87 protein-coding genes and 1 pseudogene (1 of these 88 running past the window's edge) are annotated in these 91,561 nt (G+C 66.0%); 50 read left to right on the top strand and 38 right to left on the bottom strand.

The features are described 5' to 3' along the window. Positions 1 to 59 carry the 5' portion of a signal peptidase I gene (gene lepB / locus HNQ08_RS18460; protein WP_229790115.1) on the bottom strand. The gene continues 532 nt to the left of window position 1, outside the view, so the window shows 59 of its 591 coding nt (coding positions 1-59); its start codon is at positions 57 to 59; the stop codon falls past the left edge of the window. 191 nt (positions 60 to 250) lie between these two features. On the opposite strand from lepB, the gene HNQ08_RS18465 reads away from it, so the two are divergent. Both HNQ08_RS18465 and HNQ08_RS18470 read left to right on the top strand, forming a co-directional pair. After that, positions 251 to 592, top strand: a complete 342-nt coding sequence (locus tag HNQ08_RS18465) for an FKBP-type peptidyl-prolyl cis-trans isomerase (RefSeq protein ID WP_184135452.1) — start codon at positions 251 to 253, stop codon at positions 590 to 592. Positions 593 to 729: 137 nt separating this feature from the next. Next, a complete protein-coding gene (locus tag HNQ08_RS18470) occupies positions 730 to 1,518 on the top strand; it encodes a TM2 domain-containing protein (RefSeq protein WP_229790116.1) in 789 nt (262 codons plus the stop codon). A gap of 72 nt (positions 1,519 to 1,590) precedes the next feature. On the opposite strand, the gene HNQ08_RS18475 is transcribed toward HNQ08_RS18470, so the two are convergent. The 5 genes from HNQ08_RS18475 to HNQ08_RS18495 form a co-directional block, all read right to left on the bottom strand. Next, complete coding sequence (locus HNQ08_RS18475) at positions 1,591 to 2,847, bottom strand: aminotransferase class V-fold PLP-dependent enzyme (RefSeq protein ID WP_184135454.1); 1,257 nt, start codon at positions 2,845 to 2,847, stop codon at positions 1,591 to 1,593. A gap of 117 nt (positions 2,848 to 2,964) precedes the next feature. Next, positions 2,965 to 3,372, bottom strand: a complete 408-nt coding sequence (mscL, locus tag HNQ08_RS18480) for a large conductance mechanosensitive channel protein MscL (RefSeq protein ID WP_184135456.1) — start codon at positions 3,370 to 3,372, stop codon at positions 2,965 to 2,967. A gap of 83 nt (positions 3,373 to 3,455) precedes the next feature. After that, on the bottom strand, positions 3,456 to 4,121 hold the full coding sequence (trmH, locus tag HNQ08_RS18485; RefSeq protein WP_184135459.1) for a tRNA (guanosine(18)-2'-O)-methyltransferase TrmH: 666 nt from the start codon (positions 4,119 to 4,121) through the stop codon (positions 3,456 to 3,458). Positions 4,122 to 4,142: 21 nt separating this feature from the next. Further along, positions 4,143 to 5,000, bottom strand: a complete 858-nt coding sequence (locus HNQ08_RS18490; RefSeq protein ID WP_184135461.1) for a phosphotransferase enzyme family protein — start codon at positions 4,998 to 5,000, stop codon at positions 4,143 to 4,145. Then, a complete protein-coding gene (locus HNQ08_RS18495) occupies positions 4,997 to 6,043 on the bottom strand; it encodes an MBL fold metallo-hydrolase (protein ID WP_184135464.1) in 1,047 nt (348 codons plus the stop codon). The genes HNQ08_RS18490 and HNQ08_RS18495 overlap by 4 nt, the downstream gene beginning before the upstream one ends. 373 nt (positions 6,044 to 6,416) lie before the next feature. On the opposite strand from HNQ08_RS18495, the gene HNQ08_RS18500 reads away from it, so the two are divergent. Further along, positions 6,417 to 6,665: a WGxxGxxG family protein gene (locus tag HNQ08_RS18500; protein ID WP_184135466.1), complete on the top strand. Its 249-nt coding sequence runs from the start codon at positions 6,417 to 6,419 to the stop codon at positions 6,663 to 6,665. A gap of 166 nt (positions 6,666 to 6,831) precedes the next feature. On the opposite strand, the gene HNQ08_RS18505 is transcribed toward HNQ08_RS18500, so the two are convergent. Both HNQ08_RS18505 and yidD read right to left on the bottom strand, forming a co-directional pair. Next, the gene (locus HNQ08_RS18505; protein WP_229790117.1) at positions 6,832 to 7,311 is read right to left on the bottom strand and encodes a hypothetical protein; all 480 of its coding nucleotides are present in this window, start codon (positions 7,309 to 7,311) and stop codon (positions 6,832 to 6,834) included. A gap of 145 nt (positions 7,312 to 7,456) precedes the next feature. Further along, positions 7,457 to 7,753: a membrane protein insertion efficiency factor YidD gene (gene yidD / locus HNQ08_RS18510; protein WP_184135469.1), complete on the bottom strand. Its 297-nt coding sequence runs from the start codon at positions 7,751 to 7,753 to the stop codon at positions 7,457 to 7,459. 214 nt (positions 7,754 to 7,967) lie between these two features. Between yidD and HNQ08_RS18515 the strand changes: the two genes are divergently transcribed. The 8 genes from HNQ08_RS18515 to HNQ08_RS18550 all read left to right on the top strand — a co-directional run bounded on the left by HNQ08_RS18515 (position 7,968) and on the right by HNQ08_RS18550 (position 16,209). Continuing rightward, a complete protein-coding gene (locus HNQ08_RS18515; RefSeq protein WP_229790118.1) occupies positions 7,968 to 8,735 on the top strand; it encodes an AIM24 family protein in 768 nt (255 codons plus the stop codon). Between the two features lie 71 nt (positions 8,736 to 8,806). After that, positions 8,807 to 9,394, top strand: a complete 588-nt coding sequence (locus tag HNQ08_RS18520) for a hypothetical protein (RefSeq protein WP_184135471.1) — start codon at positions 8,807 to 8,809, stop codon at positions 9,392 to 9,394. Between the two features lie 10 nt (positions 9,395 to 9,404). After that, on the top strand, positions 9,405 to 10,574 hold the full coding sequence (locus HNQ08_RS18525) for an MFS transporter (protein ID WP_184135473.1): 1,170 nt from the start codon (positions 9,405 to 9,407) through the stop codon (positions 10,572 to 10,574). Between the two features lie 14 nt (positions 10,575 to 10,588). Continuing rightward, complete coding sequence (locus HNQ08_RS18530; protein WP_425321360.1) at positions 10,589 to 11,440, top strand: enoyl-CoA hydratase/isomerase family protein; 852 nt, start codon at positions 10,589 to 10,591, stop codon at positions 11,438 to 11,440. A 157-nt stretch (positions 11,441 to 11,597) separates the two neighbouring features. Continuing rightward, positions 11,598 to 12,590, top strand: a complete 993-nt coding sequence (locus HNQ08_RS18535) for a malate dehydrogenase (RefSeq protein ID WP_184135475.1) — start codon at positions 11,598 to 11,600, stop codon at positions 12,588 to 12,590. A 521-nt stretch (positions 12,591 to 13,111) separates the two neighbouring features. Further along, positions 13,112 to 13,870: an SRPBCC family protein gene (locus HNQ08_RS18540; RefSeq protein ID WP_229790119.1), complete on the top strand. Its 759-nt coding sequence runs from the start codon at positions 13,112 to 13,114 to the stop codon at positions 13,868 to 13,870. After that, positions 13,867 to 15,045, top strand: a complete 1,179-nt coding sequence (locus tag HNQ08_RS18545) for a zinc-dependent alcohol dehydrogenase (protein ID WP_184135478.1) — start codon at positions 13,867 to 13,869, stop codon at positions 15,043 to 15,045. Before HNQ08_RS18540 ends, HNQ08_RS18545 begins: the two co-directional genes overlap by 4 nt. 150 nt (positions 15,046 to 15,195) lie before the next feature. Further along, positions 15,196 to 16,209, top strand: a complete 1,014-nt coding sequence (locus tag HNQ08_RS18550; RefSeq protein ID WP_184135481.1) for an SDR family NAD(P)-dependent oxidoreductase — start codon at positions 15,196 to 15,198, stop codon at positions 16,207 to 16,209. 44 nt (positions 16,210 to 16,253) lie between these two features. On the opposite strand, the gene HNQ08_RS18555 is transcribed toward HNQ08_RS18550, so the two are convergent. Then, positions 16,254 to 17,474 carry a citrate synthase family protein gene (locus HNQ08_RS18555; protein ID WP_184135483.1) on the bottom strand — a complete coding sequence of 407 codons (1,221 nt, stop codon included), beginning with the start codon at positions 17,472 to 17,474 and terminating at the stop codon, positions 16,254 to 16,256. A 67-nt stretch (positions 17,475 to 17,541) separates the two neighbouring features. Here HNQ08_RS18555 and HNQ08_RS18560 point away from each other — a divergent pair, with 67 nt between their 5' ends. Beyond that, entirely contained in the window at positions 17,542 to 18,873 is a 1,332-nt protein-coding gene (locus HNQ08_RS18560; RefSeq protein WP_184135486.1) for a beta/alpha barrel domain-containing protein, read from the top strand. Between the two features lie 12 nt (positions 18,874 to 18,885). On the opposite strand, the gene HNQ08_RS18565 is transcribed toward HNQ08_RS18560, so the two are convergent. Next, the gene (locus HNQ08_RS18565; protein ID WP_229790120.1) at positions 18,886 to 19,725 is read right to left on the bottom strand and encodes a DMT family transporter; all 840 of its coding nucleotides are present in this window, start codon (positions 19,723 to 19,725) and stop codon (positions 18,886 to 18,888) included. A gap of 168 nt (positions 19,726 to 19,893) precedes the next feature. After that, the gene (locus tag HNQ08_RS18570; RefSeq protein WP_184135489.1) at positions 19,894 to 20,826 is read right to left on the bottom strand and encodes a hypothetical protein; all 933 of its coding nucleotides are present in this window, start codon (positions 20,824 to 20,826) and stop codon (positions 19,894 to 19,896) included. Between the two features lie 216 nt (positions 20,827 to 21,042). Between HNQ08_RS18570 and HNQ08_RS18575 the strand changes: the two genes are divergently transcribed. Beyond that, the gene (locus tag HNQ08_RS18575) at positions 21,043 to 21,552 is read left to right on the top strand and encodes a DinB family protein (protein ID WP_184135491.1); all 510 of its coding nucleotides are present in this window, start codon (positions 21,043 to 21,045) and stop codon (positions 21,550 to 21,552) included. Further along, positions 21,549 to 22,130, top strand: coding sequence for a class I SAM-dependent methyltransferase (locus tag HNQ08_RS18580; RefSeq protein WP_229790121.1), 582 nt, complete (start codon positions 21,549 to 21,551; stop codon positions 22,128 to 22,130). Before HNQ08_RS18575 ends, HNQ08_RS18580 begins: the two co-directional genes overlap by 4 nt. 23 nt (positions 22,131 to 22,153) lie before the next feature. Here HNQ08_RS18580 and HNQ08_RS18585 read toward each other — a convergent pair whose 3' ends face one another. Further along, entirely contained in the window at positions 22,154 to 23,416 is a 1,263-nt protein-coding gene (locus HNQ08_RS18585) for a hypothetical protein (protein ID WP_184135494.1), read from the bottom strand. Further along, positions 23,404 to 24,090 (bottom strand): RNA polymerase sigma factor, encoded by a 687-nt coding sequence (locus tag HNQ08_RS18590; protein ID WP_184135497.1) that lies wholly within the window; start codon positions 24,088 to 24,090, stop codon positions 23,404 to 23,406. Before HNQ08_RS18590 ends, HNQ08_RS18585 begins: the two co-directional genes overlap by 13 nt. Before the next feature lie 85 nt (positions 24,091 to 24,175). Here HNQ08_RS18590 and HNQ08_RS18595 point away from each other — a divergent pair, with 85 nt between their 5' ends. From HNQ08_RS18595 to HNQ08_RS18610, 4 genes are all read left to right on the top strand, one after another. Further along, positions 24,176 to 24,871 (top strand): hypothetical protein, encoded by a 696-nt coding sequence (locus HNQ08_RS18595; protein ID WP_184135499.1) that lies wholly within the window; start codon positions 24,176 to 24,178, stop codon positions 24,869 to 24,871. Positions 24,872 to 24,940: 69 nt separating this feature from the next. Continuing rightward, a complete protein-coding gene (locus HNQ08_RS18600) occupies positions 24,941 to 25,594 on the top strand; it encodes a MarC family protein (RefSeq protein ID WP_184135502.1) in 654 nt (217 codons plus the stop codon). A 162-nt stretch (positions 25,595 to 25,756) separates the two neighbouring features. Next, positions 25,757 to 26,347, top strand: coding sequence for an HNH endonuclease (locus HNQ08_RS18605; RefSeq protein ID WP_184135504.1), 591 nt, complete (start codon positions 25,757 to 25,759; stop codon positions 26,345 to 26,347). Between the two features lie 89 nt (positions 26,348 to 26,436). After that, positions 26,437 to 26,982, top strand: coding sequence for an HD domain-containing protein (locus tag HNQ08_RS18610; protein WP_184135506.1), 546 nt, complete (start codon positions 26,437 to 26,439; stop codon positions 26,980 to 26,982). A 58-nt stretch (positions 26,983 to 27,040) separates the two neighbouring features. Here HNQ08_RS18610 and HNQ08_RS18615 read toward each other — a convergent pair whose 3' ends face one another. From HNQ08_RS18615 to HNQ08_RS18625, 3 genes are read right to left on the bottom strand one after another with little or no spacing between them, the layout of a single operon-like run. Then, the gene (locus HNQ08_RS18615) at positions 27,041 to 27,502 is read right to left on the bottom strand and encodes a response regulator (RefSeq protein ID WP_184135508.1); all 462 of its coding nucleotides are present in this window, start codon (positions 27,500 to 27,502) and stop codon (positions 27,041 to 27,043) included. After that, positions 27,495 to 29,888, bottom strand: coding sequence for a PAS domain-containing sensor histidine kinase (locus tag HNQ08_RS18620; protein WP_229790122.1), 2,394 nt, complete (start codon positions 29,886 to 29,888; stop codon positions 27,495 to 27,497). Before HNQ08_RS18620 ends, HNQ08_RS18615 begins: the two co-directional genes overlap by 8 nt. 16 nt (positions 29,889 to 29,904) lie before the next feature. Continuing rightward, positions 29,905 to 30,570, bottom strand: a complete 666-nt coding sequence (locus tag HNQ08_RS18625) for a response regulator transcription factor (protein WP_184135511.1) — start codon at positions 30,568 to 30,570, stop codon at positions 29,905 to 29,907. 273 nt (positions 30,571 to 30,843) lie between these two features. On the opposite strand from HNQ08_RS18625, the gene HNQ08_RS18630 reads away from it, so the two are divergent. From HNQ08_RS18630 to lon, 5 genes are all read left to right on the top strand, one after another. Continuing rightward, the gene (locus HNQ08_RS18630) at positions 30,844 to 32,502 is read left to right on the top strand and encodes a ribonuclease J (protein ID WP_184135513.1); all 1,659 of its coding nucleotides are present in this window, start codon (positions 30,844 to 30,846) and stop codon (positions 32,500 to 32,502) included. 99 nt (positions 32,503 to 32,601) lie between these two features. Next, a complete protein-coding gene (locus tag HNQ08_RS18635; RefSeq protein ID WP_184135515.1) occupies positions 32,602 to 33,057 on the top strand; it encodes a hypothetical protein in 456 nt (151 codons plus the stop codon). Between the two features lie 54 nt (positions 33,058 to 33,111). Continuing rightward, positions 33,112 to 33,717 (top strand): ATP-dependent Clp protease proteolytic subunit, encoded by a 606-nt coding sequence (clpP, locus tag HNQ08_RS18640; RefSeq protein ID WP_184135517.1) that lies wholly within the window; start codon positions 33,112 to 33,114, stop codon positions 33,715 to 33,717. Beyond that, positions 33,714 to 34,928 (top strand): ATP-dependent Clp protease ATP-binding subunit ClpX, encoded by a 1,215-nt coding sequence (clpX, locus tag HNQ08_RS18645; RefSeq protein WP_184135520.1) that lies wholly within the window; start codon positions 33,714 to 33,716, stop codon positions 34,926 to 34,928. The genes clpP and clpX overlap by 4 nt, the downstream gene beginning before the upstream one ends. A gap of 147 nt (positions 34,929 to 35,075) precedes the next feature. Continuing rightward, positions 35,076 to 37,511: an endopeptidase La gene (gene lon / locus HNQ08_RS18650; protein WP_184135522.1), complete on the top strand. Its 2,436-nt coding sequence runs from the start codon at positions 35,076 to 35,078 to the stop codon at positions 37,509 to 37,511. Between the two features lie 59 nt (positions 37,512 to 37,570). Here the strand turns inward: lon and HNQ08_RS18655 are convergent, their stop codons facing one another. From HNQ08_RS18655 to pgeF, 4 genes are all read right to left on the bottom strand, one after another. Then, a complete protein-coding gene (locus HNQ08_RS18655; protein WP_184135524.1) occupies positions 37,571 to 38,815 on the bottom strand; it encodes a type IV pilus twitching motility protein PilT in 1,245 nt (414 codons plus the stop codon). 73 nt (positions 38,816 to 38,888) lie between these two features. Next, positions 38,889 to 41,567 (bottom strand): type II/IV secretion system protein, encoded by a 2,679-nt coding sequence (locus tag HNQ08_RS18660; protein ID WP_184135526.1) that lies wholly within the window; start codon positions 41,565 to 41,567, stop codon positions 38,889 to 38,891. A gap of 89 nt (positions 41,568 to 41,656) precedes the next feature. After that, positions 41,657 to 42,163, bottom strand: coding sequence for a YqeG family HAD IIIA-type phosphatase (locus HNQ08_RS18665; protein ID WP_184135528.1), 507 nt, complete (start codon positions 42,161 to 42,163; stop codon positions 41,657 to 41,659). Further along, positions 42,160 to 42,930, bottom strand: coding sequence for a peptidoglycan editing factor PgeF (gene pgeF, locus HNQ08_RS18670; RefSeq protein ID WP_184135531.1), 771 nt, complete (start codon positions 42,928 to 42,930; stop codon positions 42,160 to 42,162). Before pgeF ends, HNQ08_RS18665 begins: the two co-directional genes overlap by 4 nt. Before the next feature lie 119 nt (positions 42,931 to 43,049). Here pgeF and HNQ08_RS18675 point away from each other — a divergent pair, with 119 nt between their 5' ends. From HNQ08_RS18675 to HNQ08_RS18690, 4 genes are all read left to right on the top strand, one after another. Further along, on the top strand, positions 43,050 to 43,835 hold the full coding sequence (locus tag HNQ08_RS18675; RefSeq protein ID WP_184135533.1) for an enoyl-ACP reductase FabI: 786 nt from the start codon (positions 43,050 to 43,052) through the stop codon (positions 43,833 to 43,835). An 87-nt stretch (positions 43,836 to 43,922) separates the two neighbouring features. Next, complete coding sequence (guaB, locus tag HNQ08_RS18680) at positions 43,923 to 45,458, top strand: IMP dehydrogenase (protein ID WP_229790123.1); 1,536 nt, start codon at positions 43,923 to 43,925, stop codon at positions 45,456 to 45,458. Beyond that, positions 45,445 to 45,717, top strand: coding sequence for an HIT family protein (locus tag HNQ08_RS18685; RefSeq protein ID WP_184135535.1), 273 nt, complete (start codon positions 45,445 to 45,447; stop codon positions 45,715 to 45,717). The genes guaB and HNQ08_RS18685 overlap by 14 nt, the downstream gene beginning before the upstream one ends. Before the next feature lie 122 nt (positions 45,718 to 45,839). Continuing rightward, positions 45,840 to 45,992 carry a hypothetical protein gene (locus HNQ08_RS18690; RefSeq protein ID WP_184135537.1) on the top strand — a complete coding sequence of 51 codons (153 nt, stop codon included), beginning with the start codon at positions 45,840 to 45,842 and terminating at the stop codon, positions 45,990 to 45,992. A 70-nt stretch (positions 45,993 to 46,062) separates the two neighbouring features. On the opposite strand, the gene HNQ08_RS18695 is transcribed toward HNQ08_RS18690, so the two are convergent. Further along, on the bottom strand, positions 46,063 to 46,494 hold the full coding sequence (locus HNQ08_RS18695; protein ID WP_184135540.1) for an EF-hand domain-containing protein: 432 nt from the start codon (positions 46,492 to 46,494) through the stop codon (positions 46,063 to 46,065). 117 nt (positions 46,495 to 46,611) lie between these two features. On the opposite strand from HNQ08_RS18695, the gene HNQ08_RS18700 reads away from it, so the two are divergent. From HNQ08_RS18700 to uvrB, 10 genes are all read left to right on the top strand, one after another. Beyond that, complete coding sequence (locus HNQ08_RS18700) at positions 46,612 to 48,072, top strand: DR2241 family protein (protein WP_268240025.1); 1,461 nt, start codon at positions 46,612 to 46,614, stop codon at positions 48,070 to 48,072. Between the two features lie 287 nt (positions 48,073 to 48,359). Then, the gene (gene purC / locus HNQ08_RS18705) at positions 48,360 to 49,079 is read left to right on the top strand and encodes a phosphoribosylaminoimidazolesuccinocarboxamide synthase (RefSeq protein ID WP_184135545.1); all 720 of its coding nucleotides are present in this window, start codon (positions 48,360 to 48,362) and stop codon (positions 49,077 to 49,079) included. 52 nt (positions 49,080 to 49,131) lie between these two features. After that, positions 49,132 to 49,398: a phosphoribosylformylglycinamidine synthase subunit PurS gene (gene purS / locus HNQ08_RS18710; RefSeq protein WP_184135547.1), complete on the top strand. Its 267-nt coding sequence runs from the start codon at positions 49,132 to 49,134 to the stop codon at positions 49,396 to 49,398. Continuing rightward, positions 49,395 to 49,766, top strand: coding sequence for a cupin domain-containing protein (locus tag HNQ08_RS18715; protein WP_184135549.1), 372 nt, complete (start codon positions 49,395 to 49,397; stop codon positions 49,764 to 49,766). Before purS ends, HNQ08_RS18715 begins: the two co-directional genes overlap by 4 nt. Continuing rightward, positions 49,763 to 50,431 carry a phosphoribosylformylglycinamidine synthase subunit PurQ gene (purQ, locus tag HNQ08_RS18720; protein ID WP_184135552.1) on the top strand — a complete coding sequence of 223 codons (669 nt, stop codon included), beginning with the start codon at positions 49,763 to 49,765 and terminating at the stop codon, positions 50,429 to 50,431. The genes HNQ08_RS18715 and purQ overlap by 4 nt, the downstream gene beginning before the upstream one ends. Continuing rightward, positions 50,428 to 50,898, top strand: coding sequence for a DinB family protein (locus tag HNQ08_RS18725; RefSeq protein WP_184135554.1), 471 nt, complete (start codon positions 50,428 to 50,430; stop codon positions 50,896 to 50,898). The genes purQ and HNQ08_RS18725 overlap by 4 nt, the downstream gene beginning before the upstream one ends. A 61-nt stretch (positions 50,899 to 50,959) precedes the next feature. Further along, positions 50,960 to 53,194 carry a phosphoribosylformylglycinamidine synthase subunit PurL gene (gene purL, locus HNQ08_RS18730; protein ID WP_184135556.1) on the top strand — a complete coding sequence of 745 codons (2,235 nt, stop codon included), beginning with the start codon at positions 50,960 to 50,962 and terminating at the stop codon, positions 53,192 to 53,194. Continuing rightward, positions 53,191 to 54,639 (top strand): amidophosphoribosyltransferase, encoded by a 1,449-nt coding sequence (gene purF, locus HNQ08_RS18735; protein WP_184135559.1) that lies wholly within the window; start codon positions 53,191 to 53,193, stop codon positions 54,637 to 54,639. The genes purL and purF overlap by 4 nt, the downstream gene beginning before the upstream one ends. A gap of 77 nt (positions 54,640 to 54,716) precedes the next feature. Beyond that, on the top strand, positions 54,717 to 55,640 hold the full coding sequence (locus tag HNQ08_RS18740) for a LysR family transcriptional regulator (RefSeq protein ID WP_184135562.1): 924 nt from the start codon (positions 54,717 to 54,719) through the stop codon (positions 55,638 to 55,640). 180 nt (positions 55,641 to 55,820) lie between these two features. Beyond that, complete coding sequence (uvrB, locus tag HNQ08_RS18745) at positions 55,821 to 57,836, top strand: excinuclease ABC subunit UvrB (RefSeq protein ID WP_184135564.1); 2,016 nt, start codon at positions 55,821 to 55,823, stop codon at positions 57,834 to 57,836. Between the two features lie 232 nt (positions 57,837 to 58,068). On the opposite strand, the gene HNQ08_RS18750 is transcribed toward uvrB, so the two are convergent. Then, the gene (locus HNQ08_RS18750; protein ID WP_184135566.1) at positions 58,069 to 60,915 is read right to left on the bottom strand and encodes a 2-oxoglutarate dehydrogenase E1 component; all 2,847 of its coding nucleotides are present in this window, start codon (positions 60,913 to 60,915) and stop codon (positions 58,069 to 58,071) included. Positions 60,916 to 61,029: 114 nt separating this feature from the next. Here HNQ08_RS18750 and HNQ08_RS18755 point away from each other — a divergent pair, with 114 nt between their 5' ends. After that, on the top strand, positions 61,030 to 61,269 hold the full coding sequence (locus HNQ08_RS18755; RefSeq protein WP_184135569.1) for a hypothetical protein: 240 nt from the start codon (positions 61,030 to 61,032) through the stop codon (positions 61,267 to 61,269). A 27-nt stretch (positions 61,270 to 61,296) separates the two neighbouring features. Here the strand turns inward: HNQ08_RS18755 and HNQ08_RS18760 are convergent, their stop codons facing one another. The 4 genes from HNQ08_RS18760 to HNQ08_RS18775 form a co-directional block, all read right to left on the bottom strand. Then, positions 61,297 to 61,587, bottom strand: a complete 291-nt coding sequence (locus HNQ08_RS18760; protein ID WP_184135571.1) for an addiction module toxin RelE — start codon at positions 61,585 to 61,587, stop codon at positions 61,297 to 61,299. A gap of 76 nt (positions 61,588 to 61,663) precedes the next feature. Then, positions 61,664 to 61,867, bottom strand: a complete 204-nt coding sequence (locus HNQ08_RS18765) for a YwbE family protein (RefSeq protein ID WP_184135669.1) — start codon at positions 61,865 to 61,867, stop codon at positions 61,664 to 61,666. A gap of 2 nt (positions 61,868 to 61,869) precedes the next feature. After that, complete coding sequence (locus tag HNQ08_RS18770; protein WP_184135573.1) at positions 61,870 to 62,544, bottom strand: haloacid dehalogenase type II; 675 nt, start codon at positions 62,542 to 62,544, stop codon at positions 61,870 to 61,872. A 65-nt stretch (positions 62,545 to 62,609) separates the two neighbouring features. Continuing rightward, on the bottom strand, positions 62,610 to 63,776 hold the full coding sequence (locus HNQ08_RS18775; RefSeq protein WP_229790124.1) for a M48 family metallopeptidase: 1,167 nt from the start codon (positions 63,774 to 63,776) through the stop codon (positions 62,610 to 62,612). Between the two features lie 246 nt (positions 63,777 to 64,022). On the opposite strand from HNQ08_RS18775, the gene aceE reads away from it, so the two are divergent. The 3 genes from aceE (at position 64,023) to HNQ08_RS18790 (ending at position 69,342) form a co-directional block, all read left to right on the top strand. Continuing rightward, positions 64,023 to 66,752, top strand: a complete 2,730-nt coding sequence (gene aceE, locus HNQ08_RS18780) for a pyruvate dehydrogenase (acetyl-transferring), homodimeric type (protein ID WP_184135575.1) — start codon at positions 64,023 to 64,025, stop codon at positions 66,750 to 66,752. 113 nt (positions 66,753 to 66,865) lie between these two features. Next, positions 66,866 to 68,701 (top strand): 2-oxo acid dehydrogenase subunit E2, encoded by a 1,836-nt coding sequence (locus HNQ08_RS18785; protein ID WP_184135578.1) that lies wholly within the window; start codon positions 66,866 to 66,868, stop codon positions 68,699 to 68,701. 119 nt (positions 68,702 to 68,820) lie between these two features. After that, positions 68,821 to 69,342 carry a hypothetical protein gene (locus HNQ08_RS18790; protein WP_184135581.1) on the top strand — a complete coding sequence of 174 codons (522 nt, stop codon included), beginning with the start codon at positions 68,821 to 68,823 and terminating at the stop codon, positions 69,340 to 69,342. 90 nt (positions 69,343 to 69,432) lie between these two features. Here the strand turns inward: HNQ08_RS18790 and HNQ08_RS18795 are convergent, their stop codons facing one another. Then, on the bottom strand, positions 69,433 to 69,576 hold the full coding sequence (locus HNQ08_RS18795) for a hypothetical protein (RefSeq protein ID WP_184135583.1): 144 nt from the start codon (positions 69,574 to 69,576) through the stop codon (positions 69,433 to 69,435). On the opposite strand from HNQ08_RS18795, the gene HNQ08_RS18800 reads away from it, so the two are divergent. Beyond that, the gene (locus HNQ08_RS18800; RefSeq protein ID WP_184135585.1) at positions 69,575 to 70,978 is read left to right on the top strand and encodes an SAM-dependent methyltransferase; all 1,404 of its coding nucleotides are present in this window, start codon (positions 69,575 to 69,577) and stop codon (positions 70,976 to 70,978) included. The genes HNQ08_RS18795 and HNQ08_RS18800 overlap by 2 nt on opposite strands. Here HNQ08_RS18800 and HNQ08_RS18805 read toward each other — a convergent pair. The 3 genes from HNQ08_RS18805 to HNQ08_RS18815 form a co-directional block, all read right to left on the bottom strand. Further along, positions 70,975 to 72,549 carry an O-antigen ligase family protein gene (locus HNQ08_RS18805; RefSeq protein WP_184135587.1) on the bottom strand — a complete coding sequence of 525 codons (1,575 nt, stop codon included), beginning with the start codon at positions 72,547 to 72,549 and terminating at the stop codon, positions 70,975 to 70,977. The genes HNQ08_RS18800 and HNQ08_RS18805 overlap by 4 nt on opposite strands. 96 nt (positions 72,550 to 72,645) lie before the next feature. Beyond that, entirely contained in the window at positions 72,646 to 74,313 is a 1,668-nt protein-coding gene (locus tag HNQ08_RS18810) for a P-loop NTPase (protein ID WP_184135590.1), read from the bottom strand. A gap of 116 nt (positions 74,314 to 74,429) precedes the next feature. Next, positions 74,430 to 74,651, bottom strand: a complete 222-nt coding sequence (locus tag HNQ08_RS18815; RefSeq protein ID WP_184135592.1) for a hypothetical protein — start codon at positions 74,649 to 74,651, stop codon at positions 74,430 to 74,432. A 74-nt stretch (positions 74,652 to 74,725) separates the two neighbouring features. Between HNQ08_RS18815 and nth the strand changes: the two genes are divergently transcribed. From nth to HNQ08_RS18830, 3 genes are all read left to right on the top strand, one after another. Beyond that, positions 74,726 to 75,415, top strand: a complete 690-nt coding sequence (nth, locus tag HNQ08_RS18820; RefSeq protein WP_229790125.1) for an endonuclease III — start codon at positions 74,726 to 74,728, stop codon at positions 75,413 to 75,415. Between the two features lie 37 nt (positions 75,416 to 75,452). Continuing rightward, on the top strand, positions 75,453 to 76,670 hold the full coding sequence (locus HNQ08_RS18825; RefSeq protein WP_184135595.1) for an MFS transporter: 1,218 nt from the start codon (positions 75,453 to 75,455) through the stop codon (positions 76,668 to 76,670). Between the two features lie 171 nt (positions 76,671 to 76,841). Further along, the gene (locus HNQ08_RS18830) at positions 76,842 to 78,362 is read left to right on the top strand and encodes a DUF512 domain-containing protein (RefSeq protein WP_184135597.1); all 1,521 of its coding nucleotides are present in this window, start codon (positions 76,842 to 76,844) and stop codon (positions 78,360 to 78,362) included. A gap of 91 nt (positions 78,363 to 78,453) precedes the next feature. Here HNQ08_RS18830 and galK read toward each other — a convergent pair whose 3' ends face one another. The 8 genes from galK to HNQ08_RS18870 all read right to left on the bottom strand — a co-directional run bounded on the left by galK (position 78,454) and on the right by HNQ08_RS18870 (position 88,305). Next, positions 78,454 to 79,485, bottom strand: a complete 1,032-nt coding sequence (galK, locus tag HNQ08_RS18835) for a galactokinase (protein ID WP_184135599.1) — start codon at positions 79,483 to 79,485, stop codon at positions 78,454 to 78,456. Further along, on the bottom strand, positions 79,472 to 80,575 hold the full coding sequence (gene galT / locus HNQ08_RS18840) for a galactose-1-phosphate uridylyltransferase (protein WP_184135601.1): 1,104 nt from the start codon (positions 80,573 to 80,575) through the stop codon (positions 79,472 to 79,474). The genes galK and galT overlap by 14 nt, the downstream gene beginning before the upstream one ends. After that, positions 80,572 to 82,053 (bottom strand): glycoside hydrolase family 36 protein, encoded by a 1,482-nt coding sequence (locus tag HNQ08_RS18845; RefSeq protein WP_184135603.1) that lies wholly within the window; start codon positions 82,051 to 82,053, stop codon positions 80,572 to 80,574. Before HNQ08_RS18845 ends, galT begins: the two co-directional genes overlap by 4 nt. Next, complete coding sequence (locus HNQ08_RS18850) at positions 82,046 to 84,070, bottom strand: beta-galactosidase (protein ID WP_184135605.1); 2,025 nt, start codon at positions 84,068 to 84,070, stop codon at positions 82,046 to 82,048. The genes HNQ08_RS18845 and HNQ08_RS18850 overlap by 8 nt, the downstream gene beginning before the upstream one ends. 179 nt (positions 84,071 to 84,249) lie before the next feature. Then, positions 84,250 to 85,122: a carbohydrate ABC transporter permease gene (locus HNQ08_RS18855; RefSeq protein ID WP_184135608.1), complete on the bottom strand. Its 873-nt coding sequence runs from the start codon at positions 85,120 to 85,122 to the stop codon at positions 84,250 to 84,252. After that, complete coding sequence (locus HNQ08_RS18860) at positions 85,119 to 86,030, bottom strand: carbohydrate ABC transporter permease (RefSeq protein WP_184135610.1); 912 nt, start codon at positions 86,028 to 86,030, stop codon at positions 85,119 to 85,121. The genes HNQ08_RS18855 and HNQ08_RS18860 overlap by 4 nt, the downstream gene beginning before the upstream one ends. A gap of 196 nt (positions 86,031 to 86,226) precedes the next feature. After that, positions 86,227 to 87,498, bottom strand: coding sequence for an ABC transporter substrate-binding protein (locus tag HNQ08_RS18865; protein WP_184135613.1), 1,272 nt, complete (start codon positions 87,496 to 87,498; stop codon positions 86,227 to 86,229). Positions 87,499 to 87,546: 48 nt separating this feature from the next. Continuing rightward, positions 87,547 to 88,305: a DeoR/GlpR family DNA-binding transcription regulator gene (locus tag HNQ08_RS18870; protein ID WP_184135615.1), complete on the bottom strand. Its 759-nt coding sequence runs from the start codon at positions 88,303 to 88,305 to the stop codon at positions 87,547 to 87,549. 196 nt (positions 88,306 to 88,501) lie between these two features. Between HNQ08_RS18870 and deoC the strand changes: the two genes are divergently transcribed. The 5 genes and pseudogenes from deoC to HNQ08_RS18895 form a co-directional block, all read left to right on the top strand. Then, positions 88,502 to 89,179, top strand: coding sequence for a deoxyribose-phosphate aldolase (gene deoC, locus HNQ08_RS18875; RefSeq protein ID WP_229790126.1), 678 nt, complete (start codon positions 88,502 to 88,504; stop codon positions 89,177 to 89,179). Continuing rightward, complete coding sequence (locus HNQ08_RS18880; RefSeq protein WP_184135620.1) at positions 89,179 to 89,808, top strand: Maf family nucleotide pyrophosphatase; 630 nt, start codon at positions 89,179 to 89,181, stop codon at positions 89,806 to 89,808. Before deoC ends, HNQ08_RS18880 begins: the two co-directional genes overlap by 1 nt. Further along, complete coding sequence (locus HNQ08_RS18885; RefSeq protein ID WP_184135622.1) at positions 89,805 to 90,587, top strand: rod shape-determining protein MreC; 783 nt, start codon at positions 89,805 to 89,807, stop codon at positions 90,585 to 90,587. Before HNQ08_RS18880 ends, HNQ08_RS18885 begins: the two co-directional genes overlap by 4 nt. Then, on the top strand, positions 90,587 to 91,222 hold the full coding sequence (locus HNQ08_RS18890; protein ID WP_229790127.1) for a Rod shape-determining protein MreD: 636 nt from the start codon (positions 90,587 to 90,589) through the stop codon (positions 91,220 to 91,222). The genes HNQ08_RS18885 and HNQ08_RS18890 overlap by 1 nt, the downstream gene beginning before the upstream one ends. 67 nt (positions 91,223 to 91,289) lie before the next feature. Beyond that, positions 91,290 to 91,561 (top strand): annotated as a pseudogene (locus HNQ08_RS18895) (hypothetical protein); the annotation flags it as partial.

A 91,561-nucleotide genomic window follows, 5' to 3' on the forward strand; every position in this document is an offset into this window, starting at 1 on the left:
ATCCAGATTCGCCAGGCCTGTTTCCAGGGGCTGGTTGGAGGTCGGGGCACCGGATTCACGGCTGCCCAGGCTAGCAGAGTGGGCCGGGTTGGGAATCCCACCCCATCTCTAGCGGTTGAACGGGAGGCCGGGTCAGACAGCCTGCACATGGAATTCTGGGTGGGCACGCTGGCCACTCAACCGGGCGGCACCTTTACCGTCGCTTGAGAATTTAGAGGAGTTTTCCAAATTCGGCTTTACCCTGCGGGGCATGAGCACCTCCGAACAGCCCCAACTCAAGGTTGACAAGTACGAAGAAGGCAGTGGGGCTCCCGCCCAGACTGGAAAGATGGTCCGGGTCCACTACACCGGCATGCTGGAGAACGGCCAGAAATTCGATTCCAGCCGGGACCGGGGTGAACCCATCGAATTCCCGCTGGGCGTGGGTTACGTGATTCCGGGCTGGGACCAGGGAATCGCGCAACTCCGGGTGGGGGACAAGGCCAAACTGACTGTCCCAGCCTCGCTCGGGTACGGCGAGGCGGGCGTTCCCGGCGTGATTCCCGGCGGCGCCACGCTGATTTTCGATGTGGAACTGGTGGATGTGCGCTGAAAATTCGTCCTGAGCAGCTCGCCCAGAGCTCTGTCTGATCCCCCTTCTGCCCTCCTGCACGATCCGGGCCACCGGCACTGGCGTCTGCCTCTTTCGGCGGACGCAACCCCGGCCCGGTTGGGGGCGTAATGTGAATCATGACGAATCCTGACGATCAGCAGGCTCCGACGGGAAGCAACCCGGTGAGCGAGACCGGGCAGGGCGGGAGCAGACCGCAGGGCAATGCGCCCTCGTGGATGGATGATGTGCTGGGCAGCCCAAATCCGGGTGGCTCGGCCCGACCTCTCGGCCCCGACATGGGCAAGCGCGATCCTGGCACGCCCAACCTCAGCAAGGCCCCTGCCCAGGCACATGATCTCCGGATTCCTGAACCCGCGCGTCCCGCCCCGGCTGCTGTCCCCGAGGACTGGATCTCGCGGGTCACAGGGAACCCGCCCCCGTCTAGTGCACCGCAAAGTAATGGCTTCCAGACTCAGCCGCAGACCCCACCGCGCTCCAATGCGCCCGGGTTGGATGCCTGGGGCGAGCCTCAGCGCCCCATCCCGCAGCCTCCCATGGCCCAGGCCGACGAGCGCCCCGTCAGGCCATACGCTCCGGACGCCTCGCCGGCGGGCGACGTGGCCCAGAAACGCCTGATCGCCGGACTGCTGGCTATTTTCCTGGGCAGTCTGGGCATCCACAAGTTTTACCTGGGCCTGAACACCCAGGGCCTGATGATCCTGGGTGTCAACATCGGGGTCTGGGTGCTGGCCCTGCTGGTTGGCCTGCTCACGCTCGGACTCGGTCTGATCATCACCCTGCCGCTGGCCGGGCTGGTCAGCAGCGCGCTGGGCCTGCTGGGCCTGATCGAGGGCATCCTGTATCTGACCAAATCCGACACGGACTTTCAGCGCGATTATCTGGTGGGCAAGAAGCCCTGGCTGTAAGACAAGAGCAAACCGTCCAACGAAGGCAGGAAGCGGTTGGACGGTTTGCTCTGTAGATTTTTCAGCGGTGTTTTACAGCGCCCCGGCGATATCCGCCTTCAGGTCCTTGACGTCTTCCACGCCCACGCTCATGCGGATGGTCTGGGGGGTCACCCCGGCGGCAAGTCGGGCGGCTTCGGGAACGCGCCCGTGGGTGGTGGTCCAGGGGTGGACGACCAGAGTGCGAACGTCACCCAGATTGGGCGCGATCCGCAGCACGCGCAGACGTGACAGGAAGGCGGCGGGGTCTGGCACCTCGAAAGCCAGCACCGCGCCGGAGCCGTGCCGCAGGTAGCGCCCGGCCTGGTCATGGAAGGGGTGACCCTCCAGACCGGGATAGCTGACCTTGCCCACGCCGGGCTGGGTCTGCAGCCAGCGGGCCAGTTCCAGCGCACTCTCGCACTCGCGTGACAGGCGCAGCGCCAGCGTCTCCAGGCCCTGCGCGATCAGAAAGGCGCTGTGGGGAGCCAGGGTCATGCCCAGTTGACTGGCCCCCAGCCAGCGTTGCCGCCAAGCCAGGGCCGCGTCGCCACGCACTTTCAAGACGCTGTTCTCGCCGCCGTCGGTGTAGCTGGGGTTGCGGCTCAGGTCCTGCCGGGCCCCCACGGTGACGCTTCCACCCATCACGCTGCCGTGCCCCCCCGCCCACTTGGTCAGGGACTGCGACACGATGTCTGCCCCGTACTCCAGCGGGCGGCACAGGTAGCCCACGCCGCCGCAGGTGTTGTCGATGGCCAGCAGGGCCCCGTGCTCGTGCGCAATCCCGGCAAACGGGTCAAGATCGGCGATGTCCCCGGCGGGATTGCTGATCATCTCGGCCCAGACCAGACGGGTGTTGTCCTGCATGGCGGCCCGCACAGCGTCGGGGGTATTGTCCACCAGCGTCGCGGAAATGCCCATCAGCGGCAGGATGTTGTTCAGCATGCCGGTGGTGCCCCCGAACAGGCTGGACGCCGACACCACATGATCCCCGGCGCGGCACGCGCTCAGCAGGGCCGTGAGGGTGGCGGCCTGTCCGCTGGCGAGCGCCACCGTGCTCGCCCCGCCCTCCAGCGCGGTAATCCGGTCTTCCAGTGCGCGGACAGTCGGGTTTTGAAGGCGAGCGTAGCTGAGGCCGGTGTTGTTCTGAAACTCGTCCTGTGCCTGCGCCAGGGTGTCGAATTGAAAGGCGGCGGCGGCGTGGATGGGCAGGCCCACCGTCTGCCCCAACCCGCGCGGAATACTGGTGTGGACGGCAGCGGTCTGGTAGCTCCAGTCGGTGTCGGTCGGGTCAGTGGGAAAATCGCTCATATGCTCACGCTACGCGCCTCCGCCCGTGGCTGTGTTGGGCATGTCCGCACGACACCACGAGGAAGGATGGCCCTCACTATGGCACCCGTGCCGCGTCCCGAACAGGTTTCAGACCCTCTAGAGCCTGGAAGGTCCGTTTCCGGTGGACTGGGCTTTGAGCACGTCCCGGATCTCGGCCAGCAGTTTTTCCTCGTTGCTGGGTTCGACCACGGGTGGCTTCTTCTCGCGCTTGAGGCGTTCGGTCAGGTGATTTACCGGCACGATGACCAGAAAGTAGATGATGGCCGCCGTCAGGACAAAGCTGAGCAGCGCCGTGAGGAACGCGCCGTACTTGAAAATACTGCCGTTGATCGTGAAGGTCAGAGCCGTGAAATCCGGCACCCCACCAAAGATGCCGATGATCGGCAGGATCAGGCCGCTGGTAAAGGAGTCCACCACCCTGCTGAAGGCCGCGCCGATCAGGACACCGACCGCCAGATCAATGAGATTGCCGCGCAACAGAAACTTCTGGAATCCACTGAGCATCTGTGAAGTGTGCTTGATCTGACGATGAACCGCAATGGTTTTGCTGGTGCCCTCAGCAACCACGGCCCAGCCCACACCTGGGCTCAATCCATGATCTGGCCGTGGTCGTCCAGTGCTGGATAGGCTTCTCCCCGCTCGCGGTACGCCGGGGCCAGATCCGGGTAGCCCCACTCGAAGGCCAGCCGGGTCAGTTCGCTCGGCTCGAGCTGGGGTGTGTCGTACATCCCTGCCGCCAGCCGCTGCCGCTGCGCCTCGAACAAAATGGTGGCCGCTGCCACCGAGACGTTCAGGCTCTGCACCATGCCGAACATGGGAATGACGATGTTGGCGTCCGCTGCGTCCGCCGCCGCGTCGGCCACACCCCATTTTTCCGCGCCCAGCAGCACGCAGGTGGGGCGGGTGTAGTCTGCCTCGCGGTAGTCCACGCTGCGCTGCGAGAGGTGGGTGGCGAGCACCTGCACGCCCTGCCCCTGCAGGTCGCGCACGGCCTCCAACGTGTCCGCGTGCGTCTGCACCCGCACCCATTTATGCGCGCTGCCCGAGGTGGCCTCGAAGGTGTTGCCCTCAAAATCCAGAGGTTTGCCATTGCCCGGCGGCACGGCGTGGGCGGTGAGGACCCCCACCGCGTCGCAGGTGCGGATGATGGCCGAGAGATTGTGGGGCTTGTTGACCTGATCCATCAACACGGTCAGGGTGGGCTGGCGTTTGCTCAGCACCCGCAGAATTTTGGCGTAGCGCTCGGGGGTCATAACACCGCAGGGTAACGCAGCTCAGCCGGGATACGGCGCGGCCAGTGCTCCCATCAGCGGAGAGCGCACCAGGAGTTTCCGGGTACTCCAGCCATCGTCCCGGATGCCCCGCTCCAGATCGTGCAGCGCCGCGCCCAGCAGATGCGCCCACCACAGCGGGGTCAGCAGTGCGAGGTCTTCATCGTTCAGCGCACTGTGTTCGGCGTAACCGCGCACCACATCGTCATGGACCCCACGCCAGGCAAGGGCAAAATCCTCCATGGGATCAGCGGGACGGGTGAACTCGAAGTCCAGCAGGCCGGTCCAGACGTCCATCTGCACACGAAGATTCCAGGGCGTGAAGTCACCGTGGATGAGGGTTTGGGGGCGCGGACCGGGGCGAACTTCTGCCAGGGCGGTGCGGGCACGATGCAGATGCCATCGGCAGAGCCGCACGTTCGAGGGATGGGCGATCTCCTGGGCGTCCAGCAGTGCGTCGGCGACTGGATCGTTCAGAACGTCCAGGGCATCGCTCCAGCCCGGGCGCGGGGGTGGGCATGGTAAATCCCGCCAGCGGGCCTGCAGGTCAGCCAGCCAGCGCCCACGCCTGCGGGCGTCCTCACGGGGGGCAGGGTTGCCCGGCACAAAGTCATGCAGGGACCACAACGCGCCGTCCATTGCCTGAGGCCCGCGTCTAAGGAGGGGGAGATTCAGGTGTGTCCTGCTCACCAGATTCAAAACGTCCAGCTCGTACCTCACTTCGGCCTCAGGAGCATGCCAGCGGCGCAGAACGGCCCTCTCCTGTCTGTCCCGGACTTGCCAGTGGCGGTTCAGGCGACCTCCCAGTTCTCCCTGTAACCGGAGATTCCAGGCGTCAAGAAGTGCCAGGGGCGGGTTCATGCCCGTCTGAACAGGGCCGCCCCATCCTCCCGCTGGGTTTCCAGCAGTTCTCCGTGCCCGGCCAGATATTCGGCCAGCGCCGCCGTCTGGTCCAGCAGCAGGATGGCCTGAATGGACTTCAGGCGGGGATGCAGGGCGTGGGTCAGATCATGGAGGGTGATCGGCTCGGCGGCAGCCTCCAGCACGGCGCGTAACTTGTCATCGTAACGGTCCCGGAGTTGCTGGATCCGCGATCGCCAGTCGGTCATGGGGCCGTCGTGCCCGCCCAGGGCCACGGTTACGCCCTCCAGTTCCTCGATGCGATTCAGCGAGGCGAGGTAATGCTCCAGCCCCGCCCCCCGCTGAAACCGCCGGGGCATCAGAGGCGGCGAGTTGCGCGGCAGCAGATGATCGGCGCTCAGGAGCAGATCGTCCACGCGCAAGCAGACCTGCGAACCCTCATGGCCGGGGGTGTGGATCACGGTGAACACCCCGTCCAGCACGTCACCATCCCGCAAGGGCGTCTGCACCGTCACTGCCTCAGGCAGCATGGTATTTCGGGCGCGGCGGCGCAGACGTTCGGCATATTCCGCTTCGGTGCCAGCGCCCATCAGGCCCAGCCAACGAATATGGTCTTCCATGTCCGTCTGTCGCGCCACTGGATCACCCTGCGGCCGTTCAATGGTCCCGACCGCTCCCTCGTGCGCGGCGACGGGCGCAGGCGTCCGGGTTCGCACGAACGGCAGCCCCGCCACATGGTCCGGGTGGGGATGCGTGACCACCACGCGGCTCAGCGTGTCCCATGACACCGCCTCTGCGTGCTCATGGCGGATGGCCGTCAGTCCGGCCTCCAGCGCGGCGGTGCTGGCCTCGTGGCTGCCGCCAGTGTCCACCAGCGCGGTGTATTCGGGCGCCTCGGGCTCGCCCCGCACCACCACAAAGACGTTCGCGGCGAAGTGCGGAAAAGCCGGCACGTTCAGCGTGTAGACCCGCGTGCCACCGGAGGTGACATGGCGGGCAGCAATCGGCGGAGCATGGACTGGGGTGGAGATGGGCGCACTCATGGTCGCACCCTAGAGCAGTTGGCCCAGAGACAGCGTCATTTCCAGTCCGGTCACCGCGATCTGCGATCTATAAGCAATGTAGGCGCCGACCGGATACCGTTTGTTGAAGGATCTGATTCTTGCAGAGACCGAAATTCCCGAAGTAGAAAGTGGCTCCCCATTTTGGGATTCATGCCTGCCCTGATCGGACCGCACCAATTCGCCGACGGCCCCTGTGCTCACTGCAAATTCCGCGTTCCAACAATTCGCACAGGTTAAAGAGAGTATGGATGATTACTGAACAAGGCCATTAGGCAGAGCCTCAGGTGAGTATGCGATGCTTCCTTCACCAGCCGGACTACGTTCTGGTTGATCCATCCCCGGAGGACCACCTATGAAACGACTTGCTCAGTCCACACTGCTGTTCTCCCTGTTGCTTGTTGCGCCTGTCTCGGCTTTCGCCCAGACTGACACCACCACGGACACGACGACTACAAATACCACCACGGCTCCGGTCACCACAGATGATGACGGCTTCGACTGGGGCTGGCTGGGGCTGCTGGGCCTGGCAGGCCTGGCGGGTCTGAGGCGCAGAGATGACCGTGCTTACCCCACGAACACCACGGGAACCACGACGCGCTGATCGCGTCCCCGTCTGTAGCCCTTTTTGAAACCCTGCCCCGCTATTCCATGATTTGTTCATGGCAGGCGGAGCAGGGTTCATCATTGTGCTTGGGAGATGACGTAAAAGAGTCGCTCACTGTCGTGGATTAAGTGCAAAGAGCAAATGCCCTCTCTTTGTACCGGAGCTATATCAGTTTGTTTTCAGGGGCGAGCTGCCGGGCGGCAGCGCCAGCCACAAGTCCACCAGCCAGATACCACGCCACGGTTAGGAGGGGCGTCAATGGCGCCCTGGCTCCTGGCTGACGTCCCAATCCCATTGGCCGGGGCAGCGTCGCTGCTCCTAGACCAGCGGCCAGTCCTAGCCCCCCGCCGCGTCGCCATGCTCCCTGGCGTGCGCCCAGCCCCACCAGCCCGTAATACAGCGTGTTCGACAACAGATCAGCCAGCAGGGTCCAGCGGTACAGCGCCGCATCCTGCGGGGGATTGACGTGCAGGGCCCTCAGTGAACCAGCCAACGCACGCTCGCCGATGACCTCGATCCGGGGCGCGTGCGGCAGGATCCGCCGCACGCTCTCGTTCAGAATGGTGACCGTCACGGCCCCCGTCAGACCAACCAGACCAAAGCGAATCAGGGCAGCCCGACGGCGCTGGGCCTTCGTAGTCACAGAAGCGGACGGGACGGAAGGGTGATCTGGGGTCAAGAGGAACCTCCTGAACGGGGTGATTTGAGGCGAATGGTAAGTGAGCGGCGGAGCAGCCCTTCAGGTGTTGCAGTGCCCTTCAAGGTTCGGCGCGCAGACGGAACCCGTCTCAGCCACAGCGGAAGGGGATGGGAAGCGGACCACAGCAACACAGCCCTCGGACACGCGGCCCACCGGTAAGCTGTGGGGACAGGTGGCTGTAAGTCTGACGACAGGCCGCAAAACGGGCGGCAATAGCCGGACCGCTCCCCACCAGACCGCGTTCCCGAATCGTGCGGGCGATGGCCGCAGAGCAGGACTCGCCCCCGTAGAAGGCGGCGTGGGCACAGCGGAAGCCCTTGTGCGGGGACAGCCAGCGTTGATACAGCGCGATTCCGGTCAGGGCGGGGGCGTCAATGCTGAACATAGCCCCAGCCTAGTTGGACCAGGGAAGGCTTCGGTTGAGCGCAGGATGAAGAAGGGCGGGGTCATGGGCCTTGCCACCCGCCTGCGTCAACGAACCATGTCCGCTGGTGCAGGGGATTCTGAAGGAGCTGCCGGGCAATCTTCGCGCCGCTCCTGCCGCCACAACCCCACCTCCCCGCACATTCAGCAATAGAGATTTGTATTACACTTCTGGCATGACCCATATGCAGCTTGTGCAGGAGCAGAAAGGCGACGGCGTAACCTTCCGCATCCATGCGCTGACCCATGTGACGCGCTACTCGGTGGGGACAGACGGTGACCTGGCCGAGACGCGTCAGATGGACGGGCGTTTCACGGTGGAGGCCCAGCTACACGGTTCCGGTGTGCTGATCGAGCCAGGCGCTTTCCAGTACAGCCACGGCAACATCACGGCCAACGTGGAACAGCAGGCCAAGGGCGGCTTCCTGAGCCGGGCCATCGCCACGGCGGGCACCGGCGAGAGTGCCTTCGCCACCCGCTTCACCGGTCAGGGCAAGGTCTGGACCGAGCCCACGCACAAGCATTTCATTATCGCGGAATCCAGCGGGGCCAAGGGCGACGAGATGATTCTCGACGACAAGGCGTTCTACATGGCCCAGGACACCATGCAACTGGGCACGCACACCCACAACTCGATTGCCGGGGCACTGTCGGGCAACGGGCTGCGCCAGCCCAAGCTGTCCGGGCGGGGCATTTTCGTGGTGGAATCCCCGGTCCCGGTCTCGGAAGTGGAGGTAATCGAACTGAGCGGCAACGACAGCCTGATCGTGGACGGCGATCTGATGCTGATGTACAGCGCTTCGCTCAGGGTAGAACTGCGCCCACTGGTGCGCGGCCTGCGCAATGCCATGCGCAGCGGCGAGGGCTTGGTCTTCATGATCAGCGGTCAGGGCACCGTGTTCCTGACGCCCACGCACCGCAACGTCTCGGCGGCAACCCTGTAAGGACAGATCGAAATGAAAACGTGAAGGCGACTGTGCCGTCCGCCGGCCCGCCATGCTTTACGCTGCCCGTCATGCTGACGTTTGGGGAGGCCGCGCGGCGCGGCGCGGACAGGATGGGTGAGGAAGTGGTGCGGCTGGCGACGCAGGACGTGCGCGGCATGGTGGTGCCGCCGGAGTTCGAGGAAGCCTTCTACCACAGCGTCAACCTGCCCGAGCAGCTGGGCCGCCTGTTCACCCCGATCAATCCTGCCCGCATCGATGAGGACGCGCTGGAAGGCCTGACGGCGCGGGCCGAGGCATTGATCCGCACCAGCTTTCTGATGGACGACGCGGTGCAGATTTTCTACCGGGCGCTGCACAACGCTGGCCTGGACTGCGGCGCCGTGCATGTGCGGCGTCCGGGGCTGCTCTCCACCGAGGAGGCGCAGGTCACGCCTCCCGGCACGGCGGCGCTGCAGGCGGTCAAGCGGCTGTGGGCCAGAGACTGGGCCTTCGGGGCAGTTCTGACGCGGCTCGATGAGACCGGGGGCGTGGGTCTGGACGCCCGCCCCACCCTGATCCTGCCTGGATTGATGGGCACGCCGGACCCGGTGATGGCCGAGGCCCTGGGCGTCCAGAGTGCCTGGGTCAACGAGACTGGCCTCGTCGGTCTGCCCTGAGCGTCAAACCATGACTGTTCGGGCCGCCGCGCCCCATCCTCTGCTGTTCGCCGCGCTGGGCACGCTGGTCTTCCTGAATGTCTACGCGCCGCAGAGCCTGTTGCCTGTGCTGGCGCGGGAATACGGTGCGGGCGCGGCAGAGGTGGGGTTCGTGGTGGGCGCCACCACCCTGGCGATGGCGCTGGCCTCGCCGCTGGTGGGCGTGCTGGCCGACGCGGTGGGGCGCAGGCGTGTGGTGGTTTGGGCCTTTGCGCTGCTCACCATCCCGGCAGTGCTGGCGGTCTTTGCGCCCACCCTGGCCTCTCTGAACGCCGCGCGCTTCGCGCAGGGCCTGCTCATTCCCGGCGTGATGGTGGCCCTGAACGCCTACGTGGCCGAGGAAGTGCTGCCCGGCGGGCGCGCCCGCGCCCTGACCCTGTACGTGACGGGTACGGTGCTGGGCGGCTTTCTGGGCCGCTTTCTGGCCGGACTGGTGGCCGCGCCGTGGGGCTGGCACGCCGCGTTCTGGTTGCTGGCGCTGACGTCGCTGAGCGGGTTTGTGCTGGCCCGCGCCGGATTGCCCGCCGAACAGCACTTCACTCCGCAAAGGGACGTTCGCATAGTGCTGGCCGGGTTGAGCGCCCACCTGCGAAATCGGGCGCTGCTGGCGACCTGCGCGGTGGGCTTTCTGATTCTGTTCACTCTGGTGGGGCTGTTCAACACGCTGACGTTGCGGCTGGCGGCTGCGCCCTATGGACTGAACACCGCCCAGACCGGACTGATCTTCGCCGTGTATCTGCTGGGCGTGGTCATCACGCCGGTGGCCGGGCCGCTGCTGGCGTTGCGCGGTCCCCGCATCGCGCTGCTGACGGCCGTGGGGGCCAGCCTGACCGGGCTGCTGCTGACACTGGCCGCACCGTTGCCCCTGATCATCGTGGGGGTGGCGGCGGGGGCCTGCGGCGTCTTTCTGGCCCAGTCCGCTGCCCTGAATGCCGTGCAGCGCGAGGTCACGCGGGCGCGCAGCCTGGCGTCGGGGCTGTACCACGCGGCGTACTACGGTGGGGGTGCCGCTGCCAGCATCCTGGCCGGCCACGCCTACGAGGGCGGCGGCTGGCCCTCTGTGGTGCTGCTGGTGACCGGTAGCATGGCGCTGGCAGGGGTGGTGGGCTTGCTGGGCTGGCGGAAAACTGTTCTCCACTGAGCTAGCCTCAGCCCATGAGCCCACAACCCATGAATCTGGAGCAACTGTGCGTCCCCGGTGCCTACCCTGGCCTGCACCTGCAAGCGCATGACCTGACCGACAGCGGCAGCGGCATCCTGGAAATCGTGATCCGTTCCGAAAAGACGCTCAACAGCGTCAACGCTGAGGCCCACCGCGCACTCACCCAGGTCTGGCGCGATATCGACGCCGCCGCTGGCGTGCGCTGCGTGCTGATCCGGGGCGAGGGGCGCGGCTTTTCCTCGGGTGGGGATTTCACGCTGATCGAGGAGATGAGCAGCGACTTCACGGCCCTGGCCCGCGTGTGGCGCGAGGCCCGTGATCTGGTCTACAACGTCGTCAACTGCGGCAAGCCCATCGTGAGCGCCATCCACGGCCCCTGCGTGGGTGCGGGGCTGGCGGTGGCGCTGCTCTCGGACGTGAGCGTGGCGGCCAGAACGGCCCGCATTCTGGACGGCCATGTGCGGCTGGGGGTGGCGGCGGGCGATCACGCCGCGATCATCTGGCCGTTGCTGTGCGGCTTGAACAAGGCCAAGTACCACCTGCTGACCGGCGAACCCGTCTCTGGCGAGGAGGCTGAGCGAATTGGCTTGGTCAGCCTGTGTGTGCCGGATGACGAGCTTCTGGACCGCGCCTGGAAAGTGGCCCGCACCCTGGCGGCGGGCAGCCCCACAGCTGTCCGATGGACGAAATACGCCCTGAACAACTGGCTGCGGGCGATGGGGCCAACTTTCGACGCCAGCCTCGCGCTGGAATTCCTGGGCTTTACCGGCCCCGACGTGAAGGAAGGCCTGAGCAGCCTGCGCGAGAAGCGTGAGCCGAACTTCGCGGAGGACGCGCCCATTTGAAACCCTGGTGGGCATGGAGAAAAGTAGAGGATTCAGGTGGTCCGGCCACCTGGCTTCGAGCCTCCCTGCCTGTCTCCCCTCAAGGAACGCTGTACCCCGCTGATCCCCGCGCCGCGTTATTGTGAGTCGCAAAACCATTTTTCTGGAGGGATTTTCAATGGCGAATAAAGAACCCGTTCGTGTGGCGGTGACCGGCGCGGCTGGTCAGATCGGCTACAGCCTGCTGTTTCGCATCGCATCCGGCGACATGCTGGGCAAGGATCAGCCCGTCATCCTGCAACTGCTGGAAGTCACCCCGGCGCTCAAGGCGCTGCAGGGCGTCGTGATGGAACTGCGTGACTGCGCCTTCCCCCTGCTGGCCGACATCGTGACCAGCGACGATCCCAACGTGGCCTTCAAGGACGCTGAGTACGCCCTGCTGGTGGGCGCCATGCCGCGCAAGGCGGGCATGGAACGCGGCGATCTGCTGTCGGCCAACGGCGGCATCTTCAAGCCCCAGGGCGAGGCGCTGAACAAGGTTGCCAGCCGGGACGTGAAAGTGCTGGTGGTGGGCAACCCTGCCAACACCAACGCGCTGATCGCCCAGCAGAATGCGCCTGACCTCGATCCTAAGCAGTTCACGGCCATGGTGCGGCTGGATCACAACCGCGCTGTCTCGCAGCTGGCCGAGAAGACCGGGCAGCCCGTGACCGCCATCGAGAACCTGACCATCTGGGGCAACCACTCCAGCACCCAGTACCCGGACCTGAGCGCCGCCACGGTGGACGGCAAGCCCGCCCTGGATCTGGTGGACCGCGAGTGGTACGAGAGCCAGTACATCCCCACCGTCGCCAAGCGTGGCGCGGCCATCATCGAGGCGCGCGGGGCCAGCAGCGCCGCAAGTGCGGCCAGTGCAGCGATTGACCATATGCACGACTGGGCGCTGGGCACCCCCGACGGGCAGTGGGTCAGCATGGGGATTCCCAGCGACGGCAGCTACGGCGTCCCGGAAGGGCTGATCTACGGCTTTCCGGTCAAGTGCAGGAACGGCAAGTACGAGATCGTGCAGGGCCTGGACATTTCCGACTTCAGCCGGGGCAAGATGGACGCCACTGCGCAGGAATTACAGGAAGAGCGCGACGAAGTTCGCAAACTCGGCCTGGTCAAGTAAAACCAGAAGGAGTTGGAGGGCGAGGCCTGCGGGCCTTGTCCTCGTTTTTGTTCTGGCGTGACGGTCACTGCACGTTTCAGCACGGTGGGCGCAGGAGGCACATCCCATACCTGCCGCGAGATGAGGCGGGGAATCTCTAAAGACGAAATCATTGATTGGCCCACTGGGTCGGGGCGAGGGCCATAGGCACGGCGGGGAGGAAACGCCCTGGCTTCAGAAGGATGTAGACCTAGAAGTCATCACCCATCACCCGTGAAACCGATATCCGCTTAGATCAGTCACACGCAGCTCTGAGCCGTCACCTGAAAGCAGCGCCTTGCTGGCCAGCCAAGATATATGGCACTTTTCATCCCATAGACCGTGGGGAACAGGTGAGACTTCGTCCAATGGCCATGAGCGGCTTCATCACGCGTCGTTGAGCGTTTCTTGTCGGCCCGCAGACTTGGTGGCCTGAGGAACCTTGTCCCGAAGTGGCCTCGCCATAAATAACCCATGACAGACAGCGATGTGGGTGAGTGCCAATGAGTATGAATTCCGCAGGGGGTGGGCAGCGGGTGACCCCACCGGATCAGCGCAGCACCGGAGCCAGCATGGCGGGCGCAGAGCGCGGACTCGTTGGCGTGATGGGCGTTTTCCTGCTGACAGCAGGCGTGCGTTCCGGTTCCGCCGTCCAGAAACTGGTCTTCAGCGGACTGGGGGCGGGCCTGACCGCACTGGCCCTGTCCGGGCGCAGTCCGGTGGCGACGGCGCTGAAGATCCGGCAGAACGCCGACGGCGAAACGCTGGTGAGTGACGCTGTGACGATTGGGAAGGGCGCGGACGAACTGTACGCGATCTGGCGCAGGTTCGAGAATCTGCCCAGCTTGATGAAGCACCTTGAGCGCGTGGAAGTTCTGGACGAGCGGCGTTCGCGCTGGACGGTCAAGGCCCCGGCGGGGTACAGCGGCGGCGAGGTCAGCTGGGAGGCAGAAATGACCGCCGACGAGCCGGGGCGGCGCATCGCGTGGCAGTCGCTGCCGGACGCCCAGATCGAGAACAGCGGCGAGGTGCAGTTCCGGGCCGCTCCGGGGAACCGGGGCACCGAGGTTCTGGTGCGTCTGAAATATCGTCCCCCGGGCGGTACAACTGGAGTGGTAGTTGCCCGCGTGCTGGGGCAGGAGCCGTCCCAGCAGCTGCGCGACGACCTGATGCGCTTCAAGCGCGAGCAGGAACTGGGGGGCTATCACCCCACCACCGAAGGTCAAAGCAGCGGACGCGCGAGCAAGGGAGGTCAGGCATGAAGGCCATCGTCTGGCAGGGCACCAACCATGTGGGTGTGGAAACGGTCCCCGATCCCACGCTGTTGCTGCCCACCGACGCCATCGTGCGCATTACCTCCACTGCGATCTGCGGCTCGGACCTCCACCTGCTTGACGGCTACATCCCCAGTATGGAAAAGGGGGACATCCTGGGCCATGAGTTCATGGGCGAGGTGGTCGAGGTCGGTTCCGCCGTGAAAAAGGTGCGGGTGGGCGAGCGGGTGATCATGCCCTTTAACCTGGCCTGCGGAGTCTGCGATCCCTGCCAGCGTGGTCTGTTCAGCGCCTGCGACAATTCCAACCCCAATCACCGTATGGCCGAGGCACTGTACGGCGCCACCAGCGCCAGTGGGCTGTTCGGGTACTCTCACCTGTTCGGCGGCTACGCGGGCGGGCAGGCGCAATTTGTGCGGGTCCCATTCGCCGATGTGAGCTGCTTTGCCATCGAATCGGACCTGCGAGACGATCAGGTACTGTTCCTGACTGACATCTTCCCCACGGGTTACATGGCTGCCGAGAACTGCGCCATCGTGCCGGGCCGGGATGTGGTGGCGGTGTTCGGGGCCGGGCCGGTGGGCCAGTTCGCCGTGCGGAGCGCCCAGATGCTGGGGGCCGCCGAGGTGATCGTGATTGACCGCGTGCCTGAGCGGCTGCGGCTGGCCGAGGCGGCGGGCGCACGGACCATCAACTATGACGAAACCGACGTTCTGGTGGCCCTGCATGAGGCGACAGGCGGGCGTGGTCCCGATCACGTGATTGACGCGGTGGGGCTTGAAGCCCATGGTCATGGCCCTGGCGCATTGCTGGATACCGCCGAGCAGAAGATGCGGCTGAGCTTTGACCGGATCACAGCGCTACGCTGGGCTATCCTGAGCTGCGCCAAGGGCGGCACAGTCAGCATGCCAGGGGTCTACGGCGGTCTGGTGGACAAGATGCCGCTGGGAGCAGCCTTCAACAAGGGACTGACCTTCAAGATGGGGCAGACCCACACCCACCGCTACGTCCGCCCCCTGCTTCAGCGTATTCAGCAGGGCGAGATCGACCCCAGCTTCGTGATCACCCACCGCGCTGCGCTGTCGAAGGGACCAGAACTGTACAAGACCTTCCGTGAAAAGCACGACGGCTGCATCAAAGTGGTCCTGGACCCCTGGGCCTGACCGGCCGCCCAGTGAACCAATCCGCCCGTCGGGGAGCTGCCGAAAAGCTCCCGTGGCGGGCGATTTCGTTGCGCCGCTCTTTGTGCTGGAAGAATTGAGGCGTCCTTCACGCGGCGGTTCAGACAGGGGGGAAGTCTCCAGAATGGGATGATGCGAATTCCCAAACGTCTGCTTCTGGCCGCTGCTGTCACGGCCATCGCTACACGCCGTCAGTTCAAGTCACGGTACGACCTGACCGGTAAGAGCGTGCTGATCACGGGTGGTTCACGCGGCCTGGGGCTGGTGCTGGCCGCCGAGTTCCTGAAGCGTGGAGCGCGGGTCATGCTGATGGCCCGCGACGCGGCTGAACTGGAGCGTGCCGCTGACCAACTTGCGGCGGGCGGGCGGGTTCACACTGTCACTGGAGACGTGACCCGCGAGGAGGATCTGCACCGTGCGCTGGCCGAGGTGCAGCGGGTGTTCGGTGGTCTGGATGTCCTGGTCAACAATGCGGGTTTGATCCAGGGCGGGCCGCTGGACAACATGACCGAGGCCAACTTCCGCGAGATCATGGAGGTCAATACCTTTGCGCCGCTGCGCCTGACCCGTCTGGCTCTGCCTGAACTGCGCCGCAGCGGCGGGCGAGTCCTGCTGGTGTCGTCGGTGGGGGGTCAGGTGGCCATCCCACACCTGGCGCCCTACAGCGTCAGCAAATTCGCCCTGACCGGGCTGGGACAGGCGCTGCGCGCCGAACTCGCCCAGGACGGTGTGGGCGTCACCACGGTCTGTCCCACTGTGATGCGAACCGGCAGCCCCCGGCAGGCGACGGTCAAGGGCCAGTACCGCAAGGAATACGGCCTGTTTGCCACTGTAGACAACTTCCCGCTGATCTCGCTGGACACTGAGGTGGCGGCCAAGCGCATGGTGGACGCCCTGGTGCGTGGCGACGCCGAGGCTCCGATCGGCGGCGCCGCCCTGCTTCTGCGGCATGCTCAGGCGCTGGCCCCGCAACTCACCGCCGATCTTCTGGCGCTGTCAACCCGCCTGTTGCCCACCGCCACTGCCAATGACCAGGGGCTGCCGGGCCGTGAGGCCGAGTCGTTCCTCACCCGTCACAACCCCATCAAGAGCGAGGCCGAAGAGGACTTCAACCAGTTGGGCGGCGGGGCCAGCGAGCGGACGTAGGGTGAGCTCTTTGTAGGCTCTGGTTTCGCCGCAGCCCTGAGGCGCTACAGCCCGGTGTAACGTGCGCGTGGCCGGATAAGACTGCCGCTCAGCACCGTTTCGATGGCGTGGGCCATCCAGCCCACCCCGCGGGCCAGGGCAAACAGCGTCAGCGCGTCGTCCGGACCGCGCCCCAGCGTGTGTGTCAGTGCGGCCAGCGCGAGGTCGATGTTGGTGTGTTCGCCCGTCTCGGCCAGCGCCACCGCCTGCAGCCCACGGACCGCCTGAACCGCAGGCGATTTGGGCTGCGCGGCTTGCAGGGCCCCCAGCAGTGCATGGGCGCGGGGATCACCGTCCGGGTACAGGTGGTGATCGAAGCCGGGGAGAAAGGCGTGGCGCTGGGTGGCTGTTCTCAGGGCGGTGCGGGCGTCGGTGGACAGGCTGTGGGCCAGGACCTCGTGCGCCGCGAACGCTGCCCGCCCATGCCGTGGTCCCTGCAGGGCGCACAGCGCGGCCAGGGCGGCGTGCGGCAGCCCCGCGCCGCTGCTGGCGGTCACGCGGGCCGCGAAAGTGCTGACATTCAACTCGTGATCGGCCAGCAACACCAGGGCGCGGCGCAGGAGATCGGCTTCGCCGGACACGCCCCAGGCCCGCGCCAGCCGGATGTGCAGCGGCAGGTCGGGGGCCTGGGGCCGACGTTCCTGGCGTTCCAACGTGGCGTACAGCAGGCTCAGCACGCGGGCAGCGCGGGCGGGAAGTTGCTCCGGGCGGCTGTCCTGCGCACCGATGTCCTGCGCCCCAGCATGGGCCAGCGCGTGGGCGAACGCCTCCGCACTGGTGACCGCCGAGGTGGCGCCCCCGCGCGGAAAGGTGGCCCCCAGATTCATGCGGGCGCGCAGGGGCAACGTGGTCCAGCCGCCCGCATCTCCGGTCCACAGCAGCGCGGCCACCTCCTCCACCGTCGCGCTGTTGGCCAGGGCCACGGCGTCACGGCCCCGGTAACTCAATGTGCCGCCCGCGATCCGGGTCAGGGCACTGTCCAGCACGGGCATGCCCCATTCCAGCGCCCCGGCTGCCGCACCCTGCGCGGCCCCCGCCGGATCGCGCTTTAACTCCTGCCGGGCCACCAGGGCGCGCACGTCCTCGGCGTGATACAGGCGCTGACGGCTGCCACCCGGTCCCGCCTCACTGCGGATCAGGCCGCGCGACACGTAGGCGTACAGCGTGGCGGGCTTGACGCCCAGCAAGGCGGTGGCCTCCGCCGCGTGCAGAAGACTTTCGGGCATACCTCAACCTAACATTGATTGAAGAATCAAGATTGACGATAGATCCATGCGGGTCTAGCGTGAAGCCATGCCTTCCTCCATTGTCGATGTGCCAGAGGCCAACCTCTTTCCAGATGCTTTTCCGGCGGACCAGTGGCCGCGCATGCTGTGGGAGGACGGAAGGCGCCCCGCCACCCTGCCCGCACAGGCGTGGACGACCGAGACCACCCACCGCGACGGCCAGCAGGGTGGCCTGCCACTGACCGAGGCCGACGGACTGGCGATCTATGACCTGATGGGCGCCTTTACTGGCGGGTCCGGTGCACTGAGACAGGCCGAGTTCTTCGTGTACCGTCCAGCAGACCGCGCCATGCTTGAGGGCGCCCTGGAACGCTGGCGCGGCGGACATCCGGTAGAGCCCACCACCTGGATTCGCGCCACCCGCAAGGACGCTGACCTGGTGGCCGGACTGGGTGTGCGGGAGACCGGGATGCTCGCCAGCGCCAGCGACTACCACACCTTCTACAAGTTCAGACCGGGCGGGCGCGTCCAGGCCGCCCGCACCTATTTAGATGCGGTGCAGGCCGTACTGGACGCAGGTCTGCGCCCCCGCCTGCATCTGGAGGACGCCACCCGCGCGCCGCGCGAATTCATCCTGCCGTTCGTGACGGCGGTGCAGGAGCTGGCCCGGGACTACGGGGCAGGGCAGGCCCCCAGGTTCCGGATCTGCGACACGATGGGGCTGGGGCTGCCGCTGGAAGGGGTGGCGTGGCCACGCAGCGTTCCCGGCATGGTGCGCGAGCTGCGGGTGGCCGGGGTGGAAAGCGAGCTGCTGGAATTCCACCCGCACAACGACACGCATCTGGTGGTGGCGAACTGTCTGGCCGCCGTGCTGGCGGGTTGCGCGGCCATCAACGGCACGCTGCTGGGCAAGGGCGAGCGCACCGGCAACGCGCCGCTGGAGGGGGTACTGCTGCATCTGGTGGGCCTGGGCCTGGCTGAAGCGCCTGACTTCACGGCCCTGAACCGACTGGACGACCTGTATGCAGGCCTGGGCCAGGGCGTGCCCGCCAAGTACCCGCTGTACGGCAAGGATGCCCACCGCACCCGGGCGGGCATTCATGCCGACGGACTCAACAAGTTCTGGCCGATGTACGCGCCCTTCAACGTGCCCGCCCTGCTGGGGCGTCCGCTGGAGCTGAGTCTGACGGCAGACAGCGGTCTGGCAGGGCTGATCTTCCTGATCAAGCAGCACACCGGCCACGAGCTGTCCAAGGAGGACGCGGGACTGCACAACCTGCAGGCCCGTCTGGCCGCCGAATTCGGTGCCGGGCGGCAGACGGCGGTGGAGTGGGAGGAGATTGCCGACGCGGCTGCCACGGTGGTGGCGAATGGTCAGGGAGTGGCCGCGCAGCGCTGAATGGAGGGGACCTTATGACCGCCCCGCGATCAGCCCTGCCCCCACCAGCGCCAGCACCACGCCCACCCACTGCGTGGCCTTCAGTCCCTCGCGCAGCACCGTGACGGCCAGCAGGGTGGTAAAGGCGGGATACAGGCTGGACAGCAGCGAACCCACCGCCAGCCCGCCGCCCTGCACGGCCAGCAGGTAGAACAGATTGCCCAGCGTGTCCCCCGGTGCGGAGGCCAGGATCAGCGGGAGATTGTTGGGACGCAGGCCCACCAGCCGCGCGGCCAGCGCCAGGGCGATCACCGAGCTGCTCAGGCGCGCGGCCCCCAGGGTCCAGAACACCCCTGGCGACGCTGCCTGCCCCAGCATGGCAAAGAAGAAGCCGAAGCCCAGGCCCGCTGCCAGACCGATCAGCACGCCGTTGTCCTGCCACCGCCCGTTGCTGCCGCCCTCACCCGGGCTGTAGCTCAGCAGGCCGGTGCCCAGCAGCACCCCCAGCGCGCCCAGCCAGCCCAGCAGACCCAGCACCTCGCCGCCCAGCACGCCGATGACCACAGGGACCAGCGCCGACAGCGCGCCTGCACCCACCGACACTGCGCCCATCGGCCCCAGCGCCAGCGCGCGGTAGAAGGCCAGCACGGCGAACAGACCCACCGCGCCCGCCGCGACGCCCCACAGCAGATCGCTCACGGGCGGCAGCGTCTGGCCCATCACCACGGCCAGCAGCAGCATGACCACCGCGCTGATCGGGTGGGTCAGCGCCACCACCCGCAGCGGCGAATCGCGGCGACTCGCCAGCCCCGCCAGAAAATCGCCGACGCCGTAGGTCAGCGCCGACAGCAGCCCGCTCAGGGCCGGGTTCAAGGAAAGAGCCTCACCGCAGGAGTGTACAGGGGCTGTCCCGCGAGGGGCGGCCAGTGGTCCCCGTCCTCTGGACAAAAAAAGCGAGACCGGGAGGGTTTCCCGGTCTCGTCTTCGCGGCGTACTCAGGGCTGGCAGGCAGGGTTGATCTGTCCGCCGCCCCTAGCGGTCTTACTCGTCGTCGCGGCGGTTGTTGCTCCAGCCCCGGTCCGCGCGGGCGCGCGGGCGGAAGCCGCCGTCGGTGCCCCCCTCGCTGCCTTCGCGGGGTGCGGGCGCGGCGTCACGGGGACGGTCATCACGCGGACGGAAGGTCGGACGGTCTTCACGGGGACGGAAGCCGCCACCCTGCGAGCCGCCACGGTCATCGCGGCCCTGGTAACCACCACGGTCATTGCCGCCACGGTAGCCGCCACCCTGTCCGCCACGGTCTTCACGGGGACGGAAACCGCCACCCTGCGAGCCGCCACGGTCATCGCGGCCCTGATAACCACCACGGTCATTGCCGCCACGGTAGCCGCCACCCTGTCCGCCACGGTCTTCACGGGGACGGAAGCCGCCACCCTGCGAGCCGCCACGGTCATCGCGGCCCTGGTAACCACCACGGTCACTGCCGCCACGGTAGCCTCCGCCCTGTCCACCACGGTCCCCGCCGCCGTAGCCGCCCTGTCCGCCACGGTCTTCGCGGGGACGGAAGCCGCCACCCTGCGGGCTGGGACGGTCACCCATGGGCCGCTCGCCACTCGTGCGCTCGCCGCTGCGGAAGCTGCCCTGACCCTGGCCCTCACGCAGTTCGCGCATCTCACGGCGCAGGCCACGGATTTCCTTGCTCTGGGCCTCGAGCATTTCCTTCATCTCGCCCAGCAGTTCCAGCAGATCGTCGGCGTCGATGTACTCGTCTTCCTCGCTGTCCTCACCGTCTTCGGCGGTGTCCTCGCCCTGGGCGTGCATGGCGCCGTCTTCCTCGCCCTCGTTCTGGGCTTCCTGGGCGTCCAGCACCAGGTCCTCGTCGGGCTCACCCTGGAGCTGGGGCAGAATCTCGCGCACCTCGGCGGGCATCTGGTCGTCGGCGGTCTGGCCCTGGCGCGTCTCGTTGTTGTCGGTCATGGTAGTTCTCCTTTTGGCGCGGCTGGTGGTGCCTGCGCTGTTTCCCTGCCGCTTGTCGTTCACGACCCTGGCGGCGAATTCCGGACGGTTTCGGCCTGTCTTGTCGGCCAGTGGCACACATGCTGCGTGCCGAGCGCGGGCGCACCCCCGAGTGTATCACTGCCGGGCAAGGAAAGGACGTCTGGCACTCGCGCTGCCGTCCGGGTACGCTGAGCCATGACCCAACCCGCACAGGATCAGCAGCCCCAGCACTGGCTGGAGGGCATTCTCGACGTTCTGGCCGAGGCCGTGGAGGGCGGCACCCCCGGGCAGGGCACGGCCTTTCTGGACGGCACAGCGGCGGACGGCAGCGGCAACAATGGCCTGCTCGCCACACTGGACCGCCTGAGCGCCGAGCAGGCCAGCCAGGACATTCGCGGCACCTCCATCGCCGGGCACACCCGCCACAGCGCTTTCCATATGGAAGTGATGGTGCGCTGGGAGCGCGACGGGGACCGGGGGCCGTTCGACTGGAAGGGAAGCTTTCACCCGGCTTTGGTCGGCGACGAGGAGTGGGACGAATTGCGCGTCCGCTTGCGCGCGGCCTACGACGCCCTGCGCGCCTTTGCCCGGACCCAGCAGGATGCGGAGGCCACCGGGGACGTGGCCGGCGGCCTGGCCGGCGCAGTGGCGCACGTCGCCTATCACCTGGGGGCCATCCGGCAGATGCACAAAGAGCTGGCGTGAACCTGGCCCCGGCCGAACAGCATCCGGGGCCGCTGCGGGTCATCATTGGCGCGGGCGAGCAGCGCTGGGACGGCTGGATTCCCACCCAGCAGGAGCAACTCGATCTCCTGGACCGGACAAGCTGGGCCGCGTGGTTCGGCGGCCGCCGGGCTGACGCCCTGCTGTGCGAACACGTCTGGGAACACCTGAGCGAGGCAGAGGGCCGTGCCGCCGCCAGGGTGTGCTTCGAGTTCCTTAAGCCGGGCGGTGTGTTGCGGGTGGCTGTACCGGACGCCCACTTTCCAGAGGCCGAATACCAGCGCACGGTGCAGGTTGGTGGGCCGGGGCCAGCCGATCACCCTGCCGCCGATCACAGGATCGTGTACGACGCGCCGTTGCTGGCCGACGTGTTCACCGGGGCCGGATTCAGCGTGGAGTTGCTGGAATACTGCGACGCCCAGGGCCAGTTTCATTTTAAGGACTGGGACATGGACGCCGGGCCGATCTACCGCTCCCTGCGGATGGACCATCGTAATGTGGGCGGGCGGTTGGGCTTCGTATCCATCGTGCTGGACGCCATTAAGCCTGCCGGGGAGTAAGCGGGAACGCTGCCGCTCCCTCCTTACCTTCTCTCACGGCCCTCCACCTGCCAGTTCGTCCTGAGGGTCTCGTCCAGCACGCGCACACGGCCCCTGCCGCTGGCACTGCCCTCAGCCACGGCGAAGGTGCCGTCGGGCAGGGCGACAACGTCCATCGGGTGGGCCAGCGGCATGGGGTGAAGCTCGCCGCTGACCAGATCGATGCGGGTCAGTTGCCCGGCGCGGTCCGTGACCAGTGCCACACTGCCATTGACCCCCAGCTTGTCAGGGTGACCGGGCAGGGGCCAGCTGCGTATGACCTCGCCGCCTGCGTTCAGGCGCAGCAACCGCCCTCCGGCGTCCAGTGCCAGCACGGTGCCGCCTGCCTCTGCGGCCAGGTCCACAGGGACGCCGCCTACGTTCACCCGCTTCCGGACATTTAGGGTTTCGGGGTCCAGCAGGCAGATCTCGCCGGTCAGGTGGTGGGTGACGAACAACCGTCCGCCCGAGAACAACACGCCGTCCATCACGTCGGCCAGCGGCATGCCGTCCTCGCGGGCCACCGTGATCTGCGCCCCGCCCAGTGCGCCGTCCAATCGTCCCACCGCGCCGCGCACGGTCTTGAAATACACCCGCCCGCCGTCCGGTCCGCTGGAAGCGCTCAGCCCGGCGACGCCGCCTGGCACCGGGTAGGACCGCGCCACCTTCAGGGGGTTGGTTTGCACTTCCAGTACACGGTTGTTGGCGGCGTCGGCCAGGTACACGCTGTCCCCCAGCCGCACACCCTGCGTGAACCATGCGGGCTGCCGCCCATCCGAACGCAGGCTGGCGGTGACCTGATCGCCGCGCAGCAGATTCAGGGTGCCGCCCCCATCGTTGCTGGCCACCAGCAGCCCGTCCGCCGCCGCCACCACCACGGCCGGGTCAGGCAATGTCGCCGCCGTCCCGCGCGAGGGCGTCAGCAGCGCGCCGAAGGCGAGTAAGCCCGACACCGCCGCCGCGCCCAGCATCAGCGGCCACCAGCGGCGGGAAGGATGGGGACGCGCCCCGACGGGGGTTGCGGTCTGAGTCTGGCGCGCCGCCCCCATCATCGCCGTCTTCAGGTGGGCCGGCGGTTCACGCGGCGGGACGTCCTCAAGCAGCGCCGCCTCCAGTTCGCGTAGCAGCGTCAGGTGGGCGCGGCACTCGGGACAGTCCCGCAGGTGAGCGCGCAGTTCGGGAGTCAGTGCCTGGCCCAGGCCGACGCGCTCCTCCAACTGCTGCTGCACCGCCGCGCAGTGCTGGCCGTTTCCGTTCATTCCAGCCACGCTTCCACCTCCTTGCCCAGACCGGCTTTGTCCAGCACGGCGCGCAAATGCTTCAGGGCGTAATTCAGGCGGCTCTTGACCGTGCCCACCGGGACATGCATCGCGCCTGAGATCTCCTCGCGGGACTCGCCCGCCAGGTAAGCGCGCTCCACCGTCTCGCGGTGCGCTGCCGAGAGCTGCGAGAGCGCGGCGCCAATCCACTCGCGGCGCTGGGCGTCCTCGCTGCGACCCACAGCCCCTGGCCCACCGTCCGGCAGCGGCAACTCCTGACCTTCTTCGGTGAACAGCGGCAGGGTGGCGCGGGCGGCACGGAGGCTGTCCAGCGCCCGCGAACGCGCCATGACCAGCAGAAAGGTCCTGAGGCCCGCCCGCGCCGGATCATAGGTCTCGGGACGCTCCCACAGCCTCAGGAACACGTCCTGCAAGACCTCCTGGGCCGCCGCGTCGCCCAGCAGGCGGTGCAGCACGCCAAAAACAGCCCCTGAATGCTGGTCATACACCTCAGAGAGGGCCGACTCGTCACGCTGTCGCAGGCGCAGGGCCAGCGTCCTGTCGCTGTCCAGGGCCGTCTCCTCCGGACTCGGCTCCGTCTGTGTCCCGCCCTGCTCCGCTTCAGCGGCCAGGAGCCGGGAGCGCGGGGAAGAGCGGAAATCAGGCACGGCCAGCCACGTCATACCCAGCATACGGGGCGTCGGGGACAACGGTTCGATCTGGCGGCGGCATCCGTCCCCCCCGGACCGCGCTACGCTGGCTCCCGTTATGACCACACCGCCCCCCACCCCGCAGGAATTCCCGACCTACCGCGTTCAGGAGTTCCTGCCCTCATTTCTGCTGGGCTGGGGCCTGGGGACGCTCATTACCTTCGCGGTGCGCGCCGCCGCCGACGCGCTGCTGACCACCCCCTGCGAGGGCCGCACGCTGCTGGCGCTGATCGTGCCCCTGCTGCTGGGGCCGGGTGGGCTGGCGTTCACGGCCGTTAACTGGCGCCGGGCAGGGCGGGCGGCCCTGGGGCTGGGGCTGGTGCTGGCCTCCCTGCTGCCTGCGCTGTATGTGGGCGCGCGCGACATCGCTGGACTGCGCGGCAGTGGCTGCGCAGGCGGCTACGTCGTGATTGCTCCGGCGGGCCAGGAATCCATCTCCAGCCTAATCCTGCGGGTGGGCGAATCCCGTGAGCTGACCGGGCGCATCGGTGGCTTTTCCGCGCGGGATTACCCGGGTGAATTCAAACTGAACGGTCAGGGCAATGCTGCGGGCATCGTCGTGACCCTGCCGAAGACCGCCGTCAGGGCCGGCGAGGAGTTTCCGCTGACGGTCACGGTCCAGCCCGGCACCGGCATCAACACCTATACCGTGGGCATCCAGGGCACCAGCGTCAGAAACGGTCAGACCGTCAGCGCGGACGGCACCCTGGAAGTCAATGTCCGCCCCGCTGAAGTGAAGCAAAGCCAGCCGTAAGGGAGGGGGCAGGGGGGAGCACTGGCCCGTCCCGCCCCCCGCACCTCCCGGGGTGTTACGGTAAGCCGCGTGAACGTGACCGAGGTCTCCAGCATTGCCCTGCAAACATTTTTAACGATGCTGGTGGTCATGGACCCGATTGGCCTCGCGCCGATCTTTATCGGCCTGGCGGGCAACCGGCCCAGTTTCGAGCGGCGCAGGGTGGCCCTGAAAGCCGCGGTGGTGGCCGGCGGCATCATCCTGGTGTTCGGGCTGGTGGGCCGCGCGCTGCTGGAACATCTGGGCATCAGCCTGAGCGCCTTCCGGGTGGCGGGCGGGGTGCTGCTCTTTCTGATTGCGCTGGACATGGTGTTCGCCCGGCCCAGCGGCAGCAAGGAGACCGCCGAAGAGGAGCAGGAGGCCCAGGAGCGGCAGGACATCAGCGTGTTTCCGCTGGCGATTCCGCTGATTGCCGGTCCCGGCACGCTGGCCTCGATCATGATTCAGGCCAACACCGCGCACGGCAACGTGCTGCTCCTGTCGGTGGTGTTTCTGGTGACGGCCGCCGTGCTGTTGCTGTGCTACCTGGCGCTGCGCCTGAGCGGTCAGATCGCCCGCGTGATCGGGGTGACCGGCGTGCATGTGGTGACCCGTGTCCTGGGCGTCCTGCTGGGCGCGCTGGCCGTGCAGTACGTTGCCGACGGCGTGCTGGAGCTGCTGCGCGGTGGGCTGAAAACGGGCTGAGCCGCAGAGAAGGGCAAAGGACAGCTATTTCCAGTGCGGCTTCTGTCGTTTCCTGCGTCCCATACCTCACCGCCACCTGAGTCATTGCGCCTACGCGCGCAACCCCGGCGCTAGGCACCCTGGCCAACATTCTTATGAATATCAGGCCATAGAATGCGGGGCATGACAGTCAAGGGTAGGGTGGAAGAACTCGGGCGACCATCTCACGGCACCGCTGCGTCTGACGGCGTGGCCACCGCGCGCGTGGTGCCAGACCTGAACGCGCCGCGCGTGCTGGTGCTCAATGCATCGTATGAGCCCCTGCATGTCACCAGCACCAAGCGGGCCATCACGCTGCTGCAATACGGCGTGGCCGAGGTGCTTGAGGACAGCGGCGACGTGATCCGTTCGCCCAGCACCACCCTGAGCGTGCCCAGCGTGATCCGCCTGCGCCGTTACGTGCGCCGCCCGCGCGTACACCCCGTGCCCTTCAACCGCCGCAATGTGCTGCGCCGCGACACCTTCACCTGTCAGTACTGCGGCGCGTCCGAGGAACTGACCCTGGACCACGTGATGCCCCGTTCACGCGGCGGGCGGCACAACTGGGACAACGTGGTCACCGCCTGCCGCGCCTGCAACCAGCGCAAGGGGGACCGAACCCCCGACGAGGCGGCCATGCCCCTGCGGACGCATCCCCACGCCCCCACCTTCGGCGTCTACGCCCATGGGCAATTTGCTCACTGGCAGCCGGAGTGGGCCAACTACATCCGCTGAGGCGCGCGCTGAACGCAAAGGCTTCTTGAGGGGAAAACCCAAGCCGCCCGCAGACTTGTGGGCGGCGCCCGTTTACTAGACTGTGGCCCATGAACCGCGAACAGGCTTACGCGCTGATGCTGGAACACACCCCCTCCGTGTCGCTGCAACGGCACATGCTGAACGTGGAGGCCGCCATGCGCTGGTACGCCCGTCACTGGCAGGAGGACGAACAGACCTACGCCGTGACCGGTCTGCTGCACGACTTCGACTATGAGCTGCACCCTGAGGCGCATCCGACCTGGGGCGTGGACTACCTGCGCGCCAACACCGACACGGCGCCCGAGGTGCTGGACGCGATCATGGGCCACGCGGCCTACACGGGCACGCCGCGCACCACCCGGCTGGCCCAGACCCTGTTCGCGGTGGACGAGCTGACCGGGCTGGTGCAGGCCGCCGCCCTGGTTCGCCCAGACGGCGACGTGCGGCAGGTGGAACTCAAGAGCCTGAAAAAGAGATTCAAGAACCGGGCCTTCGCGGCGGGCGTCAACCGTGAGGAGGTCGAGCAGGGCGCGCGGGAACTGGGCGTGGACCTGGACGAGCACATGGAGAATGTGCTGACGGCGATGCGCGAGATGGTGCCCGCACCGGTGTAAGGGGCGCAGAAAAAAGTCCCCTGCAGGCGGAAGAGGACGTGGAGGACTTCTGGCTCACCTACATGCGCGGCGGAAAGCGCACGAAGGTGAGCCAGAAGTCCTCGAAGGCGCGGATGGCGTGCAGAAAGTTCTCGAAGCCGACCGGCTTGACCATGTAGCCACTGGCGTGGCGCTCGTAGGAATTGCGCACGTCCTCGTCGGCCTGGCTGGTGGTCAGCATCAGGACCGGAATGCTGCCCAGCCCGCTGTCGGTCTTGATCTCGCGCAGCACCTCCAGCCCATTCTTGCGCGGCATGTTGATGTCCAGCAGGATCAGGTCCGGGCGTGGGGCGTTGGCGTACTCGCCCTCGCCGCGCAGAAAACGCAGGGCTTCGACGCCGTCGCGGGCCACATGCAGCCGGTTGGGCACGCGGGCTTCCTCGAAGGCTTCCAAGGTCAGCAGGATGTCGGGTTCGCTGTCCTCGACAAGAAGGATCTCGACCTGGCGCGTTTTGGGCTGGGGCAGTGGGGTGTCAGGCATGGTGGGGTTCTGGGGGTCCGGAATGGGGCGGGGGTGACTGTTCGGGGGCGGCGGGAAGGGTGAAGTGAAAGGTGCTGCCGTGGTCCGGAGCGGGCAGCGGCGTGGATTCCAGCCACAGCGTCCCCCCGTGATGCTCGACAATCTTACGACAGATGGCCAGCCCCATTCCGTTTCCCGCGTAATCCTCGCGGCGGTGCAAGCGCTGGAAGATATCGAAGACGCGTTCCTGGTACTCCGGTGCGACGCCGATGCCGTTGTCCTGCACGGTCACGTGGATCATCTCGCCCTCGCGGCGTGACTCGACCCGCACGCGCGCGGGCTGTCCGGGCGTGGTGAACTTCAGCGCATTGCCGATCAGGTTAGTCAGCAGCGGCGCGATCAGCGGGGCGTGGGCCAGGACCGTGTGGGGGGTGTCCCAGTCCAAGATGGCCCGGCCCTCCGGGGTCCCGTCCCCCTCCAGGGTGGCGGACACGCTGTGGGCGGTGGCCCGCATGGCGGTGTCCAGCGCCAGCAGCGTGGGCGCGCTCTCGCCCCGGCCCACCCGCGAGAATTCCAGCAGGTCATGAATCAGCCCGCGCATCCGTTTAACCGCGTCCTGCATGAAGCCCAGGTAGAGCGTGGCACGCTCGTCGAGTTGGCCCTCGTAGCGCCGTCCCAGCAGCTCGGCGTAGCTGCCCAGCGTCCGCAGCGGCTCCTGCAGGTCATGGCTGGCGATGTACGCGAACTGTTCCAGATCGGTGTTGCTGCGCTCCAGATCCGCGATGGCGTCTTGCAGCTGGGCCTGGGCACGCAGGCGCTCGGTGATGTCTCGCACCATCAGCACGGCGCCCGTCACCTGCCCCGTGTTGGACCGCATCGGTGTGACCACGCTGGACACCGGGACCGGGTGGCCCTGGGCGTGCCACAGCACGTCGTGTTCCAGGCGGCGGGTCTCGCCGTCCTGCAGGGTCTGGTGGATGGGACACTCGGTCACCGGGTAGTGCGTTCCGTCGGGATGGCTGTGGTGAATCAGGCTGTGCTGGTGGCTGCCGATCAGCCGCTCGACGCTGTAGCCCAGCAGCCGCGCCGCCGCTGGATTGGCGAACGTGGTGCGCCCCGAGGCGTCCAGGCCGAACACGCCCTCGCCCGCCGCGGTCAGCAGCAGCGTGGAAAAGCGCGTGACGTCGGCCAGTTCCTGCGTGCGGACGGCCACGCGACCCTCAAGTTCGGCGTTCAGGGCTTTCAGCGCCGCCTCGGCCTCGCGCACGGCACTGATGTCGGTGTAGGTGCCCACCCATTCGCGCACGCTGCCGTCTCCGTTGCGTAGCGGCACTGCGCGGATCTGCATGGGGACGTACACGCCATCGGCGCGGCGCAGGCGGTGTTCGAGGTGATAGACCTGACCGCTGTCCAGGATTTCCGCCCAGGCCCGCGCGGTCTGATCCCGGTCTTCCGGATGAATGGCCTCCAGGGCCTTCTGGGGGTTCAGGTACTGTTCGGGAGTCTGGCCGGTGAACACTTCCCAGTCGGCCTGTCCGGGGTGAAACATGCCCTGCGCGTCCGTCGTGAACACGATCTGCGCGGTGGCCTCCACCAGCGAGCGAAAGCGCTGTTCGCTGCGGCGCAGCGCCTCGCGGGTCCGCCGCCGCTCGGTCACGTCGGCGAACACGGTGGTGACCTGCTCAGGATGCTCCATGCCCGGTGCGCGGCGCGGAATGGCCGTCACCTCCAGCCAGCGCCATTCCCCTGTCGACGGGTGGAACACCCCCATCGGCACCTCCAGCAGGGTCTGTCCGGTGCGGAGCGCCTGGACCGACGGATGGGTGTCTCCTGGGAAATCCGAACCGTCAGGATGAATGGCCTGCCAGCGCGGATCCAGCGAGCTGCGCCCGTGCAATTGTTCAGGACTGAGGCCCAGGATGGCTGGGGCCGAGGCGTTGGCGTGCAGAATCTGGGTGTCTGCCCCCTGCACGGTCATGCCCAGACCCAGGCTGTCCATGATCTCCAGTGCCACTTCCAGCGGATCGTGCGACTCCCGGAAGTGCAGCAGCGCCGCTCCCGGACCAGCGGGGGTAATGGTGGCCAGCGCGGGGGCCACGGCGCCGGGCATGGTGACCGACAGGCGGGACGCCTCACCTTTCAGGGCCAGCGCCATTGCGTTGCGCAGGGCCTGGGCGGCCTCCGGCAGGAACAGCGCCGTCCAGTTGTTCACCTGGCCGTCCACTGCTCCCAGACGCTCGCGCGCAGCGGCGTTCAGCGTGAACTGGCCGTCCGCCCGCACCCACACCGTCGGATCGGGCAAAGCCGACAGCAGTGCAGCCGCATCGGCATCGGCAAAAGGAGCGGCAGACGCCGTGTCTGCGGGGGGCAGATCGGGCACGTCGGCTGCGTCGGCGGGGGCGCTCACGTCAGTCGAGCCAGCCTCAGCCGCGCAGGGCGTAGCCCACACCGCGCACGGTGCGCAACAGCCCGTAACCGTCCAGATCCCGCAGTTTGGCCCGCAGGTTGGCCATGTGCACGTCCACCACGTTGCTGCCCTCGGGCAGGCGCCCCTGCCAGATTTCCTGACCGATTTCCTGGCGCGAGTACACCCGGCCCGGCTGGCGAATGAGCAGCGCCAGAATGTCGAATTCCTTGGGCGACAGACGCAATTCCTCGGCCTTGTAGGTCACCAGCCGCTTCTGGGGGTCCAGCGTCAGGTCGCCCATGCTCAGGCTCTCGGTCGTGCGTTGGCGCAGCTGCACCTTGACGCGGGCCAGCAATTCGTCGGGGTGAAAGGGCTTGATCAGGTAGTCGTCTGCGCCCAGGCCCAGCAGCCTTACCTTCTCGTCCACGGTGTCGCGGGCGGTCAGCACGATGATCGGCACGGCACTGTTCTTGCGCAGGCGCTGCACCACGTCGCCGCCGTCAAAGTCGGGCAGGCCCAGGTCCAGCAGGATCAGCGCGGGGTGATCTTCACGGGCCTTGATCAGCCCGTTCATGGCGGAATCGGCATGCTCGACCTCGAACCCGGCGTCGGTCAGGTCCATTTTCAGGACGTTGGCGATGTCCAGATCGTCTTCGATGATCAGAATGCAATGAGAGGTCACGTTTTCATAATACGCTCTTCTGCTGTCTGGCGAGACATCGAGGCGGGTGGAGGGGATTGGGGGTGGTCCCCTGTGGGGGCATGACAGGGTCCGGCGTGCTAGCCTGCCACCATCGCGCCATGAGTCCGGCTTGCCAAAGCTGGGAACGGGCGACACAACCGCAGCAGCCAAGAAGACTCTTCCTGACTGCCCCAGGCCGCACTTTTCAGGCCACCGCTGCATTCAACACGCCTGGTCCCACACCCACGGGCCGCCAAGCACGGAGTTTTTCAAATGACCCAGACAGACGACACCAGAACCCCCCACCTGGAAGTGATTCCTCTTGGTGGCATGGGTGAGATCGGCAAGAACATCACCGCCTACCGCTACGAAGACGAGATCATGGTCGTGGACGCCGGATTGGCCTTTCCCGACTCTCACCAGATGGGCATCGACCTGATCATCCCGCGAATCGACTACCTGCAACAGAACGCCGGCATGATCCGGGGCTGGATCCTGACCCATGGCCACGAGGACCACATTGGCGGGTTGCCGTACATCCTACCCCGCCTGCCCAAAGTCCCCGTCTACGGCGCGCCGCTGACGCTGGGGCTGGTGCGTGAGAAGCTGTCCGAGTTCGGCATCAAAGACCACGAAACCGATCTGCGTGAAGTGGATCTGAGTGCCAAATTTAAGATCGGCAAGCACTTTGAAATCGAGTACTTCCGTATGACGCACTCCATTCCCGACAACGCCGGGTACATCCTGACCACGCCGGCTGGACGCGTGCTGCATACCGGGGATTTCAAGCTGGACGAACACCCCGCGGACGGTCAGCTGTCGGACCTGGGCCGCATCGAGCAGGCGGGCAAGGACGGCGTGCTGCTGCTGATCAGCGATTCGACCAACGCCGAGCGTCCCGGCCGCACCCCCAGCGAGGCCGAGATCGCCGTGAATCTGGAAGACGTCATCGCCGGGTGCAAGGGCCGCGTGTTCCTGACCACCTTCGCCTCGCAGGTCAACCGCATCCAGAACATCCTGAACATCGCCCACCGCCAGAGCCGCCGCGTGATCATGGAAGGCCGCAGCATGCTGAAGTACGCGCAGGTGGCGCAGGCCGTGGGTCACATGAACGCCCCCGATCCCTTCCTGACCAACGATGAGGTGGGCGGCATGCAGGACCAGCAGGTGCTGTACATCTGCACCGGGTCACAGGGGCAGCCCATGAGCGTGCTGAGCCGCCTGGCTTTCGGCAACCACGCCAAGATCGCCCTGCGCCGGGGCGACAGCGTGATCCTGTCCAGCAACCCGATTCCCGGCAACGAGGAAGCGGTCAATCTGGTGATCAACCGCCTGTACGAGATCGGCGTGGACGTGTACTACCCGCCCGCCTACAGGATTCACGCCTCCGGCCACGGTAGCCAGGAGGAACTGGCCACCGTGCTGAATCTGGCGCGGCCCAAGTTCTTCCTGCCCTGGCACGGCGAACCCCGCCACCAGATCAACCACGCCAAGCTGGCCCAGACCCTGCCGCGCCCGCCCAAGCGCACGCTGATCGCCAAGAACGGCGACGTGATCCGCCTGAGCGCCGACGACTTCAAGGTGACGGGCACCGTGCCCGCCGGGGCGGTGTACGTGGATGGCCTGGGCGTGGGTGACATTGGCGACGACGTGCTGCTGGACCGCGTGAACATGAGCCAGGAAGGCATTCTGATCATGACCGCCGTGCTGCATCCCACCCCGCATGTGGAAGTCGTGTCGCGCGGTTTCGTACGCGCCAACCGCGATCTGGACAACCAGATCCGCAAGGTGGCCCTGGATGCCATTGAGCAGGGCATGCGCGAGAAGAAGAGACTGGAAGACGTGCGCGACGACATGTACGGCGCCGTACGGCGGTTTGTGCGGAAGGTGACGGGGCGCAATCCGGTCTTGATTCCCATGATTGTGGATTAAGGGAAAGAGCGTCCAGATGGGGCCAGCCTTGTGCTGGCCCCTTTCCTTTGTCCGGGGTGAATGTTGACGGAGGACAAGGGCGGCCTGCCATGGTTGGAAATGGAAAGGATACATCGTACTGGCGGACGACAGACAAACTCGGCTTCTCCACCGGACAACGCCATACTGCTGCCCATCCGTGGATTCAAAAAGGGTCTAAGCGCCCCACAAACGCGCACCGCCTCGATCCTCATCCTGCTTCTTCGCGGCGTCCTCTACGGTCTGGGAGCATCTGCCCTGGCAGCCCTGTATGCCCATTTCGTCAGTCAGCGGGGTTGGAACGGCACAGCCGCAGCGCTGAATGGCACGGGAACCATCCTCTGGTGTCTGGGGGCGGCCTTTGGCTGGGGAGCTTTCGGAACCCACGGGCAGGAAATGGGCAAGAGGGCGCGCGTGGGACAGGCAACGGCACCGCTGGCGCTGCCCTTTAAGGACATGCTCCTGGCCCTGATCGCCGGGAGCGTCTGCTTCGGGCTGATCTGGGCGGGCAACGTTCTGGCCGCCTCTGGGGGCTAGGTCACCCCCGCATTCCCCACGTTTCGTCGCCCCATCCGCCCTATAATCGCGCGCATGGGCATCATTCCTTACGTGATCGAGCAGACCGGGCGCGGCGAGCGCAGCTATGACATCTACTCGCGCCTGCTGAAAGACCGGATTATCTTTGTGGGGACGCCCATCGAGTCGCAGATGGCCAACAGCATTGTGGCGCAGCTGCTGCTGCTGGACAGCCAGAATCCCGAGCAGGAAATTCAGATGTACATCAACTGCCCCGGCGGTGAGGTCTACGCTGGGCTGGCGATTTACGACACCATGCGTTACATCAAGGCCCCCGTCTCCACCATCTGCGTGGGCATTGCCATGAGCATGGGCAGCGTGCTGTTGATGGCCGGGGACAAGGGCAAGCGGATGGCCCTGCCCAACAGCCGGATCATGATTCACCAGGGCTCGGCGGGTTTCCGGGGCAACACCCCCGATCTGGAAGTGCAGGCCAAGGAAGTGCTTCACCTGCGTGACCGTCTGGTGAGCATCTACAACAAGCACACGGATCTGCCACATGACAAGCTGCTGCGCGATATGGAGCGCGACTACTTCATGTCGGCGGACGAGGCCAAGCAGTACGGCCTGATCGACAGCGTGATCGAAAACACGCGCCAGATTGAGGAGGTGGGCGTATGACCACGAAGGCTGGAAGTGGAGACCGCTGCTCGTTTTGCGGGCGGCAGCACCCGCAGATCGCCCAGCTGATCGAGGCTCCGGGCCGCGCGGCGTTTATCTGCAACGAATGCACTGACCGCGCTGCCGAGCTGGTCAAGCAGAACAAGAAGGCAGGCAGCGAATTCACGCTGGAGGAACTGCCCAGCCCCAAGGAAATCAAGGCCTACCTGGATGAGTTCGTCATCGGTCAGGACGAGGCCAAGAAGGCCTTGGCGGTGGCGGTGGTCAGCCACTATCAGCGCCTCGCACACCCGGACGTGAACCTCCAGAAGAGCAACATCCTGCTCGTTGGCCCTACCGGAACAGGCAAAACCCTGCTGGCGCAGTCGTTGGCCGAGATGCTGGAAGTGCCCTTTGCCATCGCCGATGCCACCACACTGACCGAAGCCGGATACGTGGGTGACGACGTGGAAAACGTGATCGTGCGCCTGTTACAGGCCGCCGAATATGACGTCTCCGCCGCCGAACGCGGCATCATCTACATCGACGAGATCGACAAGATCGCCCGTAAGTCCGAGGGCACGAGCATCACCCGTGACGTGTCTGGCGAGGGCGTGCAGCAGGCCCTCCTCAAGATCATCGAGGGCACCGTGGCCCAGGTGCCGCCGCAGGGGGGCCGCAAGCACCCGCAGCAGGAGCTGGTGCAGGTCAACACCAGAAACATCCTGTTCATCGTAGGCGGGGCCTTCGAGAGCATGTCTGAAATTGCCCGCGCCCGGACCAACGTGCGTGCCGTGGGCTTCGGTGCGGAACACAAGGGCGAGGAAAAGACCGAGTTGCGCTTCCTGCCCGAGGACCTGGTGAAGTTCGGTCTGATTCCCGAGTTCGTGGGCCGACTGCCGCTGGTGGTGCAACTCCAGGATTTGGACGAGGAAGCACTGATCCGTATTCTGACCGAGCCGCAGGGCGCGATCATCCGGCAGTATCAGGCGCTGTTCGGCTTTCAGGACGTAGACCTGAGCTTCACCGAATCCGCCCTGCGCGAGGTCGCGCACAGAGCCAAGGAGCGCAAGACCGGGGCACGCGGGTTGCGGGCTGTACTGGAGAAGGCCATGACTGATCTGCTGTTCGAGCTGCCGGTTCCCGGCCTGCGCGAGTTGCGTTTCGACGACGAGCATATCGATGCTCCGCTAGAATTACTTGAGTCGAAGGGACTCAAGAAGTCTGCGTAAAAGGCAACCGAGCTTACAGCATCCCCGCGCGGTGACTCCTAGAATCTTGGGACACCCTGCGGGGGTGTCGTTTTCATTCATGTCCCCGCGCTAGACTGACCTATTCAGCTGTCCCGCCCTGGCGGAGCGCAGTCCCAAGGAGCAAAAATGATCTGGGAACTTCCCGTAGTTGCACTGAGAAACATCGTGATCCTGCCTGGTGTCACCATGAACGTGGACGTGGGCCGCCCCAAGAGCAAACGCGCTGTGGACGAGGCGCAGGCTTCGGACCGCCGTGTCCTGCTGCTGACCCAGAGGGACGCCCGCACTGACGATCCCACCAAAGCTGAGCTGTACGACATGGGCGTGCTGGCTGTGGTCAAGCAAGTCGTCCGCATGCCCGACAATACCTATCAGGTGTTGATCGAAGCGCAGGAGCGCGCCGCTGTCCAGGACGAGGTGCCTGCCCCCTATATGCGCGTGCGCGCTGAGACACAGGCCACCCCAGCTGATGACAGCCGCGAAGTCGTGGTGCTGACTGGTGAGGTCAAATCTGCCTTTGAGGAGTACCAGCGCCAGAACAAGAACCTGCGCCTGGACAACTACCAGCTCGAGGGCATGAAGGCCCTGACCGATGGCGGCGCCCTGTCCGATCAGGTGGCCCACCACGCCACTTGGACGCCCGAGGAGAAGCAGGAAATTCTGGAGGCCGTGACCCTGCGCGCCCGTCTGGAAGCCACTCTGAAGTTCCTAACCCGCGACACCGAGCGCTTCAATATGGACAAGAAGATCGCCGGGCGCGTCAAGGAGCAGATGGACGCCAACCAGCGCGAGTACTACCTGCGTGAGCAGATGAAGGCGATTGGCAAGGAACTGGGTGGCGGCGAGGACGGCCCTGCCGAGGTCGAAGCCCTTCGCGAGAAGATCGAAGGGGCCGGGATGCCCGAATCGGTCAAGGAAAAGGCGCTCAAGGAGCTGCAACGACTGGAGCGTACCCCCGGTGGCAGTCCCGAGAGTACCGTGGTCCGCAACTACATTGACTGGCTGGTCGATGTGCCGTGGAGCAAGCGTGACGAGGAAGTGCTGGACATTGCGCGCACTCGCGATATCCTCAACGATGACCATTACGCGCTGGATGACGTCAAGGACCGCATCCTAGAATTCCTGGCCGTGCGGCAGCTGACCCACAAGGACGATGAAACTGAGGCACAGCGCAAGGAACGCACTGCAGAGGAGCGCACCGACGACGCCGAGCTGCGCGCCCCGATCCTGTGTCTGGTTGGCCCTCCCGGGGTGGGCAAGACCTCGCTGGGCAAGAGCATCGCCCGCAGCCTGAACCGCAAGTTCGTCCGCATGAGCCTGGGCGGCGTGCGCGACGAGTCGGAAGTGCGCGGCCACCGCCGCACCTACATCGGCTCGATGCCGGGACGCATCATCCAGTCGATGAAGAATGCTGGCGTCACCAACCCGGTGATCCTGCTCGACGAGATCGACAAGATGAGCAGCGACTGGCGCGGCGATCCCAGCAGCGCCATGCTGGAAGTGCTCGACCCCGAACAGAACCACACCTTCCAAGACCACTACCTCGAGGTGCCCTACGATCTGTCGCAGGTGATGTTCATCACGACCGCCAACACGCTGCAGACCATTCCTCGCCCGCTGCTGGACCGCATGGAAGTTATCCAGATTCCTGGCTACACGCAGGTGGAGAAGGTGGAAATCGCCCGCCGTTACCGTGTGCCGCGCCAGATCAAGAGCCACGGCCTGATGGGCAAGCTGGAAATCACCGACGGGGCGTTGAACCGCATCGTGGAGGAATACACCGCTGAAAGCGGCGTGCGTAACCTCGACCGCCAGATCAGCAAGCTGGCCCGTAAGGCTGCGCGTGAATTGCTGGAACAGCCCTGGGACGGCGTGAAGATCGTTGACGCCGTACAGGTTTCCGATTACCTGGGCGTGCCCCTGCATCGCCCCGACAAGATGGAGAAGGAACCGCAGGTGGGTGTGGCGCAGGGTTTGGCGTGGACCAGCGTGGGCGGCACCATGCTGCTGGTGGAGGCGCTCGCGACTCCCGGAAGCGGCAAGATCAGCATGACGGGCTCGCTGGGTGATGTGATGAAGGAAAGTGTGGGGGCGGCCATCGCCTACCTGCGTGCCCACGCCGCCGAGTACGGCGCGGACCCCGATTTCCACAAGACCCTCGATCTGCACGTTCACTTCCCCGACGGCGCGACGCCCAAGGACGGCCCCAGCGCGGGCATCACGATTGCCACCGCTGTCATCAGCGCCATCACCGGACGCCCGGTGCGGATGGACGTGGCGATGACCGGCGAGATCAGCCTGCGCGGACGCGTGCTGCCCATCGGTGGCCTGAAGGAAAAACTGCTGGCCGCGCACCAGGGTGGCATCCGCGAAGTGATCTTCCCGAAAGACAATGAGCCCAACCTGCAGGACGTTCCCGAAAGCATCCGCGGCGATCTGAAGCTGCATCCCGCCGAGCGTGTGGGCGAGGTTCTCAAGCTGCTGCTGCTGCCCAAGCCGCAGAGTGACCAGCCCACCATTCCCCCGACACCGAGCAAGACCGCGACCCAGCCGGGCGCGTAAGCTCTAGAGGGTACAAAATCCGCCCTGCCGATCACTGGCAGGGCGGATTTTTCGTGTGGTCAGCGTTTGCTTCTGCCGTAGCTGGCCGGGCCGCTATACCCCGTTTCCGGGGTACTGGTGGCGGCGGCCCGGCCCGTCTCGCCCCAACTCGTGGCCTTGGACGCGGCGGAGGGTGTGCTGACAGGTGGCGGTGTGTACCCGGCCTGCGGCTGATTTCCAGCGGCAGCTCCCCCAGCGTCATTGGCCAGCCGGGCGAATTCTTTGGGATCGACGGCGCGCGAGGCCCCCACGTCAAAGCTGATCATGCGGCGGCGGTACAGGTTCGCCAGAAAGGCGTCCATGGTGACCATGCCCTCGCGCGCTCCGGTCTGCATCACACTGGTGATTTGGTACGTTTTGCCCTCGCGGATCAGCGCGCGCACGGCGGGATTGGCGATCAGCAGTTCGTAGGCCAGGATGCGCCCCTGATTGTCCAGACGCGGCAGCAACTGCTGGGTCATCACGGCCACTAGGTTGTTGGCGAGCTGCACCCGGATCTGCTCCTGCTGCTCTTCTGGAAACACGTCCACGATGCGGTCAATGGATTCCGGCGCGCTGTTGGTGTGCAGCGTGCCCATCACCAGGTGTCCGGTCTCGGCGGCGGTGACGGCGGCCTTGATCGTCTCGTGATCACGCATTTCTCCCACCAAGATCACGTCGGGGGCCTGGCGCAGCACCGCGCGCAGGGCGTTTTCGAAGCTCATGGTGTCCGAGCCGACCTCGCGCTGGTTGATGATGCTCTGCTTGTGCGTGTGCATGAACTCGATGGGGTCCTCGATGGTCATGATGTGCATCTTCTTGGTGGCGTTGATGTGATCAAGCATGGCCGCCAGCGTGGTGCTCTTGCCCGAGCCCGTTGGTCCGGTGACCAGCACCAGTCCGCGTGGCGCGTTGGCGATGTCGACCACCGTCTGCGGCAGCCCCATCTCGGCGGCGCTCTTGATCTTGGTGGGAATCAGACGCATGACGCCGCCCACGTTGCCACGCTGCATGAAGCAGTTGACGCGGAAGCGGGCGCGGTCCCCCAGCGCGAAGCTGAAGTCCAGTTCGCGGCGCTCCTCGAAGGTGCGCTGCTGCTTCTCGTTCATCATCGAGTACATCAGCTTGCGGGTCTCAGTGGGCACCAGATCGGCAAAGCCCTGGGGGCCGTACACGCCGTCGATCTTGAACTGCGGGGCCATGCCCACGGTCAGAATCACGTCGGACGCGCCCTTCTCGGCGGCAATTCGCAGGATGTCGGTGATGTCGGCGGAGGGCTGGGTCATGGGAACTACCTCGGATGGAGATGGGGACGATGGGGAATGATCGGCGGAAGAACAGGGGAGGTCTACTGTGGGTCTAGTTGCTGGTGACCGCCAGCACCTCTTCCAGCGTGGTCAGGCCTTTGAGGGCCTTCTCGATCCCGTCACTGCGCAGGGTCCGCATGTCGCTCTTTTCCAGACCGACATCGCGGATTTCCGTGGCTGACTTGCCCGAGCCGATGGCGACACGCAGCGGCTCGTCCACCACCATCAGCTCGTGAATGCCCATGCGGCCCTTGTAGCCGGTGCCACCGCAACGCGCACAGCCCGCGCCGCGCATCAGCGTGGCCCCGCGCACGTCACGCTCGGTGATGCCCAACCGGCGCAGCACATCCGGGTCGGCGTTGGTGGGAGCCTTGCAGTCGGGGCAGACCTTGCGCACCAGCCGCTGCGCCAGCACGCCCACCACCGAGGCGCTGATGTTGAAGGGTTCAACCCCCATCTCCTCCAGGCGTACGATCGCGCCGGGCGCATCATTGGTGTGCAGCGTCGCCAGCACCAGGTGGCCGGTCAGGGCGGCCTCCACGGCAATCTTGGCCGTCTCGGTGTCCCGGATTTCCCCCACGAAGATGATGTCGGGGTCCTGACGCAGGAAGGCCCTCAACGCGCGGGCGAAGGTCAGGCCCGCTACCGTGTTGACCTGCGACTGGACAATGCCTGGAATCTCGTATTCGACCGGATCCTCGATGGTGGTGGTGTTCTTCTCGGGCTTGGCAATGCGCTTGAGGGTGGAGAAGCTGGTAAAGGATTTGCCCGAGCCCGTCGGCCCCGTGACCAGGAAGATGCCGTTGGGTTTCTCGATCACGTCCAGGTAACGCTGAAAGTTGTGGTCGCTGAAGCCCAGCTGCTCGACTTCGGGGATGTTGCTGGCCTTCTGCAGCAGGCGCATCACGGCCTTCTCGCCGTACACGGTAGGCAGGGTAGAAAGTCGCAGGTCGATGTCGATGCTGCCTTTCCTGAAGCGCACGCGCCCGTCCTGGGGAATGCGGCGCTCGGAGATGTCCAGATGGCCCATGATCTTGATACGTGCCAGGATGCTCTGGGCCGCGCCCTTGGGCAGTTCGTTCTGCTCGCGCAGCACACCGTCCACGCGGTAGCGCACGCGTAGGCTGTTCTCCGTCGGCTCAATGTGGATGTCGCTGGCCTCCTGCAGGGCCGCCTCACGGATCAGGCCGTCCACCACCTTGACCACCGCGTTGTCGTCGAAGCCGGCATTCAGGTCGACGTCGCCGCCGCGCTTGGATTCCTTCTCGCGTTGCAGCGATTCGGCCTGCAGGCGCTGATTCAGGTCCGCCATGCCCTGATTGCCGAAATAGCGCTCGATCAGCCGCACGATGTCCTTCTCGGCCATCACGGCGGGGATAATCTCGCGCCCCGTGATCAGCTTGAGATCGTCCAGCGCAAAGACGTTGCGCGGGTCCTTCATGGCGATCACCAGCGACTCGCCCTGCAAGCGAACCGGCACCACGCCGTAGCGGCGCGCGGTGGGTTCGGGGATCAGCAGCGCCACCTTGGCGTCCGGCGGGTTCTGGACCGGATCGAGAAACTCGTAACCGAGCTGCGCAGCCAGCGAGCGCGCCAGCATCTCCGGCGACAGCTTGCCCGACTGCACCAGGGTATCTTCCAGGCGGCCGCCGCCCACGTTCTGCTTTTGCAGGGCGCTGTCGATCTCGCTGGCATCGGCGAAGCCCAGTTCCAGGATCACCTCACCCAGGGGCTTGACCTTGCCCTGGCGGGCCTGGACCTGCAGCGCCTCGCGCAGTTGCGCGCGCGACAGGCTGCCCTGCTGGACCATCTGTTCGCCCAGCCGGCCGCGCTGCGGGTAGAAGCGCTCAATCAGCACTTCCAAATCGCGGGGGCGTGCCAGGATCAGCTGGATGGGCCGCCCCACCAACGCGGCGATCTCCTCGCGTTTGCGCGGATCGGTGGCGACCACCACCACATGCTCGGGGGTCTCGTCGACGGGGACCGCCGAAAGCCGCAGCGCGTCGGCCCGCAGCATGCTGCCCAACACGTCTTCGGCCGGCTGGAAGTCGCGTGGATTTTTCAGGTAGATGACGCCGCTCTGCTCGGCCAGCACCTCGTAGAGCTGGTCTTCCGTGATGGCCTTCTGGGCGACCAGGGTGGTTCCCAGTTGCTCGCCGGTCTGCTGCTGCGCGTCCAGGGCCACCTGCAACTGCGCGTCTGTGATCAGCCCGCGCGTGATCAGCGCCTGGCCCATCTGGCCGCCGGGCATGTCCTCGCCCGCGTCCGCCGGCGTGACCGGCGTCAGGCCCAGTTCGGGGTAATGCAGCGCCACGGCCCACAGCACATGTTCGCGCAGCGCCTGGTACGGTTCGATGGTCAGGTTGCTGTCGTCCTCCAGCGTTTCCAGAGCCAGGCTGGACAGCGGGTCCACCAGTGCCACGCGCAGGGTGCCGTTCTCCAGCGCAAACGGGATGGCCTGAACACTCAGGGCAGTCTGGGCAGGAATCGCCGCCACTGCCGCCGGGTCGGGCGTGATCGCCAGCAGGTTGACCAGCGGAATGCCCAGCGCTTCCTCGATGGCCCGGGCGATGCGCTTCTCGCCCACCAGTCCGGTGTCGATAAGAATCTCGGCCAGCCGTCCGCCGACCTCGGAGTGACGCACCAGCGCCTTTTGCAGGTCGCCGTCGTTGACGTATCCCTGTTCGAGCAAAATCGCGCCCAGTCGGCGGTCACCGATAGAAAGTGCCATGTCGTCCCTCCTTGCCGTGCAGATTGAAACTGTTGAGAATAAAGTCGTGTGTTGGACGTACGCGCCGCGTGTGGGGGGACGGGGAAAGCTCAGGTCTTCCAGTCATGCCCGTACCTCCGGAGGACCGCGCGTTCGAGTTGCCGCGCCAGCCGCGTATGCGGCAGCGAATTGTTGATGATGGGCCGCACCAGGATGGTGTGCATGCCGCTGAGATTGCCGCCCAGTACGTCGGTAAACAGCTGATCGCCCACCATGCCCACCTGATGCGCGGGCAGCGCCAGCTCGGCCAGTGCTCGGCGGTAAGCGTGGGGATGCGGCTTGCCCGCCAGCCCCACGCCGGAAAAGCCCAGGCGCTCCAGCCAGAATGCGGCGCGGCGGCCGGTGGCGTTGCTCAGCAGGTACAGCAGGGTGCCCGAATCGCGTACCTCGCGTGCCCAGCGGAACATCCCGGCGGCGGCGGCCTCCTCGTAGCTGCCGTAGGGCACCAGGGTATTGTCCAGATCCAGCAGCAACCCGCGCAGTCCGCGCCGCGCCAGGAATTCCGGGGTGATCAGCAGGATGTCGTCGATGACGTCGTGGGGCCGTAGCAGGCTCATGCTGACGCCCCCGCTCGCAGGCCGATCACGGCCCACATGCGCCCGGTTGTTCCGGCGTCGCGGCGGTACGAGTAGAACTCAGTCTCGGTGGAGCAGCGCCCGCTGAGCCAGATGAATTCGCCCGGGACGCCAGCCTCCAGCAGTACGGCCCGGTTCGCGCCCGCCAGATCGAGGTGGGGTTGTCCTTCCCGCTGCTGCACAAAATCGCCCAGGCCTGCCGCCACAAATTTCGCAGCCACCTCAGGCCCCACCCCATAGCGCTCGCCGCAGATGCCGGGGCCGATGGCGGCACGGATGCGTTCAGGACGCGCCCCCAGACTGCTCATGGCCTCCACGGTTTTTGCGGCGATCCGCCCCAGCGTTCCCTTCCAGCCCGCATGGGCCGCGCCGAGCACGCCCGCCTCGGGATCCTCAAGCAGCAGGGGGTAGCAGTCCGCCGTGCCAATCGCCAGCAGAACGCCCGGTGTAGCGCTGACCAGCGCGTCGCCCGTCCAGACGCCCGGCCCGCTCACGGGGATGACCTCGGTGCCGTGCACCTGATTCAAACGGGCAAACTGCGCCGCGCCGAAATCCAGGGCGGCGGCCAGTCGGCGGCGGTTCTCGCCCACGGCGGTCCCATCGTCCTTGCGGTCATCTAGGTTCAGACCTCCGCCCTTCGCTGCGCTGTATGGGCCCACCGAAACGCCGCCGTCACGCGTGGAGAAGGCGTGCGGCGCGGTCAGGTGCGGCGCGGTCAACAGCATCGGTTGTTCAGTATCGGCTCGCATGTCTCACTGGATTCTGACTGCTTCCTCCCCCATCCGGGGGCAGGCCGGACGCAATTGCGCCGCGCCGCTTGCACCCGCTCCAACCTCTGCCTGTCCGGCGGCGCTAAAGTCTGCTGTAGATGAGCGTGCAAATTGACCTGAAAGACAAGACGGCCCTGGTGATGGGCGTGGCCAACGGACGCAGCCTGGGCTGGGCGATTGCCGAGCAACTGCTCGCGGCGGGCTGCCGGGTGGGGTTCTCTTACCAGGGCGAGCGCCTGAAAGGTGAGCTGGACAAGCTGTTGACCGGTCAGGAAGGGGTGTGGACCCAGCAGGCCGACGCCACTTCCGAAGACGACCTGAGCGCGCTGTTCGCCCGCGTGAAGGAGGAATTCGGCGCACTGGACTACCTGGTCCACGCCATTGCCTACGCGCCGCGCACCGCGATGGAGGGCCGCTTTCTGGATACCACGCCGGAGGACTGGAACACCTCAATGCAGGTCAGCGCGTACTCGCTGGTGGCCATCTGCCGCCACGCCGAGCCGCTGTTCCGCGAGGGCAGCAGTGTGGTCAGCCTGACCTATCACGCCTCGCAGCAGGTGGTCCCCAAGTACAACGTGATGGGCGTGGCCAAGGCGGCGCTGGAGGCCGCCACCCGCTACCTGGCCGCCGACTTCGGCCCCCGCGAGATCCGCATCAACACCATCAGCGCCGGGCCGATGCGGACCATTGCCGCCCGCAGCATTCCCGGTTTCGGCGGCCTGTACGACAAGGGCGCGCGCAACGCCGCCTTCGGGCGCAACGCCACCTCGCAGGAGGTAGGCAAGCTGGCCCTGTTCCTGCTCTCGGACCTGGGCAGCGGCGTGACCGGCCAGACCGTGTACGTGGACGCGGGTCTGAGCATCATGACGGTCAAGGAGGACTGAGCGGGCCATGGGGCGTCGGGCCGCTTGCGGACTCCGCAGGCTGCTCTGATCACCGTCCTTACATGACCCAGGGCGTAGTCTGAAGGCATGAGTGCGCCCACTGCCGCCCCGGCTGTTTCCGATCTTGAACCTGCCGCCGCCGATCATCAAGGCGGCCAGCAGGACCGTTTCGCCTACAAGTTCGGCCAGGAGGGCATCACCTTCGATGACGTGCTGCTCCAGCCGCGTCATTCAGTGGTACTGCCGCACGAGGTCAACGTGGAGGCGCAGCTGACCCGCCGCGTCCGGCTGAACATCCCTTTCGTCAGCGCGGCGATGGATACCGTGACCGAGATGGGCATGGCGGTGGCGATGGCCCGCGAGGGCGGCATCGGCGTGATCCACAAGAACATGGACATTGACTCGCAGGCCGAGATGGTCCGCAAGGTCAAGCGCAGTGAAAGCGGCATGATCGTCGATCCCATCACGCTGCCGCCGCAGGCCACGGTGGGTGAGGCAGACCGCATGATGGGGGAGTACCGCATCAGCGGCGTGCCGATTACTGATCCGGCGGGGCGGCTGCTGGGCATTATCACCAACCGCGACATGCGCTTTATCGATGACCTTTCCACCCCGGTCCAGGAGGTCATGACCCGCGAGGGTCTGATCACCGTCCCGGTGGGCACCACGCTGGAGCAGGCTCAGGACATCTTCAAACGCCACCGTATCGAAAAACTGCTGGTGGTCGACGGCGACAATATGCTGCGCGGGCTGATCACCATCAAGGACCTGACCAAGCGCGTCAAGTATCCCAATGCGGCCAAGGACAGTCTGGGCCGACTGCGCGTCGCGGCGGCCATCGGTGTCAGTGCGGACCTGATGGACCGGGCCGGAGCGCTGGTGGGGGCGGGCGTGGACGTGCTGGTGCTGGACAGCGCCCACGGCCATAGCCAGGGCATCCTGAACGCCCTTTCACGGGTGAAAGACACGTTCGACGTGGACGTCATTGCCGGGAACGTCGCCACGCGTGTCGGGGCCAGGGACCTGATGCTGGCCGGGGCGGACGCGATCAAGGTGGGTATTGGACCGGGCTCGATCTGCACCACCCGCATCGTCACGGGCGTCGGCGTTCCCCAGATCACGGCCATCTTTGAGGCCAGCGCCGCCGCCATGGAAGCCGGGATTCCGGTGATTGCCGACGGCGGCATCAAGCAGACCGGGGACGTGCCCAAGGCCATTGCGGCGGGCGCGAGCGTGGTCATGATGGGTAGCATGCTCGCCGGCACCGATGAGGCCCCCGGCGAGACCATCCTGCGCGACGGGCGGCGTTACAAGAGCTACCGGGGCATGGGCAGTCTGGGCGCGATGGACCAGGGCAGCAGTGACCGTTACTTCCAGAGTGGCAGCCGTAAATTCGTCCCTGAGGGCATCGAGGGCATCATTGCCTACCGGGGTACGGCGGGAGAGGTAATTTACCAGTTCGTCGGCGGCCTCAAGAGCAGCATGGGCTACTGCGGTGCGCCGGATTTGCAGGCCCTGCGCGATCACGCCCAGTTCGTGCGGATTACCGGGGCCAGTCTGATCGAGAGCCATCCGCACGGCGTCACCATCACCAAGGAAGCGCCGAATTATGGAGGCAAGTAGGGGGAACTTCTGGGCGCCGGCCTCCCCACTGCTGCCCCGCCTCAACCCCACGTGCATCTCCTGCACGCCGCCCTGGCATGACCCGCAGACTGTGGTTTTCACGGACGCCTGGAAGGCAGTGTTGTACCCCTCGCAGGCTGGCCTGGGGAGTGTCCTGCTGGCGACGCGCCGCCACGTTTCCCGCATGGCGGACCTGACCGCCACCGAATGGCAGGATTTCCAGATGGTCGTTATGGCGCTGGAACCCGCACTGGAGTGAACATTCGGAGCGACGCTGATCAATATGGCGTATCAACGCAACTGGGCCTACCGTAAGGCCGCACCGGACCCACCGTTCAGAAACGGTCAGCCTAATCCGCACATTCACTGGCACCGCACACCGTGTTATGCCCAGCCATCCATTTCGGCGGCATGGTCTTCGATGATCCCACCTTCGGAGAGCCGTTTGAATGGCGCGACGTGGTTGTGCCGCCACAGGTGCGCCGCGCCGTCATCGAGCATTTGCGAGCGGAGGTCGGCCTGGTGCCGGAATAAATGTTGTCAAGACAGCAAATAACCCCACGCAACAGTGGGGTTATGTCACTTTGGGGTTCGGAAAGGCGGGTCAGCGGCCGCGCAGCAGTCTGCTGCCGATCATGCCGGCCAGCCCCACCAGTCCTGCCTTGACCATGGGATTGCTGAGCATGCCGCCTTCGCTGAACGCCGCTTCCAGCGGGCTCTTGCCGTTGTCCTGTCTGGGCGCCTGGGCGGTGCGCGCGTAGGCGTCAGCCAGATCGTTGGGATCTTCGTGGTTGACGCGCTGCACTGGATTGGCCGGACTGTTCACGATGGCGTTGCCCATCTGCTGGCGCTGTTCGGGCGACATCCCGCCGATGTAGTCCCTAAGGATCTGCTGGCGCTCCTCAGGAGAGGCGTTGGCCATGTAGTCCTGGATGTACGCCGCCGCTTCCTGCGGGCTGACGGTTCCATCACCGTTGGTGTCGCGCGGATCAATTTTTGCCATCTGCTGGTGCCGGTCTGTCTGGTCAAAGAACATGGTGGACCTCCTGGAATGGGGGTGGGTTTGTAGCGCCTTTCACGCTAAAGGCGGCGCATTGGTCGGGCGTGAGGCCCGACTTCACGCTCACTTACCTCCGGCCTGTCCAGATCCGCAATGCACGGGACATTTTTGCGCCAGACGCGGCGTTACAGTGCAGGACATATGCGCTCTCTGGTCCTGATCGGTCACGGCTCCCACCTGAACGGCGAATCGGCCTCGGCGGTGTACCGCTACGCCGAGATGATCCGCGCACGCGGCCTGTACGACGAGGTCGTCGAGGGCTACTGGAAAGAGGAACCTTCCCTGCGGCAGGTGCTCAAAACCACCGCCAGCACGGACGTCACGGTGATTCCCATGTTCATCTCGGAGGGGTATTTCACCGAAACGGTGATCCCGCGTGAGATGGGCCTGGGACACCAGGGTCCCGTGCCGCCCGAGGGTGTGGCCCGCGTGCTGGGCGGGCGTACCGTGCGCTACACCCTGCCGTACGGCGTGCATCCCAGCATGTCCCAGGTAATCTTGGCCCGCGCCCACGAGGCCCTTCCCGACGCCAGCCCGGAAGACACTGCCCTGATCGTGCTGGGCCACGGCACCACCCGCAACGAGAACAGCAACAAGATCGTGTACCAGAACGCCGGAGTGCTGAGGCAGACTGGTCAATTTGCCGAAGTTCATGCTCTGTTTCTGGATGAGGACCCCAAGGTGGGGACGTGGCCTGAGCTGGTGAAAGCTCCGCGTGTCGTGGTGGTGCCGTTCTTCGCCTCCGAGGGCTGGCACACGCTGGAAACCATCCCCGAGGACATGGGGCTGGAGGGGCCTGTCACCACGTTTGCCGACAATCCGCACGGCGAGCAGACGGTGTATTACGCCAAGCCGGTGGGGACGCACAGTGCCGTGGCGGACGTGATCCTGCATCTGGCCGAGGAAGCGGCGGGGGCCAGCACCAGCGACGGCGACACCGAACGCGCCCACGACGCGGCCTGGACCACCTTCATGGACCGCGCCCGTGAGGGCCTGCGCTTCGGCGAGGTCATGGTGCAGCCCCAGAGCGGCATGTTCGAGCTGAGGCACGCGCTCGATGAGGGACGCCCCGGCCATGAGTTGCAGACGCTGGTCACCCCTGAAGGGGTGCGCGACCAGACCCGGCGCGACGAGGGCGGCCACCACCGTCCGGTGCATACCCTGAGAAACATGCCGCGCGGCTGGCGGGCGGTGCTGGACGAGGGCGATCTGATGCGCGCCGTGCAGTACCTGTACCCCGCCGTGATCGAGGAAACCTACGCCCACACCTGCCACACTCTGCGCCCCACCCCCTGGGCCACCACGGCCCGCCGTCAGACCGGCATCTACGCGCGGGTCCAGAAGGCCACGCCCGCGCAGGTGGAGGAGGTGGCGGCCGACGTGTGCAGCGGTTGCCTGCGGACCCGGTTGTGGGCCGGGGACAAGCTGCCCCAGACCTTCTTCAGCGGGGTGCCCGGCGCGATTCCCTGTGCCGAGGCCTGCACTTTCCTGGTGGCCGAGGTTCGCGAGGAAGTGGCGGGCAAACGCGGCGGCGGGAGCGGCCACAGCCACTGATCTGCCCTTCAGGGCGGGCCGGCAGCCCGGTGACGTCCGGTTCCTCTGAACAGCCCCCGTGTGCCTGCGGCCGGGGGTGTTACCCTGTTCTCCGGCTTCCAGTCTCTGGCGGCACATCACCTCTAAGCGCGTCCCGTGAGACGCCGTGGCCTGCCGTGTGCGGGCCGTTCAGTCCGCCCAGAGAGGCGGAGATGGAGTCCAGCAATGTTGATGACCGCGACTGCCCAGCGTCGCCCCGAGCCTGCGCGGGGGACGCCATTTCTACTTGTGTGTGCACAGGACCGCCGATGACCCGGGGCGAGCTGAAGTATGAGGGCAAGGCCAAGCGTGTGTACGCCTCTGCCGATCCCGCCGAGTACATCGTGGAGTACAAGGACGAGGCCACCGCCTTCAACGCCCAGAAGCGCGGCCAGTGGGTGGGGAAAGGGGCCACCAACAACGCCATCACCGCGCACCTGTACCCCATGCTGGAGGCGGCCGGCATTCCCACCCACTTCGTCGAAAAGCTCTCCGAGACCGAGCAGCGCGTCAGGGCCGTGACCATCATTCCGGTGGAGGTGATCGTGCGGAACGTCGCGGCGGGCAGTTTTGCCAAGAAGCTGGGGCTGGAGGAAGGCACGCCTCTGACGCGCCCCGTCGTTGAATACTGCTACAAGTCCGATGCATTGGGCGATCCCCTGATCAACACCGACACGGCCATCGCCCTGAACTGGGCCAGCGAAACCGAGCTGACCCGGGTGCGCGAACTGGCCCTGAAGGTCCGTGACTTCCTGACCCCGTTTTTTCTGGAGCGCGGCGTGCGCCTGATCGACTTCAAGCTGGAATTCGGCAAACTGTCCGATGGCACCGTGCTGCTGGCCGACGAGATCAGCCCCGACACCTGCCGCTTCTGGGACGCCGAGACCGGGGAGAAGATGGACAAGGACCGCTTCCGGCGCGATCTGGGCGGTGTGGAAGACGCGTATGCGGAGATGCTGCGGCGCGTGACGTCGCCCGCTGAAGGCTGAGCCACCCGCTCAGGCTGCCACCCCCTGACCTGCCGCCCCTGGAGGAATTGCCATGTCCCATTACCATGCCCGCGTTTACGTCACCCTCAAACCCAGCATTCTCGATCCGCAGGGGCGCACCGTGGAGCGTGCCCTGTCGCACCTGGAACACGCCAACGTCAGTGGCGTGCGCGTGGGTAAACTGATCGAGCTGCGCCTGAGCGGCGAGCGCGCCGAGGTTGAAGCCCAGCTCCGCGACATGATCCAGAACGTCCTGAGCAATCCTGTCATGGAAGACGCCCGCTGGGATCTGGAAGAAGTGGCGCTGGAGACGGCGTGAGCGTGCCTCAGACAGTGAACCTGCCTGAAAAGTTCGGCCAGTTCACGGAACGCTGGCAGCCCAAGATCGTCGCGGAGCTCAACGGCCAGCACGTCAAAATTGCCCGTATTGCCGGTGAATTTGAGTGGCACGCGCACGAGCAGGAGGACGAACTGTTCATGGTGGTCCGGGGGGTGCTCCGCCTGAAATTTCGGGATGGCGAAGCGGTCCTGAACGAGGGTGAACTGATCGTCGTGCCGCGCGGTGTGGAACACCTGCCCGTTGCTGAAACCGAGGAGACCTGGATCATGATGTTCGAGCCAGCCAGTACCCTGAATACCGGCAATGTCACGAGTGAACGCACCGTGGCCCAGTTGGAGCGGCTGTGAAAACCGCTGTCATCCAGTTTCCTGGCTCCAACTGCGACGCCGACGCCCTGCACGCCGCCCGTCTGACCCTGGATTCGGACGCGCAGTTCGTGTGGCACACCGAGGCGGGATTGCCGACGGGAACAGAGCTGGTCTTCGTCCCTGGCGGCTTTTCCTACGGCGATCACCTGCGAAGCGGCGCGATTGCCGCCCGCAGTCCGATCATGGCGGCCATCAAGGCGCACGCCGAGCGTGGTGGTTACGTCCTGGGCGTCTGCAACGGCTTTCAGGTGCTGACCGAAGCCGGACTGCTGCCGGGCGCGCTGGGCCGCAACCGCGATCTGCATTTCGCGTGCAAGCCCGTCCACCTGCGCGTGGAGAACAACCGCACGGCGTTTACCTCAGCCTACGATCAGGGCCAGACCATCGAGATCCCCATCGCGCACGGCGAGGGCAACTACTACGCCGATGCTGCGACCGTGGTGCGACTGGAGGGCGAGGGCCGCGTGGTCTTTCGTTACCTCGACAACCCCAACGGCAGCCTCAACGACATCGCGGGCATCGTGAATGAGCGCGGCAACGTCCTGGGCATGATGCCCCACCCGGAGCGGGCCGTGGAAGCGCTGCTGGGCGGCGAGGACGGGCGGGGAGTGTTTCAGAGCCTGCAAGGAGCACTGGTCAAATGATGAGCCTTCAGGAGTTTCTGGCCGACAACTACCGCACCGAACTGTCTGCCTTTCGCGCGGTGCTTGACGGCATCCCGGACGAGGCTTTTGGCACCGAACGCCTGGGCCACAGCCCCGCGTGGCACGCGCTGCACATTGCCGACTGGCTGCGGCTGACGGTGCTGGGCGATAGGACGCCCAGTTACCACTATCTGGGCTGGGAGGACAAGGACTGGGTGAAAGCCATGCAGACAGAGGCTGCACCTGTCGCTGAGGACGCCGACAAGGGCGTCATCCTGGCACGGTTGGAGACGGTGGGCGAACAGGCCGTGGCTTACCTGAAAAACGCCACCGACGCCGATATGCAGGGCATGACCTTCTCGCCCAGTGCCCCGAACGGCGAACGCCCGAGACTGGCCGCTGTGGGTCTGCATCTGCGGCATGTGGCCTATCACCGGGGCCAGGTGGTGCTGGGACAGAAGGCCTGAAATTCCGCTCCGAAACTCGACGCAGTCTTCTCGCCCCGCGCCCTCGTTGTAAGGAATCTTCATGACCCAAACTACCCCCCAGTCCCTGCGCTCCCAGGCCGCCACGTTTGGCCTGTCCACCGACGAATACGATCTCCTGGTGTCCAGCATCGGGCGCGAGCCAAATGCGCTGGAGGCCGCCATCGTGGGCGCGATGTGGTCTGAACACTGCGGCTACAAGAACTCGCGCCCGCTGTTCAGCGCCTTTCCTACCACCGGGCCGCAGGTGCTGCAGGGCCCCGGGGAGAACGCGGGCGTGGTGGACATCGGAGAGGGCTGGGGCGTGGCCTTCAAGATGGAATCGCACAACCATCCCTCAGCGGTGGAACCCGTGCAGGGCGCGGCGACGGGCGTGGGCGGCATCCTGCGCGACATCTTCGCGATGGGCGCGCGGCCCTTCGCCGTGCTGGACAGCCTGCGCTTCGGCAACCCCGACAGCCCCCGCACCCGCTTTCTGGTGAACGGTGTGGTGGAGGGCATCGCCCACTACGGCAACGCGATTGGCGTGCCCACTGTGGGCGGTGAGGTGACCTTTCACCCCAGTTATCAGGAAAACCCCCTGGTCAACGTGATGGCCCTGGGCCTGCTGCGCCACGAGGATCTGGCGAAGGGCACGATGGGCGAGGTGGGCAACCAGATCATCTACGTCGGCAGCAAGACCGGGCGCGATGGCCTGGGCGGCGCGGTGTTCGCCTCTGCCGACCTGAGCAACGCGTCCCAGGCGGACCGCCCCGCCGTGCAGGTGGGCGACCCCTTCATGGAAAAGCTGCTGCTGGAGGCCACCCTGGAGGCCATTGAATCTGGCGTCGTGGCCGGGGTGCAGGACATGGGCGCGGCGGGGCTGGTGTCCAGCACCTGCGAGATGGCCTACCGCGCCGGACTGGGCATCACCATGGATCTGGACCGGGTGCCCACCCGCGAATCGGGCATGGTGCCGATGGAGTTGTGCCTGTCCGAGTCGCAGGAGCGCATGATCCTGGTGCCGGTGCCGGGGCGCGAGCAGGAGCTGTATGACCTGCTGGCCAAGTGGGAACTGGACGTGGTGAACATCGGCCAGGTGGAAGAGCACCGCAACTACCGCCTGACCTGGCGCGGCGAGGTGGTCTGCGACCTACCGGTGGCCCTGCTCAATGAGGCCCCCAAGTACACCCGTGAGGGCGTGGAATCCCCGGAGATCCGGGTGGCCCGCGAACGTGACTTGACCAGTGTGCCTCAGTCCGGTGACCCCGGCGCGGTGCTGCTGGAACTGCTCTCCCACCCCACCATTGCCAGCAAGCGCCCTATTTTCCAGCGCTTTGACCATCAGGTGATGACCAACACTGTGGTGGTCCCTGGCGCTGCCGATGCCGCCGTGATGCGCGTCAAGGGCTCTAGCATGGGTGTGGCCGCCACCTCCGACTGCAACCCGCGTTTCGTTCAGCTTGATCCGTATACCGGGGCCGCTGCCGCCGTTGCCGAGGCCGCGCGCAATCTGGCCTGTGTGGGGGCCACCCCGCTGGCAATCACCGATAACCTCAACTTCGGTAACCCTCACCGCCCGGAGGTGTACTACCAGCTTCAGCAGGCCGTACAGGGCATCGCGGACGCCTGCCGCGCACTGAACACTCCGGTCACCGGCGGCAACGTCAGCCTGTACAACCAGTACACCCAGGGCGACGAGCGTGTCGCCATCCATCCCACCCCAACGATTGGCATGGTGGGCGTGCTGCCGGACATTCAAAAGCGGGCCACGCTGGGGCTCAAGGGCGCGGGCCAGACGCTGTACCTGCTGGGCCAGCATGCCGACAGCATCGGGGCCTCGCAATATCTGGAAACGGTGCATGGGCTGGAGGCCGGGCGTGTCCCGTCACTTGATCTGGGGCTGGAGCAGAAGGTCATTGACGGCACCCTGGCCCTGATTCGCGCGGGTCTGACCGACACCGCCCACGACTGCGCCGAGGGTGGCCTGGCGGTGGCCCTGGCCGAGATGGCGATGGCCGGCGGCATCGGCGCCAGCGTGACCCTAGACGCCCCCGACGGCGTTCGCACCGACGCCCTGCTGTTCGGCGAGGCCCACAGCCGCGTTGTGGTGGCCGTGCAGGACGCCGACGCCACTGAAAACCAATTGCGTGAGCTGGGCGTACCCTTCGTTCGCCTGGGCCGCAGCGGGGGCGACGCGCTCACGGTTGCTGCCCCGGCCCGTGGCCTACACTTGAGCGTGAACCTCACGGCACTGACCCTGGCCTACGACTCTCCGCTTGTGGGGATCCTGGGATGACCCTTGCCCCCTCCCTGGTGGCCCTGTCCGAGAACGATTTCGGGGCCGACAAGCCCCGCGAGGAGTGCGGCGTCTTTGGCCTGTACTCGCCGGTCCCCAACGATCTGGCGTGGCTGACCTATCTGGGCATGTTCGCGTTGCAGCACCGGGGGCAGGAAGCAGCGGGCATGTGCGTCAGCGACGGCGAGAAATTCCACGTCGAGAAGGATCTGGGACTGGTCACGCAGGTCTTCGATGAGCGTCGTCTGGACAGCGTGCGGCTGGCCAATGCCCGCGTCAGCATCGGGCATGTGCGCTACAGCACCACCGGCAGCAACCTGCGCTTCAACGCCCAGCCACTGACCACCCGCACCAACAAGGGCATTCTGGGCATGGCGCACAACGGCAACTTTGTCAACGCGCTGGAAGTGCGCGCCGAGATGCTGGGCGAGGGCGCACTGTTTCAGACCACCAACGACAGTGAAGTGATGCTCAACCTGATCGCCCGGGAAAGCCACATGGATCTGGTGGAGGCCACCGCCGCCGCCATGCGCCGCCTAAAAGGCGGTTACGCCTGCGTGCTGATGAACCGCCACGCACTGATCGGCTTCCGCGATCCGCACGGGGTTCGCCCCCTGGTGATCGGGCAACGCGAGGACGGGGCCTACGCGCTGGCCAGCGAGCCCTGCGCCCTGTACGCGGTGGGAGCGCGGCTGCTCCGCGACGTGCAGCCCGGCGAACTGGTCTGGGTAGACCGGGACGGCCTCCACAGCCTGATGGTGGAGCCACGCGCCCCGACCCCCTGCGCCTTCGAGTGGATCTATTTTGCCCGCAGCGACAGCCAGCTCGACGGCATCGACGCCCACGAGAGCAGGATCCGCATGGGCGAGCAACTGGCCCGCGAATTCCCAGTGGACGCGGATATCGTGGTCCCGGTTCCCGACAGCGGCATCGGCGCGGCCATCGGCTACGCGCGCGCGAGTGGGATTCCGTTCGACTACGGCCTGTACAAGAATCCTTACGCGGGCCGCACCTTTATCGCCCCCACGCAGGAAGCGCGCGAGCTGAAGGTCAAGATGAAGCTCTCGCCCACCAGCGCCGTGCAGGGCCGCCGGGTGATTCTGGTGGACGACTCCATCGTGCGCGGCACCACCTCGCGCCAGATCGTGAACCTGCTGCGCGACGCGGGCGCGACAGAAGTGCATTTCCGGGTGTGCAGCCCGCCCATCACCCATCCGTGCTTCTACGGCATCGACACCGCCGCCCGCAAGGAACTCGTCGCCAGCACGCACACGCAGGAGGAAATCCGCCAGTTGATCGGCGCGGACACCCTGGCCTTTATCAGCGAGCGCGGTCTGCGCGAAGCGGTGGGTGGCCCGGGCCTGTGCATGGCGTGTTTCAACGGCAACTACCCGGCGGGAACGCCGCTGCTCAACGACGTGGACAAGCTGGCGCTGGAAGTCTGAAGCCGGGCGAGGCCTGACCACCCTCCGGACGGGGCAGCTGACACGACGGCTCTCCAATATGACAAGCTAGGCCTGACATGGAACTGCGTCACCTTCGCCACTTCGTTGCTCTGGCCGAGGAGGAACACTTTGGGCGTGCTGCCGAGCGTGTCTTCGTGGTGCAGCAGGCCCTGAGCAACAGCGTCCGCAACCTGGAAGAAGAGGTGGGGGTGCCGCTGGTCTTACGCACCACCCGCCGCGTGCAACTCACCCCTGCCGGACAGGAATTTCTGGTGGGCGCACGTGAAACGCTGGCCCTGGCCTCGCAGACCGTGGAACGCGCCCGCCGCGCCGCGCGGGGTGAGGTGGGCCGCCTGACGGTGGGCTTCGTGAGCGGGCTGGCCTTCGGCGGTCTGCCGGAAATCGTGCGCCGCTTCCGCGAACTGTACCCGAATGTCAGCGTCGATCTGCGCGAGTTGACTGCCCAGGAGCAGGAAGCCGGGCTGCGTGGCGGCGTGCTGGACGTTGGCCTGATGCTCCTGCCGGTACGCGCGCCGAACCTGGATTCGCGCCCCCTATGGCGGCAGCCCCTGGTGGCAGCCCTGCCCGCCGGACACCCGCTGGCCCGCAAGCGTCGGCTCAAAATTTCCGATCTGGCTCCCGAACCTTTCGTGTTCTTTCCGCGCCAGTTGCGCGCCACCTATTTCGATCAGGTGATGCGCTGGTGCGCCACTGCCGACTTCACCCCCAACGTCGTGCAGGAAGCAAACGAGATTCCCACGCTGCTGTCGCTGGTGGCGGCGGGCGTGGGTGTGTTCCTGCCCATCGAATTCTTTAACCGGCTGGCGCTGCCCGGCGTGGTCTACCGCCCCGTCGAGGACGCCCCGCTGGTGGACATCGTGGCCGTGTGGCGGCGCGACGAGGGTCGGAATCCGGTGGTGCGGGCTTTTCTGGGGGTGGCCGAGGAGATGCTGGGGGCGGGGAAGGGTCAGGCCGCCGAGGCTGAGGAGCGTTCTCTGTAGCCGCCCTCCACCCAGGCAGATGGTCACGCAGGGTATCCGGTGGTCCGGGGCAGGCGAGACGTTAACCCAGCTCAAATGCGCCATCTGGCCTACACTCCTCTTACGCTACGGGCGTAAACTGTGGGAAACGCTTCGGCGTCTGCCGCTGCTGCCACGCTCCCCATCTGGAGGTTTACTTCGATGCTCAAGATCAAATCCGAGTTCACGCCGTCCGGCGATCAGCCCACTGCCATTCGTTCACTGGTGGACGGGCTGGAATCGGGACTGAGGTTTCAGACGTTGCTGGGCGCGACGGGCACCGGCAAAACGTACTCCGTTGCCAAGGTAATCGAAGAAACCCAGCGCCCCGCCCTGATCATGGCCCCCAACAAGATCCTGACCGCGCAGCTCGCCTCTGAGTTCCGCGAGTTCTTCCCCGACGCCGCCGTCGAGTTCTTTATCAGCTACTACGACTACTACCAGCCCGAGGCCTACGTGCCGGGCAAGGACCTGTTTATCGAGAAGGACGCGGCGGTCAATCAGGAGATCGAGCGCCTGCGCCACTCCACCACCCGCAGCCTGCTGACGCGGCGCGACACCATTGTGGTGGCCTCGGTAAGCTGCATCTACGGCCTGGGCGATCCCAAGGAATACACGGCGCTGAACCTGATCCTCAAGAAGGGCGATTCGGTGGGCCGCGACGAGATTCTGGGTCGGCTGGTGGGCATGCAGTACGAGCGCAACGACATCGAGATGATGCCGGGCCGTTTCCGCGTCAAGGGCGAGATGATCGAGGTCTGGCCCGCCTATGACGAGCAGCCCCTGCGAATTGAGCTGTGGGGTGACGATGTGGAGCGGATCGCCGTGGTGCATCCCCTGACCGGAGACCGGCTGGCTGAACTCGACGCCACAGTGGTTTACCCGGCCAAGCATTACGTGTCCAGCGCGGGCAACATCGAGCGGGCCATCGTGACGATTCAGGAGGAACTCGAGCAGCGCCTGGAATACTTCAAGTCCACTGGCAAGCTGCTGGAGGCCCAGCGCATCAAGGAGCGGACCCTCTACGATCTGGAGATGCTCAAGGTGCTGGGCTACTGTTCGGGCATCGAGAACTATTCGCGCCACATTGACGGCCGCGCCCCCGGCATGACGCCGTACACCATGCTCGACTACTTCCCCGACGACTTCATCACCTTTATCGACGAGTCGCACGTGACGGTGCCGCAGATCGGGGGGATGGCCAACGGGGACCGTGCCCGCAAACAGACGCTGGTGGACTACGGCTTCCGCCTGCCCAGCGCGATGGACAACCGCCCGCTGAACTTCGAGGAGTTCATGAGCAAGACCGGGCAGACCGTCTACGTGTCGGCCACCCCTGGCCCTTTCGAGCGCGAGGTCAGCGACTCCATCGCCGATCAGATCATTCGCCCCACGGGTCTGGTGGACCCGCCCGTGTCGGTGCAGCCGATCACCGGCCAGATTGAGGACCTGCTGGGCCGGGTGCGTGCCAGGGCGGCGGTGGGCGAGCGGACCCTGGTCACCACCCTGACCAAGCGCATGGCCGAGGACCTGACCGAGTATCTGCTGGAAAAGGGCGTCAAGGCGCGCTACATGCACTCGGACATCGACAGCGTGGAGCGTCAGGTCATCATCCGCGATCTGCGCCTGGGACACTACGACGTGCTGGTGGGGATCAACTTGCTGCGCGAGGGCCTCGATCTGCCCGAGGTCTCGCTGGTGGCCATTCTGGACGCCGACAAGCCCGGCTTCCTGAGAAGCGAACGCGCCCTGATCCAGACCATCGGCCGCGCTGCCCGCAACCTGAACGGTGAAGTGGTCCTGTACGGCGACACGATCACCCCCGCCATGCGCTCGGCCATCGACGAGACGGCCCGCCGCCGTGAGAAGCAGACCGCTTACAACGCGGAACACGGCATCACGCCCACCACCATCATCAAGGGCGTGCGGAACGTCATTCGCGGCGAGGAAGTTCCAGAAGAAATCGGCAGCGCCACGGTGGGCAATGACCGCGACGCCCTGAACGCCCAGCTCACCGACTTGGAACTGGACATGTGGCAGGCGTCCGAGGATCTGGACTTCGAGCGGGCGGCCAGCCTGCGCGATCAGATCCGCGCCATCGAGGCCAAGTTGCAGGGCAAGGAATTCAGGCAGGCAACCGTGCCGGGCCAGAAGGTGCGGGCGCGCGGACGGCGGTAGAGACCGTCTGATCCAGTTGCCTGCGCCAAAGTAGCCCGCGCGGCCTCAGCCATCGGCATCAAAGTCAAGCGAGAGGGCACGCGCAAAGCAGGGGCATCTCTTCAGATCACAGCGCCCTCTAAAAGGTTGGGCGCTATTGTGCTGTTGAGGGGAGCGTTGCGCGGGGGCTGGCTTTCCCGGCAATGGCAAAGGCGGGGCCGGAATGACCGGCCCCGCCTTTCAAGCCTCCGCCTCAGCCCGGCTGCGCGGCTTCCTCGGCCAGTTTCTCCTGCTCTCTGACCACTTCCTGGTCGATCCTCTCGCCCAGAGCGGCGGCGATCACGGCGGCCTGCTCGCGGGCGTGGACGCTGGCGTACCCGGCGGCGGTGCTGGCGCTGCGGGGACGGCTGGAGTGGCTCAGCACCTGACCAGGGGCCAGCACGCTTTCCAGATCCTCCCAGATCATCAGCCACGCCCCCTGGTTTTCCGGTTCTTCCTGTGCCCACACCACCTGCGCGCCGGGATGGCGGGCCAGTTCGGTGCGCAGGGCGTCGATGGGGAAGGGATAAAGCTGTTCCAGACGGATCAGGGCCGTTCCGGCATAGGCGTCCTGATCGGCGTCTCGCGCCTCCACCAGCTCCCAGTGCAGCTTGCCGCTGCTGATCACCACGCGGTGCGCGCCGGTCACCTCGTAATCGCCGATCACCTCGGAGAAGCGCCCGTCGGTGAGGTCGGACAGCGGATTCATCGCCTGCTTGTTACGCAGCAGGCTCTTGGGCGTCATCACGATCAGCGGCTTGCGGTACGGGCGCAGGACCTGACGGCGCAGCAGGTGGAAGATCTGGGCGGCGCTGCTGGGCACCACCACCTGCATGTTCTTCTGGGCGCACAGCTGCAAGTAGCGCTCCAGGCGGGCGCTGGAGTGTTCCGGTCCCGCGCCCTCGTAGCCGTGGGGCAGCAGCAGGGTCAGGCCGCTCAGGCGCAGCCATTTGCTCTCGGCGGCGCTCAGGAACTGATCGATCACGGCCTGCGCGCCGTTGGCAAAGTCGCCGAACTGCCCTTCCCAGGCCACCAGCCCCTTGGGCTCGGAGGTGGAATAGCCGTACTCGAAAGCCATCACCGCTTCCTCGGACAGGGTGCTGTCGATAACCTCCGCGCGCCCCTGATCGGGCGAGAGGTGGGCCAGTGCCATGTACTCCTCATTCAGCGGGTCCTGAGCATTCTGATTGTGCAGGACAGCGTGGCGGTGGACGAAGGTGCCGCGCCCGCTGTCCTGACCCACCAGCCTGACACCGTACCCCTCGTCGAGCAGCGTGGCGTAGGCCAGCATCTCGCCCATGCCCCAGTCCAGCGGCTGTTCGCCGCGCGCCATTGCCGCCCGCGCCTTCAGCACGCGCTCGACGCCCCGGTGCGGCTGGAAGTTCTCGGGCACGCTGGCGAGCTTTAGGCCCAGCTCTTCAAGCTTCTCGCGGGGAACGGCAGTGGAGACTTCGTCCTCCCAGCGGGTGCCGGTGTATTCAGACCAGTCCACGGCCAGGGCGCTCTGGGCCAGATTTTCCATCTCGGCCACCACCGGAGCCCCGGCGTCGAGCTTGTCGCGGAAGCTGTCGATCAGCGCGTCGCCCTCGCCCGCCTCCAGCACGCCCGCCTCTTCCAGTTTCGCGGCATACAGCGCGCGGGTGCCGGGGTGCTTGTCGATCTCGCGGTACATGATCGGCTGGGTCATGCGCGGCTCGTCGCCCTCATTGTGGCCGTTTCGGCGGAACGAGATCAGGTCGATGAACACATCCTTGCCGAACTCCTGGCGGTAGGCCAGCGCGAGGTCACCGCAGAACACCACGGCCTCGGGATCGTCACCGCTGACGTGCAGCACCGGGGCGTTCGCCACCTTGGCAATGTCGGTGCAGTAGCGGCTGCTGCGGGTGTCGCGCGGATCGCTGATGGTGAAGCCCACCTGGTTGTTGATCACGATCCGAACCGCGCCCCCGGTGGCAAAGCCGCGCAGCCGCGACAGGTTCAGCGTTTCCATGACCACGCCCTGCCCGCTGACCGCCGCGTCGCCGTGGATGGTGATGGGCAGCACGGTCTTGCGCTCGGTGTCGCCGCGCCGATCCTGACGGGCACGCACGCTGCCGTGAACGACGGGGGAGACGATTTCCAAGTGCGAGGGGTTGAAGGCCAGGGCCAGGTGCATCGGCCCGCCAGGGGTCCGCACGTCGCTGGAGTAGCCCATGTGATACTTCACGTCTCCGGCCACGTCGGGATTGTCGCTCAGCTTCTTCTTGCCGTCGAACTCGTCGAACAGCACGCTGGGCGGTTTGCCGAAAATGTTGACCAGCGTGTTCAGGCGGCCACGGTGGGCCATGCCGATCACCACTTCCTTGACGCCGTAGTTCCCGGCCTGCTGGATGATGCGGTCCATCAGCGGGATAAAGCTCTCGGAGCCTTCCAGGCCGAAACGCTTGACGCCGGGGTATTTGTTCTTGAGGTACAGTTCCAGCCCTTCCGCCGCGTTCAGCTTCACCATGATGCGGCGGCGCTCCTCCTTGCTGAAGGCGTAGCGGCCCTGGCCCTGATTGCGCTCGATCCGCTCCTGGAACCATTTGCGCTCGTTGGCGGGCAGGTAGTTGAACTCGAAGCCGATTGAACCGGTGTAGGTGTCCTGAAGCTGCGCGATCACGTCCCGCAGCGGTCCGCTGAACGGCCCCTCGTTCACCGTCTCGTTCAGATCGGCTTCCGACAGGCCGTAGAATTCGGGAGTCAGCTCGGGAACCACCGGCTGGCCGCGCATTTTGAGCGGATTGTTGCGGGCGCTGATGTGACCGTACACGCGGTAGGCCGTCACCAGGGCGCCCCCAGCCTGCTGCGCGCCGCTGCCGCCCGGGCTTGCGGCGGGTGCCCCCCCCCGGCGGCTCTGGCCGAGGTTGTAGAAGGCCTGCTGAACAGGCGAGTGCAGGGCCTCCTGGGTTCCGCCGCGCAATTCGTCAAAAAGGGTCCGCCACTCGGCGTCCACGCTTTCAGGATCGGTCAGGTAGGTCTCGTACAGCCCCTCGATAAAGGCCGCGTTCCCGCCGGACATGATGGTCTGCCACTGCGTCATAACGCCTCCTAGCATACCCTTCTGCCACCACCCAAAGGTGCCCTCTGTAGCCCCTGGCACGTGGGCGGGCGGGGGTTCCCCACCGGGTGACAGGGCAGCCCGTAAGATACGGCCATGAAAATCGTTTCCCGCATTGTGGTGGCGCTTGGCCTGGCGATCTTCGTGGTGTCGCTGCTGCTGCTCGGTAAGGACGTTATTGACATCAACCAGTTGCACGCCGTTGCCAACGCCAACCGCTCCACCAACTTTCCCAGTCCGCTGAACAATGTCCTGATCACCTTCGGGCTGGCGGTGGTGGGCGGCTTTCTTCTGGGCCTTGGCCTGACGCTGCCGCGCCGCCGGGCACGCGAATAGCACAAGGACAAAGGGGAGGGTTGCCCCCTATTTCAGAGCGTCAATCAGCTCGTCCTTGCTCATCTTGCTGCGGCCCCTGATGTCCTTTTCCTTGGCGCGGTTGTACAGCTCGTCGCGGGTCAGATTGGACAGGGCGGCATTGGGGTTGCCGGTGCCCTGGGTGCGCTTGTTGGGGGTGCGCCCTTCCTCACGGCGGTGCTTGTTGACCGTGCGGCCCGCAATCTCCTCGGCACGGTCCTCGTCCACCCCGCGTTGCAGCTCGCTGTCCTTGACGTGCTGGTACTGGCGTTCGTCCTTCTTGCTCCAGGCATCTGGCATAGGGATTCCTCCTGTGCCTGCACGCTAGGAGCCGCGCCACGGCAACGAGTGAGAAAGGCGGTCACCCCCGCTTCATTCAGCCCCCGGCATCCGTGGTGACCACTGCCTGAACGCGCCCCACCTCGCCGGTGGTCAGGCGGACCTTGATGCCGTGCGGGTGTGTGGCGGAACCCGTCAGTAACCCCGCCACCACGCCGCGCGTGAGCTGACCGCTGCCCTGGTGGTGCTTCTGCACGATGTCCACCGTCAGGCCAAGGCGAACTGCCGAGCGGGGCGGCACGCTCATGCCTGTCCTCCCAGCCGCCCGATCAGCGCGCGGGCCACAGCGGGTAACGGGCCGGCAATGTCGGCAGGCATTAGCGGGTTCTGGGCCTGACCGGGACGTTCCACGAAAGCCGTCCGCAATCCCGCTGATTTGGCCCCCGCAATGTCCCAGCCGTGGGCCGCCAGCAGCCAGCTTTCGTGGGCATGGGCGCCCGTCCGCGACAGTCCGTACTCGTAGGCCGCCCGCCCCGGCTTGAGCATCTGGCCCGGGTCCACCGAGACCGCGCCGTCCACAAGATCGGCGAAACCGGCGTTTTCCAGCTGGGCGTTCAGCACGGCCTGGGGATTGTTAGTCAGGCAGATCAACCGCGCCCCGCCTGCGCGCAGAATGTCCAGGCCCTCGCGGGTGTCAGCGTGGGCCGGGAGCATGCGAATGCCTGCCGACAGCTCGTCCTGAAACTGTCCGCTCACTTCCTGCCCGCGTGCCTCGCCCAGTGCCTGCAGCGCTGCGCCGCCCAGCGCCGAGAAGTCGCGGTATTCGCCCAGCAGCGTGTGGGTCAGGGCCAGTTGCAGCAGCAGGCCAAACCACTGCGTCCTGGCCCCCGAATCGCCGAATGCTTCCACGAACAGCCCGTCCAGCGCCGAGAGATCGAGCAAGGTCTCGTTCATGTCCAGAAAGACGGTGGGGGTCATGGGAATCAGGGTAACAGGTGGGATGCTCCGGTCCTGTCTCCTTGAACCGTCAGCTTGTTCCTGGGTCAGCCGCCCATCCGCACCCTGTAGTCGTCAATGGCAGCGCGTTCCAGCACAGGAATAAAAGGCCCGAGCTCGACATCCAGCCACCCCGAGGACTTGTCCGACAGCCCGATCTGCGCTTCACGCGGCCACGCCCCGATCACCTGCAAGCGGTCTGCGGTGGGCGGGTGCGAGGCGTCCAGACGAACGTTACGCGCCTGGCCTTCCTCGCGTGCTTTTGCCCAGCGTTCCGGGGAGGCCGCGTCCCACATGCGGCGCAACTCTGCGAAGACATGGGGCGCTTCGGGGCGCTGCCACTGCTTGTGCAGGGCGCTGTCCAGCAGGTCTGCCAGGTACATGCGGTCCAGCGCGTGGGCGGTGGCCTGCGAACCGGCCACGCGGGCGGCCAGCAGATCGGCCCGGAATTCGGCGGCCTGTTGCTGCGCCCCCACCAGGTTCAGCATCAGCGAGTACACGCCCAGCGGCACCAGCGCCATCAGGCGTGACATGAGGTTGGACACGGCCTGAAGATGCTCGGCCTGGTACTCCATCCAGGCGTCCGGTGTCAGGACAGACACGGCGTGATCCAGCACATTGAGGGCCGCCGCCACCACTCCCGAGCGCGTGGGATCGCCACTGCGTAGGTGCGCCAGCTCATGCGCGATGACCGCCACGCGTTCCTGCGGGCGCATGCCAAACCATAGCCCCAGGCCGAGCCCCAGTGTTGGGGTTCCCCGCCATCCGGTGCGGGCCATGAACGCATTGACCTCCGGCGTCAGCACGATCCGCACAGGCGCACGAACGTCCAGCGCCCCGGCCACCTGGGCCACCAGCGCGTGCAGTTGGGGCGCTTGCTCCGCCGTGACCTCCACGCCCCAGGGAGCGGGAAAACGGGGGCGGGCCACCCAGGCAAACCCCAGCAGCCCCACGCCGCCCAGTGCGCACAGGAGCCGGACAAAGACGTGCGCCTCTCCCCACAGCCCCAGCGCCACCAGCGCCCACCACAGTCCCACGGCGCTCAGCGCGGCATAGACCAGGATCACCAGCACCGCCAGCGCCTGCCCCAGTGCTGCTCGCGCCGATGGGGCGGGGACCGCCCTCTCCACGAAGGCGTCACGCAGCCGGGCCGATTCCCGCTGCGCCATCCCTTGCCACATTCTGCCCAGCACACCCGCTGAAGACCGCACCATGGCTGAAGAATAGAGGGGCCACCCAGATGGTTTTGCCGCATATCTTTCGCGCCCGCAAGAGCTGGGCCGGGGCAGCGGAGGAGGGGCATGACCCGGACCCTCTGATGCCCATAACCAATGGCGGTGACGCAGGATGACGGCGCCCAGGCACGAGGAAACCACACAGCTGTACTCACCACCCGGTGTGGTCAATGTATGGAGAAACTCCTGTTGGAAGTGTCGAAGGGGGTGGCCTAGACTGGCCGCATGACAAAACAGCCGCCCAACCGCCCGCCGCGTGCGGGGCTTCCGCCGCAGGAACGCGACTCGCTGAACAGTGTGGAAACGCAGGAATGGCTGGACTCTCTGGCTTACGTGCTGGCCGACGCGGGGGACCACCGCGCAGCGGAACTGCTGACTGAGCTTGATCATTACGCCTATTTCCAGGGTGCACCCATCGAGTTCAAGCAGAACACCCCGTACATCAATACCATCGACGTCGAGGCCCAGCCCGAATATCCCGGCAACGAGGAACTGGAACGCAAATTCCGCAACGCGATCCGCTGGAACTCGGTGGTCATGGTGCTGCGCGCCAACAAGGCCAGCGACGGCATCGGCGGTCACCTCGCCACCTACGCCAGCGCCGCCGAGTTGCTGGAAGTGGGTTTCAACCACTTCTTCCGCGGGCCGGAAGCCGGACAGGACCGCGATCTGGTGTTCTACCAGGGCCACGCTTCTCCCGGTGTGTACGCCCGCAGCTTCCTGGAAGGCCGCTGGGACGAGGGCCGCATGAACCGCTTCCGGCGCGAGCTGTCGCCGGACGGCCCCGGCCTGTCCAGCTACCCCCACCCCTGGCTGATGCCCGACTACTGGGAATTTCCCACCGTCAGCATGGGTTTGGGGCCGATTCAGGCGATCTACCAGGCGCGCTACATTAAGTACCTGGAAAACCGGGGCCTCAAGCCCAAAGGGGACGCCCGCGTGTGGGCCTTCCTGGGCGACGGCGAGATGGACGAGCCGCAGAGCATCGGCGCGATCCGCTTTGCCGCCTACGAGAACCTGGACAACCTGATCTTCGTTCTGAACGCCAACCTCCAGCGTCTGGACGGCCCGGTACGCGCCAACTCCAAGGTCATTCAGGAGTTCGAGGCACTGTTCCGGGGCGCGGGCTGGAACGTGATCAAGGTGATCTGGGACAGCAAGTGGGACGAGCTGCTGGAAAAGGACTACAACGGCGACATCGTCAAGCGCTTTGAATTGCTGGTGGACGGCGAATCGCAGCGTTATGCGGCCTTCGGCGGCAAGGAATTGCGCGAGAAGTTCTTCAACACCCCCGAACTCAAGCGCCTGATCGAGGGCTGGTCCGACGCCGATCTGGAGCTGCTCAACCGTGGCGGCCACGACGTGCACAAGATCTACGCCGCCTACAAGGCCGCCACCGAACACAAGGGCAGCCCCACCATCATCATCCCGCGCACCGTCAAGGGTTACGGCCTGGGCGAGAGCGCGCAGGCCCGCAACGTGGCCCACAACGTCAAGAAGCTGGACGTAGACAGCCTCAAGGCCCTGCGTACCCTGCTGGAGCTGCCCCTCAGCGACGAGCAGGTGGAGCACATGGAGTACTACAACCCCGGCCCTGACAGCCCGGAAGTGAAGTACGCCCTGGAACGCCGCGCCGCGCTGGGCGGCCTGACTCCCTCGCGCCACGTCGAGTACCCGCACCCCACTGTGCCCACGGGCGAGTTCTACGAGGAATTCGCGGGGGGCAGCAAGGGCCGCGCCGTGTCCACGACGATGGCCGCCGTGTCGATCCTCAGCAAGCTGCTGCGCGACAAGGAGATCGGCAAGTACATTGTTCCCATCGTCCCTGACGAGGCCCGCACCTTCGGGATGGACGCCCTGGTGCCGCGCATCGGCATCTACAGCCCGCGCGGGCAGACCTACACGCCCGTCGACAGCGGCTCGCTGATGGTTTACAAGGAAAGCATCGACGGCCAGATGCTGGAAGAGGGGCTGACCGAGGACGGCGCGATGTCTTCGTGGATCGCCGCCGCCACCAGCTACGCCAACCACGGCGTGCCCACCATTCCCTTCTACGTCTTCTATTCCATGTTCGGCATGCAGCGCATCGGCGATCTGGTGTGGGCGGCGGCGGACCAGATGGCCCGCGGCTTCCTGCTGGGCGCAACCGCCGGGCGCACCACCCTGAACGGTGAGGGCCTGCAGCACCAGGACGGCAACAGCCACCTGCAGGGCTACGTGGTGCCGAACCTCAAAACGTATGACCCGGCCTTCGCCTACGAGCTGGCGGTGATCATCGAGGCGGGCATCCAGCGCATGTACGTGGACGGCATCAACGAGTTCTACTACATCACGGTGGACAACGAGAACGAGGTCCAGCCCGCCATGCCCGACGACGGGCGCAGCCACCAGGAAATCCACGACGGCATCATCAAGGGCCTGTATGTCTTCCAGCGCAGCCCCAACAAGAAGGCCAAGCTGCGCGCCCAGATTCTGGCCAGCGGCCCCGCGATGGACGCTGCGCAGAAGGCGGTGGAGATGCTGGAGGGCTACGGCGTGGCGGCGGACCTGTGGAGCGTGACCAGCTACAAAGAACTCCATCAGGACGCCTTGCTGACCCAGCGCCACAACATGCTCCACCCCACCGAGGAACCCAGGATCAGCTACCTGGCCCAGCAACTGAGCGCGGAGAACGCCCCCGGCGTCCTGATCAGCGTCAGCGATTACGTCAAGCTGGGCGCGGACGGCCTGAACGGCCACCTGGACCGCAAGCTGTGGACGTTGGGCACCGATGGCTTTGGCCGCAGCGAGGGTCGCGCCGAACTGCGTGACTTCTTTGAAGTGGATGCCAGGCATGTCGTCCTGGCCACCCTGTACGCGCTGCAACGCGACGGCAAGGTCAAGGGCGACGTGGTGGCGAAGGCGATTGCCGATCTGGGCATCGATCCCGAACGCGACGCGCCCGTCCTGCGCTAGTCCATCGTTCTCCCCTTCCTTCAATGTGGGGGAGGGGGAAACCGCACGGGGCACCGCAACGCTCCAGAACCCAAATTGAGACCTATCAATACTGATCCACAAGGAGCCTTCCAATGGCGACAGAACTGAAACTCCCCGATGTCGGGGACAACATCGAGAAGGGCACCGTCGTAACTGTGCTGGTGGGGGCGGGCGACACCATTCAAGAGGGCGATCCGATTATCGAGATCGAGACTGACAAGGCCGTCATCGAGGTTCCGGCCTCGGCGGGCGGCACCGTGGAGGCCGTCTCGGTCAATGTGGGCGACACCGTGAGCGTTGGCGGCACCATCCTGACTCTGAGTGGCGGTGATTCGGCCCCGGCGGCAGCGGCTCCCGCGCAGGTCTCCGCCCCTGCGGAGAACGTAGCGTCCGAGCAGGAGAAGGAGGCGGCAACCTCAGCCGCGCCCATCTCGGCGCCGGCCAGCTCGGGCGGCAGCTCCACTGTTGCGCTGCCCGATGTGGGCGACAACATCGAAAAAGGCACTGTCGTGACCGTCCTCGTCAATGTCGGCGACACGGTGAGAGAGGGCGATCCGGTTATTGAGATCGAGACCGACAAGGCCGTCATTGAGGTTCCCTCCAGCGCGGGCGGCACCGTGGAAAGCATCGGCGTGGCCGTGGGCGATACCGTGAACGTGGGCGGCACGATCCTTACCCTGTCGGGCGGCGGCAGCAGCGGCGGTGCAGCAGATGCCTCTTCCCAGCTTCCCGCAACCCAGGGCGGCGGGGATCAGACAGCCACCGTGGAATCCAGCACCACCGCCACTGACGCAGAGACGGCCAACCGTGTGGCGCAGGCCCAGCAGGAATCGCAGAAGGCCCAGGCCGCGCCGAAGGGTGGGCAGGGGGCAGGAGGGCAGGCCCCGGCTCCGGCCACTTCCGGCAACCACGACAAGACCCCCGCCGCCGCAGGGGCCACCACCCAGGCCCCCGGCGCGCAGCGGCCCTACAACACCCAGACCTACGACGGGCGCACAGTGGTTCCCGCCGCACCCAGCGTGCGCCGACTGGCCCGTGAGATCGGCGTGGACATCCACGATGTGCACGGCAGCGGCATCGCGGGACGTATCAGCGAGGAGGATGTGCGCCGCAGTGCCGGAACCCCGAGTGTGCAGCCTGCCGCCCTTACTCCTAGTGCTGGCGCTGCGCCCGCCCCTGCTGCCGCGCAGGTTCAGGCCGCGCCTCTGCCCAATTTCGAGAAGTGGGGCACGGTCAGGCGCGAGGACATGTCCGGCATCCGCAAGGCCACCGTGCGCTCCATGACGGCTTCGTGGACCACCATTCCAATGGTCACGCACTTCGACAAGGCCGACGTCACCGCCATGGAAGAAACCCGCAAACGCTTTGGCGCGCGCGTGGAGAAGGCCGGCGGCAAGTTGACCATGACCCACATCCTGATGAAGGTGGTGGCAAATGCGCTGCGCCAGTTCCCTAAATTCGGCGCGAGCCTGGATCTGGAAGCCCAGCAGGTGGTGTTCAAGGACTTCGTAAATATCGGCGTGGCGGTGGATACCCCGGTCGGCCTGCTGGTCCCGGTGGTCAAGGACGCCGACCGCAAGAGCATCACCGAGCTGGTGCTGGAACTGTCCGAGCTGGCAGGCCGGGCGCGCGAGCGCAAACTCAAGCCCGACGAGATGTCGGGAGCGACGTTCACGATTTCCAACCTGGGTGGGATCGGCGGCCACGCCTTCACGCCCATCGTCAACAGCCCCGAAGTTGCCATTCTGGGCGTCTCGCGCGGCGGCATGGAACCCGTGTGGAACAAGGAGAAGGGCGAGTTTGAGCCGCGCAACATGCTGCCCCTCTCGCTGACCTACGATCACCGCCTGATCGACGGCGCGGACGCGGCCCGCTTCGTGCGCTTCGTCGCCGAGGCGCTGGAGGATCCCTTCCTGATCAGTCTGTAATGGATTTCTGGAATATGGGTAGGCTGTAGCACCAGACAAAATTTGAGGAACCCCCGTCCAATGTGACGGGGTTTTCTTTTGTCGTGAAATTGTCAGGCTTTGTCCTGCATTCTCGCGGCGTGAAGAAATTCCTGCTCCTTGTTCCCGCCCTGCTCGCTGCTTGCGCGCCCGCCTACACTGGCCCTAAACCTGGCCCGAATGAGATCATCGTGGAAGCGGTCAGCACCCTCCCCACTCGTTCTAAGCTCTCGCCGGAAAACGAGGCAGGTGTAATGGGCTTTGCCATGATCTCTGCGCTCCTCGTCAATAACTTCCGGGAATCGCCTACTCGAATCGGTCTGCCTGCCGGCTACGAGAACTTCACGTTTCCGGAAAGCGAGGTTGACTCAGACAAACTCAAACTCCTGAGTGCAAAAGAAGAACCTGTCCACATCAAGATGAATTTGGTCGCTACTAATGCTGACACAAAGAACACCGTAAATCTTGAGTGGGAGAGCCGTCCTATCGGCGGCAAGTTATTAAGCGTGACCGTCAAGGCCAACAGCACCGACACCGCAGTCAATACCCGCACCATTGAGGATCGCCTGATCGCGCAGTTTGTTAAGCAAAATGGCATTCGCCTGATCGCCAGCGGACGCTGAGGCCGCACAACACGACAAGGCCCCGTCCATTGCGGCGGGGCCTTCCTGGTTTTGAACGCGGTCCATATGGACTGTCTGGCCATCGTCGTCTCAGGCGCGGTGTTCCAGGGTCGCCGAGAGCAGCGGTATGGCAATCACCATTTTTACTTCCATCTGGAAAGAGTTCAAGACAGGCTCAATGGGCATCCTGATTTTCTTATCTTTTCGCACAATTTCAGGATTAACGTGGTTCATGACCGCCTCACCGCGTTCGGATCAATGTCCGATCCCTTCCCGTCCGACCTCCCCCGCCCTGCTGGTCGCCGCAGGCATCGGTGCTGGCTTGCTGGTCCGGAACGCCACCAAGCCGCCGCCCACCCCGGAGCAGAAGCGAGAGACGGCCCTGAAGATCATGGAGGTGATGCTGCCCGAGAAGCGTGCCTTCGATGTGCGGCTGTGGGACGGCACGGTGCTGAGCGCTCCCAGGCAACCCGCCCGCGCCACCCTGGTGCTGAACAGTGACTACGCCCTGGACCGGATGTTGCGCTTTCCGCTGGACATTCATATGGGTGAAGCGTACCTGCGCGGCGACTACGACATCGAGGGTGATGTGGGCAGCGTGACCAGTCTCGGCGACGATCTGGAACTGACGCCCACCACGCTGCTTCGCCTGCTGGCGCTGTTACCCGCCCTGCGCCGTACCCGCGAGGGATCCCCTGATCCGCTGGCGATCACGGCCAAACTGGAAGGGCCGTCCCACAGTCGGGGGCGCGATCAGCAGGCCGTCCAGTACCATTACGACGTCTCCAACGATTTTTACAAGCTGTGGCTGGATCGCCGCATGGTCTATTCCTGCGCGTATTTTCCCATCGGCACCGAGACGCTGGACGAGGCGCAGGCCGCCAAGCTGGAGCACATCTGTCGCAAGCTGCGCCTGAAGCCGGGCGAGCGGCTGCTGGATATCGGCTGCGGCTGGGGCGGCATGGCGATCTACGCCGCGCAGCATTACGGCGTGCGGGTGCTGGGCGTGACGCTGTCCGAGGCCCAGCTCCGGGAGGGACAGGCGCGCGTGAGGGCGGCGGGGCTGGACGACTTGGTGAAACTGGAACTGCGTGACTACCGCGATGTGCTCAGAGACGGGGAACAGTTTGACAAGATCAGCAGCATCGGCATGGCCGAGCATGTGGGCAGCAGAAATCTCCCAGCGTACTTCGCCACCGCGTTCGCGGCCCTCAAGCCCGGCGGGCTGATGATGAACCATGCGATTGCCAGCCCCCCCAGTCCGCCCCGGCTGCCGCAGTGGGTAGAGGGCGGCAACTTCGCGGGCAAGTACGTCTTTCCCGACGGTGAACTGCAGCCGATTTACGAGACCCTGCAGCGCGCCTCCGAGGCCGGGTTCGAGGTGCGCGATGTGGAGAACCTGCGCGAACACTACGCCCTGACCCTGCGCCACTGGGCCGACAATCTGGAAGCGCACGGGAACGAGGCCCGCGCCGCGCTGGGCGAGCAGCGCTTCCGGTTGTGGCGTCTGTACCTGAATGCCTGTGTCCCGGCTTTCGAGCGCGGCAACCTCCTGATCTTCCAGAGCCTGCTTGCCAGACCGGACGCGGACCGCAGGGCGCATGTGCCCCTCAGCCGGGCAGACCTGTATACCTAGGGTGAAGCCTGTTTGGGTGCTCGCGTCACTGTCCACGAGGTCTGCGCCAGCGGCTGAGGCCGCACCGAGCCCTTTGCGGGATAGAGCAGGAGTTCCACGCGCTGCTCCCTGACGTCGTACAGGTTGCCGCCGAGCTTGAGCAGCGGTGTGGGACCGCTGGCCGGCGCGGTGACGGGCAGCGTGGTGATGGTGGAACAGCTGCGTTGACAGGCCCGCAGGGACACGCGGTAGGGGCCGGGCGGCAGATTCAGGCGCACGAACGCCTGATAGTTCTGGGTGTCCGTGACCTTGCGGGGGGCGATCAGCGCGTCCAGCGAGGCCTGGATGGGGGGGGCGGGGCGCAGGGCGCCCACCAGCAGCGGAAACGAGAGTGCGGCCAGCAGCCCCGCCGCTGTGACGCCCCCGGCCCAGCCCACGGCGGGGGAACGCTGGGGCATGCGTGCCAGCACGGTGCCCACCGTGACCCAGAACAGCTCGCCCACGAAGGGGCCAGGAACGATCAGGGTGTTGTCATTGGCGGTGGCGATCAGTAGCCCCGAGAGGATGGCGAGGCCCAGTGGATCGTGCTGCCGCCAGGCCGCCGCCGCCGCCGTCCCCAGCAGCACGAACAGCCCCAGCAGCCCCAGCGGCCCGCTCTCGGCCAGCTCCTGCAGCGTGACGTTGTGGGCGATCAGCCACGGCTGGCCCAGGCGGTCTATCCACGCCGGACAGGGGGTCACGCTGCCGTCAGGGGCTGGCCACAGCGTGCAGCCCTCACCGGGCGGAGACAGCCGCGCGCCCAGGCGGTAGCTGCCCACCCCGCTGACGGGCGCGCTGCGGATCACCGACAGGGCGTTGTTCCAGACCAGATCACGTCCGGAAGTGTCGCCATTGCTCAGGCGACTGATGGCGGGCAGGTCCAGGCGCTGTCCCAGGTAAAAGCCCCCGGCCAGCAGCGCCGCCCCGGTCAGAATGCCCAGCGCCACCCGCCGGCTCTGGCGAACGGCAAAACCCAATGCAGCGCCTATCAGAGCGGCAGCCAGCGGTCCCCGGCTGCCGGACAGTAGCAAAATGCCCAGCGCCACCGTGCCCAGCGGTACGCGCCACCACAGGCGGCCCCCTGCGAAAAGGGCCAGCCAGATTCCCGCTGCTCCGGCCAGTCCCAGCGTGATGGGCGTCATGTAGGGATGGCCCAGACGCTGGCTGAGAGGGTTGAGGCCGCTCTCGACGGTCAGACCCAGCGCCGTGATGTACACCACCGCCAGACCGACCCCCAACGGGGCCAGTTGCCGGGCACTGCTCAGGGACGCTCCTACTGCGATAAAGCCAAAAATGAGCAGCGTGCGCGCCAGCGCCAACCCGGAATTGATCAGCGGCTCGGGGGTCAGCAACGCTGGAAGTTGCTGACTCAGAGCGTAAAAACCCAGCACCCACCACGCTGCCCCCGGCAGACGCCGCAGTGCTGGGAGCGCGAAGACCGCCACCGGGGCCAGAAAGTACAGGGGGGCCAGCAGGGCCAACCACACGCGCAGCCACAGCGGGGGCGCGGCAACAGACGCTGGGAGCTGGCGTGAGGGGTCAGTCGCGGTCATGGATGGACCGGTTCAGAAAGAGAGTGCCTAGAGCAAAGACTGAAAAAGGAGATCTTTTCTCCTAGCCCTGCTGGCCGCGGGCCGGTCACCCGTTGCTCAGCCCCGTCCTGTGGGCAGTACCGGGGCCGCGTCCGCCTTCTGGTCCGCCGTGCCGTAGGCGTAGGCGTAGTACGAATCGCCCGTCCGGGCCACCTTATTCAGCACGATGCCCAGGACATTCACGCTGGCAACCCGCGCGTTCTGCAGGCTGCGCTCCACGTCGTTCAGGCGGGTCTTGCCGCCTTCCACCACCAGAATCACGCCGTCGGTGTAGGGGGCCACAGCCAGCGTATCGGGCAGGCCCAACATGGGGGGGGTGTCGATCAGCACGTAGTCGTAGCCCTGCGCCCAGCGGTCCAGATAGGTCCGGAAGGCGGGCTGGTTCAGGATGCTGCCCGCGCCGTCCCCCCGGTGGGGGGTCCCGGCGGGCAACAGATCCACATTGGTGGCCACGTTGGTGGCGTGGGCTGCGTCGGGCCTTAGGAACATCTCGGTCACGGTGTTGGCGGGCGGCAGGGCAGAGTCGGTGCCGGGCAGCGGGTGCGTGCCGATCCGGTCGGGCGCCCACACCTTGAGCTGGGTGGGGCGGCGTAGGTCGGCGTCGATGACCAGGACCTTCTGACCGGCGGCTCCCAGGCTCTCGGCCAGCGCCGCCGTCATGGAACTCTTACCCTCACCGGGGTAGGAGCTGGAAATCACCAGGCGGCGGTGGCTGCCATCGCCCAGCATGGACTGCACGTTGATACGCAGGAAGCCGATGCTCTCGTACAGCGGCCCGCTGTGGCTGGCGGGCAGGAATCCGGCGCTCATGTTGCGGCGCCGCACCAGCGGCAGCTGCGCCAGCACCGGCAGGCCCAGTGGCAGCAGATCCTCGGTGCCGTTGACCCGGCGGCGCAGACTGTCGCTCAGCAGCACCAGCCCAGTCACCAGGAACAGCGAAAGCAGCCCGGCCAGCGCCGCATTGCGCAGCGGGCGCGGCGACACGGGACGGTTGGGGGCCACCGCGTCGGCCACCGGGATCAGCGTGCCGGTTGCTGCCGTTTCCAGAACGGCCATTTGCGACAGGTTTTGCAGCACCTGGCCGCGCGCCGCCACCAGGCTCTGGCGCTCCAGCGGGTCATTGATTGAGTCGATGCGCGCCGTCAGGTTCTGGAGCTGGGCCTGCAGGCTCTGGCGCGAGCGGGTCACGCTCTGCTTGGCGCGGTCATTGTCCCAGGCCAGCAGCGCAGCGACGCCGTCCTCGGCCAGCTGGCGGGCTGCCTCGGGCGTCTCACCCTGCGCCTGGATCTCGTACACACCGCGCTGCTGGGTGTCCAGGCGGGCACGCACCTTCAGGCGGCTGAACGCGTTGGCCGAGAGCTCCTTGCTCAGGTCGCTGCTCATCTTGCCCACAATCTCGGGAGGTAGATCGCTCTTTTCGAGCCTGTCAATGATGGTCGTGACCAGACTGCGGCTGTGCAACACCTGTTCCACCGCTCCCTGGGGCAGTGGGGGGGCCGTGACCAGCGTGTTGTTGATCAGCGAGTTCTGGGCGTTGCTGTCCACTGCGATGATGCTGGCGCTGGACTCGTAGACCGGAGCCTGCCGGCTGGACAGCAGATATGTCGCCCCGGCGACCACCACAGGCGTCAGGATCAGGAGCGGCGCGTACCGTCTGAGGGTGCCGAAAACCTGTCGGAGGTCAATTTGATCCGCATTCACGGGACGGGGAGGCGCACTCTGCATTCAAAATGAGTGTAACCTCTGAAAGTGAGGAACCCTCACATTTGATTAAGCAGAGTAAGTGAAACTCGTCCTAGAAGGGCCGACTCTCACCTATGTCCATCATAAACGGACTCCTCCTAGATCACGCCCCCACCCAGCATCAGCCGCAGCGCGCCCAGTACGGCCACGATTGCGTTCAGCGTAAGGGCGCCCCGGTCACGCCCCAGTGCCCCGAAGATCAGGCCCAGGACAGCAGGAGGCAGGACGAAAATCCAGTTGAGCCAGCCGAAAAAGGGCAGGAAGCCCAGCAGCAGGCCGAGCGCGGCGAGGATTCCGAAAACCAGCGAAAGGACTCTCATGCCTTCAGGTACGCGCCAGATGGAAAGGAAGTTGCGTGCAGACAGGTGGAGTTTGGAGGCGCTAGCCTGACACGGTGACCTCCTCTGCCCCCAAAAAACCCGCTGGGCGCGGCGTGGCGCCTCTGCCAAAGGGAGCCAGGGAGCGCGCTCCGCAGGTGCTGGCCTCGCTTGAACGGCTGTATCCCGATGCCCGCACCGAGCTTGCTTTCAGGACGCCCTTTGAACTGCTGGTCGCCACTGTCCTGAGTGCCCAGGCGACGGACGTCAGCGTGAATGCCGCCACGCCCGCCCTGTTCGAGAGGTATCCCGACGCCCATGCCATGGCCCAGGCTGAAGCGGAGGACCTCGAGCCGTTTATCCGGCGCATCGGGTTGTTTCGGGGCAAGGCCCGCAATCTGGCGGCGCTGGCCCGGCTGCTGGTGGAGCGGCACGGCGGCGAGGTGCCGGATGATTTTGAGGCGGTGGTGGCCCTGCCCGGCGCGGGCCGCAAGACTGCCAACGTGGTCCTGAGCAACGCTTACGGCTTTCCGGCCATTGCCGTGGACACCCACGTGGGCCGCCTGTCGCGCCGCCTGGGCCTGAGTGTGCAGACCAACCCGGACCGGGTGGAAACGGATCTGCAAAAGCTGTTTCCCCGCGAACGCTGGGTCTTCCTGCATCACGCGCTGATCCTGCACGGGCGGCGCGTGTGCATGGCCCGCAACCCGCAGTGTGGAGCGTGCGAATTGGCAGCGTTCTGCCCGAAAGTCGGGGTGGAGGCTTGAGGAGACGTCCCCTGACACACCGTGAGACGCCCCTCTGATGACCTGGCGATTCTCCCCGCAGGTGTGGCTGTACCTGACCACCTCGTTGTCCTTCGGGTTGGCGCAGGCGTTTCTGGCACTGTTCCTGAACTTCTACCTGCGGGCGCTGGGGCTGGGGCCGGAGTGGCAGGGTGTCATGAACGCGCTGCCGGCGTTGACGCTGGTCTTTCTCAGCCTGCCCGCCGTGGCGCTGGCCCGGCGCATCAGCAACGCGCACACCATCAAGATCGGGGTGGCCCTGAGTCTGGTGGGCACACTGATTCTGGCGCTGGCCGGGGGTGCGGGCGGGGTGGTGGTCGGCGCACTGGTCCAGGGGGCGGGCGCGGCGCTGCTGACCGTCGCCGGCTCACCCTTCATGGCCAACAACAGCGACGAGCGCAGCCGCGTGACCCTGTTCAGTGTCCAGAGCGCGTTAATGACCGGCGCGGGCTTTGTCGGCAACATGCTCGGCGGGCGCGTGCCGGAAGCCTACGCGCAGATCACGTCTACCGAGCCGGATGGACTGGGGGCGCTGCGAACGGCCCTGTTCGCAGCCACCGCGCTGCAACTGCTGGGGTTGCTTCCGGCCCTGAAACTGAAACCCAGCGGCAAGTCCTCGCAGAGCGGACGGAGCTTTGCCGTGCGCGACAAGGCGACGATGTTCCGGCTGATCTTTCCCAACCTGCTCGTCGGCCTGGGGGCCGGCGCCACCATTCCCTTCCTGAACGTGTTTATCGAGGGTAAATTCAGGATTGACTACGCCAGTCTGGGCCAGCTGTTCGCGTGGGCCAGTCTGGCGACGGCGGCCACCGCGCTGCTTCAGCCGCTTCTGGTGCGCCGACTGGGGCAGTTGCAGGTGGTCTTGCTGGTGCAGGCCAGCAGCCTGCCGTTCCTGGCATTGCTGGGCTTCGCGCCGCACCTGTGGATGGTCACCCTGGCCCTGTTCACACGCGGGGCCCTGATGAACGCCGCGGGGCCGGTGTACGGAGCCTACGCCATGTCCTCGCTGGAGGAAAATGACCGCCCCATGTACTCGGCCCTCAACGTGATCGCCTGGGACTCGGGCTGGGCCGTCAGCAGCGTGGTGGCGGGCGTGGTACGCGGCCAGTTGCCATTCGCTCTGGCCTTTCAGTTGCTGTTTGCGTGGACCCTGCTGATGTACGCCGGCAGCGTGCTGGCCATCTACCTGGGGCTATACCGCCCGGCGCGACGCCAGGCCCTGACCTCGCCGGTGTAGGGAAGGGGCAAACCCTAAGCCCCCGCCCCGGCCTCAAGGCAATCCGTCTCACATCCCGGCTTCCTTATCTCTGTTAGCCTATTTTGTTCGAGTGGGGCCGCCCTTTGTCGTGTCGAAACCGGTGTCCCTCAGCAGCAGGCCAGCTTCTATCTAGGCCAGAGGGGTGATTTTTTGACCGCAGCAGCCAAACAACCAGTACCAGATCTTTTTCCAGCGCCTATCAAGTCCGTTGAGGCCGACAGCCCCGCCGCACAAGCAGGGGTGCGCCCCGGCGATGTGCTGCTGCGCGTCAACGGCGAGGCCGTGACCGACGTGCTGGCCTACCGCCATCGGCTCTCCCAGGGCCGGGCCACGTTGGAAATTGCCCGCCCCAAAGAGGCACCGCGCGCCATGACTGGCGTGCCCGGCACCGCGCAGGACCACCACCGCCTGCAGATGGTGGCGCCGCCCAGCCTGGACGACACCTTCACCTTCGACGTGGAGTGGGAAGATCCGGGCCTGGAATTCGAGGAAGTGCTGTTCGACGGCATTCACCTCTGCGCCAACAAGTGCGATTTCTGCTACGTCCATCAGATGCCGCGCGGCTTTCGCAAGAGCCTGTACATCATGGACGACGACTACCGCCTGTCCTTTCTCTACGGCTCGTTCGTCACGCTGACCAACCTGTCTGAGAGCGATATCAACCGGATTCTGGACGAGAACCTGTCGCCGCTGTATGTCTCGGTGCACACGGCCAACCAGGACCTGCGCCAGAACATGATGAAGTGGTGGAAACTCAAGGTCAAAGACCAGCAGGCCGTGCAGATCCGCAGCATGATCGAGCGGCTGGAATCCATCGATCTATACACCCAGATCGTGCTGGTGCCCGAGCGCAACGACGGCGAGAACCTTGACGACACCGTGGAGTATCTGAGCAGCCGCCCCAACGTGATCAGCGCGGCGGTGGTGCCGATTGGCCTGACCTCGCACCGCACCAATCTGCCGGACGTGCGGACGTTCAACAGGGAAGAGGCCCGCGACAGCCTGCGCCGCCTGAACGTGTGGCGCAAGAAGTTCCTGAACGAGCGCGGTACCCGTTTCGTGTTCCCCTCCGACGAACTGTACCTGCTGGCCGGCGAGCCGTTGCCCAGCGAGGAGGAGTACGAGGGCTTTCCCATGCTGGAAAACGGCGTGGGCATGATCCGTGACTTTCTCACCGAAGATTTGCCCGAATTGCCTGCCTCCCTGCCGGAGCCGCGCAAGGTGATTCTGGGCACCGGTACGCTGTTCGCCGAATCGCTGGACCGCGCTGTGGAACCCTTGCGGGCCATTGGGGGTCTGACGCTGGAGGTCCGCGCCGTGACCAACAAGACCTTCGGCCCCGTGACTACGGTGGCGGGCCTGCTGACCGGACGCTGCTTTCGGCACGCCATTAAGACGGGCGAGGCCGATCTGCTGATCGTCCCGCCCACCACACTGCGCTACGGCACCGAGCTGATGCTGGACGACGTGAGCCTGGGCGAGTTGCGCCAGGAATTCCGCATGGACGTGCGGGCGGGCGGCGCGACGCTGGGTGAACTGGCCCGCGTGATTCTGGACGGCGCCCAGAGCAGCGGCCACCAGTGGGGCATGAGTGCCCACGCGGTCAAGGACAGCGGCCACACGCCACTGGAAATCGAGGTGCCCGAACGGGGGATGCGCGGGCAGGCGTAGGGACAGCCAGGTCACCAGATGGTCCAGCCGCGAGCAAACGTGTTGCGGCTGGACCTTTTGGGTTAGGCCTCACGGCCCACGTTATGAAGGGCTAGGGCACCACCACCTTTCCGAGTGTGCCGTATTGGACCACCACGGCCTCACCCACGGCCACCGCCGTGCCCTCGCGCACCAGCGCCACCACAGCGCCGCCGAAGCCCGCCCCGGTGATCCGCGCTCCGAACACGTCCGCCTGGGCCTGCAACAGCGCCACCAGCTCGTCCACTTGGGGGTGTGACACCTCGTAATCGTCGCGCAGGCTGGCGTGCGTGGCGTTCATCAGCTGGCCGAAGGTGGCAGCGTCGGCCTCTAGCCCGGCCAGTACGCGAGTGTTCTCGGACACCACGTGGCGGGCACGTTCCCGCAGAGGAGAGGGCAGCGTTTCCACCGCCGCAATGTCGGTCACGTCGCGTAGTTGCGGGACACCCAGCAACTCGGCTGCCGCTTCTACCTGGGCGCGGCGCTCGTTGTAGCCGCTCTCGGCCAGACGGCGCGGCACGCCCGAGTCCATCACCAGCACCTCGGCCCCCGCCGGAAACGGCACGGCGCGGCGTTCCAGGCTGCGGGTATCGATCAGCAGCATGGTCCGGGTGTCGGCCAGGCTGCTGGCGAGCTGGTCCATCACGCCGCACTGGACGCCCACGAACTCGTGTTCCACCTGCACGCCGCGTAGTGCGAGGGCCACGTTGTCCAGATCGAGGCCGTACAGCTCGCGCAGAGCCCGCAAGGTAGCCACCTCCAGCGCTGCGCTGCTGCTTAGCCCGCCGCTGGGCACTTCACTGGTGACGTGGACATTCAGCCCCTCGGTCACGCCGCTCAGGTTCAGGCAGCCGGTCAGGTAGGGGGCGAAGTCCTCGCCCACCTCTCCCACCGGGACATGCAGCGTCCGGTCAAGATTGGCGCTGTACAGCACATGCGTGTCGGTGCCGTTGCGTCGGAGGCCCACCGTTGCCCGCTGCGGAATGGCGGTGGGCAGCACGAAGCCACCCTGGTAGTCGGTGTGCTCACCCAGCAGATTCACCCGCCCCGGCGCAGAGGCCGAGACTTCTGGTGCCTGCCCGAACACCTGCTCAAACGTGGTCAAGATTCACCTCCCGTAGTTCTGCGGCCGCCACTTCGGGGAACTTGTCGTTGGCGAATTCGCCCGCCCCCTGCTCCGTGCCGGCCAGATACTTCATGCGGCCTGGGGCCCGCAGGTACGGGTACAGCTCGATGTGGAGGGGAAACTCGGGATGGGGTGCGTCCAGCGGCGCTTGATGCACGGTCAGCAGGTACGGCATCCGCACGCCGAACAGGGCGTCCAGACGCAGCAGCGCGTCCTTCAGCACCCGGGCAAAAGCGTCGCGCTCCTCGTCCGTCAGCTCGGACAGCAGGCTGACCGGACGGGTGGGCACAATCCACGTCTCGTAGGTGTAGCGCGCAAACGGCGGCACCACGCTCAGCGCCGCTCCCCCGTCGTGAATAAGACGCTCCCCCGCCGCCCGTTCCGCCGCCACGAAATCCAGCAGCCAGGGCGTCCCGGTCTCGGTCTGGTGTTTCTGGGCCATCTCCAGCATCCGGCCAGCCACGGGTGGAATGTGGTCATAGGCATAAATCTGCCCGTGGGGATGGTGCAACGTCACCCCTACCTCCACGCCGCGGTTCTCGAAGGCCAGCACGCTTTTGATGACCCCACCTTCCGCAAAACGCGACGTCCGGTCCGCCCACACGGTCAGCAGCAAACCCATCTGCGCGTCACTGAGATCGGAGAGCCGTCCCGCTGCGTTCTGGCTGAAGACCACGACTTCGCATGCCCCCACGCCTGCCCGCGTGTCTGCCGGGCCGGGCGGAGGTTCAGGCGCATTCAGGGTCAGGCTGGGAAAGCGGTTGGCGAAGACGGCCAGATCGTATTGCCCGCGCGGCAACTCGGTGGGATGGTCCGGGTCCGAAGTCGGCGCCAGGGGATTGTATTCGGGTGGGGGAAGGAAAGTCCGGCCCAGACGGTGGGCCGCATACATGACCCACTCGCCGCGCAGGGGGTGCCAGCGCATGACTGGGCGCGCGTCCACAGGGTCCGGGCTGGGGCTGGGAATCTCAGACGTGACCACGATGGGGTGAAGCCCGTACAGCGTCAGCGGGCGGCCATCCGGTTTCAGGTATTCCTCCTGATACGTCTGGGGGGTAGTGGCGGTCATAGCGGCCACTGTGCGCCGTGCGCGGGCAGATCGCCCACGCGCGAATCGGTCAGGTTGAATGTTGCGCGGCTGAATCGGGTCACGGCTCCTCCAAGACTTTCGGTGAGGGTGGTGGGACGGTCCGGTCCGCTGATCTCCAGGCAACGCCGCAGCAACGCCAGTCCATCGGCGTCCAGCATGGCAATCGGATCGCTGCTGGCCCGCAGGCCGCCCACCACGTCCAGCATGGCGGCGATGGTGTGGCGCTCGGTGGCGGTCAGCAGGCTCAGTTCGCGGCGGCAGATGGCCACGTCCGGGTCCGGCTGGTACCAGGCGTGCTGATACCAGCGCGACAGGGCAGTGTGCAGCGCGTTGCGGGCGCTGGGGCCAGTGGCGTCGCCCAGCCAGACGCGGCGCGAGTCCTCGTCCCACAGCGGGGCCACGTCCGGCCCGGTGCGCATGGCGTCCACGAGGCCGACGCTGGCGGCCAGCGGCGCGCCGCAGCCCAGCAGGAAGGCGTCCTCCCCGGCCCCGTCGCGCAGGGCTTGCAGGCCCATGCGGTATGCCTGCGCCCGGCCCACCGTCGGGTCGTGCCGCACCCCTGGCAGCGCCGCGCCGTACAGGAAATCCAGCTTCAGATACGGGTAGCCCCAGCTGCGCGCCGTAGCGGCCAGCTCACGCAACCACGCCAGCACCTGCGGGTGTGTGGTGTCCAGCGCGTGGTACGCCCCGCCCCAGTTGTGCCCCACACTGAGCGGCCTGCCGTCCTCGCCGCGCAGCATCCACTCGGGATGATCGGCAAACAGCTGCGAGGTCGGCGAGGCCAGGAAGGGGGCCAGCCACAGTCCCGCCGTGAAGCCCAGTTGGTTCAGCCCTGCCGGGAGATCACGGGCGTGCCCGCCGAAGTGGTCTGAGGCGGTGAACCAGTCGCCCAGATCGCTCTGGAAGCCGTCGTCCAGCTGAAACACGTCGAAGGGGAGGTTGTGCTGCCGGGCCAGCCGGGCATTCTCCAGCATCGCTTCCAGCGTCACGCCCCGGTAATAGCTGTACCAGCTGCACCAGACCCGCTGCGGCGCCGGCGTGCGGGCGTGCATGTTCTGCCCCAGCTCGGCGGCGCGGCGCTCCAGTGTGAGGATCACGTCGTCCGTGTCGTCCCAGGTCAGCTCGACATCCGGTCCCTCTACGGTGGCCGACACATGCACTGCGTCACCTTTGGCCCGCGCCTCCCAGTGGATGAAGCTGCCCGTGGCATCCTTGGCCGCGCCCACCCAGCCGCCGCCGTCAGGACGGACCAGCGCCAGCACGGTATGACTGCGCCACACCCCCGCCTCGCCACTGGGCAGAAAGGCTGGATCGTGGCCCTGTTCATGTCGCCAGGCCATCAGCGGGACGGCCTGGACGTCGGTCAGCGGGCGCAGCTCCGCCTCACTCCACGACTGGTAACCGCTAATCAGCACACGGACGTGGGCAGGAGCTATTGAGAGGTTCCATTCAGGCATTTTGATTCTCCAGCACAACACTGTCCAGCACGGTGAAACTGACCGGGTTCAGCGTGCGTCCGTTCCACTCCACCGCGTCCGGATTCCAGTTCTGCAGCAGCGTTTTTCCGGCGCGTCGGCTGAGCCGCACGCCGTCTGGCAGTGGGACGATGGGCACGCCTGCGTTCGTCAGCACCTCGGCCAGCACAGTGCCGACAAGCTGGGCGCTGTGCGCGCCGATCACGGTGACGTTGTCCTTGCGGATCACCGCGCTCTGGCCGTCCAGCGGGCCGCCGGAGTAGCTGTACAGGGTCTGCGCGTCCTGGGTGCGGTAGCTCTCGGCCCAGCCGTGTGCCTCGAATGTGCCGCCGTCGCCCTCGATCTGCTGAGCAAGGGTGGGGCGCAGCGAATCGTACTGAAGCAGTTTCGCGCCCACCAGGGCCGACAGCGGGCCGAACTGCCCGTCCGCCCAGGTTTCGCCGCCGGGCGTGCGGAAGGCGGTGCGCGGGCCGCAGACCAGTTTCGCCCCGGCTTCCACCGCAGCTGTCCAATGCGCCGACCGCTCCTGCGAGACCAGGGTGATGGCCGGCGCGACGATCACCGCGTAACCGCTCAGGTCGGCGTCGGCGTGAATCACATCCACATCCATGCCCAGCGCCCGCAGCGCCGAATAGTAGGTCAGCGTCTGGGTCCAGTAGCTGAGGCTGGCGCTGTGTTTCTGCTCGTCGTAAAGCCACAGGCTCTCGTAGTCATGAAGCAAGGCGACTCTCGCGGCTACCTCGCCCACCGGAAACTGCGTGGTGTCCAGTTCGGCCACCTCGGCGTAGCCGCGGTCCGTCGTCTCGTCGTGCCGCAGCAGACCGCTGTGCATGACCTCCTGCGCCATTGTGGCGGCCCGCCAGCGAAAGTAGCTGACGACATCCGCGCCGTGTGCCCACGCCTGCGCCGTCCACAGTTGCACCGCCCCCTCGGCAGGCAGCGGGTTGAAGGGCGCCCAGTTGACCTGCCCGCACTGTTGCTCCATTACCCAGGGGCCGTTCGGCGTGCCCTGGCCCTCGCGTCCCAGCGCGTTGTGGCCGCCCAGCACGCCCCGGTACAGGTCATGGTTGAAGGCGATCAGATCCGGCTGTCCCGTCCGCGCAAAGTGGGTCTTCACGTCCTCGCCGCTGCCGGATGGAGCGAAGAATTCCAGCATACCCAGCGGGTAATTGTCCCAGGTCACGAAGTCCAGACCCCGCGCCACGGCGTAGTGGTCAAAGCCCGTCTCGAAGATCATGAAGTTGTGCGTGATGAAGCGCCCCGGCGACAGCTCACGCAGGATCGCCACCTGCTCGGCCTGAAACTCGGCAATCATGTCCGAGGCGAAGCGGTAGAAATCCAGCACATGCGACGGGTTTGGCTCAGTCACTGTCAGATTGGGAGGCTTGATCTGCGCCCAGTCGTTGTATTCCATGCTCCAGAAGACGTTGCCCCAGGCGGTGTTCAGGGCCTCCAGCGTGCCGTATCTGCGCTCCAGCCAGCCTGGAAAGGCGGCGGCACTGGCTCCGCCATAACTGCGGGCCGTGTTGTGGCAGCCGAACTCGTTGTCCGTCTGCCAGCCCGCCACCGCTGGATGGTTGCCGTAGCGTTCGGCCATCGCCCGCGTGATGCGCCGGGAATGCTCGCGGTAGACCGCCGAGGCGAAATCGTACTGCCGCCGTGATCCGAACTCGCGGACGCGACCCTGGGCATCAATCGGTAGAATTTCGGGGTGGGCGCGCACCAGCCACGCCGGCGGTGTGGGCGTCGGCGTGCACAGCACCACGCGCATGCCCGCAGCATGGTAAGCCTCGATAGCCGTGTCCAGCCAGGCCCAGTCGTACTGGCCGGGCAGCGGCTCCATGCGGCTCCAGGCGAATTCGGCGATTCGCACGTAGGTCAGGCCCAGTTCCCTCTGCTGCTGCGCGTAGCGCGCCCAGCGGTCTGGCGGCACATGCTCCGGATAATCGCAGGAACCGAGCAGGAGATGGGGGGCGGGGGTGGCGTCGGATTGGGTCATGGCATGTCCTGGGGAGTGGAAGTCGAAAAGTCTGAAGGATCACGGGGATGACTCAGACAGGCTAAACCGCACGGTATGAATGTGGGTTGTCGTTCTGTTCAGGGAGATCTGGGCTGGCGTTTAGTTTTCCCCTCCAGCCATTGCTCGGGAGGAGGGGAAAGACGCCTGGGCCTTGGCCATCAGTCCTTGACCGCACCGCCCGCAATCCCGGCGACGAAATGCCGTTGCAGCGACAAGAACAGTGCCAGAAAGGGAATGGTGGCAATCGCCGTGCCCACCATGATGCCGCCCCAGGAAACGCGGGTCAGGCCCACCAGGGTGCCCAGCGCCACCGGCATGGTGTAGCTGTCCTTTTGCGTGAGCACGATCAGCGGCCACAGGTAATCGTTCCAGGAGGCCAGGAACAGCAGAATGGCCAGGGCAGCCAGGGCCGGGCGCACGATGGGCAGCGCGATCTGCCAGAAGATGCGGCCCTCGGACGCGCCGTCGATGCGGGCGGCGTTCAGCAGGTCGCTGGGGACGGTCTGGAAAGCCTGACGCATGTAGAAGATGCCGATGGTATTCGCCAGTGTCGGCAGAATGACGGCCCAGTAGGTGTTCGACAGCTTCAGGTCGCGCGCCACCAGAATGAACTGCGGAATGATGGTCACGAAAGCGGGAATGGTCAGCGTCGCCAGGATCAGGCCGAACAGCCAGTTCTTGCCGGGAAAATCAAACTTGGCGAAAGCGTAACCGCCCATACTGGTCAGCAGCATGCTGAAGACGGTGTAGAGCGTCGCGATGGCGGTGCTGTTGAACAGCGTCCGGATGAAGTTGGTATCGGCCTGCAGCCCCCGGAAATTTTCCAGAAAGGCTCCGCCGAACCACAGCGGCGGATTGGGGCTGAAAATGGCGGTTTCCGGGTGGGTACTGAACACGGCCATGATCCATAGTGGCGCCAGAAAGAGGAGCGCCAGCGGCAGCAGGGCCAGGTGCAGCCAGAATGCGCTTGTGCGTCTGCGGGCGACTACGCCCGGTGAGTCGTGGGCAGCCACCTGCGGCCTGGCCGTCATGTTTCCCTCCCGAAGAGTCGAAGCTGGATAATGCTGAACACGGCGGCGATGGCGGCCACCGTGTACGCGATGGCACTGGCGTAACCAAAGTTGAACGAGCGGAACCCCTGCTGGTACAGGTATGTCCCCAGCGTCATGGTGGCGTTGCCAGGACCGCTGTTGGTAATCAGCGCGGGCTCAGTGAACAGTTGCAGCGTGCCGATCACGCTCAGGACCATGCAGAACAGCAGCGTGGGTCTCAGCAGCGGCAGCGTGATCTTCCAGAACTGCTGCGTGGGCGTGGCCCCATCGATGCTGGCGGCTTCATACACGTCCTCGCTGATGCCCTGTAGCCCGGCCAGCAGGATGATGGCGTTGTAGCCCGTCCAGCGCCAGGTCATGGCCAGGATGATCACGGACATGGCCGGGCCAGACTGATTGAGCCAGTCCACGGCGGGCAGGCCAATGCCGGTCAGGGCGCGGTTGACCACGCCGAAATCGGTGTTGAACAGCAGCCGGAACACTGCCGAATACGCCACTGTACCCACCACCAGCGGCGCGAAAAAGGCGAAACGGAACCATCCGGCGGCCCTGAGCAGTTTGCTGTTCAGGGCCACGGCCAGGACGGTGGCCAGCGACAGCATGAGCGGCACCTGAATCACCAGAATCACCAGGGTATTTCGCAGGGCGGTGCGAAAGAACTCGTCCTGGGTCAGTCGGGACCAGTTGGATAGGGCGTAGGGCGCGTCTGCCCCAAGACGCGAATCCTTGAAGCTCATCAGAAATGAGCTGACGATCGGCCAGGCCCAGAAGGTCAGGAAGATCAGCAGGTACGGCAGGATAAACAGGTACGGCGCTTTGGGGGTGCGCGCCCAGCGCCCGGTGCGCGCGCGCCGGGGGGCAGGGGAGAGCGGCTGTGAAGTGGTCATGACTACCTCGGCAGAACACGGAGGAGGAGCGAAGGAGGCGAGAGCGGTAAAAACAGCGCTGAGCGAGGGAAGCGGGCGTCCGTGTGGTCGCCATTCCCTCGCCCATTGCCATCACACCGCGCTCAGGCCCGGCCCGCTATCCGGACTCCACAGCAGAAGACGGGAGTGCCAGGCGCTGGCCGCTGTCCTGACGGCCTTACTTGGCGACAGGCAGGCCCGTGGCGCTGCTGATCTTCTTGGCGGCGTCGTCCAGGGCTTCCTTGGCGGTCTTGTAGCGGCCCTTGATGTAGTCGGCCTGCACCACGATCATGACCTGACGGGCGTCCTGGAAGTACTGGGTGCCGCGCGCCTGGGGCACGTCACCCAGGGTTCCGAGGATGGTCTGCCACACGGCCTGGTTGCCCCAGTACGGCTGTGCGGTCTTCACGTAGGGGTCCTTGGTGGCACTGAGCAGGCTGGGCACCAGGCCCTGAGACTTGAGCATGGTGACCTGACCGCCAGCGGTGGCCAGAGCGTTTTCGATGAAGGCGTAGGCTGCCGCCTGGTTCTTGCTGGAGCTGGGAATCGCCAGAGCGCTGCCGCCCAGGTTGCTGGCGCGCACGCCCCCGGCCTTGGAGGCGGGCATCAGGTACACGCCCCACTTGCCCTTCTGATCCGGGGCGTTGGTGCGGATGGTGCCCTCATACCACGCGCCGAACATGGCGCTGGCGGTCTTGCCTGCCTTGACGTTGGTGATCTGGCCGCCCCAGTCGCCGGTGGTGACGACCTGCGCGTCGTACAGCTTCTTGATGGTGTTCAGGGCCGTCACGCATCCCGGCTGATTGATCGTGACCGCCTTGGCGGCGTTGTCGAAGTAAAAGCAGCCGTTCTGGTTGGCGAGCATGCGGAACCATTCGTCATCCTGGCCGTTGGCGACGGTCGCCATCTTCACATTGTTGTTGAATTTGGCATTGACCTTCTTGCCCGCCGCGATAAAGTCGTCCCAGGTCTTGATGTTGGCCGGGTTGACGCCCGCCTGCTGATACAGGTCGCGGCGGTAGAACATCACCACGGGGCCGGAATCCCAGGGCATGGCGAAGCGTTTGTTGCCCGCCGTCAGCTCGGTCCACTTGAAGGCTGGGAAGTTCTTAACCAGCTTGTCCGCGCCCTTGGTGTTCAGGTCCACGAAGCAGTTGGGGAAGCGTGACCAGAACACCTCGGCCTCGTTGTTCTCGATGGAATAGACGTCGGGCATGTCCTGGCCCCCGGCGGCGCATCCGGCCAGTCCCCGGTCGTACACGTTCTGGTTGCCCAGGTCCTCAACCTTGACTGTCACGTTGGGGTACTTCTTGTTGAAGCTGGGAATGGTGCTTTCCAGCGCCTTGGCGGCGGCATCCCAGGACCAGACGGTGATGGTGCCGGACAGGTCCTGAGCGGCGGCGGAACCGGCGAGCAGCAGGGCGGACAGGGACAGCATAACTTTCTTCATGGGAACCTCCGAGATGGGTTGGGTGTTGAGGAGAATGGGGCGCGCAGTTTAAACCAGTTGAAGATCGGGAATGCAATTCAGGAGATCGGTGGGGGGTTCGCCGCTGTGTCTGTCGGTAATCAGGGTGTGAACGGCAGCCACCGACGCCACCTGCGCCTGACTGACCTGCCCGAGCTTGCTGTGATCGGCCACCACCACGATTTCACGGGCCTGATGCACCATGATGCGTTTGATCTCCGCTTCCTCGTGGTTGGCGTTGGTCACGCCCGCCTGGGCACTCACACCGTTGCAGCCCAGAAACAGCCGATCCGCATGAATGCGTCCCAGCACTTCCAGGGCGTAGGGGCTGACCAGCGAGTGCTGTAGCGGACGCAGCATGCCGCCGGTGACGATCACGCGCACGTTCGGCAGTCGTTCCAGTTCCAGGGCAATGTTCAGGCCGTTGGTAATGATGGTCACGCCACGCAACGTGGGCGGCAGCGCGCGGGCCACCTCGGTGGTGGTGCTGCCCACGTCCAGGAACACGGTCTCGCCGTCCTGAACGAGCGCTGCCGCCGCCCGCCCGATGCGCCGCTTGGCCGCTGAGTGCTTGCGGCTGGTTTCCTCGAGCGGGAATTCGCGCTGGATATCCAGCGGCAGCCGCGCTCCGCCGCGGGTCCGGCGCAACTGGCCAGACGTCGCCAGCGCTTTCAGGTCACTGCGAACAGTGACTTCCGAAACCCCCAGAAGTTTTGAAAGCTCGGATGCGGAAACTTCCCCATTTTGCTGTGCAAGAGAGAGAATCTCGCTTCTGCGGGCCTGAATCATGTTCACCCCCTCGTTTGTGCGATTTTCGTTGCTTTCGGAGTTTATGTTGGAACTGCTTCCGCGTCAAGAGTCGCTTCCCTGCCATGAAAGAGCAGCCCACAGCCCATCACGATCAGGCTGCCCGTCCGCACGAAATACGCCGAGCGGACCAAGCCTCCCCGCACTTCTCAGCGCCATCACTCGTATGCTGGGGAGCGTGAAGCTCGCTCCCTACATTGACCACACCCTGCTGAAGGCCACCGCAACACCCGCCGATATTTCCAGACTGTGTCAGGAGGCCCGCGACAACGCCTTTTACGCCGTGTGCGTCAATCCCGTGTACGTGGCGCAGGCTCGCGCCGAGCTGGACGGCAGTGGGGTCAAGGTCGCCACCGTCTGCGGCTTTCCGCTGGGGGCAGTGACCAGCGGCCAGAAGGCTGTGGAGGCCCGCCTGAGTGTGGAGGAGGGAGCGGACGAGGTGGACATGGTCATCCACATCGGCGCGGTCTTAGCTGAGGACTGGGACAGCGTGCAGGCCGACGTGCGCGCGGTGCGGCAGGCCATTCCCGAACATGTTCTGAAGGTGATCATCGAAACGTGCTACCTGGACGATGAGCAGAAGCGCGGCGCGACGGAAGCGGCGGTCGCGGGCGGCGCAGACTTCGTGAAGACCAGTACCGGCTTCGGCACCGGGGGCGCAACGCTCGATGATGTCCGGCTGATGCGCGAGGTCATTGCGGGCCGCGCGAAAATCAAGGCGGCGGGCGGCGTCCGCAGCGCGGCGGATGCCCGCGCCATGATCGAGGCCGGGGCGGACCGCCTGGGCACGTCCGGCGGTGTGGCCCTGGTTGCTGAAGATGGGATGGCTGGCGAGCAGAGCGGCGAGGGGTATTGATGGCGGCTCAATCCCAGATTCCTGAAGTCGTCCTCGCCTCCGGCAGCCCCCGGAGGCGCGAACTGCTGACTCTGCTGGGCGTGACCTTCCGCGTGCAGGTCAGCGGCGAGGACGAGGACAGCGCCGAGACCGATCCGCACGCGCTGGCCGCCGAACTGGCGGCTCTTAAGGGCCGCAGCGTGGCCGCCCTGAATCCGGACGCGCTGGTCATTGCCGCCGACACGGTGGTGGCCGTGGACGGCACGCTGCTGGCCAAGCCTGCCAACGCCGCCGAGAACGCCGATTTTCTGCGCCAGCTCTCGGGCCGCTCGCATGGGGTGTTCACGGGCGTTTCGGTGTTTGTGGGCGGCCACGAGCGCACCGAGGTCGCCCGCACCGATGTGACCTTCCGCGCCCTGTCTGAAGCCGAGATTGACTACTACGCACAGTCCGGCGAGGGGCTGGACAAGGCAGGCGGTTACGGCGTGCAGGGGCTGGGTCAGGCGCTGGTGTCCCGCATCGACGGCGAGTTCTCCAACGTGGTGGGCTTTCCGCTGTCGCTGGTGATTGAGCTGCTGCGTGAACACGGCGTTCCAATCTGGGGTGCGCCCCAGTCCACAAGGAGCAGTCCGGAGGCGGCTCCGGCGTGACGGGGGGGCGGCAGCTGGGTCTGGTTTTCGTAGGGTTGCTGCTGATCAGCATGGTGCTGACGCGCTTTCAGGTGGTGCCGCCCACCGCGCTGCGCTCGTTCACCGCGCCGGTCTCGCAGGTGGGCGTGGTGGTGGCCGATAACCTGCGCCGCGCCGTGACGAGCGTGACCCAGCAGCGGGACCTGCGGGCCGAGGTCAGCAGATTGCAGGTGGAAAACGATGTGTTACGTCAGCGGAACGAGTTGCTAACCCGCGAGGCCAGTCGCTTAAAACAGCTGGAGATCATCACCCGCACGCAGGCCCCCAACGCGGTGGGGATCGCGCAGGTCATTGCCGTCGATCCCAGCCCGCTGCTGTCGCGCCTGACCCTCAACAGGGGCACGCGCGACGGTGTGCGCGTTCGCATGCCAGTCACGGTGCCCGGCGGGCTGGTAGGACAGGTCACGGGTGTCAGCGCGTCCAGGGCGACAGTGGTCTCCCTGGTGGACCCCGAAAGCACCGTGGGGGTCACCCTGCAGGGCGGCGGCGGTGGACGCGGCCTGGCCCACGGCGTCCCGCCAGATCGCCTGCGCGCCGAGTTCTCGCGCAGTGTGCCAATCAAGGCGGGAGACACTCTGGTGACCTCGAGCCTGGGCGGGGTCTACCCGGTGGGCGTGCGGGTGGGCACGGTGGAGCAGGTCCTGCCGTTGGGGCCAAACGATGTCAACCGCTCTGTGATTGTCCGGCCGGCGGTGGACCTGGGCGTGGTGGAAGACGTGACCATTCTGGAGGGCCTGTAATGCTGGGGCGGCGAGGGCTGGGTCAGCGCAGATGGGGTCAGCGGGGCAGTGGTGCAGGGCGGTTCAACCGGGGCGGCCTGGGCCGAGGCGGTCTGGGGCCGCGGGCCGGCCTGCCGCAGCGTGGTCCGGAGCGGATTTTCCGGGGGGTGGTCTACGCCGCGCTGCTGATCGCCGTGCAGGGCCTGCTGTCCCGGCTGGCTGACGCGGCTGGCCTCGCGGCTCCCGATCTGTTCCTGTTGACTGCTGTGGCGTTGGCGTGGCGCATGGTGCCGGGATGGGCGCTGGTGGCCGCCTACGGTGTGGGATTGGGCCAGGACCTGCTGGGCGGCGGCGTGCTGGGCCTGCATGCGGCGGGGCTGGCCGGGGCGGCGCTGCTGGCGGTGTTGATCCGGCGCTACGTGGCCGACTCCGGTCCCCTTCAGAGCGCGCTGAGCGTGGTAGGTGCGCTTGTGGGCGAGTGGCTGACCTTCGGGCTGCTGGCCTACTGGCTGCGCTCCGAACTGATCACGGTGAAGCTGCTGCTGAACACGATTCCCAGCCTGCTGCTGGGTACACTGCTGGCGTACCCGCTGTGGGACTGGGCCGTGCGCTGGGGCATCGGTCCACGCCCCGGCCCGCAGGAGAAACTGGCGTGAGGAAGGAGAGAACGGTGAACGGTGCGGTATGGAGTGCGGGGCGGGACTGCCCGGCGGCGGGCTTCGCGTGAGCCGCGCCGAACATCCCCTGCACCGCCCCGATCAACGCCACGAGCGGCTCAAGCGTGAGCGCAAACGGGCCGTCAGGATTAAGAAGGAGGGGGCCAGCAGCGGGGCCGCGCGGGTGGGCTGGGTGGCCTTCGCATTCAGCCTGGGGCTGCTGGGGCTGGGGGCGCGGCTGTATACCCTGCAGGTCACGCAACACAGCCAGTATGCGGTGCAGTCGGCCAGCAACTTCCAGCGCGATGAGGTGATCCGTGCCCTGCGCGGCGAGATCCG

The organism is Deinococcus humi (assembly GCF_014201875.1).
GTDB classification, from domain to species: Bacteria; Deinococcota; Deinococci; order Deinococcales; family Deinococcaceae; genus Deinococcus; species Deinococcus humi.

What these genes read in the sequence shown, in the direction of transcription:
- HNQ08_RS18465 (WP_184135452.1), top strand. Translation starts at nt 251, where the DNA reads ATGAGCACCTCCGAACAGCCCCAACTCAAGGTTGACAAGTACGAAGAA.
- HNQ08_RS18470 (WP_229790116.1), top strand. Translation starts at nt 730, where the DNA reads ATGACGAATCCTGACGATCAGCAGGCTCCGACGGGAAGCAACCCGGTG.
- HNQ08_RS18475 (WP_184135454.1), bottom strand. Translation starts at nt 2,847, where the DNA reads ATGAGCGATTTTCCCACTGACCCGACCGACACCGACTGGAGCTACCAG.
- mscL (WP_184135456.1), bottom strand. Translation starts at nt 3,372, where the DNA reads ATGCTCAGTGGATTCCAGAAGTTTCTGTTGCGCGGCAATCTCATTGAT.
- trmH (WP_184135459.1), bottom strand. Translation starts at nt 4,121, where the DNA reads ATGACCCCCGAGCGCTACGCCAAAATTCTGCGGGTGCTGAGCAAACGC.
- HNQ08_RS18490 (WP_184135461.1), bottom strand. Translation starts at nt 5,000, where the DNA reads ATGAACCCGCCCCTGGCACTTCTTGACGCCTGGAATCTCCGGTTACAG.
- HNQ08_RS18495 (WP_184135464.1), bottom strand. Translation starts at nt 6,043, where the DNA reads ATGAGTGCGCCCATCTCCACCCCAGTCCATGCTCCGCCGATTGCTGCC.
- HNQ08_RS18500 (WP_184135466.1), top strand. Translation starts at nt 6,417, where the DNA reads ATGAAACGACTTGCTCAGTCCACACTGCTGTTCTCCCTGTTGCTTGTT.
- yidD (WP_184135469.1), bottom strand. Translation starts at nt 7,753, where the DNA reads ATGTTCAGCATTGACGCCCCCGCCCTGACCGGAATCGCGCTGTATCAA.
- HNQ08_RS18515 (WP_229790118.1), top strand. Translation starts at nt 7,968, where the DNA reads ATGACCCATATGCAGCTTGTGCAGGAGCAGAAAGGCGACGGCGTAACC.
- HNQ08_RS18520 (WP_184135471.1), top strand. Translation starts at nt 8,807, where the DNA reads ATGCTGACGTTTGGGGAGGCCGCGCGGCGCGGCGCGGACAGGATGGGT.
- HNQ08_RS18525 (WP_184135473.1), top strand. Translation starts at nt 9,405, where the DNA reads ATGACTGTTCGGGCCGCCGCGCCCCATCCTCTGCTGTTCGCCGCGCTG.
- HNQ08_RS18530 (WP_425321360.1), top strand. Translation starts at nt 10,589, where the DNA reads ATGAGCCCACAACCCATGAATCTGGAGCAACTGTGCGTCCCCGGTGCC.
- HNQ08_RS18535 (WP_184135475.1), top strand. Translation starts at nt 11,598, where the DNA reads ATGGCGAATAAAGAACCCGTTCGTGTGGCGGTGACCGGCGCGGCTGGT.
- HNQ08_RS18540 (WP_229790119.1), top strand. Translation starts at nt 13,112, where the DNA reads ATGAGTATGAATTCCGCAGGGGGTGGGCAGCGGGTGACCCCACCGGAT.
- HNQ08_RS18545 (WP_184135478.1), top strand. Translation starts at nt 13,867, where the DNA reads ATGAAGGCCATCGTCTGGCAGGGCACCAACCATGTGGGTGTGGAAACG.
- HNQ08_RS18550 (WP_184135481.1), top strand. Translation starts at nt 15,196, where the DNA reads ATGCGAATTCCCAAACGTCTGCTTCTGGCCGCTGCTGTCACGGCCATC.
- HNQ08_RS18555 (WP_184135483.1), bottom strand. Translation starts at nt 17,474, where the DNA reads ATGCCCGAAAGTCTTCTGCACGCGGCGGAGGCCACCGCCTTGCTGGGC.
- HNQ08_RS18560 (WP_184135486.1), top strand. Translation starts at nt 17,542, where the DNA reads ATGCCTTCCTCCATTGTCGATGTGCCAGAGGCCAACCTCTTTCCAGAT.
- HNQ08_RS18570 (WP_184135489.1), bottom strand. Translation starts at nt 20,826, where the DNA reads ATGACCGACAACAACGAGACGCGCCAGGGCCAGACCGCCGACGACCAG.
- HNQ08_RS18575 (WP_184135491.1), top strand. Translation starts at nt 21,043, where the DNA reads ATGACCCAACCCGCACAGGATCAGCAGCCCCAGCACTGGCTGGAGGGC.
- HNQ08_RS18590 (WP_184135497.1), bottom strand. Translation starts at nt 24,090, where the DNA reads ATGACGTGGCTGGCCGTGCCTGATTTCCGCTCTTCCCCGCGCTCCCGG.
- HNQ08_RS18595 (WP_184135499.1), top strand. Translation starts at nt 24,176, where the DNA reads ATGACCACACCGCCCCCCACCCCGCAGGAATTCCCGACCTACCGCGTT.
- HNQ08_RS18605 (WP_184135504.1), top strand. Translation starts at nt 25,757, where the DNA reads ATGACAGTCAAGGGTAGGGTGGAAGAACTCGGGCGACCATCTCACGGC.
- HNQ08_RS18610 (WP_184135506.1), top strand. Translation starts at nt 26,437, where the DNA reads ATGAACCGCGAACAGGCTTACGCGCTGATGCTGGAACACACCCCCTCC.
- HNQ08_RS18615 (WP_184135508.1), bottom strand. Translation starts at nt 27,502, where the DNA reads ATGCCTGACACCCCACTGCCCCAGCCCAAAACGCGCCAGGTCGAGATC.
- HNQ08_RS18630 (WP_184135513.1), top strand. Translation starts at nt 30,844, where the DNA reads ATGACCCAGACAGACGACACCAGAACCCCCCACCTGGAAGTGATTCCT.
- HNQ08_RS18635 (WP_184135515.1), top strand. Translation starts at nt 32,602, where the DNA reads ATGGAAAGGATACATCGTACTGGCGGACGACAGACAAACTCGGCTTCT.
- clpP (WP_184135517.1), top strand. Translation starts at nt 33,112, where the DNA reads ATGGGCATCATTCCTTACGTGATCGAGCAGACCGGGCGCGGCGAGCGC.
- clpX (WP_184135520.1), top strand. Translation starts at nt 33,714, where the DNA reads ATGACCACGAAGGCTGGAAGTGGAGACCGCTGCTCGTTTTGCGGGCGG.
- lon (WP_184135522.1), top strand. Translation starts at nt 35,076, where the DNA reads ATGATCTGGGAACTTCCCGTAGTTGCACTGAGAAACATCGTGATCCTG.
- HNQ08_RS18655 (WP_184135524.1), bottom strand. Translation starts at nt 38,815, where the DNA reads ATGACCCAGCCCTCCGCCGACATCACCGACATCCTGCGAATTGCCGCC.
- HNQ08_RS18660 (WP_184135526.1), bottom strand. Translation starts at nt 41,567, where the DNA reads ATGGCACTTTCTATCGGTGACCGCCGACTGGGCGCGATTTTGCTCGAA.
- HNQ08_RS18665 (WP_184135528.1), bottom strand. Translation starts at nt 42,163, where the DNA reads ATGAGCCTGCTACGGCCCCACGACGTCATCGACGACATCCTGCTGATC.
- pgeF (WP_184135531.1), bottom strand. Translation starts at nt 42,930, where the DNA reads ATGCGAGCCGATACTGAACAACCGATGCTGTTGACCGCGCCGCACCTG.
- HNQ08_RS18675 (WP_184135533.1), top strand. Translation starts at nt 43,050, where the DNA reads ATGAGCGTGCAAATTGACCTGAAAGACAAGACGGCCCTGGTGATGGGC.
- guaB (WP_229790123.1), top strand. Translation starts at nt 43,923, where the DNA reads ATGAGTGCGCCCACTGCCGCCCCGGCTGTTTCCGATCTTGAACCTGCC.
- HNQ08_RS18685 (WP_184135535.1), top strand. Translation starts at nt 45,445, where the DNA reads ATGGAGGCAAGTAGGGGGAACTTCTGGGCGCCGGCCTCCCCACTGCTG.
- HNQ08_RS18695 (WP_184135540.1), bottom strand. Translation starts at nt 46,494, where the DNA reads ATGTTCTTTGACCAGACAGACCGGCACCAGCAGATGGCAAAAATTGAT.
- HNQ08_RS18700 (WP_268240025.1), top strand. Translation starts at nt 46,612, where the DNA reads ATGCACGGGACATTTTTGCGCCAGACGCGGCGTTACAGTGCAGGACAT.
- purC (WP_184135545.1), top strand. Translation starts at nt 48,360, where the DNA reads ATGACCCGGGGCGAGCTGAAGTATGAGGGCAAGGCCAAGCGTGTGTAC.
- purS (WP_184135547.1), top strand. Translation starts at nt 49,132, where the DNA reads ATGTCCCATTACCATGCCCGCGTTTACGTCACCCTCAAACCCAGCATT.
- HNQ08_RS18725 (WP_184135554.1), top strand. Translation starts at nt 50,428, where the DNA reads ATGATGAGCCTTCAGGAGTTTCTGGCCGACAACTACCGCACCGAACTG.
- purL (WP_184135556.1), top strand. Translation starts at nt 50,960, where the DNA reads ATGACCCAAACTACCCCCCAGTCCCTGCGCTCCCAGGCCGCCACGTTT.
- purF (WP_184135559.1), top strand. Translation starts at nt 53,191, where the DNA reads ATGACCCTTGCCCCCTCCCTGGTGGCCCTGTCCGAGAACGATTTCGGG.
- HNQ08_RS18740 (WP_184135562.1), top strand. Translation starts at nt 54,717, where the DNA reads ATGGAACTGCGTCACCTTCGCCACTTCGTTGCTCTGGCCGAGGAGGAA.
- uvrB (WP_184135564.1), top strand. Translation starts at nt 55,821, where the DNA reads ATGCTCAAGATCAAATCCGAGTTCACGCCGTCCGGCGATCAGCCCACT.
- HNQ08_RS18750 (WP_184135566.1), bottom strand. Translation starts at nt 60,915, where the DNA reads ATGACGCAGTGGCAGACCATCATGTCCGGCGGGAACGCGGCCTTTATC.
- HNQ08_RS18755 (WP_184135569.1), top strand. Translation starts at nt 61,030, where the DNA reads ATGAAAATCGTTTCCCGCATTGTGGTGGCGCTTGGCCTGGCGATCTTC.
- HNQ08_RS18760 (WP_184135571.1), bottom strand. Translation starts at nt 61,587, where the DNA reads ATGCCAGATGCCTGGAGCAAGAAGGACGAACGCCAGTACCAGCACGTC.
- HNQ08_RS18770 (WP_184135573.1), bottom strand. Translation starts at nt 62,544, where the DNA reads ATGACCCCCACCGTCTTTCTGGACATGAACGAGACCTTGCTCGATCTC.
- HNQ08_RS18775 (WP_229790124.1), bottom strand. Translation starts at nt 63,776, where the DNA reads ATGGTGCGGTCTTCAGCGGGTGTGCTGGGCAGAATGTGGCAAGGGATG.
- aceE (WP_184135575.1), top strand. Translation starts at nt 64,023, where the DNA reads ATGACAAAACAGCCGCCCAACCGCCCGCCGCGTGCGGGGCTTCCGCCG.
- HNQ08_RS18785 (WP_184135578.1), top strand. Translation starts at nt 66,866, where the DNA reads ATGGCGACAGAACTGAAACTCCCCGATGTCGGGGACAACATCGAGAAG.
- HNQ08_RS18800 (WP_184135585.1), top strand. Translation starts at nt 69,575, where the DNA reads ATGACCGCCTCACCGCGTTCGGATCAATGTCCGATCCCTTCCCGTCCG.
- HNQ08_RS18795 (WP_184135583.1), bottom strand. Translation starts at nt 69,576, where the DNA reads ATGAACCACGTTAATCCTGAAATTGTGCGAAAAGATAAGAAAATCAGG.
- HNQ08_RS18805 (WP_184135587.1), bottom strand. Translation starts at nt 72,549, where the DNA reads ATGACCGCGACTGACCCCTCACGCCAGCTCCCAGCGTCTGTTGCCGCG.
- HNQ08_RS18810 (WP_184135590.1), bottom strand. Translation starts at nt 74,313, where the DNA reads ATGCAGAGTGCGCCTCCCCGTCCCGTGAATGCGGATCAAATTGACCTC.
- HNQ08_RS18815 (WP_184135592.1), bottom strand. Translation starts at nt 74,651, where the DNA reads ATGAGAGTCCTTTCGCTGGTTTTCGGAATCCTCGCCGCGCTCGGCCTG.
- HNQ08_RS18825 (WP_184135595.1), top strand. Translation starts at nt 75,453, where the DNA reads ATGACCTGGCGATTCTCCCCGCAGGTGTGGCTGTACCTGACCACCTCG.
- galT (WP_184135601.1), bottom strand. Translation starts at nt 80,575, where the DNA reads ATGACCGCCACTACCCCCCAGACGTATCAGGAGGAATACCTGAAACCG.
- HNQ08_RS18845 (WP_184135603.1), bottom strand. Translation starts at nt 82,053, where the DNA reads ATGCCTGAATGGAACCTCTCAATAGCTCCTGCCCACGTCCGTGTGCTG.
- HNQ08_RS18850 (WP_184135605.1), bottom strand. Translation starts at nt 84,070, where the DNA reads ATGACCCAATCCGACGCCACCCCCGCCCCCCATCTCCTGCTCGGTTCC.
- HNQ08_RS18855 (WP_184135608.1), bottom strand. Translation starts at nt 85,122, where the DNA reads ATGACGGCCAGGCCGCAGGTGGCTGCCCACGACTCACCGGGCGTAGTC.
- HNQ08_RS18860 (WP_184135610.1), bottom strand. Translation starts at nt 86,030, where the DNA reads ATGACCACTTCACAGCCGCTCTCCCCTGCCCCCCGGCGCGCGCGCACC.
- HNQ08_RS18865 (WP_184135613.1), bottom strand. Translation starts at nt 87,498, where the DNA reads ATGAAGAAAGTTATGCTGTCCCTGTCCGCCCTGCTGCTCGCCGGTTCC.
- HNQ08_RS18870 (WP_184135615.1), bottom strand. Translation starts at nt 88,305, where the DNA reads ATGATTCAGGCCCGCAGAAGCGAGATTCTCTCTCTTGCACAGCAAAAT.
- HNQ08_RS18880 (WP_184135620.1), top strand. Translation starts at nt 89,179, where the DNA reads ATGGCGGCTCAATCCCAGATTCCTGAAGTCGTCCTCGCCTCCGGCAGC.
- HNQ08_RS18890 (WP_229790127.1), top strand. Translation starts at nt 90,587, where the DNA reads ATGCTGGGGCGGCGAGGGCTGGGTCAGCGCAGATGGGGTCAGCGGGGC.